The organism is Micromonospora sp. WMMD980 (assembly GCF_029626035.1).
In the GTDB taxonomy this organism is placed as follows: Bacteria; Actinomycetota; Actinomycetes; order Mycobacteriales; family Micromonosporaceae; genus Micromonospora.
The window spans coordinates 3881661-3994857 of the sequence record NZ_JARUBE010000003.1; the positions used below are offsets into that span (position 1 = coordinate 3881661).

The window sequence follows — 113197 nt, forward strand, 5'->3', positions numbered from 1 at the left end:
ATTGTGCAACTGACTCGACGCGAGCCATTCTGCGCGCACCGTATGCCCTGTGCTGCCTGGACACAAACATTCGGTGGAAAAAAGCCCTTGTGTCGCAACGGATTCGCCCCCACCGGTCGGGCCGGTGGGGGCGAAAAGGGGTCCGCGGTCAGGCGATCGAGGGCAGGAACGCCGGCCGGGTGGCCTCGTACGCGCCGATCTCGGCCGCGTGGCGGAGGGTGAGTCCAATGTCGTCCAAGCCCTCCATCAGCCGCCACCGGCTGTGGTCGTCCAGCGGGAAGGCCCAGGCGGCGTCGCCGGCGCGGACCTCCCGGGCGGCCAGGTCGACGGTGACCGGGGTGGTCGGGTCGGATTCGGAGAGGGCCCAGAGTCGCTCCACGGCACCCAATTCCAGCTCGACCGGAAGGAGACCTTCCTTCAACGCGTTGCCGCGGAAGATGTCACCGAAGCGGGGCGAGACGACGGCCCGGAAGCCCCAGTCCCGCAGTGCCCAGACGGCGTGCTCCCGGGAGGAGCCGGTGCCGAACTCGGGACCCGCCACAAGAATCGACGCTCCCGAATAGACGGGATCGTTGAGAATGAATGACGGATCCTCCCGCCAGGCGTTGAACAGGCCGTCGGCGAAGCCGGTCCGGGTCACCCGCTTGAGGTACACGGCGGGGATGATCTGGTCGGTGTCCACGTTGGAGCGACGCAGCGGCACGGCGGTGCCGGTGTGTGCGAGGAACTTGTCCATCTCGGCTGCCCTTCTTACAGGTCGGCGGGGGTGGCGAGCCGGCCGACCACGGCGGTGGCGGCGGCGACCGGCGGGGACACCAGATGGGTACGCCCGCCCTTGCCCTGGCGGCCCTCGAAGTTGCGGTTGGAGGTCGAGGCGGAACGCTCCCCCGGCCGGAGCGTGTCGGGGTTCATCCCGAGACACATCGAGCAGCCGGCGAACCGCCACTCCGCGCCCGCGTCGGTGAAGACCTGGTCCAGCCCCTCGATCTCGGCCGCCTCCCGGACCGCGGCGGAGCCGGGCACCACGAGCATGCGGACGCCGTCGGCGACCCGCCGCCCGCGCAGCACGTCGGCGGCGGCCCGCAGGTCCTCCAGCCGGCCGTTGGTGCAGGAGCCGACGAACACCACGTCCACGGCGAGGTCGCGCAACGGCGTGCCCGGGGTGAGGTCCATGTACTCCAGCGCCCGGCGGGCCGCGACCCGTTCCGGCTCGGTGTCGAACGCCTCGGGGTCCGGCACGGCCGCCCCGAGCGGCGCGCCCTGGCCGGGGTTGGTGCCCCAGGTGACGAACGGGGTGATCCGGCTCGCATCCAGCGTCACCTCGGTGTCGAACGTCGCGCCCTCGTCGGTGGGCAGCGTCCGCCAGTATTCGAGCGCCGCGTCCCAGTCGGCCCCCTGGGGCGCGTTGGGCCGCCCCTTCAGGTACGCGAACGTGGTCTCGTCCGGCGCGATCATGCCGGCCTTGGCGCCCCACTCGATGGACATGTTCGCGATCGTCATCCGCCCCTCCATGGAGAGCTCGCGGATCGCCTCGCCCCGGTACTCCACGATGTGGCCGCGCCCACCGCCGGTGCCCACCTGGGCGATCAGCGCGAGCACCAGGTCCTTGGCGGTGACGCCGGGGGCCAGCTCGCCGACCACGTTCACCGCCATGGTCCGCGGCCGGGCCTGCGGCAGCGTCTGGGTGGCCAGCACGTGCTCGACCTCGCTGGTGCCGATGCCGAACGCGAGCGCGCCGAAGGCGCCGTGGGTCGCGGTGTGCGAGTCGCCGCAGACGATCGTCATGCCCGGCTGGGTGAGCCCGAGCTGCGGGCCGATCACGTGCACGATGCCCTGGTTCTCGTCGCCCAGCGGGTGCAGCCGTACGCCGAACTCGGCGCAGTTGCGGCGCAGCGTCTCGATCTGGGTGCGGGAGGTGGGGTCCGCGATGGTGAGCAGGTCGCCGCGTCGGGCCCGGAACGCCGGGTCGTCGTACCCGGTCGGGGTGTTGTGGTCCTCGGTCGCGATCGTCAAATCGGTCCGGCGGACCCCGCGCCCGGCCAGCCGCAGCCCGTCGAACGCCTGCGGGCTGGTCACCTCGTGCAGCAGGTGCAGGTCGATGAAGAGCAGGTCGGGCTCGCCGGCGGCGGAGCGGACCACGTGCGCGTCCCAGACCTTCTCGGCCAGGGTCCTCGGTTGAGTGACTCCCACCATCTGGACATCCTAAATTCTGGGAGGTAAATTTCGGCTTGTGGGACACAGTATGAGCGGTGTCGGCGTTCTCGACAAGGCGGTGGTCATCCTGGCCGCCTGTGTCGACGGCGCCAGCCTGGCCGAACTCGTTGAACGCACCAAGCTGCCCCGGGCCACCGCGCACCGGCTGGCACAGGCGCTGGAGATCCACCGGATGCTGGTCCGGGATTCGCAGGGCCGGTGGCGCCCGGGCCCACGCCTGGGCGAGTTGGCCAACGCGGCCCCCGATGTGCTGCTGACCGCGGCCGAGCCGCTGTTGGCCGCGCTGCGCGACGCCACCGGGGAGAGCGCCCAGCTCTACCTGCGCCGCGCCGACGAGCGGATCTGCGTGGCCGCCGCCGAGCGCGCCAGCGGACTGCGGGACACCGTCCCGGTCGGCTCGGTGCTGCCGATGACCGCCGGCTCGGCGGCGCAGATCCTGCTCGCCTGGGAGCCGCCGGAGGCGGTCATGCCGCTGCTGCCGCGCGCCAAGTTCACCGGCCGCACGCTGGCCGAGGTGCGTCGGCGCGGCTGGGCCCAGAGCGTGGCCGAGCGGGAGGCGGGGGTGGCGAGCGTCTCGGCCCCGATCCGGGACCGTACCGGCCGGGTGATCGCCGCGGTCAGCATCTCCGGCCCGATCGAGCGTCTCGGCCGCCGCCCCGGCGAGCGCCACGCCATGGCCGTCGTCCGCGCCGGCCAACGCCTCTCCGGCCTCTGACCCCGCAACGGCGAACGGCCCGTCTCGGGTGAGCGAGACGGGCCGTTCGGTGAACGTAGCCCCGACCGGATTCGAACCGGCGCTACCGCCTTGAGAGGGCGGCGTCCTGGGCCACTAGACGACGGGGCCAGGCACTCTTCCTGCTTCACCACCCGCGCGGGCGGTGCGGCAGTAGTCTAGCGGCACCACGTCCGGCGCCGCCGAGGGGGGTCACCCCGCGAGCGCGGCGCGCGCGCCGCGACAGCAGAACAGCCCGCCCCGAGAAACGGGACGGGCTGACGGTGCTGTAGCCCCGACCGGATTCGAACCGGCGCTACCGCCTTGAGAGGGCGGCGTCCTGGGCCGCTAGACGACGGGGCCAGAACCTTCCATGCACTCCGGCAGCGGCAACTGCCGGAATCCAGCGACCGGGATTCTCACGAACCCGCGGCTGCGCTGGGGTACCAGGACTCGAACCTAGACTAACTGAACCAGAATCAGTCGGGCTGCCAATTACCCCATACCCCATTGGCCCCTTGCGGCGCCGGGAATGAACTTTACCCTCCCGCCGGCAACAGGCCAAATCCAACCCCCCGAACCGCATGTGAGCTGCGGAAACAAGGCATCGGAGCCGGATCAGGCGACCGGGACCACCGGGTTGCTCAGCTCCCCGATCCCCTCGATCCGCACGGTCACCGTATCCCCGTCGGTGAGCGGGCTAACCCCCGCCGGGGTGCCGGTGAGGACCACGTCGCCGGGCAGCAGCGTCATCACGTGCGAGATGTACGACACCAGGCCGGGCACGTCGAACACCATGTCCTTGGTCCGGCCGAGCTGGCGCACCTCCATCTCCTCCGGGTCGCGGCCCACCTCGCAGCGGATCTCCAGGTCGCGGACGTCGAGCCCGGTGGTGATCCACGGCCCGATCGGGCAGAACGAGTCGAAGCCCTTGGCCCGGGTCCACTGCCCGTCGGAACGCTGGAGGTCCCGCGCGGTGACGTCGTTGGCGCAGGTGTAGCCGAAGATGGCCCGCTCGGCGGCGGCTCGGTCGGCGCGCCGGGCGCCGGGGGCGCCGATCACCACGGCGAGTTCCGCCTCGTGCTCGACCTGCCGCGAGAAGATCGGCAGGCGGATGGCGTCGCGCGGGCCGATCACCGAGGTGGACGGCTTGAGGAAGAGCAGCGGCTCCTTGGGCACCTCGCTGCCGTGCTCGGCGGCGTGCTCGGCGTAGTTGCGGCCGACACACACCACCTTGCTGGGCAGGATCGGCGAGAGCAGCCGGACGTCGGAGAGCGCCCAGCGGGCGCCGGAGAACTGGATCTGCCCGAACGGGTGGCCCTCGATCTCGGCGATGGTCAGGCCCTGCGGCCCGGCCTCCATCTCGCCCTCGACGACCCCGAACGACATTCCCTTGGCATGAGCGAAACGAGCGATACGCACCCGGCCAATCTATCCCGGTCCGCCGGACCCGCCGCCGCACACCGGCAGGTGGCGCCCGTGGCGACCGGCCGCCGAAGGGTACGCCGGACGCCGCCGGCCGGGGCGGGAATGCGGGCTTCGTACCCGCCCGGCGGCCCGCGGCCCATAGCTTCGGTTGCGGAGGTTCGTTGGTATGCCTGCATCGAGACGACACCACAGGACCCTGGCAGTGCTCGTGAACTGCCTCGGCGTCATCGCCGCCGTGCCGGCGCTGCCCCCGGCGGCGCCCCGGGCGGCGGCGGCACCCGCCCGGCCCGCACCACCGCCGGTGGTGGTCGCCGCACCCGCGCGGCCGGCCACGGCGGCCACCCCGATCCCGACCGGCGTGCCGGCGGTGCCCCCGGCGGTGCCGACCACCGGCCCGGCGCCGGTCCCGCCGTCGATGCCACCGGTCAGCGTGGCCGTCGGCGCGGCGGGCACCCCGGCCCCCGGTTACCGGATCGAGGTCCGCAACGCCGGCACGACGCCGGTCGAGACGATGGTCCGGCAGGAACTGCCGAGCGGTTCCCGGGCCACCACGGTGACCGGCGGCGGGCGGGCCACCGGTCCGGTCGGAGCGACCGCCGGCGAGATCACCTGGCGGCTACGGCTGCCGGCGCGGAGCACCACCGCGCTGCACACCGCGCTCGCGGTGACCGGCGCCGGCCGGTCCGTGACGGCGCCCACCTGCGTCTACGGCACCGACGGCACCCGGCCTTACGACTGCGCCACGGCGACCTGGGTGAGCGCGGCCACCGCCCCGGCGGCGTCACGGACCGCCACCCCGGCCTGGCGCCGCCCGCCGGTGCTGCTGGCCGCGTTCGCCGCGTTGCTGGTGGTCACCGGCGCGGGGCTCTGGTGGGCGGCGCGTCGCCGCCGGCGCGCGGCACCGGCCCACGTCGGCGCGCCGGGCGCGGACCCGGCCACCGCCCGCAGCGGCGGCATCGGGCCCGGCGGCGCGCCGGTGGGCGGCCCGACCGAACGGGGCACCGTCTATCCGCGCCCGGCGCTGCCCACACCCGCCTCACGGCGTCGCCGGCCACCGGTGTGGCTGGCGGTGGGTGTGGCGGCGGCGGTGCTGGCCGGGGTGGTGGGCGCGGCGGCGTGGACCGCCACGCAGCGGGTCGCCGCGATGGACACCACCAAGCAGCCGACCAGCGGCGCCTGGGTGGGCAGCACGGTCAACGGCGGGCTGGGGGTGCCGCTGCGGGAGACCGCGTTCGAGTTCACCGTCTACCGGATGAGCTGCGGCGCGGGCGTGGTGCCGGCGGCTCCCGGCGGTGGGCGGCCCTGCCTGGCCACGGTGGGCGTGCGCAACGTCACCTCGGAGCAGCAGACCTGGCACGGGCAGTTGCAGCGCGCCTACCTGCCGAGCGGCAACTGGGTCGCCGCCGACGAGAACGCCACCCGGGTGGCGAACCTCGGCCGGGACGTGTTCGCCCAACCGGTGGCCGCCGGGCGGCGGGTCCTGCTGCCGCTGGTGTTCACCGTGCACGGGACGCAGCCGCCGAAGCAGTTGGAGCTGCGCAGCGGCGTGTTCTCGGCCGGCGTGCGGGTGGACGTGGACTGAGGGCGGGCCGGGCGGCGGTCGTACCCTGGGGTTCGTGACCGCCGCCCTCGCTCCCGCCGCCGTGCTCGACGCGGCCGACTGGCAGGCCCGCCGGCGCGACCACGAGGAACGGGTCGACGCCTGGCTGACGCCGCACCTGGCCCGCCGCCGCGCCGGGGTGAAGCATCCGGTGGAGGACTTCCTCTTCACCTACTACTCGCACCGCCCGGCCCAGCTGCGCCGCTGGCATCCGGGCGCGGGCGTGGCGCTGCGCGGCGCCGACCCGGCCGGTTTCGGCCCGGACTACACCGTCGGCGCCGCCGGGCTCACCCTGGACACCGAGCGGGTACGCGCACGCCGCGCCGACTCGATCGCCTGGATCCGGGCGCTGCTGGCGGCGACCGCCGGCCGGCCGGCCCAGTTCGGCTGCTTCGGCATGCACGAGTGGGCGATGGTCTACCGGCAGACCCAGGAACAGGTGCGGCACAACGCCTGGCCGCTGCGGCTCACGCCGGCGGCGACTGCGGCGGTGGTCGAGGAGCGCGGCGTCCGGTGCAGCCACTTCGACGCGTTCCGGTTCTTCACCGCGCCGGCCCGGCCGCTCAACGTGCTCCAGCCGACCCGGGAGAGCCAGCACGCGCTGGAGCAGCCCGGCTGCCTGCACGCCAACATGGATCTCTACAAGTGGTCCTACAAGCTCTCCCCGCTGGTGCCGTCGGAGCTGGTGGCGGACGCGTTCGCGCTGGCCCGGGAGATCCGCGAGCTGGACATGCGGGCCAGCCCGTACGACCTGGCCGACCTGGGCCACCCGCCGGTGCGGGTGGAGACCCCGGAGGGCCGGGCCGAGTACGCCACCGCCCAGCGCGGATTCGCCGAGCGGGCCGCCGGCCTGCGGGCGGGGTTGCTGGCCGCGCTGGACCGCGCCGTGCCTGCCTGAGCGCCGCGCGACCACCCGCGTCGGGCCGGCGTCGACAGGTGTCGGGCGTGTCGCGAGCAGGGAACAGACCCGCCGCACCGCGTATGCCTCCTGGTCACAAATATGACCAGGAGGCATACGGGCGTGAAGCGACGTCCTTTCTTCTCGCCGTCACACCGCGTGACACTGCCCCTGGTCAGCCGAGGGCACAGGCCGGCAGCGGCACCGGGTTCGGGACCGCGCCGTCGGCCAGGAAGCCGAACGTGGCCTCGGCACCCGGAGCCAGCGCGCCGTTCCAGGTCGCGCTCCGGGCGGTCACCGCGGTCCCGCCCTGCGCCACCTGGGCGCTCCACGCCTGGGTGATCCGCTGCCCGCCGGTGAGCGCGAACCGGACCACCCAGAACGGGATCGGCACGGCGCCGTTGTTGCGGACCGTCACCTCGGCCTGGAAGCCGCCCGGCCACTGCCCGGCGGTGCGCCAGCTGGCGGCGCAGCCGCCGACCGTCGGCGTCGGCGACGGGCTGTCGGTCGGGTGCGGCGGTCCGGTCGTCGACCCGGTGGGCGTCGGCGTCGGCGACGGGGTGGTCCGGCGCAACGCGGCGGTCAGCGCCGGGTACCACCGGTCGGCCATCTTCTGGTCGCCGGCGGCGTTCGGGTGCACCCCGTCGTAGGTGTCGGTGGCGGTGTCGAAGCCGGTCCACTGGTCGACCACCACGATCGGCGAGGCGGCGGTGCTCTTCGCCGCCGCCCAGCCGTCGACGGCGGAGTTGAGCGCCACGGTCCGCTGCCCGCACTCCGGGCAGCTCGCCGGGTTCATCGGGATGATCTTCGCGACCAGCACGGTGGTGACCGGGTTGGCGACCCGCATCTGGTCCACCAGCTTCGAGTACGCGGCCAGGATGGTGGCCGGCGCGATGTTGCTCCACACGTCGTTGGTGCCGAGGTGCATCAGCACCACGTCGGGGCGGGTGGCGGCGAGCCAACCGGGGAGCAGGTTCTGGTCGGCGATGGTGGTCGCCAGGTAGCCGCCGTGCCCCTCGTTGTCGCCGTCGTGGGGCACGCCGCAGCCCTGCGGTCCGAGCGTGCCGACGAAGTCGACGTCGGGATAGCCGGTGGACTGGAGGCGGTTCCAGAGCACGGCGCGCCAGCAGCCGGGCGACCCGGTGATGGAGTCGCCGAGCGGCATGACGCGGACCGGGGCGGCGGCCGCGGCGGCGGGTGGGGTGGTGGAGGCGAGGCCGAGGACGAGGGCGGGCAGCAGCGCGGCGAGCGCGGTCAGCGCGGCCAGCAGGCGGTTGCGGGACATGCGAGAGGGACTCCTGTCACGTGACGATCGGTCGGTGACGGCCCTGACGCTCCCGTACGCATTGAAGCGCTTCGAAGCCTTGGACTCAACCCTCCGGACGGCCCCGGTGCCGGGCCCACTCCGGCGCGAGGATGGACATGACTGTCGCGTCCGCCCAGTCGTCGCCGTTGCGCAGCACCTGCCGCAGCGTGCCCTCGGCCACGAAACCAACCTTCTCGTAGGCCCGGCGGGCCCGCGGGTTGAACGCGAACACCTCCAACCCGACGCGGTGCAGGCCGAGCCGCTCGAAGCCGTACCCGACGACCAGCCGGACCGCCTCGGTGCCGAGGCCGCGGTCGCGCCCGCCGGGACCGATCAGGGTGCGGAAGTTGCAGCTCGCGTTGGCCCGGTCCCACTCGTTGAGGACCACCTCGCCGACGCAGGCGCCGGAGACGCGGTCCACCACGGCCAGGTCGAGCCGGTCGGTCATGCTGTTGCGGGTGCCGTACCAGGCGCGCAGCCGGGCCGGCTCGAAGCCCTCGCCGGGCGGGCTGCCGGTGAGCCGGCCGACCTCCGGGTCGGCCAGGATCGCGGCGAGCGCCGGCAGGTCGTCGTCGGCGAACGGGCGCAGCAGCACCCGCTCGCCGGTGAGCGTGGGCTTGACGGAGAAATCGGTCGGCACGGGGCGGATTCTCCGGGCCGCGCGACCGGCCGCTCAACCAAATTCCGGGTCAGTCGCCGTCCACCCGGCGGTCACGTTTGCGCTGCGACTGCCGTTTCTTGTCGGCCAGCCGGCGTTCCTTGGCGCCCCGGGACGGGCGGGTCGGCCGGCGCGCCTTCGGCGGCGGGGCGACCGCCTCGCGCAGCAGCGCCGCCATCCGCTCCCGGGCCGCCTCCCGGTTGGCCAGTTGCGCGCGGTGCTCGCTGGCCGCCACGGTCAGCACCCCGTCGACGAGCCGGCCGGCGAGCCGGACCACGGCCCGTTCCCGCAGCGCCGCCGGCACGCTCGGCGAGCCGGCCAGGTCGAAGCTCAGCTCCACCCGGGAGTCGGTGGTGTTGACGCCCTGACCACCCGGTCCGGACGACCGGGAGAACCGCTCCCGCAGCTCGGCGGCCGGCACCACGAGCCGGTCGGTCACCCGCAGTCCGTCGTCCACGCCCCGAGGCTAGCGCCCCGGGCGGTGGCTCGGGCTCGGGGTCACGCTCGGGGCCGGTCCGGCCCGCTCCTCGTTCGAGCCGGACGCCGCGTACGCGGCGGCGCCGACCAGCAGCAGGGCGAGCACGGCGGCCTTCACAGCCACGGCCCGGATCGCCGCCCACGCGTTTCGCCGCGCGCCGGGCACGCTGGTCCGGACCGTCCGATAGTCCTTCCAACCGCGCTTGGCACGAGCGTACGACGCGCCGACTCCGGCGCCGATGACCAGGCCCACCAGGAGGAGGGCCGCGATGACAGCTTGCTCCACCTCCGCCAGTATCCATACTCAGCGTAATATTTCCATGATCCGATGGTCTCACGCCGGATATCCGACAGTTGCCGGCCGTCTGCGCAGGTCAGCCACCCTTGCCGATGATCGTGTCGGCGGTCTGCTGCACCTGGTCGATCGGGATCGCGAAGCCGATGCCGATCGAGCCGTTCCCGTCGATGGTGGCGATGGCGGTGTTCACCCCTACCACCTCACCGCGCGCGTTCACCAGCGGCCCACCGGAGTTGCCCGGGTTGATGGAGGCGTCGGTCTGCACCGCGGTGTGCCGGCCGTTGCCGATCCGGACCTGCCGGTTGAGCGCGCTGACGATGCCCGCGGTGACCGTGCCGGAGAGCCCGAGCGGGGAGCCGACCGCGAGCACCGGCTCGCCCACCCGGGTCGCGTTCGGCTTGGCCAGCGGCAGCGGTGGCAGTCCGGCCGACGCGGGCACCTTGAGCACCGCCAGGTCGCTGTCCGGGGCCCGACCGACCACCTCGGCGGCGAGACGGCGCCCGTCCGAGGTCTCCACCGTCACCGGGCCGGAGCCGCCCCGGGCCAGGATGTGGTCGTTGGTGACGATGTGCTGCTCGTTGTCGATGGCGAAGCCGGAGCCGGACGCCCCCGCGCCGGACATACCCCCGACCATCACCGAGACCACCCCCGGCACCGTCTTGCCGGCGGCGGTGACCAGCTCCGCCGGCACCGGGGCGGCGGAGGCCGCCGACGGGCCCGGCGCGTCCCGGTCGGCCGCCCAGGTGCCGGCCGCCGCGCCGGAGACGGTGGAGAGCGCCACCACCGCCGCCACGCTCAGCAGCCGGCCCCGCCAGCCGTGCCGTCCCGCCGACCCGGCTGGTCCGGGCGCGTCGAACGGACCGCCGCGCCCGTCCGGGTCCAGCTCGGGCGAGACGAACCACGGGCCGCGCGGCTCGCCGAGTCCGGTCTGCACTGCCATGCCTGGCTCCTCACGTGTCGTGCGTCGTCCGCCTCGGAAAGCGCGGTCAGGGCAGTCGGGAGAACCACCGCAGCGATCCGGCGGCGGCGCCCATGGCCAGGACCAGCCCGAAGCCGATGAAGCGGGCCGAGATGTCCTGCCGTTGCGTGCGGTAGCCGACCGAGGTGCCGATGTCCTCGTAGACGTCCTTCAGTTCGCGGCTGGTCGACGCCTCGTGGAAACCCCCGCCGGTCTCCTCGGCGACCGCCTTGAGCGTCTGCCCGTCCACCGGCACCTGGATCGCCCGGCCACCCCGGTCGACCGAGCCGCCGGGCGTGCCGAAGGAGATGGTGTGCACCGGGACCTTGGCCGCCACCGCCTGGTCGGCCGCCTCCATCGGGTCCATCCCGGAGGTGTTCGCACCGTCGGAGAGGATGATGATCCGGGCCGGTGGCGGGTCCTTCGCCGCCCTGGCGTCCAGGCTCTTCACCGCGCCCAGCGAGGTGCTGATCGCCTCGCCGATCGCGGTGCCCTGCACGCCGGTGATCCCCTCGGCGAGCCGCTCGATCCCCTCGTGCAGCGCCTCGCGGTCGGTGCTCGGCGGCACCAGCACCGCCGCGCTGCCGGCGAACGCCACCAGGCCCACGTTGAACTCGTCCGGCAGCCCGTCGACGAACTTCCGGCCGGCCTCCTTCGCCGCGGTCAGCCGGTCCGGGTCCACGTCACCGGCGAGCATCGAGGTGGACACGTCCACCGCGACCATCACGGTGGCCCGTTCCCGGGGCACCCGCACCTCGGCCTCGGGCCGGGCGAACCCGACCACGAGCAACGCCAGCATGCCGAGGAAGAGCCCGGCCGGGACGTGCCGCCGCCACGCCGGCCGGCGCGGGGCCACCCGGTCCAGCAGGCGCAGGTTGGTGAAGCGCACCGCGTACCGGCTCTGCCGGCGCTGAAGCACCAGGTATCCGGCGACCAGCGCGGCGACCGCGAGCAGCAGCCAGAGCCGGGCGGGCGACTGCCAGCTCACGCGGCACCTCCCCGGGTGGCGGCCGGCGCGGTGGCCAGCCGGCGCTGCTCGTGCACGTGCCGGACGACGTCCGCGCACCAGTCCCGGTCGGTGCGCAGCGCCAGGTGGGCGGCGCCGGCCCGGTGCAGGGCGCGGCGCACCTGGTCGCGCTGGTCGGCGGCGGCCCGCGCGTACCGCTCGCGCAGCACCGGGTCGCCGGTCCACACCTCGCGGTGCCGCCCGCTCTCCGGGTCGACCAGGGTGACCAGTCCGACGTCGGGCAGCTCCAGCTCGCGCGGGTCGGTCACCTCCACGGCGAGCACCTGGTGCCGGACCGCCAGCCGGCGCAGCGCGGCCGCCCAGGGCGGCGCCGCGTGCGGGTCGTCGGGCAGTTCGTCGAGGAAGTCGGAGACCACCACCACCAGCCCCCGCCGGGTGGCCACCCGCTGGAGCCCGGCCAGGCCGTCGGCGAGGCCCGACGCCGAGGTCGGGCCCGGTCCGTCGGCCCGACCCGCCGCGCGGGGGTCCGGCGGATCGTCGGTACGCGGGGCGCCGAGCAACGCGCGGAGCAGCCCGAGCAGATGGGTGCGCCCGCTGCGGGCCGGGAACCGGCGCAGCCCGTCCCGGCTCAGCACCTGGGCGCCGAGGCGGTTGCCCACCCCGGCGGTGAGGAAGCCGACGCAGGCCACCGCCGCCACCGCCAACTCCCGTTTGTCCAGTGTGGATGTCCCGTACTCCATGCTGGCGCTGGCGTCGACGAGCAGCCAGGTGGTCAGCTCCCGGTCGGCGTCGACCTCGCGCACGTGCGGCACGGTGGTCCGCGCGGTCACCGCCCAGTCCATCCGGCGCACCTCGTCCTCGCCCGGTCGGTACTCCCGGCTGCCGGCCGCCTCGCTGCCCGGCCCGGGCAACAGGCCCCGGTAGCGGCCGTGCAGCAGCCCGTCGAGCCGCCGGGTCACGGTCAGCTCCAACCGCCGCAGCCGCTGGTCCGGGGCGAGGTCGGCGATCCCGGGCTCGCCCGCGCCGAGGCCGGCCCGGGCGGCGACGCCTGCCGGGTCGGCGTCGGGTCCGGCGGGCGCGAGGACGGGCCGGCGGGTCACGCCGCCGCCAGGTCCGGCGCCGCCGGGGCGGGCCCGGTCACCAGCCGGGGCGGCGGCACCGCCTCGACCAGGCGACGCACCACGTCCTCGCCGGAGACCCCGTCGGCCACCGCGTCGAAGGAGAGCACCAGCCGGTGTGCCAGCACGTCCACCGCCAACTCGCGTACGTCCTCGGGAAGCACGTAGTCCCGGCCGTGGATCAGCGCGTGGGCGCGGGCGGCGGCCACCAGGCCGAGCGTCGCACGCGGGCTCGCCCCGTAGGCGAGCAGCGGCGCGATCTCGGGCAGCCCGAAGCGGCCCGGGTCGCGGGTGGCCAGGATGAGCCGGACCACGTACTCGGCCAACGCGTGGTGGACGAAGACGTCGGCCGCGCGGCGTTGCAGCTCGCGCAGCCGGACCGGGTCGAGCACCGGGCGGGCGGTGGGGCGTTCGGCGCTCATCCGGTAGAGGATGGCCAGCTCGTCGGCGTCGCTCGGGTAGTCGACCACGACCTTCATGAGGAACCGGTCGCGCTGCGCCTCGGGCAGCTGGTAGACCCCCTCCGACTCGATCGGGTTCTGGGTGGCCAGCACCAGGAACGGGTCGGGCACCGGCCAGCTCCGCCCGGCGATCGAGACCTGCCGCTCGGCCATCGCCTCGAGCAACGCCGACTGCACCTTGGCCGGAGCCCGGTTGATCTCGTCGGCGAGCACCAGGTTCGCCATGATGGGTCCCAGCTCCACGTCGAACGCCTCGGTGGACGCCCGGTAGATCCGGGTGCCGACGATGTCCGACGGGACCAGGTCGGGGGTGAACTGGATCCGGGAGAAGGTGCCGCCGACCACGGTGGCGAGCGTCTGGGCGGCGAGCGTCTTCGCCACCCCCGGCACGCCCTCCAGCAGGCAGTGGCCGTCGGCGACGAGCGCGGTGAGCAGGCGGTCGACGAGTCGGTCCTGCCCGACGATCACGCGTTTGACCTCGAAGAGGGTCTGGTCCAGCTCGACGCCGCTCGCGTCCGCATCGACCGGGGTGGGCACGCTGGCCAGGGTGTCCGAGATGTCCGTCACGGTGCTTGCTTCCCGGGCCGAAGCCGCGACAAACGTCGGATTATCAGCCCCAGGACGGGCCGGTCCGGGGCGGACCGGGAGGACCTCCCCGATCCGGCGGCAACCGCGCGAACCGGCGCGCGGCGCACCGGATCGGGACGGAACACGACACCGGCCCCCGCCGAGGCGGGGGCCGGTGCGCGGCGGGGGTCAGTTGGCGATGATGACGTGGAATGGCCGGTCCGCGTAACCGCCGGAGGAGTTGCGGGTCTGCACGAAGACCCCGTTCGACGTCAACAGCCTCGGCGCGACCGAGATCTCACCCGCGGGCGGAACATTTGCCGAGTCGACGGTGCCGACGCCGGCCAGGAACGCCTTGAGGTGCACGTCGTAGTCGAGCAGCACCTGGTACTGCCCGGCAAAGGAGCCCGGACCGGAGAACTTGGACGCCGACACCACGTTGCCGGAGTGCTGCAGCAGCGTGCCGTTCTGCGCGACGACCGCCCAGGCGATCTGGCCTGGCGCAGGAGGCGCCAGGGTGGCGCGCATGGCGGCCTTGGCGGCCCGCTGCCCGGCGGCGGTCACCGGCGGCTGATGACCGGCCTGCCGCGCGGCGGGCTGACCGACCTTGGACTCTGGCTGGGCGGCGACCGCGATCCCGCCACCGGCCACGGTGAGGGACAGCGCGGCGAGCGCCACCACCGTCGCCTTTCGCTTGAAGAATGTAGCCATGACAGATCTCCCTCTTTCGACCGTGGTGATGCGACGGGGCGCGAGAAAATTGCGGAACATCGGGGATCCGCTCGGGAGCGCACCGCTGCTGAGCTGGTCTAACTTGGAGAGTTGAGCGCCTCAACCAAGTGGAACCTAACACCGTGAAATGGGGCGGTCAATAGCGGTTATCGCGTGTCAACGACCATTTCCCGACGAGTCGTGAATTGTGAGAAGGACGCGCTCGACCATTCACGAAACTGCTTCGCGGGGCACCGGTAGGGTGACCGACGTGATCACGGTGGACGCTCCCCCACGCGGCGGCGCGCGTGGCGGCCGGTGGGTGACGGCGGCCTGCTGGCTGGCGGCCGCGCCGGTGGCCGCCTGGGCGCTGCTGCGCCTGACCGGGCTGGAACGAGGCCCGCTGGTGCTGGCCACGGCGTTCACGCCGTACGTCGCCGCGGTGGCACCGGCCGTCGCGGTGCTGGCGCTCGCGCTGCGGCGCCGCGGGTGCGCGGTGGTCGCGGCGCTGGCCGCGGTGGCGCTGGCCGGCGCGGTGGCGCCACGCGCGGTCGCCGACGACCCGCCGCCCGCCCACGGGCCGGTGCTGCGGCTGCTCACCGCCAACCTGCGGCTGGGCTCGGCCGACGCGGCGGCGCTCGTCGCCCTGCTCCGGGCGCACCGGGTGGACGTGCTCACCGTGCAGGAACTCACCCCGCGGCTCGCCGCCGACCTGGACCGGCTCGGCCTGGCCACGCTGCTGCCGCACCGGTCGCTGAGCCCCGAGGTGGGCTCCACCGGCTCCGGGGTCTACGCCCGCCATCCGCTGCGCGACCCCGGCCACCGCCGCAACCAGGGATTCTTCTTCACCCAGGCGTACGGGACCCTGGCCGTGCCGGGAGCGCCGCCGCTGCGGGTGGAGTCGGCGCACCCGGCCGCGCCGTACGACCTCGACGTGGTGCCGGACTGGTGGACCGACCAGCGCGCCCAGCCGCCGGCCACGCCGCGCGCCGGGCTGAGCGTGCTGGCCGGCGACTTCAACGCCACCCTGGACCACGCCGCGCTGCGCGCGCTGATCGCGACCGGCTACACCGACGCCGCCGACGCGGCCGGCGCCGGGCTCGCCGGCACCTGGGGGCCGTACGACGGCGACCCGATCCCGCCGGTCACCATCGACCACGTGCTGGTGGACCGCCGCATCGCGGTCCGCTCCGCCGCCACCTGGCCGGTCCCCGGCAGCGACCACCGGGCCCTGCTGACCGAACTGCGGCTGCCGGCGGCGTGAGCGGCCGGGGTGGCAAGCGGGGCCCGTTCATCTACCGGAGGCGTTAACCGGGGCCCCCGCCTTGTCCAGGCCGTAGGTGAGCGCGTCGACGAGCGCGTGCCAGCTCGCCTCCACCACGTTGGGGTGCACGCCCACCGTGGTCCAGTCCCGGCCGGCGCCGGCGGTCTCCACCAGCACCCGGGTCACCGCGCCGGTGCCGTGACTGCCCTCCAGGATGCGGACCTTGTAGTCGGCCAACTCGAACTCGCGCAGCTCCGGGTAGTGCCGGGCCAGCCCCACCCGCAGCGCCTCGTCGAGCGCGTTGACCGGACCGTTGCCCTCGGCGGTGGCGATCACCCGCTCCCCGCGTACCCGGATCTTGACGGTCGCCTCGGAGACCACCGCGCCGTCCTCGCGGTGCTCGACCAGCACCCGGTACGACTCCAGCGCGAACGGCCGGGCCGGCGCCGCCGCCGGCAGCTCGGAGCGGACCAGCAGCTCGAACGACGCGTCGGCGGCCTCGAACGACCAGCCACCCGCCTCCAGCTCCTTGACCCGGCCGGTGACCCGGGACAGCGCGTCCGGATGGCCGGCCAGGTCCAGACCCAGCTCGCGGCTCTTCAGCTCGATGCTGGCCCGGCCGGCCATCTCGGTCACCAGGATCCGCATGTCGTTGCCCACCACGGCGGGGTCCACGTGGTTGTAGAGCAACGGGTCCACCTTGATCGCGCTCGCGTGCAACCCCGCCTTGTGGGCGAAGGAGGCGGCCCCGACATATGCCTGGTGGGTGTCGGGGGCGATGTTGGCGATCTCGGCGATGGCGTGCGAGACCCGCACCATCTGTTCCAGGCAGCCCTCCGGTAGGACGGGCATGCCGAGCTTGAGTTGAAGGTTCGCGACGACCGCGAACAGGTCCGCGTTGCCGGGGCGCTCGCCGTACCCGTTGGCGGTGCCCTGCACGTGCCGGACGCCGGCCTCGACTGCGGCGAGGGTGTTGGCCACCGCGCAGGCGGTGTCGTTCTGGGCGTGCATGCCGAGCCGCTCCGGCGCGATCCCGGTCCGCGCGACCAGGTCCTCGATCGCGGCGGTGACCTGGGAGGGCAGCATGCCGCCGTTGGTGTCGCAGAGCACGAACCGCTCGGCGCCGGCGGCCAGCGCGGCCTGCGCCACCGCGGCGGTGTAGCCGGGGTCGTGGCGGAAGCCGTCGAAGGTGTGCTCCCCGTCGACGAAGACCCGCCGCCCCTGCGCCACCAGGTACGCCACGGTGTCGCGGACCATCGCCAGGTTCTCCTCGGCGGTGGTGCGCAGCGCCCGCTCGACGTGCCGCAGGTCCGCCTTGGCGACCAACGCCACGGCCGGGGTCCGCGCGTCGAGCAGCCCGCGCACCTGCGGGTCGTCCTCGACCGCCCGGCCGGCCTTACGGGTGGCGCCGAACGCGACCAGGACCGCGTGCCGCAGCTCCAGCTCGTCGTGGGCGCGGCGGAAGAACTCGGTGTCCTTGGGTACCGCGCCCGGCCAGCCACCCTCGATGAAGCCGACCCCGAGGTCGTCGAGCAGGCGGGCCACCGCCAGCTTGTCGACCACCGAGTAGCTGAGCCCTTCGCGCTGGGCGCCGTCGCGCAGCGTCGTGTCGTACACCTGGAAGGTCATCGGAGTCCTCTTCTCGTGCCTGGGGAGAGCAACAAAAAGACCCCCCGCGGATGCGGGAGGTCTGCGCGCTCGGCGAGGGGGAAGGCCGGCGCGCTAGCTGCTAATGATCAGGACGGAGCTGGTCACGACCAGCACTCTGCCACCTCCGCCGGTCCGTGGGAGCGGTAATCCACATTCCGGGAAACCGGCCGAGGTTGAAAAGTCGGCCAACGGGTATCAACCGACGCAGCAACGACACATTCACTCCCCACGACGGCCTACCGGCCGGGACAGGAGTCACCCCTATGGACAGGCTCGACCCGCACACCACGCACGGCACCACCGACCCGGTCGCCGACGGCGGCCAGGGCGCCTACGCCGGCGGCGCGCCCGCCGGCGCCTTCGACCCGTGGCGTTACCGCGACGAGGCCGGCGTGGCCAGCGCGGACCTCACCGGCTACAAGGTCGAGGCCACCGACGGCAGCATCGGCAAGATCGACAAGGCGAGCCACGAGGTCGACGACAGCTACCTGGTCGTCGACACCGGCCCGTGGATCTTCGGCAAGAAGGTCATGCTGCCGGCCGGCACCGTCAACCAGGTCGACCACGACGAGCGGAAGGTCTTCGTCGACCGGGACAAGGACCAGATCAAGGCCGCCCCGGAGTACGACGAGACCAACCACGCCGACCCGGCCTACCGGGACAAGCTCGGCGGTTACTACGGTGAGAACCACTCCGCGCTGCCGCCGGACGGCCCGGCCCGGATCTGACACACGCACCGGCCACGGCCGGCGGGGGCACACCGATGCCGCCGCCGGCCGTTACCGTGTCAGGGGTGGACGCCCCGGAGACACCCTTTCCCGCGTTGTTCAACTTCCGCGACGTCGGCGGCTACCGCACCCGCGACGGGCGCACCGTCCGGCGCCGCCGGCTCTACCGCTCCGACTCGCTGCACCGCATCGACGAGACCGACCGGGCGGCGTTCACCGCGCTCGGCATCCGCACGGTGGTCGACCTGCGCCGCCCCACCGAGGTGGACCGCGACGGCCGGGTGCCCGACTACGACGGGTTGACCTACCGGCACATCCACCCGGAGCACGAGGACTGGGCCGCCCGGCAATATGCGTCGTCCGGCGTCAGCCTGGCCCGCTACCTCGCCGACCGCTACGCCGACCTGGCCCGCACCGGCACCGCCGGGCTGGCCGAGGCGGTCGGCCTGATCGCCGACAGCGCCAACGCCCCGGTGGTCGTGCACTGCGTCGCCGGCAAGGACCGCACCGGCATCGTCTGTGCGCTCACGCTCGCCGTGCTCGGCGTGCCGGACGACGACATCGTCGCCGACTACGCGTTGAGCACCGCCGCGTCCGAGCGGTTCAGCGCCTGGGTGCGGGCCACCCTGCCGGACGCCGAGGAGCCGCCCCCGCCGTTCCTGGCCTCCCCCGCCGAGGCGATGGAGCTGTTCCTCGCGGAGTTGCGCGCCGGCCACGGCTCGGTCGAGGGCTACCTGACGCACGCCGGCGTCACCGCCGAGCAGCTCGACGCGCTCCGCGCCCACCTGCTGGAGTGACAGCGCGGCCGGCCCGTCGAGGACGGGCCGGCCGCACTGTCGAACGCTCAGAGGACCCGCGTGACCCAGCCGTGGCGGTCCTCGGCGCGGCCGCGCTGGATGTCGACCAGCTTCTGCCGCAGCGCCATCGTGACGGTGCCCGGCTCGCCGCCGCCGATCAGGAACTCGCCGTCCGGGAATTTCACGCCGCCGATCGGGGTGATCACGGCGGCGGTGCCGCAGGCGAAGACCTCCCGCAGCCGCCCGCTGGCCGCGTCCGCCTGCCAGTCGGCGAAGCCGACCGGCTGCTCCCGCACCTCGTGCCCGGCCTCGGCGGCCAGCGTCAGCACCGCGTCGCGGGTGATGCCCGGCAGGATCGTGCCGCCCAGCGGCGGCGTGACGAGCGTGCCGTCGTCGTAGACGAAGAAGACGTTCATGCCGCCCAGCTCGTCGACGTAGCGCCGCTCGACCGCGTCCAGGAAGACCACCTGGTCGCAGCCGGCCTCGATCGCCTCGGCCTGGGCGGCCAGCGAGGCGGCGTAGTTGCCGCCGCACTTCGCCGCGCCGGTGCCGCCGGGCGCCGCCCGGGTGTAGTCCGGCGAGACCCAGACCGTCACCGGCTTCACCCCGCCGGCGAAGTAGGCGCCGGCCGGCGACGCGATGACGCAGTAGAGGTATTCGTTGGCCGGGCGCACCCCGAGGAAGACCTCGCTGGCGAACATGAACGGACGCAGGTAGAGGCTGGCGTCCTCGTGCTCCGGGATCCACTCCCGGTCGATCTCGACCAGCTTGCGCAGCGACTCCACGAACGCCTCCGCCGGCAGCTCCGGCATGGCCAGCCGGCGGGCGGACGCCACGAACCGGGCCGCGTTGGCCTCCGGCCGGAACATGGTGACCGACCCGTCACCGGTGCGGTAGGCCTTGAGGCCCTCGAAGATCTCCTGCGCGTAGTGCAGCACCGCCGCGGCCGGGTCCATCGGGATCGGCGCGCGCGCCTCGACCCGGGCGTCGTACCAGCCCTTGCCCTCGGCGTAGCGGACCGTGACCATGTGGTCGGTGAACACCCGGCCGAAGCCCGGGTTCGCCAGCAGGGCGGCCCGGTCGGCGGCGGATACCGGCGCGGGATTCGGACGGATCTCGAAATCGAGCTTGTCACCACCGCTCATCGCGCTGACCTCCCTGCGGTCCCACGGCGTGCCGGATCGCACGCCGACGTCACTGGTGCCAGAAACTTACCCCGAACGGTCGTTCAGCGGATAGCTCCGCCCCCGCGCCGACCGTGAAGCGGCCCGGGAACGGGTCTGGCGGCCCGTGACCGGGCCAGGGAAGCCGGCCCGGGTCAGGCTACGGCGTGCGCGGCGAGCCGGTCGCCGACCTCCGCGGTGCGCACCGGCGCACCCGGCGTACGCCCGGCCAGCTCGGCGGCGACGGCGGTGGTGACCCGCGCGGCGGCCTCGGCGTGGCCGAGCTGGTCGAGCAGCAGCGCCGCGGAGAGCACCGCGGCCACCGGGTCGGCGACGCCCCTGCCGGCGATGTCCGGCGCGGAGCCGTGCACCGGCTCGAACATCGACGGGTAGCGCCCCTCCGGGTTGATGCACCCGCTGGCGGCCAGCCCGATGCCACCGGTCACCGCGGCGGCGATGTCGGTGAGGATGTCGCCGAAGAGGTTGTCGGTGACCACGACATCGTAGCGGGAGGGGTTGGTCACCAGGAACATCGCCGCGGCGTCGACGTGCTGGTATTCGGTCGTCACGTCGGGGTGCTCGGCGGCCACCTCGGCGAAGGTCCGGGACCAGAGCGAGCCGGCGTGGGTGAGCACGTTGGTCTTGTGCACCAGCGTCACCTTGCGCCGCTCCCGGCGGCCGGCCCGGGCGAACGCGTCGCGGATCACCCGCTCCACGCCGTGCCGGGTGTTCAGGCTCTCCTCGGTGGCCACCTCGGCGGGGGTGCCCCGGTGCAGGCTGCCGCCGGCGCCCGCGTACAGCCCCTCGGTGCCCTCCCGGACCACCACGAGGTCCACCTCGCCGGGCTTCACGGCGGCCAGCGGACCGGTCACGCCGGGCCAGAGCCGGGACGGGCGGAGGTTGACGTACTGGTCGAAGGCGAACCGGAGCTTGAGCAGGAGGCCCCGCTCCAGCACGCCCGGCGGCACGGTCGGGTCGCCGACCGCGCCGAGCAGGATGGCGTCGTGGCCGGCCAGCTCGTCGAGGACGGAGTCGGGCAGCACCTCGCCGGTGCGGTGCCAGCGCGCGGCGCCCAGGTCGTAGTCGGTGGCCTCGATCCCGGGCAGCACTGCGTCGAGGACCTTGCGGGCCTGCCCGACCACCTCGGGACCGATGCCGTCGCCGGCCACCACCGCGATGCGTGCCACCTGGCGCTCCTCACCTCGTCGTTCCTGCGCAACGGTACGTCGCCGTCCCGCCTCCCGGTACGAGTCTTCCACCATCCGGGAAACGCGATGTACAGGAGGCTCCCAGCCGGCATTCATGGTCCGGTCATCTCCACTGCCTAGGGTCGGGATGACCGGGTCGACGGGGGTCCGGGACCGGCATCGCCGCGACGCGGCGGCGGCCAGCGAGGGGGCGGGTGTCATGCGGATCGACCAGCGGCGGACGCACTGGGCGGACGAGCAGCCCCGGACCCGCTGGGTCGACCAGTCCGCGTTCCGCCAGCCCCGCCCCGACCTGCGCCTCGGCGCCCGCAGCCACCGGGTGGAACGGGACTCCACCGCCGCCTACGACCGGATCAGCGTCGGGCACACGGTGAGCACCTCCACCGCGGAATACACGCTGCTGCTCAACGCGCCCCACTGGTTCGGCCACCGGAGCGTCGGCGAGGCGCTCCGCGACGCCGCCGCCGAACTGCGCGCGGTCGACCTCACCTTCGGGCCCAACCAGCCGGGCAGCCTGGTGTCGCGACTGCGCCGCGACGAGATCAGCCCCGACTCGTACCCGCCGCTGGCCGACCTGGTCGACCGCTGCGCCGCGATGCGGGCGGCGACCGACGGGTGGTTCGACGCGTGGGCGGTGCCGGGCGGCTTCGACCCGGGCGGCCTGCTCGGCGGCTGGGCGGTGGAGCGGGCTGGGCCCGGACCTGGCCGTCGCCGACGCCTACGCGACCGCGCTGTACGCCGCCGGCCCGGCCGGCCTGGCCTGGTTCCGCGACGGTTCGGACTATCGCGCGCTCTTCGCGCACCAGCGTCGCTGACGCGCGGCCGCGCCCCGCTCTCGCATCCGGGGCGTAGGCCGCGATCGGCCCCCGCGGTCTCGGCAACGACCGTGGGGGCCGGTCAGCGACGAGTGCGCGTGGCTCGCGCAATCGAGGGGTGCGGGCCGCCGGGTCGAACGCCCGAGGCCGCCACCCGAAGACGGGCCGGGACATCGACTCGGCCGTGCACCGCACCGGTACGCTAGCGAATCGACGCAACTCGACGCAAGAGTCTCCACAGCGGACCCATCGTCACCGTGTCAACAATCAGCAGGTGAATCCCCGAGGTGGGGCGGAAGTGACGGGAGCCGCCTCAGATGGCACGCTGTCCGCCGTGAGTTTCGATCTGAGCGTGTGGGCCCTGCCGAACGGGGCCACACCGGAGCAGGTGCGGGCGGCGGTGCGGCAGTGCCGCGAGGGGTGGCACGGCGAGCAGCACCCCGACCCCCGGGTGGTCGGCTTCTACCGGGCGATCACAGCGAGCTACCCCGACCGGCCGGCCCGGCCGGACACCCCGTGGGAGGTGGCCCCGCTGCACGCGGCCGCCGACCACGTCGAGATGAACCTGCATCCCACGTGCCCGGACCAGGTCCTGCTCGACATCGAGCGGCTGGCCGGCGAGCACGACCTGATGCTCTTCGACGCGCAGGACGGCTCGGTCTACCCGCCCCCGGTCCGCGTCCGTTCCTGACGCGACACGACGAAGGGCCCGGCCGCGCCGGCCGGGCCCCGATCGTCCTGTTCGGACTACTCGTCGCGCAGGTCGGCCGCGCTGGCCGCGACCGCGCCGATCGAGTCGGCCGCCGAGGTGAGCAGGTCGGCGCCGAGCGCCTGGTCGACGGTGAGCGTCATCAGCGTCTCACCGCCGGCCTCCCGCCGGGCCACCTGCATCGCGGCGATGTTGACGCCGGCCTCGCCGAGCAGCGTGCCGACCGTGCCGACCACGCCGGGCCGGTCGGCGTAGCGCAGGAAGACCAGGATGCCCTCCGCGCCGATCTCCACGTCGAAGCCGTCCACCTCGGTCAGCTTGAACACGTCCCGGGCGCCGGCGTGGGCCACCGTGCCGGAGACCCGGACGGTCCGCCCGTCCGGCAGCGCGCCGCGCACCGTCACCAGGTTCGGGTGGTCGACCGTCTCGGCCGGCGTGGCCAGCGTGACCTCGACGCCCCGCTCGGCGGCCAGGTGCGGCGCGTTGACGTAGGTGACCTGCTCCTCCACCACGGAGCTGAACAGGCCCTTGGTGGCGGCGAGCTTCAGCACCGACACGTCGTGGGTGGCGATCTCGCCGCGCACCTCGACGGTGACGCTGGCGGCCACCCCGCCGGCCAGCGCGGTGAAGGCCCGGCCCAGCTTCTCGGCCAGCGGCAGCAGCGGCCGGACGTCCTCGGCGACCACGCCGCCGGCCTGCACGTTCACCGCGTCCGGCACGAACTCGCCCTGGAGCGCGAGCTTGACGCTCTTCGCCACCGCGAGGCCGGCCTTGTCCTGCGCCTCGTTCGTGGAGGCGCCCAGGTGCGGGGTGGCCACCACGTTGTCGAACGCGAACAGCGGCGACGAGGTGCACGGCTCCTTCGCGTAGACGTCGATGCCGGCGCCGGCGACCCGGCCCTCCGCGATCGCGTCCGCGAGCGCCTGCTCGTCGACCAGGCCACCCCGGGCGGCGTTGACGATCCGGACGCCCGGCTTGACGACCGCCAGCTCCTTCTCGCCGATCAGGCCCACGGTCTCCGGCGTCTTCGGCAGGTGGATCGAGATGAAGTCGCTCTCCCGCAGCAGCTCCTCCAGCCCCACCAGGCGCACCCCGAGCTGCGCGGCCCGGGCCGGCTGGATGTACGGGTCGTACGCGATCAGCCGGGTGCCGAACGCGGCGATGCGCTGGGCGAACAGCACGCCGATGCGGCCCAGGCCCACCACGCCGACGGTCTTGCCCTGCAACTCCACGCCGGTGTACTTGGACCGCTTCCACTCGCCGGCCTTGAGCGCGGCGCTGGCGCTGGCGGTGTTGCGCGCCACCGCGAGCAGCAACGCGACGGCCTGCTCGGCGGCCGAGACGATGTTGGAGGTGGGGGCGTTGACCACCATCACGCCCCGGGCGGTGGCGGCCGGCACCTCGACGTTGTCCAGGCCGACGCCGGCACGGGCGACCACCTTCAGCCGGGGCGCCGCGGCGACCGCCTCGGCGTCGATCTGGGTGGCGCTGCGTACGATCACCGCGTCGGCCTCGGAGAGGGCGGAGAGCAGAGCCGGGCGGTCGGTGCCGTCCACGTGGCGCACGTCGAAGTCGTGCGCGAGCACCTCGATGGCGGCGGGGGCGAGTTCTTCGGCGATCAGTACGACAGGATTCATCGGTCCTCGTAGACGCTCGGTGTCGGTTGGCCTGGGGCGTCGGGGCGCCGCACTGCGCCCTGCGCCGATCCGTGCCATGGCCGTCGGGTGCGCCGGGGCACCACACCAAGGATGGTAGGGCTCGGTCCGCTCCCGAGGTCCCGGAGTGCGGGGTGAGGGCCCTCACACAGGCCCGTCGCACGCCGGTCATCTCCCGTTCACGTGCGCACGACGGCCCGCGGCCCGACGCCGGGGAGAGCGTCGGGTCGCGGGCCGCGCGGCACCTCGGGTCAGGCGGTCTCGGTGATCGGCCGGTCCACCCAGCTCATCATCGCGCGCAGCTTCTGCCCGGTCTCCTCGATCGGGTGCGCCGCGCCCTCGGCCCGCCACTTGGCGAAGTTGGGCCGGCCGGCCTCGTCCTCGGCCACCCACTCGCGGGCGAACTCGCCGGACTGGATCTCGCCGAGGATCTTGCGCATCTCGTCCTTGACCCGCGAGTCGACGACGCGGGGGCCGCGGGACAGGTCGCCGTACTCGGCGGTGTCGGAGATGCTGTAGCGCATCCGGGCGATGCCGCCCTCGTACATCAGGTCGACGATCAGCTTCAGCTCGTGCAGGCACTCGAAGTAGGCCACCTCGGGGGCATAGCCGGCCTCGGTGAGCACCTCGAAGCCGGTCTGCACCAGTGCCGCCGCGCCGCCGCAGAGCACCGCCTGCTCGCCGAAGAGGTCGGTCTCGGTCTCCTCGGTGAACGTCGTCCTGATCGCGCCGGCCCGGGTGCCGCCGATCGCCTTGGCGTACGCCAGCGCGAGGCCGAACGCGTTGCCGCTGGCGTCCTGCTCGACGGCGACCAGGCAGGGCACGCCCTTGCCGTCGACGTACTGCCGCCGGACCAGGTGACCGGGGCCCTTCGGGGCCACCATCGCCACGTCCACGTCGGCCGGCGGCTTGATCAGGCCGTACCGGATGTTGAAGCCGTGACCGAAGAAGAGCGCCTTGCCGGGCGCCAGGTTCGGCGCGATGGCGTCGGTGTAGAGGGCGCGCTGGGCGGTGTCCGGCGCCAGGATCATGATCACGTCGGCCTCGGCCGCCGCCTCCGCCGGGCTGAGCACCCGCAGGCCCTGCTCCTCGGCCTTGGGTCGGCTCTTCGAGCCGGCCGGCAGGCCGATCACCACGTCGACGCCGGAGTCGCGCAGCGACAGCGCGTGCGCGTGCCCCTGGCTGCCGTAGCCGATCACGGCGACCCTGCGCCCCTGGATCAGGCCCAGGTCGGCGTCGTCGTCGTAGAAAACCTCAACGCTCATTGACTTCCCTTTCCTACGGCGGTGCCCGTCGGCCCGTCGAAAAACTGGTGGGTACGGATCAGGCGGCGCGCAGCGCCGGGCCGGCGGTGATGGCGCGCGAGCCGCGCCCGATGGCCACCGTGCCGGACTGGACCATCTCCTTGATGCCGAACGGCTCCAGGTCACGCAGCAGCGCGTCGAGCTTGTCCGGCGTGCCGGTGGCCTCGACGGTCAGCGTGTCCGGCGCGACGTCGACCACCCGGGCCCGGAACAGGCCGACCGTCTCCAGCACCTGCGCGCGGGCGCTGCGGTCCGCGCGGACCTTGACCAGCAGCAGTTCCCGGGCCACCGAAACCTGCGCGTCCAGCTCGACGATCTTGAGCACGTTGACCAGCTTGTTGAGCTGCTTGGTCACCTGCTCCAGCGGCGAGGACTCGGCGTTGACCACGATGGTGATGCGGGAGACGTCGGGGTTCTCGGTCTCGCCCACGGCGAGGCTGTCGATGTTGAAGCCGCGCCGGGAGAACAGCCCGGAGACCCGGGCCAGCACGCCCGGCTTGTTCTCCACCAGCACGGACAGCGTGTGCATCGTCATTTAGAGTTCGTCCTCATCGAACGCGGGGCGGACGCCCCGAGCGAACATGATCTCGTCGTTGCTGGTGCCGGCGGCCACCATCGGCCAGACCATCGCGTCCTTGCCGACCACGAAGTCGATGACCACCGGGGCGTCGTTGATCGCCATCGCCGCCTCGATGGTCTTCTCCACGTCCTCGGCGTTCTCGCAGCGCAACCCGACGCAGCCGAGCGCCTCGGCCAGCTTCACGAAGTCCGGGATGCGGTGCTTGTGCGTGCCCAGCTCGGTGTTCGAGTAGCGCTCCCCGTAGAACAGGGTCTGCCACTGCCGGACCATGCCCAAGTTGCCGTTGTTGATCACGGCGACCTTGATCGGGATGCCCTCCAGCGCGCAGGTGGCCAACTCCTGGTTGGTCATCTGGAAGCAGCCGTCACCGTCCACCGCCCACACCGTGGTGTCGGGTCGGCCCACCTTCGCGCCCATCGCGGCCGGCACGGCGTAACCCATGGTGCCCAGGCCGCCGGAGTTGAGCCAGGTGTTCGGCTTCTCGTACGAGATGAACTGGCTGGCCCACATCTGGTGCTGGCCGACGCCGGCCACGTAGACCGCGTCCGGCCCGGCGATCTCACCCAGCCGCTTGATGACGTGCTGCGGGGAGAGCGTGCCGTCGGCCGGCTCCTCGAAGCCGAGCGGGTAGCGCTCGCGCAGGTCGTCGAGCTGGGTCCACCACTCGGCCAGGTCGGCCGCCGGGTGGGTGGCCTGCTCGGCGGTCACCGCCGCGATCAGCTCGTCGATCACGTGCCGCGCGTCGCCCACGATCGGGACGTCGGCGTGCCGGTTCTTGCCGATCTCGGCCGGGTCGATGTCGGCGTGCACCACCGCGGCGTCCGGGGCGAACGAGTCCAGCTTGCCGGTCACCCGGTCGTCGAAGCGGGCGCCGAGCGCCACGATCAGGTCGGCCTTCTGCAGGCCGTAGACCGCGGCGACGGTGCCGTGCATGCCCGGCATGCCCAGGTGCTGGCGGTGCGAGTCGGGGAACGCGCCGAGCGCCATCAGCGTGGTGACCACCGGGATCCCGGTCTGCTCGGCCAGCCGGCGTAGCCCTTCGGTGGCGCCCGCCTTGAGCACGCCGCCGCCGACGTAGAGCACCGGCCGGCGGGCCGCGGTCATCAGCCGGGCCGCCTCGCGGATCTGCTTGCCGTGCGGGTGCAGGGTGGGCCGATAGCCGGGCAGGTCCAGGGTGGGCGGCCAGGCGAAGGTGGCCGGCGCCTGGAGGACGTCCTTGGGGATGTCGACGAGCACCGGGCCGGGCCGGCCGGTCGACGCCAGGTGGAACGCCTCGGCCAGCACCCGGGGGATCTCGTCGGCGGTCTGCACCAGGAAGTTGTGCTTGGTGATCGGCAGCGTGATGCCCTGGATGTCGGCCTCCTGGAAGGCGTCCGTGCCGATCGAGGGCCGGGCCACCTGGCCGGTGATCGCCACCATCGGCACCGAGTCCATGTAGGCGTCGGCGATCGGGGTGACCAGGTTGGTCGCGCCCGGACCGGAGGTGGCGATGCAGACGCCGACCCGGCCGGTGGCCTGCGCGTAGCCGGTGGCCGCGTGCCCGGCGCCCTGCTCGTGGCGGACCAGGATGTGCCGGACCGTGGAGTCGTAGAGCGGGTCGTACGCCGGCAGGATCGCGCCGCCGGGGATGCCGAAGACCACGTCGACGCCGAGCGCCTCGAGCGACCGCACCAGCGAGCCGGCGCCGGAGACCTGCGCGGTGGCGGGCTGTCGCACGGGGGCGGCGGCGTCCGCGCCGGCCGGAACGGCCCGGCTGCCGGCCGGGGCGGCGCCCGGGCGGGGGGCGGAAGCGTGGTCGGGGTCGCCGGCCGCGCCGGCGCCCGGGCGGGCCCGCCGGGCGGAGTGGGCGAGGGTCTCTGGCGTGGGTCTCGTCATGGCGGTTCAGGCCTTCGGCTGTGAGTGGGTGACGCGGGCGACGGCAACAAAAAAGCCCACGTGCAGGATGCACGGGGCCAGCGCACTCTCAGGAGGAGAGTGCGCTCAGGTAAGTACTCGCAGCGACCGGTTCGACGACATGCGGCTAAGCCTGACGCATCTCACGCGATGAGTCAACTGATCCCACATTCTGGTTCACGGACGTGGGCGTGTCGCCCGCCGGCACCGCCCCCGCACCCGGTGCGAGCTGCGACGACGCGTCACCTGGGGGGCGCGGGGCGGGTGGGTTGTTGCGCAGCCGGGGCAGCAGCGGCGACGGGCCGGGCATCGGCGGGGGCGGCGGCGCGGGCGGGAGCGGCGCGGGCCGGTTGCCCGGCGCGGTGGCCGCCTCCAGCATCGCCTCCAGGTGCTCGGCCGGCACCCCCCAGCCGAAGAGCGCGCCCTGGCCGAAGCGGCAACCGGCGGCCACCACGGCGGCCAGCTCGGTGGGGTTGGTGACGCCCTCGGCGATCACCTCCAGCCCGAACTGGTGGCCGAGTCGCATGACGATGTCGACCATCGGCGCGAACGCCGGACCCTCCCGGCCGACCGGCCGCACCGGCTCGTGCTCGGCGACCAGGCCGTGATCGATCTTCAGGATGTCGATCGGCAGCCGGCGCAGCTGCCCCAGCGAGGAGTAGCCCGCGCCGAAGTCGTCGAGCGCGATGCGCACCCCGGTCAGCCGCAATGCGGTCAACCGCCGGATCAGCTCGTCCAGGTCGGTGGCGACGGCGTGCTCGGTCACCTCCAGCACCAGCCGCTGCGGCGGCACGTGGTGCGCGCGCAGCGCGTCGGCGACCTGGACCACGTATTCCGGGGCGTGCAGCTCGCGCGGCGACACGTTCACCGACACCCAGACGTCGTGCCCGTCGGCCAACCACCGGGAGAGCTGGTAGCAGGCCTGGTGCAGCACCCACACGCCGAGCTTGGCGATCATCCCGCACTCCTCGGCGAGCGGGATGAACTCGTCCGGCCGGACGTTGCCCAGCTCCGGGTGGTGCCAGCGCAGCAGCGCCTCGGCGCCGACCGGCCGGACCGAGGGCAGCGAGGCCACCGGCTGGAAGACCAGCCGCAGCTCGTCCCGCTCGATCGCGCCGCGCAACTCGTGCTCCAGCCGGGTCCGCCGACTGAGCAACTGGTCGTAGGTGGCGTCGTAGCGCTCGATCCGGTTCTTGCCGCGCTGCTTGGCGTAGCGCAGCGCCAGGTCGGCGTTGCGCAGCAGCAGCTCGACGTCGTGGTCGCCGTGGCTGCCGGCCACCCCGATGCTGACCGAGAGGAAGACCGACCCGTCCGCCTCCTCGTAGGGGCGGCCGAGCACCCCGAGCAGCCGGTCGGCCACCGGGCCCGGCTCGGCCGAGCCGTGCATCAGCACCGCGAACTCGTCACCGCCCAGCCGGGCGGCGAGATCACCCGGGCGCAGGTTGCCGCGCAGCCGCCGGCCCACCTCGGCCAGCACCGCGTCGCCCACGTCGTGCCCGCGCATGTCGTTGACGTTCTTGAAGCCGTCCAGGTCGAGCCCGAGCAGCACGCAGGGAACGCCGGTCTCGGCGCACCGGTGCAGCGCGCGCAGCAGGCCGCGCCGGTTGGCCAGGCCGGTGAGCGGGTCGGTGTGCGCCAACTCGCGGAAGTGCGCCTCCCGCTCGGCCAGCCGGACGGCATAGCCCCGGACGTCGTTGAGGGCCAGGTATTGCCGGGCCACCAGCGCGAACCCCTCGACGCTGCCGGCCCCGATGCCGTAACCGTCGAACCGGCCGCCCTGGACGAGGTGGTACATCGCGGAGGCGGCGATGGCGAACATCGGCACGAACGCGTACTCGCCGTCGCGGCGGATCAGGTCGACGTCGAAGCGGGTCGCGTCGGCCCGGCGGGCGGTGACCGCGACCGCGAGCAGCCCGACGGCGGTCACCGCGGCGCCGGCCGCGAGCATGCCCGGGCCGCCCTGGCAGAGCCCGGCCGACACCCCCAGCCCGCCGGCGGTCACCGCGATCGCGCCGGCGCCCAGCAGGGTCAGCCAGCCGCGCGGTGGCGCGGCCCGCAGCACCAGGATCAGCGTCAGCCCGGCGGTGAGCGCGGCGCTGACGGTGGCCAGCAGTATCGGCAGGCAGCCCCTCGGGGTGGCCGCGCCGAGCAGGCGGGTCGGCTCGCTGAACGCCACCCAGCCGACGAACCAGAGCGCGGTGGCCATGATGACGCCGTCGAGGAGCAACCGGGCGGTGGCGGCCCGGGTCGCGGCCGCGCCGGGCAGCCGGAGCAGCGCCGCGCCGAGGCCCACCGCCGCCACCGTGGTGGCCGCCGTGACGAGCGTGGCCCAGCCGGTGCGCTGGCCCTGCCGGTGCGCCCAGTGGTCGCCGGCGAGCAGCAGGCCGACGAGACCGAGGAGCAGGGCGGCCAGGGCGACCGCGCCGGACACGGCCAACAGCACGTGGGCCTGCCGCCGCGGACAGACGCGGCGGCGGGCCGACCTGACGAGCAGCACGGCGGCGCCGGCCGCGACGACAGCGCTCAGCGCCGCGACGGCGACCATCCCCGGGGACGACTGCACGCGTCAACTCTGCCGGATCCGCGCCCTCCGTGGGGCACCGGGTGTGCAACTGTTGGGACACAGGGTGCACGGCCGGGATCCGCCGGGCCGGCGGTGTCAGACTGGTACGCATGCCTGAGCTGCGGTCGAGGACATCCACCCATGGTCGGACGATGGCCGGCGCCCGGGCCCTCTGGCGGGCCACCGGGATGACCGACAACGACTTCGGTAAGCCGATCGTCGCCATCGCGAACAGTTTCACCCAGTTCGTACCCGGTCACGTGCACCTGAAGGACCTCGGCGGCCTGGTCGCCGAGGCGGTGGCCGAGGCCGGCGGCGTGGGTCGGGAGTTCAACACGATCGCCGTGGACGACGGCATCGCCATGGGCCACGGCGGCATGCTCTACTCGCTGCCCAGCCGGGAGCTGATCGCCGACGCGGTGGAATACATGGTCAACGCGCACTGCGCGGACGCCCTGGTCTGCATCTCCAACTGCGACAAGATCACCCCGGGCATGCTGCTCGCCGCGCTGCGGCTGAACATCCCGACCGTCTTCGTCTCCGGCGGCCCGATGGAGGCCGGCAAGACGGTGGCGATCGAGGGCGTGGTCCACTCCAAGATCGACCTGATCGACGCCATGATCGCCTCCTCGAACGAGGCGGTCACCGACGACCAGCTCGGCGAGATCGAACGCTCCGCGTGCCCGACCTGCGGGTCCTGCTCCGGCATGTTCACCGCCAACTCGATGAACTGCCTGACCGAGGCGATCGGCCTGGCGCTGCCCGGCAACGGGTCGACGCTGGCCACCCACGCCGCCCGCCGGTCACTCTTCGTCGAGGCCGGCCGGACCGCCGTGGAGATCGCCAAGCGCTGGTACGACGAGGACGACGCCTCGGTGCTGCCCCGCGCGATCGCCGGCCGGGCCGCGTTCGAGAACGCGGTCGCCCTCGACGTCGCCATGGGCGGCTCGACGAACACGATCCTGCACCTGCTCGCCGCCGCCCGCGAGGCGGAACTGGACTTCGACGTGACGGACATCGACGCCGTCTCCCGGCGGGTGCCGTGCCTGGCCAAGGTCGCCCCGAACTCGCCGAACTACCACATGGAGGACGTGCACCGCGCCGGCGGCATCCCGGCCATCCTCGGCGAACTGGACCGCGCCGGCCTGCTCCACCGGGACGTGCGCGCGGTGCACTCCCCCTCGCTGGACCGGTGGCTCGCCGACTGGGACGTCCGGGGCGGCAAGGCCACCCGAGAGGCGGTCGAACTGTTCCACGCCGCGCCCGGCGGCGTGCGCACCACCGAGCCGTTCTCCACCACCAACCGCTGGTCGTCGCTGGACACCGACGCGGCCGGCGGCTGCATCCGCGACCTGGAACACGCCTACAGCGCCGACGGCGGGCTGGCCATCCTGCACGGCAACCTCGCCCCGGACGGCTGCGTGGTGAAGACCGCCGGGGTGCCCGAGGAGTGCCTGACGTTCCGCGGCCCGGCGAAGGTCTACGAGTCGCAGGACGACGCGGTGACCGCGATCCTCGCCAAGCAGGTGGTCGCCGGCGACGTGGTGGTGATCCGCTACGAGGGCCCCAAGGGCGGCCCCGGCATGCAGGAGATGCTCTACCCCACCTCGTTCCTCAAGGGCCGCGGCCTGGGCCGGGCCTGTGCGCTGCTCACCGACGGCCGGTTCTCCGGCGGCACCTCCGGCCTGTCCATCGGGCACGCCTCCCCGGAGGCCGCATCCGGCGGGCTGATCGCGCTGGTGCGCGACGGCGACGAGATCGTCATCGACATCCCCGGCCGCTCCATCGAGCTGAACGTGCCGGCCGACGAGCTGACCGCCCGCCGGGTGGCCGAGGAGAAGCGCGACCGCCCCTACACCCCGCTCGACCGCCAACGCCCGGTCTCGGCCGCGCTGCGCGCGTACGCCTCGATGGCCACCTCCGCCAGCGACGGCGCCTACCGCCGCGTCCCGGAGTAAGGCGGGGCCCCCGCTTAACGCCTCCGGTACAGGCGGGGCCCCTTTTTAACACCGCCGCCGGTAGGGTCCGGCGGCGTGGATACGACGGTGAGCTACGCGCGACTGGTCCGACCGGCGATCGACCGGGTCTACGTGGGCGCCCGCTGGGCCGCCCGGCCCCGGATGGAGGCGTTCTACGCCGAACGCGGCTGCGACCTCGGCGCGGAGAACAGCTTCTTCTCCGGCGTGCTGGCCCGGCCGATGCCGGCCGAAGCCCTCGCCGACGGCCTGGTCTACACCGACGGCGACATGAGCCGGGAGCTGGAGCAGGGCATCTTCGTCCGGGACGACGAGGGCGCCTGGCACCTGACCGAGCTGGGCCGGGAGCTGGCGCTGTTCGCCCAGCGGGCCACCGGCGAGGCCGCCGAGGAGAAGTGGGCGACGCTGCCCGGCGTGCTGCCCGGCCTGACCATCGTGCCCCGGCTGGCCGAACTGGTCGGCCGGGTGCTGGAACACGGGCAGGCCACCGGCGGACCGGCATTCCAGGCCATGTCCCCGCCGTACGAGCCGGACGACGCCTCGCCCGCGCTGCTGCTGGTCACCCGGCTGGGCTCGCTGCGGCACCACCGCGCGGACGCGCACCGGGCCGCGTGGCGGGTCGCCGGGCTGACCGCCGACGGGATCAGGACGCTGCCGGACGGGCCGGAGCGCGCCGCGATCGAGGCCGACACCGACCGCCGCGACGAGCCGGCGTACGCGGCGCTCAGTGCGGCCGAGCGCTGGGAGTTGCTGTCCGGGCTGGCCGCCCTGCCCAACTAGCCGTCGTCGCCCGGCCCGCCGGCCGGGTCCGTGCCATCGGCGGGCAGGCCGGCCTCCGCCGGCCACGCCTGCGGGGCGTCCCGTTCCTCGGGCGTCGCGTGCTCGGGGTCGGCACCCCCGGCATGGTCCTCGGATAGCTCCACCGGATCAGTCATGGCGTCCGGATACCCGCCCCGCTCCACCCGAACCGGAGTGTTAACAGGGGCCCCCGCCTATGCAGAATGTGTTAAGCGGGGGCCCCTCCTTACATGTTCACGCAGCGCAGGACCGGGCGGCGCGTCAGCGCCGTCGCGTCCAGCGGGCGCGCCGCGTGCACCGTGAACACCGCCCTCTCGCCCGGCAGCAGCGTCACCAGCGCCGCGTCGGCCTGCGCGGACGGATCCAGCCGGTCGGGGAACAGCGTCAGGTCGCGCAGCACCGTCCGGGCGGTCACCCGCACCCGCTGGCCGCCGTCCGCCGGCTCGACCGTCGCGTCCCACTCCGCCGCCGGCCACTCGACGTCGCGGTCCTCGGCGAAGAACCACAGCGCGCGCTCCGCGGTGTCGCCGGCCGCCGCGACCAGCAGCTCCCGGCGGGCCTCGTCCGGCCGCGCCAGCTCCGCCGGCAGCGCCAGCACCACCGAGGAGTACGCCGGGACGTCGAGGTCGACCGAGGTCTTCGCCCTCGGCTCCCCGGTGAGGGTGAGCCGGGTGACAGTGGCCGGCGCGGTCCACGCCTCGGCGGTCTCGTTCACCGCGACCAACGCCAGCCCGCCGTCGCGGGGCTGCACGGTGAGCAGCCGGTCGGCATAGGCGCGGCGCAGCGCGTACCACAGGGGTTTGCGCCGGCCGTCGCCGTCGACGGCGGCCCAGGAGGTGACCGGCCAACAGTCGTTGAGCTGCCAGACGATGGTGCCCATGCAGACCGGCCGGTGCGAGCGGAAGTGCTCGACACCGAGCTGGATGGCGCGGGCCTGGTTGAGCTGGGTGTAGTAGTGCCAGTCTTCGAAGTCGGCGGGCGGCGGCAGGTGGGCGTCGAGGCCGCGCTGAAGCTTGCGGTCCCCGTCGGCCGCCTTCTGGTGATGGGCCATGCCGGGCGAATCGTGGGCGAGCGGCTCGTCCGAGATGGACCGACGCAGTGTCGCGTACGCGGGTGGCGCCTGGTAGCCGAACTCGGCGACGAAGCGTGGCACGTACTCGCGGTACTTGGTGTAGTCGTCGTCGTTCCACACGTCCCAGATGTGCATGGTGCCGTGCGCCGGGTCGTTGGGGTGCAGGTCCTCACGACCGGACCAGGGGCTGCCCGGCCAGTAGGGCACGGTCGGGTCGAGTTCGCCGACGATCGCGGGCAGCAGCTCCAGGTAGTAGCCGCGCCCCCAGGTGCGGCCGGCGAGCGGCTCCTGCCAGTCCCAGTCGTGCCAGCCCCAGATGTTCTCGTTGTTGCCGGTCCAGAGCACCAGCGACGGGTGGCCGGCGAGGCGGGCGACCTGTTCCCGCGCCTCCGCCTCGACCTCGGTGCGGAACGGCTCCTCCTCCGGGTAGGCCGCGCAGGCGAACAGGAAGTCCTGCTGCACCAGCAGCCCCAGTTCGTCGGCCAGCTCGTAGAAGTCGTCCGACTCGTAGCGGCCGCCGCCCCAGATCCGCAGCAGGTTGATGTTCGCCTCGACCGCCTGGCCGAACCGCTCGGCGAGGCGCGCCCGGGTGACCCGGTTGGGGAACGCGTCGTCGGGGATCCAGTTGACGCCCTTGACGAAGACCGGCACGTCGTTGACGTGCAGTGTGAACGGGGTGCCGTGGGCGTCGGGCGTGGTGTCCAGCCGGACCGAGCGGAAGCCGATCCGGCGGGCGGTGGCGTCCAGGTCCCGGCCGTCGGCGGCGTGCAGCGTCACGTGGAGGTCGTGCAACGGCTGGTCGCCGTAGCCGACCGGCCACCACAGCTCCGGGTCGGGCACGGTGAGCGTGAGCACGGCGGCCCGCTCCCCCGCCGGCACGGTGACGTCGGCGGCCACGCCGGCGACGGTGGCGCGTACGGTCAGCGGCTCGTCGCCGGCCCGCTCCAGGTCGACGTGCAGCTCCACCCGGCCGGCGCCGTCGGCCACGGTGACCAGCGGCCGCACCGACGCGAGCCGGCCGGTGGACCAGGCGTGCAGCCCGATCTCCTGCCAGATGCCGGCGGTGACCACCGTCGGTCCCCAGTCCCAGCCGAAGTTGCAGGCGGTCTTGCGGATGAAGTGGAACGGCTCCGGGTACGCGTTGGGGCGGTCACCGAGCCGGTCCCGGTGCGCCTCCGCGTAGCGGTAGGGCGAGTCGAACCGTACGGCCAGGGTGTTCTCGCCGGGGAGCAGCAGCGACCGGACGTCGAACCGGTACCCGCGATGCTGGTTCTCGGTGCGCCCGACCTCGACGCCGTTGAGGATGACCGTGGCGACCGTGTCCAGTCCGGCGCAGACCAGGTCCACCCGGTCGGCGTCGTCGCCCGGCCGCCACTCGAACGTGGTCGCGTAGCGCCAGTCGGTGCGCCCGATCCACAGCAGGCGGTTCTCGTTGTCGTCGAGGTACGGGTCGGGGATGAGGCCGGCGGCGAGCAGGTCGGTGTGCACGCATCCGGGCACTGTCGCCGGCACCTCGATCCCGGCGATCTCCGGCGGCACCTGCGGGCCGGGCTCGGCCCGCAGCGTCCAACCCTCGTGCCGCAGCGTGGAACGGCTCACGACTTCACCGCGCCTTCCATGATTCCGCGGACGATCTGACGTCCACCGATGAACAGCATGAGCAGCAGGGGGATGGTGGCGATGAACGCGCCGGCCAGCACCCGCCGGTAGATCACATAGTTGCCGCTGGCCAGGTCGGAGACCGCGACCATCGAGGTGGGGAAGTCGGTGCCGCTCAGCGTGATCAGCGGCCACTGGAAGTCGTTCCAGGTGGCCACGAACGTGAGCAGGCCGAGCACCGCGAGGGCCGGGCGGATCGCGGGCAGCACGATGGTGCCGTACACCCGCATGGTCGCGGCGCCGTCGACCCGGGCCGACTCGACCAGCTCGTCCGGGACGGTGTTGACGATGAACTGCCGCATGTAGAACACGCCGAACGCGGTGACCAGGCCGGGCGCGATGACCGCGAGCAGGGTGCCGTTCCAGCCGAGCTTGCCCATCACGATGTAGAGCGCGACGATGCCGAGCTGGTTGGGCACGGTAAGCGTGAGCACCACGAAGACCATCAGCGCGTTGCTGCCCTTGAAGCGCAGCTTGGCGAACGCGAACCCGGCCAGCGAGCAGAAGAACAGCACCGAGGCGGTCACCACTGTCGAGACGATGACGCTGTTGACGAGCGAGGCGGCGAAGTAGACGTCCTGGAGGGAGAAGACCTCGTCGACGTTGGTCAGGAACCGGTCACCGGGGATGATCGCCGGTGGCAGTTTCGCCAGCGCCTCGTCGTTGCTGGTGGCGATCACGAACATCCAGTAGAGCGGGAACGCGGCGAACAGCATGCTGACCGCGAGCAGCAGGTAGGTCCAGAGGCCGGCCGGGGTGTCCTGCGGCGCCCGGGCCATGTCGCGCCGCTTGCGCCGCGCCGGCGGCGATGCCAGGGCGGTCATTTGCGTCCTCCGGAGAGTCGGTTCGTCAGCACGTAGTTGACCCCGGCGACGAGCAGGATGATCAGGAACAGCGCCCAGGACATGGCGGCGGCGTAGCCGAGGTTGAGGTCCTTCCAGCCGACCTTGTAGATGAGCTGGGCGATGGTCTGCCACTCGCCGTTCGGCCCACCGGTGGCGGCCTGGGCGTTCGGGTCGAAGAGCATCGGCTCGGTGAAGAGCTGCAACCCGCCGATGGTAGAGAGGATGACGGTGAACACGACCACCGGTTGGATCATCGGCACGGTGATCCGCCAGAGCTGCTTCCACTGGCCGGCGCCGTCGATCGCGGCGGCCTCGTAGACGTCGCGCGGGATGGACTGCATGGCGGCCAGGTAGAGCAGCGCGTTGTAGCCGATCCACTTCCAGTTGACCATGGTGGCGATGGCGATCCAGGCGTGCGTCTTGTCGGCCCGCCAGTCGATCGGGTCGTCCGCGCCGCCGATGCCGAACAGGCCGAGCACCCAGTTGGCCATGCCGAAGTCACGGGAGAAGAAGACGCTGAACACCATGGTCGAGGCGACGATCGGCGTCACGTACGGCAGCAGAACACCGACCCGCCACCAGGTCTGCGCCCGCAGTTGACGGTTGAGCAGCGAGGCGACCAGCAGGGCGAGCAGCAGTTGCGGCACGGTGGAGAGCAGGAAGATGCCGAACGTGTTGTAGAGCGCGTTCCAGAAGTCCTCGTCGGCGACCAGCCGGCTGAAGTTCGCGAGCCCGGCCCAGTAGGGCAGCGTCGGGTCGTCGAGCCGGTAGTTGCGCAGCGAGACCACCGCGTTGAACAGCAGCGGGAAAAGCCCGAAGACGAGGAATAGCAGGAAGAACGGCGCGATCATGAGGTACGGCATGTAGCGCATGTCGAAGCGGTACAGCCGGTTGCGCCAGGTCAGCCGCCGCTCGTCGGCCTCGGAACGGCCGCGCTCCGGCGCGGGTCGGCGGCTCGGCGGCGCGGGCGCGGCACGGGTGCTGGACATCGGTTCACTCCAGAGCCGAGGAGGGTGGGCGGGTACGGCGGCGCCGGAGCGGGTCGGGTCCCGCTCCGGCACCGGTGGTGCGTCAGGACTTGGCGGCCTTGTCGGCCTCCTTGACCGCCTCGGTCCAGGCGGCGTCCGGCTTCAGCGACTTGTTCTCGACTCGCCGGATGACGTTCTCCACCGCGACCCGGGTGGGGCCGTTCTTCTTGCCCAGGTACTGCGGGGTGAGGCCCTGCGCCATCTTCGGGAAGATCTGGCCGACCGGGGCGTTGTTGAAGAACGGGTTCTTGAAGTCGGCGATGGCCGGGTCGGCGTAGAGCGCCGGCTGCGACGGCAGGTTGCCGACCTTCTTGAAGATCTCGATCTGCTGCTCCGGCGCGACCAGCCACTCCAGCAGCTCGTACGCCTCGCCGACGTGCTTGCCCTGCTTGGGGATGGTCAGGAACGAGCCGCCCCAGTTGCCGCCGCCGCCGGGCACCGCGGCGATGTCCCACTTGCCCTGGGTGCCGGGCGCGGTGTCCTTGATGTGGCCGAGCATCCACGCCGGGCAGGCGAGCACCGCGAACGCGCCGCTGGTGAAGCCCTTGTCCCAGTCGGCCTGGAAGCTGACCAGGTTGGCGGAGAGCCCCTGGTCCACGGCCTTGACCGTGTAGTCGAACGCGACCTTCGGGCCCTGCTCCATCTGGAGCTGTTCCTGGTCGTTGTAGAAGCCGACCTGCTGCTGCCCGAGGATGGGGTTGAACAGGTTGGTGCCGGCGTCGATGAACTTCTTCTTGGTCTTGCCGGTGTACTGCTGGCCGACCTCGAGGAACTTGTCCCAGGTGGGCCAGAGCGCGGAGACCTGGTCGCGCTCGGTGGGCAGGCCGGCGGCCTTGAACAGGTCGGTGCGGTAGCACATGGCCAGGCCGCCGACGTCGGTGCCGAGGCCGATCTGCGTCTTGCCGTCGGCCGACAGCGACTGCTTCCACTTCCAGGGCAGGTACTTGCTCTCGTAGTCCCCGGCGCCTTTGTCGAGCAGGTTGACGAACTTGTCGGACTGGCTGCGGAACTGGACCATGAAGCCCTCGTCGATCGCCGCGATGTCCGGCGCGCCGTTGCCGGCGACGAGCTTCTTCTGCAGGTCCTCGTGCTGGGCGTTGTACTCGCCGGAGTTGAGCTGGATCTTGACGTTGGGGTGGTCGGCCTCGTACTTGGTCTTGAGGTCCTGGAGACCGAAGTCGCCCCAGAAGTTGATCTTCAACGTGACCTGACCGTCGGCCGCGTCCGAGCCGCCGGTGGTGCTCCTGCCGCTACAGGCGGCGATCATGACCAGGCTGACGGCACCGACGGCGGCCGTGCGGGCCCAGTGCGTCCAGGACCGTTTCATGTCATCCTCCGCGCCGAATGGGAACGCTCCCGAGATCGAGAGACGTTGACTGAACCGGATAAGTGAGGCCACCGTACGGTCCGCCCCATGCACTGTCAACGGCCGGTTAACAGCGAGGCCGTCCCGTAACCTCGGGATGCGCCTGGGAGCGCGACCATGCGTGGTGGAGCGCTTTCTGAAGCAGAATTGGAAGCGGTCGGGCGCTGGACAGGAGCGGCACGGGCCGTACGCTGAACCGCACAGGTGATGGACTGTGCGGTTCAGTTCCCCCGCTCCCGGCGCGCGCGCCGGGAGCGGGGGCGGGTGCAGTAGCGTCACTCCCGCCCGTCGAGAAGCGCCCGCGAGCGCCGGACACAGTGGAGGAACCCTTCGGTGAAGCGGCCGACCATCGCCGACGTCGCCCGGCGCGCCGGAGTCTCCAAGGGCGCGGTCTCCTACGCGCTGAACGGACAACCCGGCGTCTCCGAGGCGACCCGCCAGCGCATCCTGGCGATCGCCGCCGAGATCGGCTTCAGCCCGAGCAGCGCCGCCCGGGCGCTCTCCGGCGCCACCGCCAAGGCGGTCGGACTGGCACTGTGCCGGCCCGCCCGGATACTCGGCATCGAGCCGTTCTTCATGGAGCTGATCAGCGGCGTCGAGTCCGAGCTGTCGGCCCGCTCCTACGCGCTGACCCTCCAGGTGGTCACCGACCAGGAGGCGGAGATCGCGGTCTACCGGCGATGGTGGGCCGAACGTCGGGTGGACGGCGTCTTCGTCTGCGACCTGCGCACCGACGACCGGCGGGTGCCCGCGCTGGAGGAACTCCAACTGCCGGCGGTGGTCATCGGCGGCCCCGGGCACACCGGCGGCCTGGCCAGCGTCTGGTCCGACGACGCGGCGGCGCTCGTCGAGACGGTGGAATACCTGGTCGCGCTCGGGCACCGGCGGATCGCCCGGGTCGGCGGGCTGCCCTCGCTGCTGCACACCGAGATCCGCACCGACGCGTTCACCGACGTGTGCCGGCGGCTCGGGCTGGACGAGGCGAGCACGGTCTGGTCCGACTACACCGGCGAGGAGGGGGCGCGGGCCACCCGCCGGCTGCTCAGCTCCGCGAAGCGCCCGACCGCGGTGATCTACGACAACGACGTGATGGCGATCGCCGGGCTCTCCGTCGCCCAGGAGATGGGGCTCGCCGTCCCCGGCGACCTCTCCATCGTGGCCTGGGACGACTCGCCGCTCTGCCAGCTCGTGCACCCGCCGCTGACCGCGCTGGGCCGGGACATCCCGGCGTACGGCGCGCACGCCGCCCGCCAACTCCTCGCCGTGATCGCCGGCGAGGAGGTGACCGGCGTGCAGGACGAGACCGCGCACCTCACCCCGCGCGGCAGCACCGCACCCCCGCGGGTCAACCGAACCGGTTAAGCAGCTCGTTCAGCGCGCGGCCGAGGGAAACTCCTCGAACCATGCCTCGACCCGCTCCGCGGTCGCCGGCCGGGCCAACGCGAAGCCCTGCCCGTACCGGCAGCCGGCCCGCCGCGCGCCGGCCACCTGGCCGTCCGACTCCAGCCCCTCGACCACCACCTCCACGCCCAGCCGGTCACCCAGGTTCGCCACCACGTCGATCAGCGGACGCTGCCCGTCCACACCCGGCGCGACCAGGTGGGGGCCGACCTTGAGCAGGTCGATCGGCAGCCGGCGGAGCTGGGCCAGCGAGGCGTGCTCGGCCCGGAAGTCGTCGAGCGCGGTGCGGACGCCGAGCGACCGCAGGCCGGCGAGCCGGGCCACCACCGTGGACAGCTCCGCCCCCACCGCCGGCTCGGCCACCTCCACGACCAGCCGCTCCGGCGGCACGTCGTAGGCCGCCAGCGCGGTCGCGGTGCGCGCCACGAAGTCCTTCGCGGCCAGCTCCCGCGGGGTCACGTTGACCGCCATCCACAGCTCGCGGCCCCCCTCCGACCAGGCGGCGAGCTGTCGGCAGGCCCGGTCCACCACCCACCACCCGACCTCGCCCAGCAGGTCGAGGTCGGTCGCCACCGGCAGCAGCTCCGCCGGCAGCACCGTGCCCAGCACCGGACTGCGCCACCGCAACAACGCCTCGGTGCCCACCGGCATCCGGTCGGCAAGCGCCACCACCGGCTGGTAGACCAGGTCCAACTCACCCCGCGCCACCGCACCGGGCAGCTCCCGTTCGAGGTCGAGCCGGCGGACGAGCTGCTCCTCCAGATAGGCGTCGTACCACTCGACCCGGTCCCGGCCGAGCTGCACCGCCCGCCGCCGGGCCAGGTCGGCCTGGCGCAGCACGTCCTCGGGGTCGCCACCGGTGGTCTCCGCCAACCCGACGCTGACCCGCAACCGGGTCACCCCGCCCGGCCGCGGGTACGGCTCGGCGAGCGCGGCCAGCAGCCGGATGCCCAACGCGTACGCGGGCACCGGCCCGACGTCGGTGAGCACGGCGTACTCGGTGTCACCGATCCGGGCGACCAGGTCGTGCGGACCGCAGCCGCCGCGCAGCCGGCGCCGCGCCTCGGCCAGCACCGGCGCGTCCGGCGTCGCCGCGTCGTCGCCGTGCAGGTCCACCACGAGCAGCGCGCCGCCGCTGCGCAGGGGCAGCGCCCGGACCAGCTCGGCCCGGGTCAGCGGCGGCGGCTGACCGGTCTCGCCGTCCGCGCCGACGAGACGCCGCAGCCACGCCTCGCTGGCCACCAGCCGCTCGACCCGGCGGCGCTGGTCGGCGGCGGCGAGCAGCTCCCCCACCATGATCGGCGGGATGACCGACAGGCCGAGGGCCATCGCCACCGGGCTGAACTCCCGCGCCGTGCCCAGATGCACCCCGGCGGCCACGGCGGCGATCCCGGCGGGCGCGGTGAGCCGCGGCCAGGCGGCCGGCGCGGTGCCGTGCCGCGGGCGTTCCCCCGCCGAGGTACGCCGCGCGCCGGCCGCGGTGAGCAGCGCGCCGGCCAGCACCGGCGGCGCGACGGCCGACAGCGCCCGGTCCGGCGCGGCGTATGCCAGCAGCACCACGAGCAACGCCAGGCCGCCCAGCGTCAGGCCGGCACCGGCGTGACAACGCGCGGCGCCCGGCCGGCGGTGGCGTTCGGCGAGCGCCGCCATGGTGAGCACGGCCAGCGCCACCGCCCCGCCCACGCTGGCGACGAGCGCGGCCGGGGGCACCGGGCCGGTGGGCAGCAGCATCCAGCCGGCGAAGACCAGGCTGACGCCGAGGGCGAGCACGTCGACGGACCGGCGCAGCCGCTCCCGGCCGGGCAGGCGGGACCGGCCGGGTAGGCGGAGCAGGGCCGTGACGTGCAGCGCGCCGGCCAGGCCGAGCCCGGCCAGCGCGACCGGCAACCGGTGCGCCGGATCGCTGAGCGGCAGCACCGCGATGGTCAGCCCGGCGACCAGGACCGCGGCGTCGAGGATCGCGGCGACCCGACGGGACAGCGCCACCCGGCGGGCCTGCCGCCCGGTGGTCGGGTCGCCGACCGGCCGCCCGGGCGGCTCGTCCACCGCCCGACGCCCGGGCCCGGTTCCGACCCGCGGCGTCGGGGAGGGCGCCGGCCGCACCGGGGCCGCACCGGCGTGCGGCGTCGGCGCGGGCGCGACGGGTTCCGGGCCGGAGAGCGCCCGGGGCGTCGGTGGCGTCCGGCGTTGCGGGGCCGCGCCGGCGGACGGCGCCTGCGGGACGCCGGCCAGCCAGGCGAGCCGGACGCAGGCGAGGGCGCAGCCTCCGGCGACGGCAAGCGCCGCGGCGGCGGGACCGGGTACGGGGCCGGCGATCCCGGCCAGCACGAACAGCGCGCCGGCGAGCGAGACGGCGAGGTCGGATGGTGCGGGCCACCGGCGGGGACCGGCGGGAGGGGTGACGGGCACGGCGGTCGCCTTCGTGAGGGGGCACGGGGCGGTGCGGTTGCGGCGCAGGGTCGTCGGGGCGTCACGGCCGCATCGGCGGGGATCGCTGCGGCCATGCCCAAGAACGATCCCGGAAGCAACCGGTTACGCAACACGTCTAGTGGCATGCGTCACACACTTTCGTCGCGGGCGTGCGGGGTGGCGACCGCCGCCCGGAGGGGAGGGTGACCTGGTCGGGTGCGATCATCGGAGGGTGAGCCGCGCCGACACCGTCCGTTTCCGCCACAACCAGGCCATCCTCGCCGCCGCGATCGTCGCCTTCATCGGCGCGCTGCCGCTGGCCACCGCCCGCTGGTGGCTCCTGTGGGTGCTGCTCGTCCCGCTCGCGGTCGGCGTCTGGACGTGGCGGGCCGGCACCGACGCCGATCCCCGGGAGCTGCGGCTGCGCGCTCTCGTCGGGCAGCGGCGGGTGCCCTGGACCCGGGTCGCCGAGCTGGGCGGCGACAGCCGCGGCCGGGCGGTCGCCCGGCTCGACGACGGCCAACTGCTGACCCTTCCGGCGGTACGCGCCACCGACCTGCCCCGGTTGGTCGCCGCCACCGGGCAGGACCTGCCCGCCGACGGCGCCGGGCCGGCGCTGCCCGCCGACGGTCAGTAGCCGTCGGTCACCCGGTTCACCAGCTCCGCACCGGCCGCGAACCGCCGCAACTGCTCCCCCACGAGCCGGTACGCACGCGGCAGCAGGCCGCGTACCGAGCCGGCGACGTGCGGCGTGAGCAGCACGTTCGGCAGCTCCCACAGGGGATGGTCGGCGGGCAGCGGCTCCGGGTCGGTGACGTCCAGCGCGGCCCGCAGCCGCCCCGACTCCAGCTCGGCGACGAGCGCCGGCGTGCGGGCCACCGGCCCCCGCGCGGCGTTCACCAGCAGCGCGCCGTCCGACATCGCGGCGAGAAAACGCTCGTCGACCAGGCCCCGGGTCTGCTCGGTCAACGGCACCAGCAGCACCACCACGTCGGCCGCGGGCAGCAGCACGGGCAGCTCCGCCACCCCGTGCACCCCCTCGTCCGGGCGCGGCGTGCGAGCGACCAGGGTGAAGGTCACCTCGAACGGGGCGAGCCGGGCCCGCACCGCCGCGCCGATCGAACCGGCCCCGACGATCAGCACCCGCTTCCCGGCCAGCTCGTCGGTCGGTGCCACCTCGTCGTACGCCCACTCCCGGCGGGCCTGGGCGCGGGCCAGCGGCGCGAACCCGCGCAGGGCCGACAGGATCGCGGTGACCACCCACTCGGCGGTGGCCGAGTCGTGCACGCCCCGGGCGTCGCAGAGCGTCACGCCCGCCGGGACGCGGCCCACCCACGCGTCCGCGCCGGCGGAGAGGAGCTGCACCACCTCGACGTCCGGCAGCTCGGCCAGGAGCGCGCCGGCGTCCGGGCCGGACAGGAACGGCGGCACCCAGAACCGCACCCCGGCCGGGGCGGACGGGAGACGGGCCGGATCCTCCAACAGCTCCACGGTGACGTCGGGGGGCAGCTCGCCGAGGAGCCGGCGGCCGGCGGGGTGCGGGATCCATACCTTCACGACCGCCGACGATATCCGTATCCGCAGGTCCGCGCCGCGTCGGTCGTGACGAACGCCCCGCCGCCGGTCGGACACACGTGCGACAGGGTTTAATCGGGGGGCGGGACGCCGGCCGGCGTCGCGACGCGCGGGACAGGGGGCCGATGAGCGAGGACGACCCGGAGCGGAAGGCGGCGCCGATCCCGGCGCTGACCGACCCCGACCGGCTGCGCTCCCTCGACGAGACCCGCCTCGACGCGGTGCCGGACGAGGCGTTCGACAGGTTCGCGCGCCTGGTCAGCGACCTGCTCGACGTGCCTGTCGCACTGGTCTCCCTGGTCGACGCGGACCGCCAGTTCTTCCCCGGCGAGACCGGGCTGCCGCAGCCCTGGGCGGACCGCCGGCAGACCCCGCTCAGCCACTCGTTCTGCCAGCACGTCGTCGACATCGCGGCGCCGATGGTGCTGCCCGACGCCCGGCTCTACCCCCGGGTGCGGCTGAACCTCGCCATCGAGGATCTGGGCGTGGTGGCGTACGCCGGGATGCCGCTCACCGACCTGGACGGGCGGGTGCTCGGCTCGCTCTGCGCGATCGACAGCAAGCCCCGGGCCTGGAGCAAGGAACAGCTGCGGACGCTCGCCGACCTGGCTGCCGCCTGCTCCTCCGAGCTGCGCCTGCGGATCGCGGTGCGCAGCGCCGAGCAGGCCCGCCGCCGCGCCGAGGAGGCGCACGACCGGCTCGCCATGTTGGCCGGGATGAGCGAGATGCTCGGCGGCACCCTCGACGTGACCACCGCCGTCGACCGGCTCGCCCACGCCATGGTGCCGTTGCTCGCCGACTGGTGCCTGATCACGCTCGTCGACCCGACCGGCCGGCCACGCGGCGTCTCCGGCGCGCACCGCGACCCGGAGCGCGACGCCGACCTGACGCGCTTCGCCCACCTGCTGGTCACCGGGCTCGGCCCGGACTCGCTGATCCGGTCGGTGCTGCGCACCGGACGGCCGGTGATGCGCGGCGCCGCCGGGATCGAGGACGTGGCGCGCGGCACCACCCGCCCGGAGCTGGTGCCGCTCGCCGACCGTCTCGGCATCGGCTCCCACCTGACCGTGCCGATCACCGCCGCCGTCGGCGACCGGGTGATCGGCGCGGTCACGCTCGTCAACCGGCCCGGCCGGCGCGGCTTCGACGCGAGCGACCTGCGGACCGCGCAGGACATCGGGGTACGGGCCGGCCAGGCGGTCGGCAACAGCCGGCTCTACGGCGAGCAGCGGCACGTCGCGGAGGTGCTCCAGCACAGCATGCTGCCGGAGCTGCCGGAGGTGCCGGGAATCGAGCTGGCCGCCCGTTACCTGCCGGCCGCCGACCGGGTCGAGGTCGGCGGCGACTGGTACGACGCCTTCGTGCAGCCCGACGGCGAGCTGGTCGCCGCGATCGGCGACGTCGCCGGCCACGACATCGAGGCGGCGGCCACCATGGGCCAGCTGCGCAACCTGGTCCGCGGCAACGCCTACGGGCGGGACGACCCGGTGGAGGAGCTGGTGGCCAACCTCGACCGGGCCATCGGCGGGCTGCGGGTGCCCACGGTGGCGACCGCGGTCCTGGCCCGGGTCCGCCCGGACGACGGCGGGCTGCGGGTCCGCTGGTGCAACGCCGGCCACCCGCCGCCACTGCTGCTGCGCGCGGACGGCACGGCGACGGTGGCGGAGGGGCGGGGCCCGCTGCTCGGCCTGACCCGCCCGCCCCGGCGCACCGGCCGGACGCTGACCCTCGCCCCCGGCGACACGCTGCTCTTGCACACCGACGGGCTGATCGAGCGTCGGGACCAGCCGATCGACGAGGGTCAGGCGGCGCTGCTGGAGCGGCTCGCCGCGGCCGGGCCCACCGTCGGGCTGGCCGTCCTCTGCGACCGGCTGCTGACCGCCGCGGACCGCCGGGAGGACGACGTCGCCGTGCTCGCCCTGCGCGCCGGCTGACCGCCGCACCCGCCGGCCCCGCGCGACAGACCTCAGGCGGCCCGCACCGGCGAGCGGCCCGGTTCGCCGTGTCGTCCGGCTAGGCTGGGCCGGGTGAGCCCACGTCTGTCGTACCCTCGCGTCCGCCGCCTCCGGACGGCGCTGGCGGCGTCCTGCGTGGCGCTGCTGCTGGGCACCGCCGGCTGCGCCCTCGGCGAGCCCGAGCCGGACCCGGCCGGCGAACCGCCCAACCTGCCGACACCGTCCGGCCCGGCCAGCCCCGGCGGGGCCGGCCAGCAGGTGGTGGCCACGGTGCTGGCGAAGGGGCTGGCGGTGCCGTGGGCCATGGCGTTCCTGCCCGACGGCGCGGCGCTGGTCACCGAGCGCGACAACGGGCGGATCCTCCAGGTCGGCCCGGAGTCCGGGCCGGACGGGCTCACGGTGCGACCGGTGCAGACCGTGCCCGGCGTGGTGCCCGGCGGCGAGGGCGGCCTGCTCGGCATCGCCGTCTCCCCCGGCTACGCGCGGGACCGAACGATCTTCGTCTACTACACCGCGCAGGACGACAACCGGGTCGCGAAACTGCGGCTCGGCCAGCCACCCACGCCGATCCTCACCGGCATTCCGAAGGCCGGCAACCACGACGGCGGCGGGCTGGGCTTCGGTCCGGACGGCTTCCTCTACGTGAGCACCGGCGACGCCGGGCGGACCGCGAACGCGCAGGACCCGAAGAGTCTCGGCGGCAAGATCCTACGGATCACGGCGGACGGCAAGCCGGCCCCGGGCAACCCGACCGCCGGTTCGCCGGTGTGGTCGTCGGGGCACCGCAACGTGCAGGGCTTCGCCTGGATGCCGGACAAGCGGATGTACGCCGTGGAGTTCGGCCAGAACACCTGGGACGAGATCAACCAGATCAACCAGGGCGGGAACTACGGCTGGCCGCAGGTCGAGGGGCGCGGCGACGACAGGCGCTACGTGAACCCGATCGTGCAGTGGCGCACGTCCGACGCGTCCTGCTCCGGGCTGGCCGCGGTGGACCGACTGCTGGTCACCGCCTGTCTGCGCGGGCAGCGGCTGTGGCTGGTCGAGCTGGCCGGCAACGGCACCGTCCTCGGCCAGCCGCGTGAGCTGCTCACCGGCCGCTACGGCCGGCTGCGGGCCGCCGCCGTGGCGCCGGACGGTTCGATCTGGGTGAGCACCTCGAACCGGGACGGCCGGGGCAAACCGGCCGCCGAGGACGACCGGATCCTGCGGTTGGTCTTCGCCGACGGCGGCACCGGCCGAAGCTGATCCACTCCTCCGGGTTTGCCAAGATCACACACTGGGCAGGTCAGAATCTCAGCATGGACGGCCAAGAGAACGAAGAGCAGCGCGCCGGGGACGGGACGCCCCCGGGGACCGGGCGTGTCCGCCGCCTCGCCGCCTGGCGGCCCGGGCACCGGCTGCGCCGGATCGGTGTGGCGCTGGCGGTGCTCGCGGTCACGCTCGGCGGCGTCGTGGTCGGCACGTACGCCGGCGGGCACGTCGGCACCGACATCGGGCCGTTCCGGGCGGAACTCAGGCTCAGCCCGTCGCTCACCGGTGGCACCACCGTCGACATCCCGCCGCTGGGCGCGTTGCTGCTGAACAGCCACGACGGGCCGGCCTACCTGACCGTCAAGGTGGGCTCGCTGGACCAGGGGCGCACCGAGGCGCTCATCGACGACCCGGCGAGCATCAGCCGGGCCAGCCAGTCGGCGGTGGCCGACGTCCGCAGCGGCGTGGTGCGCCTCGGCCTGAAGACGCTCGGCTCGTCGGTGCTGGCCACCCTGCTCCTGGCCGGGCTGGTCTTCCGCGACGTCCGGCGCACGGCCTGGGCGGGCGGGCTGGCGCTGGCCGTCACCGCCGGCAGTCTCGGCCTGGCCGCCGCCACCGTACGGCCGCAGGCGATCGAGGAGCCGAGGTACGAGGGCCTGTTGGTCAACGCGCCCGCGATCGTCGGTGACGCCCGGCGGATCGCCAACGACTACACCAAGTACGCGGAGCAGTTGCAGCGGCTGGTCGGCAACGTCAGCAAGCTCTACACCACGGTTTCCGCGCTACCGGTGGTGCAGCCGTCCCCCGGCACCACCCGGGTGCTGCACGTCTCCGACATGCACCTCAACCCGACCGGGTGGCAGTTGATCCGCACGGTGGTCGAGCAGTTCGGCATCGACGTCGTGATCGACACCGGCGATCTCACCGACTGGGGCAGCGAGCCGGAGGCGTCCTACGTCGGCTCGATCGGCCTGCTCAAGAAGCCCTACGTCTACATCCGGGGCAACCACGACTCGCCGCGCACCGCGTCGGTGGTGGCTCAGCAGCCGAACGCGGTGGTGCTGAACAACTCGACCACGACCGTGGCCGGATTGACCATCGCCGGCATCGGCGACCCCCGGTTCACCCCGGACAAGGAGACCTCGCCGGCCGGCAGCGGTCTCACCTCGGCCGTCGCCGACCAGGTGATCGGGGCCGGCGAGCAGCTCGCCACCACCGTCGAGAAGTCGCCGCGGAAGGTGGACATCGCGCTGGTGCACGACCCGGCGTCGGCCGGGCCGCTCTCCGGCGCCTGCCCGCTGGTGCTCGCCGGGCACACCCACGCCCGTCAGGTGTCCAAGCTTCCGCAGGCGCCGGGCGAGCAGCCGACGACGTTGATGGTGGAGGGCTCGACCGGCGGCGCCGGGCTGCGCGGGCTGGAGGGTGAGAAGCCCACCCCGCTGACCATGACGGTGCTCTACTTCGACCAGCAGAAGCTGCTCCAGGCCTACGACGAGATCACCGTCGGCGGCACCGGCCAGTCGCAGGTCAACCTGGAGCGGCATGTGATCCGGGACCCGGCCAAGGGCGACGAGGTGCCGGTCACCCCGACGCCTACCCGTGGCCCGTCGGAGTCCCCCGCGCCGTCCTCGAGCGCTACCTCGCCGAGCCCGACCACCACCGGCTGAGCGGTCCTCCCGCCGTCGACCCACCGGCATCACCGGCCGGTCACGGAGCGCGATGCCCAGGGTCGGCGACCTGGTGGCCCATCACCGCCTTTGCTCTGCAGCCATCGCCGCAGCAGGCACCGAGAGTCACCGTCCAGCCGGGCAGCCCGCGCGGCTACCTTCTCCCCAAGACCAGTTCGGGACGCTGGTGCGGATATGGCTGCAGAGCAAAGGCGGCGGGAGGGCATCCCGCCACCCTCGGCTCTCCGTCACTCAGAGCGATCGCCGGCATGTCACGTTCCGTGACGCCGCCGATCGGTCACGTCGGGCTGCCCGGTCAGCGCAGGGCGAGCGCGGCCAGCGCGGCGTTGACGATGCTGCCGGGCAGCAGGTCGTGCAGCTCGTACAGCTCCCGGACGGTGCCGGACTGGCCGAACTCGTCCACCCCGAGCGGCACCGCCGGCGCGCCCACCGCCGAGCCCAACCAAGCCATCGCGTGCGAGGCCGCGTCGTGCACGGTGACCACCGGCACCCGGTCGGCGAACGCCGACCGCAGCGCGCCCGGCACACTCGGCACGGTCGCGGTGCGCACGCCCTGGCGCAGCGTCCGCTGCCACGCCCGGTAGAGCCGGTCCAGGCTGGTCACGTCGACCACGTGCGCCGCGACGCCCTCCTCCGCCAGCTCCGCGGCGGCGGCCAGCACCTCCGGCAGCACCGCGCCGGACGCGGCGAGCTGCACCACCGGCGCGTCCGCCAGTTCCGGATACGCCTGGTGCGCGTCGACCAACCGGTAGGCGCCGGCCACCACCTGCCGGCGCAGCACCGCGTCACCCAGCCGGGCCCGGGCCGCCTCGAACGGCGCCTGGTCGACCGGCCGGGTGCTGAGCCGGAAGTAGTACGCCCCGTCCTCGGCCGGCGCGGCGGTCGCGGCCGGCGCCCCGCCGCCGGCGATCTGCCCGAGCGCGTCGCAGAGCAGCCAGTCCAGGCTGCCGGCGTACGCGGGCTCCAGGAACGTCACGCCGGGCAGCTCCAAGCCGACCGACGCGGTGATGGTGGACTGGTGCGCGCCGCCCTCGGGCGCCAGCGTGATGCCGGACGGGGTGCCGGCCACCACGAACCGGGAGCCCGAGTAGGTGCCGTAGAGGAACGCGTCCAGCCCGCGCAGCACGAACGGGTCGTAGACCGTGCCGACCGGCAGCAGCGGCTGGCCGGACAGGTCCCACGACAGGCCGAGCTGACCCAGCAGCAGGAACAGGTTCATCTCGGAGATGCCCAGCTCGATGTGCTGCCCGGCGGGGCTCTCCGTCCAGCGCAGCATCCGGTCGGAGGTCCAGGACCGCTGCTCGGTCGGGGCGAACACGCCGGTTTTGTTGATGAACCCGGCCAGGTTGGTCGAGGTGGCCACGTCCGGCGCGGTGGTCACCAGGTAGGGCGCCACCTGCGGATCGCGGGCCAGGTCGACCAGCACCCGGCCGAAGACCTCCTGGGTGGAGACCGGCTTGTTGGCGCGTACCCGGGTGGTCTCCGGCACGGTGACGCCCAGCGCCCGCTCGCGTGGCGCGCGGGACAGCGCCTCCCGGCGCTCGCCGGCCCGGATGCCGGCCGGGGTCGCCGGGTCGAGGCGGTCCCACTCGGTCTCCGCGGTCAGCCCGTTCGCGGCCCGCAGCGCGTCCACCTGCTCGGTGCTGAGCAGCGCCGAGTGGTTACGCGGGTTGCCGGCGATAGGCAGGCCCCAGCCCTTGACCGTGTAGGCGAAGACCACGCTGGGCCGGTCGGTGACCGCGTCGCACTGGGCGTACGCGTCGAGCATCGCCTGCGCGTCGTGCCCGCCCAGGTCGGTGACGAGCGGGCCCAGCTCGTCGTCGGCGATGTCGGCGACGAACGCGGCTACCTCGGCCGGCGCGCCGTCCAGGAACTGCTTGCGCAGGGCCGGCCCGGCCAGCCCGAACAGCGACTGGTACTGCTCGTTGGGCATCAGGTCGATCCAGTCGCGCAACGCCGCCCCGCCCGGCCGGGCGTACGCCTCGGCCAGCTTGCGGCCGTACTTGACCTCCACGACGTGCCAGCCGGCGGCCTCGAACTGGCCGCGCCACTGGTTGATCCGGATGCCGGGGACGACCCGGTCCAGCGACTGGCGGTTGAAGTCGACGAGCCACATCACGTTGCCCAGGCCGGTGGTGGCCGGGTCGGCGACCGCCTCCCAGATGTTGCCCTCGTCCAGCTCGGCGTCGCCGATCAGCGCGACGAACCGGGAGTGCGGGCGCGCGCCGAAGTGCGCGTCGACGTAGCGGCGGGTGACGGCGGCGAACAGCGGCGCGGCGGCGCCCAGGCCGACCGAGCCGGTGGAGAAGTCCACCTCGTCCGGGTCCTTGGTGCGCGACGGGTACGACTGGAGGCCGCCCCGGGCCCGCAGCTTCGGCAGGTAGGAGCGGTCCAGGTTGCCGAGCAGGTACTGGATGGCGTGGAACACCGGGGAGGCGTGCGGCTTGACCGCGACCCGGTCCTCGGCGTCCAGGTGCTGGAACCAGAGCGCGGTCATCGCGGTGACCAGCGACGCGCTGGACGCCTGGTGGCCGCCGACCTTCACCCCGTCACCGGTGTCCCGGTCGTGGTTGGCCGCGTCGACGATGCGGGTGGCGAGCCAGAGCACCCGGCGCTGGATCTCGTCGAGGACGTGCTCGTTCACGGTGACTCCATCCGGGCGTCGCCGTTGACGCCCTCGGTGTGGGGTGAGGCGTTAAGAAGGGGCCCCTCCTATGCCCGAGGCGTTAAGAAGGGGCCCTTCCTTTCTCGTCAGGCAGCGCCGAGGCGCTCCAGGATCAGCTCGCGGACGGTCTTCGCGTCCGCCTGGCCGCGGGTGGTCTTCATGACCGCGCCGACCAGCGCGCCCGCCGCCGCGACCTTGCCGCTGCGGATCTTGTCGGCGATGTCGGGGTTGGCGGCGATCGCCTCGTCTACGGCGGCGGTGAGCGCGCCGGTGTCGGAGACGACCTCCAGGTTGCGGTTGGTCATGATCTCGGTCGGCGAGCCCTCGCCGGCCACCACGCCCTCCAGCACGGCGCGGGCCAGCTTGTCGTTGAGCTTGCCCGCGTCGACCAGGCCCTGGAGCTCGGCGACCTGCGCCGGGGTGGCGCCCACGTCGGCCAGCTCCACGCCGGTCTCGTTGGCCCGGCGGGACAGCTCGCCCAGCCACCACTTGCGGGCCGCGGCCGGGGTGGCCCCGGCGGCGACGGTCGCCTCGATCAGCTCGACCGCGCCGGCGTTGACCACCGACTCCATGTCCAGGTCGGACAGGCCCCAGTCCTGCTGGATCCGCTTGCGGCGCAGCCGCGGCAGCTCCGGCAGGGCGGCCTTCAGCTCGGCCACCCAGGCGGTGTCCGGCGCGAGCGGCACCAGGTCCGGCTCCGGGAAGTAGCGGTAGTCGGTGGCGGTCTCCTTGGACCGACCCGAGGTCGTGTCGCCGGTGTCCTCGTGGAAGTGCCGGGTCTCCTGCACGATCCGGCCGCCCGCGTCCAGCACGGACGCCTGGCGCAGCATCTCCGAGCGGACCGCCCGCTCGACCGAACGCAGCGAGTTGACGTTCTTGGTCTCGGTGCGCGTGCCCCACTCCTCGCCCGGCAGGTTCAGCGAGGTGTTGACGTCGCAGCGCAGCGAGCCCTCCTCCATCCGCACGTCCGAGACGCCCAGCGAGCGGACCACGTCACGCAGCTCGGCGACGTACGCCCGGGCGATCTCGGGCGCCAGCGCGCCGGTCCCGGGGATCGGCTTGGTGACGATCTCCACCAGCGGGATGCCGGCCCGGTTGTAGTCGACCAGCGACTCGGTGGCGCCGTGGATCCGGCCGGTGGCGCCGCCGACGTGCAGCGTCTTGCCGGTGTCCTCCTCCAGGTGCACCCGCTCGATGCCGATCCGCACCAGCTCGCCGTTGACCTCGACGTCCAGGTAGCCGTCGAAGCAGAGCGGCTCGTCGTACTGGCTGATCTGGAAGTTCTTCGGCATGTCCGGGTAGAAGTAGTTCTTCCGGGCGAACCGGCACCACGGCGCGATCGAGCAGTTCAGCGCCAAGCCGATCCGGATCGTCGCCTCGATCGCCGCCTTGTTGGCCACCGGCAGCGAACCGGGCAGGCCCAGGCAGACCGGGCAGACCCGGGTGTTCGGCTCGCCGCCGAAGTCGGTCGGGCAGCCACACCACATCTTGGTGTTCGTGCCCAGCTCGACGTGGGTCTCCAGGCCGATCACCGGTTCGTAGCGCGCGACGACCTCGTCGTACGCGGGCAGTGTCGTCGTCATCTGAGCTCCAGGCGCGATCCGGACAGAACCGTTCCAGCCTAGTGGGGCGGCCGGGCCGACCCACGTCCGGGTTTCGAGATCGTCCGCCGGCCCCGCATGAAGAAAACGACACCGGGGTACGGGTCGACCATGACGAATACGGGGAACCACTCGACGGTGAGGCGGACCGGGGTGGTGCTGCTGGCCGTCGCCCTGGTGGTGACGCGCCGGTCGTCCCACCGGCGGTGAGCCCGATGCACCGCGGCGGGAACGACGCCGGACGTGAGCGGAACGAGCGGTGAGCAACCGGCCGGTGACGACCGGCGTGGTGCTGGTGGCCGGGGCGGTCGCCCTCGCCTTCCCGGCGCTGGCCGTCGCCCTGTGGACCATGGATCGCGACTACGACTTCCAGGACGTGGTGGGCCTCTTCGTCATCACGGCGGTGCCCGCCGTCGTCGGCGCCGGGGCGGCGCTGCTGCTCGGCCGGCGGCTGGTGCCGCGGATGCGTACCCCCGCACCGGGCCCGACCGCGGCGGCGCGGGCCGCGTTGCGCGCGGGCCGGGCCACCGACCCGGCCGTCGACGCCGCCGCCCGCCGGGAGGCCGACCGCCGCATCGACCAGCGCTGGTACGTGTGGTTGTGCGCGCTGGGCATCGTGGCCCAGGGGATCGTGCTGCTCGGCAGCGCCGGGCCCTCGACCCGGGTGACCGCCGGGGTGCTCATCCTGGCCTGGGCGGGCACCGGCTGGTGGCGCTGGCGCGGCATCCGGGAGGCCCGCCGCTACCTCGACGCGGCGCCCGTCCCCTCGGAAAAGCCGACCGGCGCCGACGGAGGACCGTCGACGCCGATCGGTGGTGGATTCAGAGAGCCGGCGGGGTGAACGTGCCGACGCTGGACTCCAGCGCGGCGGCCACCCGGTACATCCGGTCGTCGGCCATGGTCGGGGCCATGATCTGGAGGCCGACCGGCAGCCCCTCGGACAGCCCGCACGGCACCGAGATGGCCGGGCCGCCGTAGAGGTTCGTCGGGATGGTGAACAGGTCCGCCAGATACATCTGGTAGGGATCCGAGGTGCGCGCGCCGATCGGGAACGCCACGAACGGCGTGGTCGGCGAGATCAGCGCGTCCACCTGCTCGAACGCGGTGGTGAAGTCGCGGGTGATGAGCGTGCGGACCTTCTGCGCCTGGCCGTAGTAGGCGTCGTAGTAGCCCGACGACAGCGCGTACGTGCCGACCATGATGCGGCGCTTCACCTCGGGCCCGAAGCCGGCCTCGCGGGTCAGCGACATCACCTCCTCCAGCGACCGGTTGCCGTCGTCGCCGACCCGCAGGCCGAAGCGGACGCCGTCGAACCGGGCCAGGTTGGAGGAGCACTCGCTCGGCGCGATCAGGTAATAGGCCGGCAGCGCGTACTTGAAGTGCGGGCAGGACACCTCGACGATCTCGGCGCCCAGCTTGGCCAGCGCCTCCACCGACTCGCGGAACGCGGCCATCACGCCCGGCTCGGCGCCCTCGCCGGTGAACTCGGTGACCACACCGAGCTTCACGCCGGTCAGGTCGCCGCTCGCGCCGAGCTTCGCGGCGCCCACCACGTCCGGCACCGGGGCCGGGATCGAGGTGGAGTCGCGCGGGTCGTGGCCGCCGATCACCCGGTGCAGCAGCGCGGCGTCCAGCACGTTGCGCGCGCACGGGCCGGGCGTGTCCAGCGACGACGAGAACGCCACCAGGCCGTACCGGGAGGTGCCGCCGTAGGTGGGCTTCGCGCCGACCGTGCCGGTGACCGCGCCGGGCTGGCGGATCGAGCCGCCGGTGTCCGAGCCGATCGACAGCGGCGCCTCGTACGCGGCGAGCGCCGCGGCGCTGCCGCCGCCGGAGCCGCCCGGGATGCGCTCGGTGTCCCACGGGTTGCGGGTCGGCCCGTACGCCGAGTATTCGGTGGAGGAGCCCATCGCGAACTCGTCCATGTTCGTCTTGCCGAGCATCACCGTGCCGGCGGCGCGCAGCCGATCGACGATCGTCGAGTCGTACGGCGGACGCCAGCCCTCCAGGATCTTCGACCCGACGGTGGTCGGCACACCCTTGGTGGTGAGCACGTCCTTCACCGCGACCGGCACGCCGGCCAGCGGGCCCAGCTCCTCACCGGCGGCCCGCCGCTCGTCCACCGCCTTCGCGGCGGCCAGGGCGCCGTCGGTGTCGACGTGCAGGAACGCGTGCACCCGGTCGTCGACGGCACCGATCCGGTCCAGGTGGGCGCGGGTGACCTCGACCGCGGAGGCGTCACCGTTGGCGACGAGCCCGGCGATCTCGACGGCGCTGAGCTTGGTCAGGTCGGTCACGATGCCACATCCTCGTCCAGGATCCGCGGGACGCGGAACCGCTGCTCCTCGGCGTCGGGCGCACCCGACAGCGCCTCCTGCGGGGTCAGGCCCGGCGTCACCACGTCCTCGCGGAGCACGTTGGTCAACGGCACTGAGTGGGACGTGGGCGGGATGTCCGCCGCGGCGACCTCGCCGACCTGCGCGACCGACTGGAGGATCACGTCCAACTGGCCGGCGAAGGTGTCCAACTCCTCCTCGGTGACGGCGAGCCGCGACAGTCGCGCGAGGTGCGCGACCTCCTCGCGGGAGATGGCGGCCATCGGGTGCCCCCTTCGTGACTGTCTGAGAGACGTCTTCGGTGTGCTGGCCGCGCGACGGTGAACGATGACGCGCGGTGACCGGAGCGAGTCTATTGTCCCGCCGTCACGCCGACGCCTCCGACTCCCCCTCCGTTGCCGGGCCGCCCCGGCCCTCGGCCTCCACCACCACCGGACGGACCGGGCGGTAACGCGACAGCCAGGTGATCAGCTCCTCCGCCGGCATCGGCCGGGCGTGGAACCAACCCTGCGCCACGTCGCAGCCGGCGGCGTGCAGCAGCCGCCAGGTGCGCTCGTCCTCCACGCCCTCGGCGACCACCCGCAGCCCGAGCGCCCCGGCCAGCTCGATCATCGACCGGACGATCGCCGCGTCGTCCGGGTCGTCCGCCATCCCCAGCACGAACGACCGGTCCACCTTCACCTCGGACAGCGGCAGCCGACGCAGGTGCTGCAACGAGGAGTAGCCGGTGCCGAAGTCGTCGAGCGCGATGCCCACCCCGATCCGGTGCAGCTGGGTGATGCTGGCCAGCACCCGCCTCGGGTCGGCCATCAGGGCGCCCTCGGTGATCTCCACCTGGAGCCGCTGCGGCGGCACCCCGTACCGGGTCAACCGGTCGGCGATCTGGTCGGCGATCTCGCCGGTGTGCAGGTCCCGCACGCTGACGTTGAGCGCCGCGCGCAGCGTCAGCCCGGCCGCCGACCACTTGGCCACCTGCTCCACCACGTCGTCCACCACCCGGCGGGTGAGCAGGCGCATCACCGCGCTCTGCTCGGCGACCTGGATCAGCTCCCCCGGGTCGACCATGCCCCGGCGCGGGTGCCGCCAGCGCAGCAACGCCTCCACGCCGACCACCTCGCCGGTCGCGATGGCGATCTGCGGCTGGTAGTACATGGTGATCTCGCCCGGGTCGCCGGCCGGGTCGTCCGGGGCGTGCGCGCCGGGCCGGTCACCGGTCACCGCGGGCACGACGCCGGGTGCGGTCGGCTCGCCGCCCGTCCACCCGCCGGCCGCCGGCGCCGCCGTGACCGGCACGGTTTCCACGGGTACGGCCGGCGCAGCACTCCCCGCAGCCACGTCCGGCGCGGCCGGTGCCGACCGTGTCGGGTGGGCGGCGGGCGCGGCCGGTGCCGTCGGTGCGGACCGGGCCGGGTGGGTGGCCGGCGCGCCGATCGCGCTCGGCGCGGTGTCGACGGTTCCCGAGCCGGCCGGGCCGGTGGACGTGCCGCCACGGGCGGCCCGGCGACGGATCGGGTCGGCACCGGTGAGGATCCGCTCGATCAGATCGTCGTCGGGTCGCGCGTCGACACGCTCCCGGCGACGTCGCAGCCGCCACCGGGCCGGCCCACCACCGGGCCGCACCCCGCCGGGGCCGTCGTCGCGTGCCGGCCGCTCCTCGTGGGCCGGCCGCTCCTCGTGGGCCGGCCGGGCGGCGGGCAGGCTCGGCGCCAGCACGGCCCCGTCACCGCCGCGCACGCCCGCCGGCTCCCCGGCCGGCACCGGGTGCGGGGACTCCAGCACCCGGCGCAGGTCGGCCAGGAGGCTCAACCGCTCGGCCGAGTTGTGGTCGGACTCCGGCGCGTAGACCGCCACGGTGTCGTTGCGGTGCTTGGCGTCGTACATGGCCACGTCGGCGTGCCGCATCAGGGTGGCGAAGTCCGCGCCGTGCTCGGGGAAGAGCGCCACCCCTATCGAGCCGCCGACGTCCAGCGGCAACCCGTCCAGCGGCACCGGCTCGGCGAGCGCGGCGACCACCCGGTCGGCCCGCCCACGGGCCGCCTCGACATCGGACAGCCGGGGCACGACGATGGCGAACTCGTCGCCGCCGAGCCGCGCCACCAGCTCGCCGTCGTCGGCCACGTCGACCAGCCGGGCGCTCACCTCGACCAGCAGCCGGTCGCCCACCGCGTGCCCGAGCGCGTCGTTGACGTGCTTGAACCGGTCGAGGTCGAGCAGCAGCAGGGCCAGGTGGGCGTCCGGTTCGCCCCGGGCGGCCCGCTCGGCGTGCAGGTGCACCTGCTCGGCTACCTCGGTGAGCAGCGCCTTGCGGTTGGGCAGCCCGGTGAGCGGGTCGACGTCGGCGAGCTGTTCCCGTTCGGCGGAGAGCCGCGCCATCCGGTAGACCGCGAAGAGCGGCACCAGCACCAGTGGGATCAGCGCCGCGCTGACCCGGGCGGCGGCCACCAGCACCGGCGCGAGCAGCAGCAGCGAACCGGTGGAGAGCAGCTCGTAGGCCAGCCCGAGCCGGACGCTGGGCCACCACCGGTCACCGAACCGCAGCCGGATGGCGGAGTTGACCAGGCCGTAGTTGACCATGAACCAGGCCACCGTGGCGCCGCCGAGCGCCGCCACGTCGGTCCAGCGCAGCCGGCCCTCGCCGAACAGCTCGCCCGCGCCGAGCCGGCCGACCGCGTACGCGGCGGCGAGCGCGCACGCGTACTGGGCGGCGTTGAAGCCGGTGCGCCAGGCGGCGTATCCGAGCCGCCAGCCGGACACCGCCACCGCCACCGCCTGCACCGCCACGGCCGGGCCGAGACCCCAGCCGAGCAGGATGGCGAAGGTGAAGCAGGTCGACGGGAAGAGCGCCGACGTCTGTCGCCGCCCCGGCGGGACGAACGGACGGGCGTCGCAGGCGACGGCGAGCGCCGCCATGGTCCAGAACGCGACCGGCAGCTCGGTCAGCCGGCCCGGTAGCGCGGCCAGCGGCCCGGCCGAGACGAGCACCGCGGTCGCGCCGACCGCGGCGACGAAGCCGAAGAACGGCCGGGCCCGCCCGGGCGGGACCGAGTTGCGCGGGTCGCCGGTCGCCATCGCACCTCCCGGGAGCGGTCGTGGCGCGCGCCGTCACACGCCGTACGCCAATGAAACGCCCTACCGGCCACTTTCCCCGACACGACAGCCACGAATCGGTCGTAGTCGTAATTAAGTTGGTATACGCCGCGGGCCGCGCTCAGCCCTCGATCCGGGCCACCGCGCGGGCGGCCTCCGGGCCGGAATCCAGCAGCACCCGGAAACCGTCCTCGTCGAGGATCGGCAGCTTCAGCGTCGCCGCCTTGTCGGCCTTCGAGCCGGGATTGTCGCCGACCACCACGAACCCGGTCTTCTTGGAAACCGACCCGGTGACCTTTCCGCCCCGGTTCTGGATCTCCTCGGCGGCCTGGTCGCGACTGAACCCGGACAGCGTGCCGGTGACCACGACGGTGACCCCGTCGAGCGGCCGGGGCCCCTCGTCACCGGCCTCCTCGACCATCCGGACGCCCGCCTCGGCCCACTTGCGCACCACGTCGCGGTGCCAGTCGACGGCGAACCACTCCGTCAGGCTCGCGGCGATGGTCGGGCCGACGCCGTCCACCGAGGACAGCTCCTCCTCGGCGGCCGCCTCGATCGCGGTGATCGAGCGGAAGTGCCGGGCGAGCGCCTGGGCCGCGGTCGGGCCGACGTGCCGGATGGAGAGCGCCACCAGGACCCGCCACAGGTCGCGCTCCTTGGCCACGGCCAGGTTGTCGAGCAGCTTGGTGGCGTTGCTGCCGAGCGTGCCGTCCTTGTTGACGAAGAACGGCGAGCGGCTGAGCTGCTCGGCGTCGAGGGCGAACAGGTCACCCTCGTCGGTGATGATGCCGGCGTCGAGCAGCGCGGCGGCGCCCTTGTAGCCGAGCACCTCGATGTCGAAGGCGCCGCGACCGGCCAGGTGGAAGACCCGCTCCCGCAACTGCGCCGGGCAACTGCGCGAGTTGGGGCAGCGGATGTCGATGTCGCTCTCCTTGGCCGGCGCGAGCGGTGTGCCGCAGGCCGGGCAGGTGGTCGGCATGACGAACGCCCGGGCGTCGGCCGGACGCAGCTCGACCACCGGGCCGAGCACCTCGGGAATGACGTCGCCGGCCTTGCGCAGCACCACCGTGTCGCCGATGAGGACGCCCTTGCGCTCCACCTCACGGGCGTTGTGCAGGGTGGCGAGCGCGACAGTGGAACCGGCCACCCGGACCGGCTCCAGGACCGCGAACGGGGTGACCCGGCCGGTGCGCCCGACGTTGACGTCGATGTCGAGCAGCTTGGTGTTGACCTCCTCCGGCGGATATTTGAAGGCGATCGCCCAGCGGGGCGCGCGGCTGGTCGAGCCGAGACGACCCTGGATGGAGACCGGGTCGACCTTGACCACCACGCCGTCGATCTCGTGCTCGACGTCGTGGCGGTGCGTGCCGTACCAGGCGATGTATTCCGCCACCCCGGCCAGGTCGTCCACCACCTTCCAGCGGTCGCTGGTGGGCAGCCCCCACGCCCGGAGCGCGGCGTAGGCCGCCGACTGCGCGGCCGGCCGGTAGCCCTTGCGGGCGCCGATGCCGTGCACGACCAGGCGCAGCGGCCGGGACGCGGTGATCCGCGGGTCCTTCTGCCGGAGGCTGCCGGCGGCGGCGTTGCGCGGGTTGGCGAACGGCGCCTTGCCCTGCTCGACCAGGCTCGCGTTGAGGTCGGCGAATCCGGCCACCGGAAAGTAGATCTCGCCGCGAACCTCGAGCAGCTCCGGCACGTCGGGGAAGTCGTCGGCCGGGGTGAGTCGCGCCGGCACGCCCCGGATGCTGCGCACGTTGGCGGTGACGTCCTCCCCGGTGCGGCCGTCGCCGCGGGTGGCCGCCCGCACCAGCCGGCCCTTCTCATAGGTCAGGTTGATGGCCAGCCCGTCGACCTTCAGCTCGCACAGGTAGGGCACCGGGCCGCCGGCGTCCCGCTCGACCCGCTCGGCCCAGGCGGCCAACTCCTCGTCGGCGAACGCGTTGTCGAGCGAGAGCATGCGCTCGGCGTGGGTGACCGGGGTGAAGTCGGTGGAGAACGTGCCGCCGACCCGTTGGGTGGGCGAGTCGGGGGTGCGCAGCGCCGGGAATTCCGCCTCCAGCGCCTCCAGCTCACGCAGTTGCCTGTCGAACTCGGCGTCGGTGATCGTCGGCGCGTCCAGCACGTAGTAGCGGTATTGGTGCTCGGTGAGCTCCTGGCTCAACGTGGCGTGCCGCTCCCGGGCCTCCGGGGTCGGCTCGGCGCCGGCCGCCGCCTCCTGGGCGGCGTCGACCGTCTGGGGAACCGCTTCTTCGGACACGCCGCCTTCGGACACCGCTGTCGACCTCCCGTGCTCGCGCTACCCCCGAACCGTAGCGGTCGGCTGTGACACCCGTCCGGCCACCTGCACTGAGCAGCAGCCCGGCGGCGGAGCGGCGCGTCCCGCGCCGGCCGAGCGCGCAAGCCCCGGCCGTGCGACGATCGCGGCGGCGGCGGTGGGCCGAAACGGACGGAAGGCGGGGTACGGATGCGCGACGGGCTGATCTGGGCGCTGGTGATCGTGGCCTGCGTGGCGGCGGGCTGGCTGTGGAGCGAGTGGCGCCGTCGGTCCGTCGACCGACCGGCCGGGACGCCGCGACGTGACCGCTCCGGGGGCCGCCGGCGCCCGGGTGGCGGCGGCCGGCCCGGAGGTCCGCCCCGTGGTGGCCGCTCCGGAGGCGGGGGCGGCCGGACCGGTGCGCCACCGCGGCCGCGCGACGCCGGGCGGCCGGACCGGAACGGCCCGCGCCCCGGGGAGATCTGGTGGGCCGACGTGCCCTACGCCGACGGCACCGGCTCGAAGGTGCGTCCCTGCCTGGTGTTGCGGGTCGACGGGGCCGACGCCGAGGTCCTGAAGATCACCAGCCAGGACAAGTCGGACCGGGACGACCACGTGTCCATCCCCACCCGGAGCTGGGACGCCGACGCCGAGCACGACAGCTGGCTCGACGTCAGCGAGCCGATTCCGGTGGCGTTGTCGGCGTTCGCGGACAAGGCCGGCGACTGCGACGCCGGGGTGTGGCGCGGCGTCCGCCGCCTGCCCCACCTCACCGCCTAGCGGCGCGGGCGCTCAGTCGAGCGCGGCGGCCAGGGCGGTGAGCTGGTCGGCGTACTCGATCCGGCCGGACCAGGCCGCCGGCCAGGCGGCCATGCCGTGCGCGGCCCCGACGAACGCCCCGGCCAGTGCCGCGATGGAGTCGGAGTCGCCGGCGGTGGTGGCCCCCCGGGCCAGCGCGCCGACCGGGTCGTCCGGGTGCCGCAGCGCGCAGAGCAGCGCGGTCGCGAGCGCCTCCTCGGCGATCCACCCCTCGCCGGTGAGCCGGCACGGGTCGCCGCCGTCGTCCGGGCGGGCCAGCGCCGCGTCGAGCCGGCCGAGCACCCGCAGGCAGTCGTCCCAGCCCCGGGCGGCGAACTCCGCCGCGGTGGTGGCGCCGGGTCGCTGCCACAGGTCGCCGAGCCAGTCGCCCCGGTAGACCGTGCGCTGCTCGTGGGCTCGCGCGATGAGCAGGCCGGGCAACTCCGGCAGTGCGGCGCCGTCGCGCAGCAGCCGGACGGCGTACGCCGTCAGCTCGCTCGCCGCCAGCCCGGTCGGGTGGCCGTGGGTGAGGCCGGCCTGGAGCTGGGCCAGCCCGGCCATCGTGTCGAGGTCGACGTCGAGCAGCCCGACCGGGGTGACCCGCATGTTGGCGCCGCAGCCCTTCGAGCCGGCGACCGTGGCCTCCTGCCACCGGGTTCCCCGGCTCAGTTCGGCGCAGGCCCGCAGGCAGGTCATGCCCGGCGCGCGGTTGTTGTCGGGGCTGGCCGCCCAGTCGAGGAAGCGCTGCCGCAGCAGCGGCTCCACCGCCTCCGCCGTGAGCGCGGGCGCGTCGTGCAGCGCCCACGCCACCGCCAGCGCCATCTGGGTGTCGTCGGTGACCTGCGCCGGGTCGCCGTCCAGCTCGCGCGGCCCGCTCGGGCCCCAGCGCCGGACGATCTCGGTGACGGTGAGAAACTCGGTCGGCTTGCCCAGGGCGTCGCCGTAGGCCAGGCCGAAGAGCGAACCGGCGGCGCGGCGGTCGGGGGAGACGGTCACGGTGGTGATCATGCACCCGCCGCGCAAGCCCCGCGCGGTCAGTCCCAGCAGAGGCAGAACGGGTGGCCGGCCGGGTCGGCGTAGACCCGCCAGCCGTCGCCCTCACCGGGCAGCCGTCGGGCGCCGAGGGCCAGCGCCGCCTTCTCGGCGGCCTCGATGTCGTCCACCGTGACGTCCAGGTGGAACTGCTGTGGCCGCTCGGGGTCGGGCCAGGCCGGCGCGCGCAGGTTCAGCGCCTTCTGGAAGGCCAGCCGGGGCAGGTGGCCGGGCGGGCCGCCGAGCACCACCCACTCGTCGCCCTCGGAGTTCTCCTCGATCAGCGGCATGCCGAGCAGCTCCGCGTAGAAGCCGGCCAGGGCGCGCGGATCAGGGCAGTCGATCACGGTGGAGCGCAGTCGTCCGATCATGTGAGCGATCCTGCCCCCGGGGTACGACAGGAAACCGTCACTCCTCGGCGAGCCGCCGGCCGGCGTCCCGGCAGGCGGCCAGCACCGCCCGGGCGTACGCCGGGGTCGCGCCGGCCAGGCCGCACGCGGGTGTGACCACCACCTGCTCGGCCATCCGGCGGCGGGGGAAGCCGAGCTGGTCCCAGACCCGGCGGACCCGGTCGGCGATCCCGGCCGACGTCGGCGCCCGGCCGGACGCCGGTGGCAGCGTGGGGGCGACACCGGCCAGTAGGCCGAACCCGGCGTCGATCGCCTCGCCGAGCGGATCCAGGTCGGTGACCAGGGACAGGTCGAGGGCGACACCGGCGGCGCCGGCGGAACGGATCAGCTCCAGCGGCACGCCCGGCGCGCAGCAGTGCACGAGCGCGGGGACCCCGGCCGCGTCGAGCACGTCACGCACCAACGCGCGGGCGACCTCCGGCTCCACCGCGCGGTGGGTGCCGAAGCCGCTCTCGGTGGGCACCCGGCCGGCCAGCACCGCCGGCAGCGAGGGCTCGTCGAGCTGGAGCAGCACCGAGGCGCGGGGCAGCCGTCGGGCCACCGCCGCCACGTGCCCCCGCAACCCTTCGCCGAGCGAACCGGCGAGGTCGCGCACCGCGCCCGGATCGCGCAGCACCCGGCCACCGAGCGGCAGTTCCAGCGTGGCGGCCAGGGTGAACGGGCCGGCGGCCTGGACCTTGACCGGACCGGCGTACTCCTCGGCCTGCTCGGCGAGCTGGTCGAGGTCGCGCTCCATGAGGTCGCGCGCGCGGCGCAGGTCCCGCCCGGGGCGTGGGGCGATCCGCCAACGAGCCGCGTACAACTCGACCGGCAACTCGACGAGCAGGCCGGCCGTGCGACCGACCAGGTCCGCGCCCGGCCCCCGGGCGGGCAGCTCCGGCAGGTGCGGCAGGGCAGGCAGCTCGCCGAGCACGATCCGCTGCGCCTCGGCGATGTCGGTGCCGGGCAACGAACCGATCCCGGTCGCCGCGCCGGCCGGCCAGGGCCACTGCTGATCAGTCACCGCCGCAGCCTATCCGCCGTGCCGACCCGCACAGCCGGCACGCCAGCGCGGACCTCCCGGGGTGGCTCAGCCGGCTTGAGCGACGCCTTCGGCACCGGCGACGCGGACGGATAGCCGAGGAGGCCACGGCATCGACACCGGGTGCCGACAAACTTGATGGCGTGAATGACTCGGCGGGAAACCGTTCCGGCGCGGGCGGGGTCCGCCGGCACGAAGCGGCGCGGGCGTGCGTGCCCGTGGCGGAGCGTCAGGCGGCGATGGTGGCGGAGCCGAGGACCACGTCGCCGGCCGGGTCCGGCCGGTAGGCCACGATCGCCTGGCCGGCGGCCACGCCGCGCAGCGGGCGGCGCAGCGCGGCGTGCAGCGCGTCGGCGTCCACCGAGACGGTGGCCGGCACCACGTCGCCGTGGGCTCGCAGTTGGACCTCGCACTCGATCGGCCCGTCCGGGCGCGGCCCGCCGGTCCAGACCGGTCGAGTGGCCCGCACCGAGGAGACCTCGAGCGCCTCGGCCGGGCCGACCGTCACGGTGTTGGTCTTCGGCGTGATGGAGAGCACGTAGCGGGGCCGACCGTCTGCCGCGGGACGGTCCAGGTGCAGCCCGCGCCGCTGCCCGACCGTGTACTGGTAGGCGCCGCTGTGGTTGCCCACGACCGCGCCGGTGAGCGCGTCCACCACCTGGCCCGGCGCCTCGCCCAGCCGCTGGGCGAGGAAACCCCGGGTGTCGCCGTCCGCGATGAAGCAGATGTCGTGCGAGTCCGGCTTGTCAGCCACGGCCAGGCCGCGCCGGGCCGCCTCGGCCCGCACCTCGGCCTTGGTGGAGTCGCCGAGTGGGAAGATCGACCGGTCGAGCTGCGCGCGGGTCAGCACCGCCAGCACGTACGACTGGTCCTTGGCCGCGTCGACGCTGCGCCGCAGCAGGCCGTCGGCACCGAGCCGGGCGTGGTGGCCGGTCACCACCGCGTCGAAGCCCAGGGCCACGGCGCGGTCCAGCACCGCGGCGAACTTGATCTTCTCGTTGCAGCGCAGGCACGGGTTCGGGGTACGCCCGGCGGCGTACTCGGCGACGAAGTCGTCGACCACGTCGTCGTGGAAGCGGTCCGCCATGTCCCACACGTAGAACGGGATGCCCAGCACGTCGGCGGCGCGCCGGGCGTCCCGGGAGTCCTCGAGCGTGCAGCAGCCCCGGGCGCCGGTGCGGTAGGTCTGCGGGTTGCGGGCCAGCGCCAGGTGCACCCCGGTCACATCGTGCCCGGCCTCCACCGCCCGCGCCGCCGCGACGGCGGAGTCCACCCCGCCCGACATCGCCGCCAGAACCCTCACCGGCCGACCCCCTTCGTCCTCGTCACCGAGGGTATCCGGCTCAGCGGGGGGTGCGTAGGGCGGCCGCGCGCCGGGCCCGCTCGACGGCGGCCGGCAGCGCGGCGATGAGCGCGTCGACGTCCGCGCCGGTGCTGGTGTGCCCGAGCGTGAAGCGCAGCGAGGAGCGGGCCCGGTCGTCGTCGGCGCCCATCGCCATCAGCACGTGCGAGGGTTGGGCCACCCCCGCCGAACAGGCCGACCCGGTCGAGCAGGCGATGCCCTGAGCGTCGAGCAGCAGCAGCAGCGCGTCCCCCTCGCAGCCGGGGAAGGAGAAGTGCGCGTTGCCGGGGAGCCGGTCCGCCGGGTCGCCGTTGAAGACCACCTCGGGCACCGCCCGCCGGACGCGCTCGACCAGTTCGTCGCGGAGCGCGGCGACGCGGGCCGCGTACTCCTGCTGGCCCTTCACCGCGGCCTCGACGGCGACCGCGAACGCGACGATGCCGGCGGTGTCCAGCGTGCCGGACCGGACGTCGCGCTCCTGGCCGCCACCGTGCAGCAGCGGCGTCGCGGCGACGTCGCGGGCCAGCAGCAGCGCGCCCACGCCGGTCGGCCCGCCGAGCTTGTGCCCGGTCACGGTGAGCGCGGCCACCCCGCTCGCGGCGAAGTCGACGGGCACCTGACCGACCGCCTGGATCGCGTCGGTGTGGAACGGCACCCCGTGCTCGGCGGCGACCGCGGCCAGCTCGGCCACCGGCTGGACGGTGCCGACCTCGTTGTTGGCCCACATCGCGGTGACCACCGCCACCCGGTCGCCGTCTCCGGCCAGTTCGGCGCGGAGCCGCTCCGGGTCGAGCCGGCCGGTCGCGTCGACCGGCAGCCAGCCGACCTCCGCGCCCTCGTGCTCGACCAGCCAGTCGACCGAGTCGAGCACCGCGTGGTGCTCGACCGCGCTGGAGACCACCCGGAACCGCTCGGCGCGGGCGTCGCGGCGGGCCCAGAAGATGCCCTTCACGGCGAGGTTGTCACTCTCCGTGCCACCGCCGGTGAAGATCACCTCGGACGGTCGGGCGCCGAGCGCGGCGGCCACCCGCTCGCGGGACTCCTCCACCCGCCGTCGGGCACGGCGGCCCGCCGCGTGCAGCGACGACGCGTTGCCCACCTCACGGGCGGTGGCGACGTACGCCTCGAGTGCCTCGTCCAGCATCGGGGTCGTCGCCGCGTGATCCAGGTATGCCATCACCGTTCAGCCTAACGGCCGGTGGACGGGCCACCGCTGGCCGGACCGCCCGTCCCGCACCCGGGCCGGACGGGCGGTCACGTGCCTCATGCCGTGCTGGCCGGGAGCATGCCCTCACGGCCCTCGCTTCGCTCGGTGCGTTCGCTCATGCGGGAACCGCGGTGACCACGATGTTGTCGCGGTAGTGCCGGGTCTTCGGGTCGAACGGCCCGCCGCAGGTGATCAACGTCAGGCGCGGCTTGCCGTCACGGGCGAAGTACCGCTCCAGCGGGATCTTGGTCTTGGTGTACTCCTCCCGGGCCACCACCCGGTAGCGGCGTTCCGTCCCGTCCGAGCCGGTGGCGGTCAGCGTGTCCCCCCGACCCAACTCACGGAGCCGGAAGAACGCCCCCTTGCCCTGCTCGGCGCTGTCCACGTGCCCGGCGATCACCACCGAACCGGCCTCGGCCCCCAGGCCCGGGCCGTAGCGGTACCAGCCGACCTGGTCCACGCTGGGCGGCACCTCGAACTCGTTGGTGCGGTCGTTGATGCCGGCCGGGTTGACCGAGGCGGTGACCTTGATCGGCGGGATGCTCAGCCGTACCGGTGGCACGATCTCGCCGTCCGCCGGCAGCGTGCCGGCGTTCACCGGCACCGACGGGTCCCCGGTCGACGCCGCGCTCGGCGTCGCCGCGGGGGTGGTGCTGGCCAGCGCCGCCGCCTCGTCGCCGCCGACGTCCTCGGCGGGCTGGGATCCGCACGCCACCAGCGCCGCCACGGTGAGCGCGGCGGCGCCGGCGGCCATCGCCGCCAGCGCCCCGCGGTTGCGCACCGTCATCGGCGACCGGCGCGGGCGGTGGCCGCCCGCGCCCCGCCGCCGACCAGCAGCAGCACGCCGGCGCCGGCCAGCACCTACCACCAGGTGTCCACGCCGGTGCCGGCCTGGCCGCCGGTGCCGCTGGGCACGCCGCCCGGCGCCGAGTGCAGACCGCTGATGGTCTGCGCGACCAGGTCCAGGTTCTTGGCGTCGGCGGAGCCGATCGCGTAGACGATGGTGGCGGTGCCCTCCTTCAGGTTCAGGTCGGCCGGGCCGATCGCGACGGTGTCGGTGCCGGCGAGCACCACGTCCGCCTTCACGGTGCCGGCGGCCACGTCCGCCTTGGCCTCCTTCGGGTTGGTCAGGCCCTCGAAGACCGGCTTGCCGCCAGCCCGCACGTCGACGGCCGGCGCGGCGGCGGTGTGCCGCACGATCAGCCGGGCCTTGCCGGCGCCCACCTTGGACACGTCGTTGACGAACGGGGTGATCTGCGGCTTGCCGTCGGCGCTCAGGTGGGCGGCGAGGCTGATGTTCGCCCCGCCCGGCACCTCGGCGTCGTCGACCTTGAGGATCGCCTTGTCGATCGCCTCGCCGGGCTTGGTCAGCGCGATGTCGTACTCGCCCTCGGGGAGGGTGAGCGGACCGGCCACGTCGCCGGGCTTGAAGTTGTCCAACGTCTTCTTGCCGTTGACGTAGACGTCGACCGGGGTGTCCGGGATGCCGTGGACCACGGAGACCTTCGACGAGGCGGCGTAGGCCGGGCTCATGGTGGCGGCGCCGACGCCGGCGAAGGTGAGGGCGGCCACCGCGCCGCCTGCGGCGACCCGACGGAACATGGCGAACTGCATTGTCTGCCTCCTGGTGATTCCTACTGATTCGTCAGGCATGGCGTGCAGAACGGGTTACGCCCGCCCGGACGCCGCCGGATGCGCCCCGGATCCGATTTCTTTTTCCGGCCGCGGACGCATCCGGCGGGGCTTTCGGCGACGAAGAGGAGGTGACGGGCTCGCGTGGAACACACCGGGAGAGTGGGGCGGGGGCGGTGGGAGTTACAGTTCGGCATGCCCCACGGATGGCGAGCCGCCCGGTGACGGCGGCGAGGCAGGGACCCGAGCCGCCGAAGGACGACGATCTGGCGATGCGGTTCCGCGACGGCGATGAGGTCGCCCTGCGCGAGGCGTACGACCGGTTCGGCCGCGCGGTGCTGCACCTGGCCGCCTCGACGCTGGCGAACCGGAGCGACGCCGAGGACGTGACCCAGGCGACGTTCGTCGCCGCCTGGCTCGGCCGGGAGACGTTCGACCCGACGAAGGGCTCACTGATCGGCTGGCTGCTCGGGATCGGGCGACGCAAGGTGGTCGACCGGATCCGGGCCTCGGCCCGGGAGACCCGGGTGGTCGAGACGGTCAAGCAACTGCCCGAGCCGGTGGACACCGGCCCCGCCCCCGACACGGTGGTCGACCGGCTGGTGGTCGCCGACGAGCTCGCCCGGCTGCCCGACGAGCAACGGCGGATGCTGGAGCTGGCGTTCTACGACGACCTGACACACCAGCAGATCTCGGCCGTGACCGGAGTGCCGCTCGGCACGGTCAAGAGCCACATCCGACGCGGTATGCAGAGCCTGAAACGCAGATGGGAGGTGGACGGTGCAGCACCTGGACCACGACCGGCTGGTCTTTCTGGCGCTCGGTGAGAGCGAGGCGGCCGACGGAGAATCCACCCACCTCGACACCTGCGCACACTGCCGGGGCGAGCTGGAGACGCTCCAACACGTCGCCGGGCTCGGCGCCGGCACCCAGGGCCTGACCGACCTGCCCGATCCGCCGGAGCACCTCTGGCAGGGCATCGTCGCCGAGATCCGGGCCGCCGAGGAACTGCCCACGTTGAACGGTCGGCGTCCGGCGGCGGGCGTCGACGCGGCAGGTGACCCGGCCGGTCGGCCGGCCACCGCGACCCGGACCCGCCGTGGCCGTCGGTGGCCCCGCTGGGCGAGCACCGCGGTCACCGCCACCGCCGCCGCGCTCATCGGGGTGGTGGGCACCGCCGTGGTGCTCGGCGCCGGCGGGGACGAGCCCGCACCGCGGCCGACGGTGCTGGCCAGCGCGCCGCTTGCCGCGTTCGGCTCGACCCCGAAGGACGCCTCGGGCGACGCCCGGGTGCTCGGTGACAACCAACTGCATCTGCACGTCGCGAATCTCCCGAGCGTTCCGGGGTACTACGAGGTCTGGCTGATCGATCCGAAGACGATGGAGATGTTCTCGGTGGGCACGTTGAGCAAGGGATCGGGGGACGCGTTGCTGCCGATTCCCCGCAACGTGGACCTGAGCACCTTCTCCGTCGTCGACGTCAGCGCCGAGCAGTACGACAACAAGCCCGCTCACTCCGGCGACAGCCTGCTGAGGGGCACCCTGACGGGCTGATCGGCGGGCCGGCTCAGCTCCCCGGCCCGCCGATCAGCTCCCTGCGAGAAAAAGGCCGCCGCCCGGATCACCGGGCGGCGGCCTCTCGTCGTGGACCCGGAGGTCACTTGCGCTTGCGGATCTCCTCGGCGGCCTGCGGGACGATCTTGAACAGGTCGCCGACCACGCCGTAGTCGGCCAGCTCGAAGATCGGCGCCTCGCCGTCCTTGTTCACCGCGACGATGGTCTTCGAGGTCTGCATGCCGGCCCGGTGCTGGATCGCGCCGGAGATGCCGAGCGCGACGTAGAGCTGCGGGGAGACCGTCTTGCCGGTCTGGCCGACCTGGAACTGGTGCGGGTAGAAGCCGGAGTCGACCGCCGCGCGGGATGCGCCGACCGCGCCGCCGAGCAGGTCGGCCAGTTCCTCGACCAGCTTGAAGTTGTCGGCGTTGCCGACACCGCGACCGCCGGAGACGACGATCGACGCCTCGGTCAGCTCGGGACGGGAGCCCTTCTGCTCGGCGACCCGCTCGACGACCTTGGCCAGCCTGTCCGCGTCGGTGACCGACACGGTGAGCTGCTCGACGGCCGGGGTGGCCGCGGCCGGGGTCGGGTTGAGCGAGTTCGGCCGGACGGTGACCAGCGGCAGGCCCTTGGTGACCTTGGACTTGACGATGGTGGAGCCGGCGAACGCGACCTGGGTGGCGGTGCCGTCGGCGTCCAAGCCGACCACGTCGGTCAGGATGCCGTTGTCCAGCTTGACGGCCAGGCGGGCGGCGATCTCCTTGCCCTCCTGCGAGGAGGCGAGCAGCACGGCGGCCGGCTGCACCCGCTTGACCAGCTCGGCGACCACGGTGGCCTTCGGGGCCACCAGGAAGCCGTCGATCTCCTCACCCTCGGCGGCGTAGATCTTCTCCGCGCCGTACTCGCCCAGCTTGGCGCTCAGCGCCTCGGCGGCGCCGGCGCCACCGAGCACGACCGCGCTCGGGGTGCCCAGCTCGCGGGCGAGGGTGAGCATCTCACACGTGACCTTCTTGACGCCGAATTCCCGGGTGGCTTCGACGACGACGAGAACCTCAGCCATGTTCAGACCTCTCACACGAACTTCTCGGTGGCGAGGAACTCGACCAGCTTGACGCCGCCCTCGCCCTCGTCGGTGATCTTCTCGCCGCCGGAGCGCGGCGGACGCTTGGTGTGCTCGACCACGGCGCTGGTGGCGCCGTCGACGCCCACCTCGGTCGGAGCCACGCCCAGGTCGCCCAGGGAGAGCGTCTGCACCGGCTTCTTCTTGGCGGCCATGATGCCCTTGAAGGACGGGTAACGCGGCTCGTTGATGGTGTCCCAGACGGAGACCACGGCCGGGGTCGAGGCGGTGACCACCTCGTAGCCCTCCTCGGTCTGCCGCTCGGCGGTGAGGGTGGCGCCGTCCACGGTGAGCTTGCGCGCCCCGGTCAGCGCGGCCACGCCCAGCCGCTCGGCGATCATGTGCGGCATGACCTGCACCCGGCCGTCGGTGGACTCGGCGCCGCAGATGACCAGGTCGGCGTTGAGCTGCCCGAGGGCGGTCGCGAGCACCTTCGAGGTGGCCACGGCGCAGGAGCCGTGCAGCGCGTCGTCGACGACGTGGACGGCCTTGTCCGGCCCCATGGAGAGCGCCTTGCGGATCGACTCGGTCGCCCGGTCCGGACCCATGGTCAGGATGGTGACCTCGCCGCCGTGCGCCTCCTTGATCTTCAACGCCTCTTCGATGGCGTACTCGTCCATCTCGTTGATGACGTTGTTCGCCGAGCCGCGGTCGACGGTGTTGTCGTCAGGACGCAGGTTGCGGTCCGCGCCCGAATCGGGCACCTGCTTGACGAGTACGACGATGTTCATCGCGCTTCGACGACCCTCCTGTTTGGTGTAGCGATCACTCGCCCGGTCACGGGCGCAGCCTCCCGCGTGACTTAACGCTCGGTCAACCGCGGGGTGCTGTGCACTTGCCCACGAAGCAATGTTACCCGCAAGTAGCATCCACTCCCCGGGGGCCTGGAGTGATGCAACTCACGGTAGCCCGGAGACGCTCAGGCCGCCTCGGCCAACGCCACCCGGATCTTGTCGATCGCCGCCGCCTCGGCCGGCTCCACTCCCCGGTGCGCCTGCGCCACCCGGTCCGCCGCCGCCAGCACCACCGACCGGTACGCCTCGACGTCCCCGGGGGACTTGGCCCGCAGAATCTCCACCGCCCGGCCCAGCGCGGGCAGCACCACCGACTCGATCTCCAGCGCGGAGTCGCGCGGCAACTGCGGCAACGGGCCGGTGGTGAGCGCCTCCTTGACCACGCCTCCGACGTCGGCGAGCGCCCCGGACGCGGCGATGCTCTCCCGCACCATGCCCAGCACCCCCGGGACCGCGTTGGAGACCAGGAACACCGCCCCGAAGGCGCCGGTCTTCAGGGTGAGCTGCTCGTCCGCCGTCAACCGGTCCATGATCACGGAGTGTAGACGTAGGGCGTGGTGGTGGTGACCGCAACGAGACCGAGCCGCTCCAGGATGGGCCGACTGTCCGGCGAGCAGTCCACCTGCACGAGCGTCCGGCCCCGCTGCTGCGCCAGCCGCGCCCGGTAGGCCACCAACGCCCGGTAGATTCCCTTCCTGCGCCACCGCGGCAGTGTCGATCCGCCCCAGAGGCTGACGAACCCGGTGTCGCCCTCGTAGCGGACCCAGCCCGCGCTGACCACCGTCTCCCCCGCCTCGGCCACCACGATCGTGATCGACTGCGGGTCCGCCTCGATCTCCCGGGCCAGCCCGTGCACCAGGTGACCGCGGTCGTCGTGCCAGACCTCCTCCTCCATGGCGGCGATCCGCTCCAGGTCGGCCCGGCTGGTGACCTCGCGTAGGCGTACCCCCTCGGGGAGCACCGGGACGGCGGCGGCCAGCGGCGCCACCGGGCCGACCACGACGGTCTCCTGGTCCTCCGGGACGAAGCCGGCGGCGCGCAACCGGTCGCCCAGGTCGGCCGGCTCGTCGTGGCCGGCGAGCTTCCACTCGACCGCCTCGCCCCGGGCCCGGAAGAACTCGACCTGCCGGGCGATCAGCGCGTCCAGCTCGGCGCCGGCCAGGCCGCCCAGCGCGCGGTAGGTGAGGAAGCCGCGCTTGTCCAGGCCGAGCACCCGGAACAGCGGGCCGTCCCGCTCGATGGTCACCCCGGCCGGCACCGGGTTCGGCAGCTCCGGGCGGATCCGGGTGTCGTAGGTCTCGCGCAGGGCGCGCGCGTCAAGATCGGTCATCCCCTCAGGCTAGGCCGGCAGCCAAGCGGATAATGGGTGCCGTGTGGGAGTCGATCAGGCGTTGGTTCGACCCGCGGGAGCTGCGCTCGGTCGGCACCCCGCCGGACTACCGTTTCTCGCTGGCCAACGAACGGACGTTCCTGGCCTGGTTGCGGACCGGGCTGGCGCTGGTCGCGGGCGGGCTGGCCGCCGCGCAGTTCCTGCCTCCGCTCCCGCTGGCCCACCTGCGCGAGGCGCTCGCCGTCGGGCTGCTGCTGCTCGGCGCCGCCGTGGCGGTGCGGGCGGTGGACCACTGGGCCCGCACCGAACGCGCGATCCGGCTGGGTGAGGAACTGCCGGTGTCCCGCTTCCCGGCCGTGCTGGCGCTGATCGTCGCGGCCGGCGCGCTGCTCCTGGTCGCCGCCGTGCTGCTGCGAGGTGCCCGGTGACCGACTCCGGGCTGCCCGCCGAACGGACCCGGCTGGCCTGGCGGCGCACCCTGCTCACCGTGACCGCGGTGCTGCTGCTCCAGCTCCGCCCGGCGTTCGCCGGCCGGGTCCTGGACGCGGCGCTGGCCGGGACCGCGGTCGCGATCTGGCTGGTCGTGCTCGCCGCCGCCTGGCGACGGGCCACCGGGGCCGGCCCCCGCCGGCTCGGGCAGGTCGCGATGCCGCTGACCGCGCTCGGCGCGACCGCGCTGGCCCTGCTCGGCGTGGCGCACGTGCTCAGCCGGGTGCACTGACCGGGCCCGGTGCGCCATCATGGGGCATGGCCCGCCTCTACGTGCTGCTGTTCTTGGTCCAGGTCGTGCTCGCCGTCTGCGCGCTGATCAGCTGCCTCTCCGCCGAGGACGAGCAGGTCAAGGTGCTGCCCCGGCTGGTCTGGGTGCTGGTCATCCTGTTCTTCCCGCTGGTCGGCTCGATCGCCTGGTTCGTGGCCGGCCGGGAGCGCCCGAACGGCCCGCTCGGCGCCGCCGGCTCCACCACCCCGGCCCGCCGCCCGGTCGCCCCGGACGACGACCCGGACTTCCTCTCCTCGCTCGACAAGCGCTCCCGCGACGAGGACCGGGAGCGCCTCCAGCGCTGGGAGGACGACCTGCGCCGCCGCGAGGAGGAGCTGCGCGACCGCCCGGACGACCGGGACCGCCCGGAGGTCTGAGCGCCATGGGGGCATGCCCGGCCGGCAGGCCGTGCCGGCGTCGCGGTCAGGCCAGGTTCGACGACCGGGGGTACGCGTCCGCCGGGTCGGTCAGCACGTTGACCAGGTACGGCACCCCGGCGTCGAACGCGCGGCCGAGCGCCGGGCCGAGGTCGGCGGCCTTCTCCACCGTCTCGCCCGCGCCGCCGAGCGCCTCGACCACCCGGTCGTAGCGCAGCCCGGGCTGGAGGTCGGCGGCGACGTCGTAGCCGTACATGGCGCGCATCGGGTGCTTCTCCAGCCCCCAGATGCCGTTGTTGCCGACCACGATCACCACCGGCAGGTTCTGCCGGGCCAGCGATTCCACGTCCATCAGCGAGAAGCCGGCCGCGCCGTCGCCCATCAGCACGCAGATCTGCCGGTCCGGGTGGCTGACCCGGGCGCCCATCGCGTAGCCCATGCCGGTGCCGAGGCAGCCGTACGGGCCGGGGTCGAGCCAGGTGCCGGGCTGGGCGGGCTCCAGGTACTTCCCGGCGTACGAGACGAAGTCGCCGCCGTCGCCGATGGTGATGGCGTCCGGGGCGAGCACCTTGCGCAGCTCGCCGTAGACCCGGGCCGGCCGGATCGGGTCGGTCTCGGCGGCCATCTCCTCGGCGTCGCGGGCCTTCGCCGCGTCCTCGGCGGTGCGCAGCTCGGCGATCCAGTCGGCGTGGTCGGCCCGGTCGCCGGCGCGCTCGGCGAACCCGCCGAGGATCAGCCGCAGGTCGCCGGCGGGCGCGGCGGCGGGCTGCACGTGCCCGGCGCGCTGGCTCGGCGCGTCCACCACGTGCACGACGGTCGCGTCGCCGAAGTCGCCGAAGGAGAGCCGGAAGTCGAGCGGCGTGCCGACCACCACCACCACGTCGGCGCCCTTGAGCGCGACCCGGCGGGCCTTGGCGAAGGCGAGCGGGTGCGTCGGCGGCAGCGCGCCCCGGCCCATCCCGTTGGTGAACACCGGCACCTGGAGGGCCTCGGCTGCGGCGCGCAGGGCGTCGACGGCGTCGCCGGCGTACACGTCGGAGCCGGCGATGATGACCGGCCGGGACGCGCCGGCGATCAGGCCGGCCGCCTTGGCCACCTCGTCCGGGTCCGGCTCGATCGGCGCGGGCGCGGCGACCGCCGGCAGGTCGGCGTCGCCGACGGAGAAGACCGCCTCCAGCGGGAAGTCCAGGAAGACCGGGCCCCGGTGCGGGGTGAGCGCGGTGGTCAGCGCCGCCGACACCGCGCGCGGGATGTCGTCGGCGCTGAACACCGTCTCGGCGTGCTTGGTCACCGGCGCGACCAGCGGCAGGTGGTCCATCTCCTGGAGGCTGCCGGAGCCCCAGCGGAACTGCGGAGCCCGGCCGCCCATCACCAGCACCGGCGAGGCGTTGAAGAACGCGCTGGTCAGCCCGGAGACGCCGTTGGTGACGCCGGGGCCGGCGGTGAGCACGGCCAGGCCGGGGCGGCGCTGGAGCTTGGCCACCGCCTCGGCGGCGAACACGGCGGACTGCTCGTGCCGGACGTCGTAGAGCGGGAAGCCGGCCTGGTGCGCCGCGTCGTAGAGCGGGAACACGTGCCCGCCGGAGAGCGTGAACATCTCCCGTACGCCGTGCGCGCGCAGCGCCGCCAGCGCCAGCTCGCCGCCGTGCCCCTCGACGTGTTCCGTCATGCCACTCCCCTTCGTCGCGCGACCGGAGTCACACGCTACTGGCCGGTAGACGAGATGTGAACAGTCCTCGCGTCAGCGCCCGGTGAAGCCGGGCTTGCGCTTCTCCACGAACGCGGCCATGCCCTCGCGCCGGTCGTCGGTGGCGAACAGCGCCGCGAAGAGCTGGCTCTCCCACGCCAGGCCGGAGGTGAGGTCCATGTCCAGGCCGGCGTCGACGGCCGCCTTCGCCGCCCGCAGCGCCTGCACCGGCCCGGTCAGGAACGACCTCACGTACGCCAGCGCGGCGTCGTAGACCTCGGCGGCCGGAACCACCCGGTCGGCCAGGCCGATGCGCAGCGCCTCCTCGGCGTCGACCATCCGGCCCGTCATGATCAGATCCTTGGCGCGGGCCGGGCCGACCAGCCGGGCCAGCCGCTGGGTGCCGCCCGCGCCCGGGATGACGCCGAGCTTGATCTCTGGCTGGCCGAGCTTGGCGTCGTCGGCCACGATCCGCCAGTCGCAGGCCAGCGCCAGCTCGCAGCCACCGCCGAGCGCGTAGCCGGTGATCGCGGCGACGACCGGCTTGGGGATCCGGGCGATCGCGCCCAGCGCGCTGGACAGGTCGGCGGCCCGCTCCGCCATGTCCACGTAGGACATGTCGGCCATCTCCTTGATGTCCGCGCCGGCCGCGAAGACCTTCTCGCCCCCGTACACGACGACCGCGCGGACCCCGGCGTCGGCGGTGGCCGCCGTCGCGGCGGCGCGCAACTCCTCCTGCACCTGCGTGTTCAGCGCGTTCATCGGCGGCCGCTCCAGCCGGATGGTGCCGACGCCGTCCTTCACTTCCAGCCTGACGAACTCGCCCACGCTGCCCTCACTTCCTCGTCGAAGTCGCGTGCCAACCTTACGACCCGCCTCGTTGGGGTAGACAGTGCGGTAGACGCCGGACACCGGGAGTGAGGCGATGACCACCTACTACGACGACCGGTCGGTCCGGGTCACCTCCACCGCCCTGCGGGTCGACGACCGCAGCTATCCGCTGGCCGAGCTGACCATGGTGTGGCACCGGCGGGGCAGCCGCTCCTGGCGGGTGCTCGCCGGCCGCGGCGCGATCGGCGCCGCGCTCGCCGGGCCGCTGGTGGCCGCGCTGCTGGGCGTCGCGCTCGCGGTCTGGCTGCACCGCTCGCTCACCGTCACCATCGCCATCGTCGGCGCGTCCGTGCTGGTCGGCCTCGCCGTCGGGCCGCTCGCCGACGTGCTCTTCGAGCACCTGGACCGCTCCTACGTGCAGGGCAGCCGGGAACTGGAGATGTGGGCGACCTGGCGGGGCCGGCCGGTGCGGCTGCTCAGCACCGGCGACGCGCTGCGCTTCGGTCAGATCTACCGCGCGGTGCAGCGGGCCATCGAGCGGGCGCCCGCCGCCGGGCCGGCTCAGAACGTGATCGGCTCGTCGGGCAGCAGGCCCAGCCCGCGCAGCAGGCCGTAGGTGTCCTGCTCGCCCCAGAACTGCACGATCCGGCCACCGGCCAGCCGGTACATCTTGCACGCGCTCTGCACCGTGGTCGCCCCGGTCGCGTCCCGCCGGTAGGTCTGCGCCATCGACACCACCACCCGGTCACCGGCCGCGAAGATCTCCACGATCTGCTGGTCGAGCACGGTCAACCCGGGCGAGGAGACGGCCGCCTCCGGATAGCGCCGGCCGCGTACCGCCGTGCCGGAGCCGTAGATCTCGACGTCCTCGTCCACCACCTCGGCCAACTCGGCCAGGTCCTTGGTGACGAAGGTCCGCAGGTACCGCCGGACCACCTCGATGTTGCGCGCCTGTTCGGTCCGGTCGGCCATGCCGGACACGCTACCGACAGATTCCGTCCGCGCACTCGGAGTGGGTACGCTGATTTATGACCCTCTATTACCGGGACGACGCGGTACAGGTCACCTCGCAGGCCATCCACGCCGGTGGGCAGGTCGTGCCGCTCGCCGACGTCACCTTCGTCTGGCACGCCCGGGGACGGACCACCGCGGCGGTACGGGGCCGGGTGCTCGGTCGGGGCGTGCTGGTCCTGCTGCTGTCGCTGCCGCCGCTGGTGGCGCTGGTCTGCGTGCTCTCGCTGGCCTGGGCGGCCCAGGACCGGGGCGACTGGAAGCTGGCCCTGATCATCGTGGCCGCGTCCGTGGTGGTCGGGCTGGCGCTCACCCCGTTCCTGGAGGTGCCGCTCGGCTGGCTGGACCGCTCCTACGAGCGCGGCAACCGGGTGCACGAGCTGTGGGTCCAGGTGCACGGGCGGGAGACGATGCTCGTCCGCACGCCCGACGCGCTACGGTTCGGGCAGATCTACCGGGCCGTGCAACGCGCCGTGGAACAGCAGGGAGACCGACGATGACCCACCGTCGCGGCGAGGCCGTCGCGCTCGCCGGGCTGCTCGCCGCCGCGGGCGTCACCCACTTCGTCCGGCCCGGCTTCTACGACCCGATCGTGCCGCGCGTGCTGCCCGGACCGGCCCGCTTCTGGACGTACGCCTCCGGGGTCGCCGAGCTGGCCGTGGCCGCGGCGGTGGCGCGTCCGGCCACCCGCCGGCGCGGCGGCCTGGCCGCGGCGGCGCTGTTCGCCGCGGTGCTGCCGGCGAACGCGCAGATGGCCTGGGACTGGCGGCGCCGCCGGCCGGCATCGCGGGCGATCGCCTACGGCCGGGTGCCGATGCAGGCACCGCTCATCTGGTGGGCGTTGCGGGTCGCCCGGCCGGACCGCTGACTCCCGGCTCAGGCCAGCGGCAACGTGGTGGCGACCGGCCAGGCGAGCAGCACCGCGCCGACCGCCGCCGGCAGCCACCACGGCGCGCCCCGCCGGCGCAACACCCCCGCCCAGGCCGCCTGCCAGGCCATCAGCGCCGCGAAGAGCGGCACCACCAGCAGCACGAACCCGGGCGCCAGGCCGGACACCGCCGCCCCGGCCAGGACCGCCACGGCGATCCCGCCGATCGCCGCGTACCGCCCACCCCGGCCCGCGGCGACCAGTTCGGCACCGAGCAGGAAGACCAGGCAGCAGAGCGCCACCAGGGGCAGCAGCCACCAACGGGCCCCGACCGGCGCGGCGGAGGTGAACCCGAGGTGCAGCGGCAGCGCGACGGCGAGCGCCGCGTACCCGAGGAGCGCCACCGCCACCACGGCGGCCCGCGCCGGACGGACGGTCTCCCCGGCCGGTGGTCGACCCAGCCGGAACAACAGCTGGGCGCCGGCCAGCAGCACGCCGGCGAGCAGCAGGAACACGGCCACGTACCCGCCGACCGCGAGCGGCAGCCGGGCGGTCGGCAGCGGGGCGGTCAACGCCGCGCCGAGCCCGACCGCCGGCAGCGCCACCGCGAGCCACGACCCCGGCCGGGAAGGCGGCCCGTCGGCCGCGTCCGCGGGCTTGCCGGCCGACGACCGGGGCCCGGCGGCGATCACCGGCCGGCGACGCGGCAGCAGATCGGCCAGCGGCACGAAGCCGAACCCCAACCCGAGCAGCAGCAGTGCCGCGGCGGCCGGGCGGGTCAGCGGGGCGGGCGCCGGACCGCCGGGCCGCCCCGGGAGGGCGGCGACCACCGCGTCGTGGGTACGCGGTGCGAACAGCACCGAAATGTGCTCGGTGCCCGGCGCCACCACCCGCTCCCGCGCCCCCGGTGGCCCGCCGCGCGCCGCCTCCTCGGCGGCCCGCCGGAAGTCGGGGAACTCCAACCCGCCCACCACGAGCGTCAGGTCCCCCGCCCAGCCGGCCGGCACGTCGCCCGCGTCGGGCAGCGACACGGCCACGGTCCGGGCGATCTCCGGGTGGGCCACCGCGTAGCGGGTGACCGCCCCGGCGCCCATCGAGTGCCCGACCAGGACGATCCGGTCCCCGTCGACGCCGGGCCGGCTCCGCAGCCAGGCCAGCGCCACGTCCAGGTCGTGCGAGAGGACCGCGCGGGCCAGCTCGTCGTCCCGGCCCGCCCCGGGCAGCCGGGACGGGTTCGCGCCGTGCCCGGCGAAGTCGAGCAGCACCGCGACCGCGCCGTGCCGGGCCACCGAGTCGGCCAGCGGACGCATCAGCCGGGCGGAGCCGGCGAAACCGTGCGCGATCACCACCCCCGGTCGCCGCTCGCCGCCCGGTCCGGCCTGGCGTACCTCGGTGAGCGGCACCCCGGCGACGGTCGCCCGCCGGGTGCTCAGTCCGGCGTCCGCGCGGACCAGCAGCAGGGTGCCGAGCACGGCGGCGAGCAGGGCGATCGCGCCGAACACCAGGATTCGCCGGGGGGCCGGGCCGGGGGCGGGCATGCCGGCACCCTACGCGGCGTGGGCCGCCCGACGGGAGGGCCGGAGTGACGTGCGCCGCCCGGCGTCGCCGGGCACCCCTGGCCGGCACGACGCACACTTGTGGGCATGGCGATCCCACTCCCCCGGCCCGGCGACGTCGTCGGCCTCACCCGTTCCGCCCTCGACCAGGCGTTCGGTTCGGCCACCGCGCTCGCCGCCGTGCCCGCCCGCGCCTTCGCCGTGCTCGACGAGGTGGAGGCGCTGGTCCGGCGGATCAACGGGGTGGTCGACCGGATCGAGGGCACGCTCGACCGCACCGACCGGGTGCTCACCGACGCGGAGACCGCGGTACGCGAGGTGGGCGTGATCAGCGCCGCCGCCACCACCGCGATCGACACCGCGACCGAGGTGGCCGCCGCGGCGGCGGTGGTGGTCGGCGAGGCGGAGCGGGTCTCCGCGGCGGCCGGCACCGTGGTCGGCGAGGCCGACCGGGTGGCGCGGGCCGCGGCCGGGGTGGTCGCCGAGGCGGACACGGTGGCGACGCGGGCCGCCGGCACGGTGGCCACCGCCGAGGCGGCGGCCGGCACCGCGACCGAGCTGCTGACCGCGTACGAGGCGACGCTGCGCCGGGCCGCGCCGATGGCGGCCCGTTTCGTCGAGCAGCTCAGCCCGGAGGAGGTCACCGCCGCGATCCGGCTGGTCGACGAGCTGCCGAAGTTGAAGGAGCACCTGACCTCGGACGTGCTGCCGATCCTGGCCACGCTGGACCGGGTCGGCCCGGACCTGCACGACCTGCTGGACGTCACCCGCGACCTCAAGCTCGCGGTGGCCGGCATCCCCGGCCTCGCCATGCTGCGCCGCCGCGGCGAGCGCGCCGAGGGTTAAGGAGGGGCCCCTTCTTAACGTCTCCGGTAGAGAAGGGGCCCCCTCTCACACCTCGCGAAGGGCCACGCTCAACCGCGGGCGAACAGCGCGTCGATCTCGGTGCGGTGCGGCAGCGCCACCGAGGCGCCCAGCTTGCGGACGCAGGCCGCCCCGGCCGCCGAGGCCCAGCGCACCGCCTCGGTCAGGTCGCGGCCCTCCCCCCAGGCCACCGCGAGCGCGGCGGTGAAAGCGTCCCCGGCGGCGGTGGAGTCGACCACGTCCACCGGAACCGCCGGCACGTGCACCGCCGGCCGGTCCCGGTCGACGTACCAGGCGCCGTCGCCGCCGAGCGTGAGCACCGCCCGGGGCACCAGGTCGAGCAGCGCCGCCGGCTCGCCCCGGCCGCGGCCGGTCAGCGCCTGCGCCTCCGGCTCGTTGACCACCAGCAGGTCGGTCGCGGCGAGCAGTTCGGCCGGCAGCGACCGGGCCGGCGCCGCGTTGAGCACCACCCGGGTGCCCGCCGACCGGGCCGCCAGCGCCGCCTCGGTCACCGTCTCGACCGGCACCTCCAGCTGCGCGACGAGCACGTCCGCCTCGCGTACGGCGGCCAGCTCGGCCTCGGTCGGCGCGACGAACGCCTCGTTCGCGCCGGGGGTGACCAGGATGGCGTTCTCCCCCGCGCCGCCGACCATCACCAGGGCGACGCCGGACGGACCGTAGGCGACCCGGAGGTGGCCGGTGTCCACGTCGGCGGCGGTGATCCGGGCCCGGAGGGTGACACCGAACGCGTCCGAGCCGATCGCGCCGAGGAAGACGCAGGACGCGCCGGCGCGTACCGCGGCGACCGCCTGGTTGGCGCCCTTGCCGCCGGGGAGCATGACGAAGTCGGTGCCGAGCACCGTCTCACCCGGCCGGGGCAGCGCGGCGGCGGTCCCGACCAGATCCATGTTGGCGCTGCCGACGACGGCGATCCGGGTCTGCGACATGACAGGCTCAGGCGGCCCGGGCGGTCCAGCGGTCGCCGGCGCGCGAGACGAGCAGCGGCAGGCCGAAGGTCTTGGACAGGTTGTCGGCGGTGAGCACGTCGGCGAGCAGACCCTGCGCCACCACGCCGCCCTCGCGCAGCAGCAGCGCGTGGGTGAAGCCCGGTGGGATCTCCTCCACGTGGTGGGTGACCAGCACCATGGCCGGGGCGTCCGGGTCGTACGCCAGCTCGGCGAGCCGGGCGACCAGGTCCTCCCGACCGCCCAGGTCGAGCCCGGCGGCGGGCTCGTCGAGCAGCAGCAGCTCCGGGTCGGTCATCAGGGCCCGCGCGATCTGCACCCGCTTGCGCTCGCCCTCGGAGAGCGTGCCGTAGGCGCGGTCGGCGAGGTGGCCGACGCCGAGCTGGCCGAGCAGCGCGGCGGCGCGCGCCTCGTCGGTGCGGTCGTAGCTCTCCCGCCAGCGGCCGACCACCGACCAGGCGGCGGTCACCACCACGTCGGTGACGCGCTCCTCGGCGGGGATCCGCTCGGCGAGGGTGGCGGTGGAGAGGCCGATCCGGGTACGCAGCTCGTTGACGTCGGTGCGGCCGATGCGCTCGCCGAGCACGTGGGCGATGCCGTGGCTCGGGTGCAGCCGGCCGGCGGCCAGGTTGAGCAGGGTGGTCTTGCCGGCGCCGTTCGGGCCGAGCAGCACCCACCGTTCGTCCAGCTCGACCCGCCAGTCGACGTCGTGCACCAGCGAGGTGCCGGAGCGCTTGACGCCGACCCCGTCGAGGCTGACCACCAGATCCGCGTCCACGGTCGAGGGGGCGGGGGCGCCGGCGGCGCCGGGGATCAGGTCACCAGTCACCGCCCCATCCAACCACGCACCGGCCCGTCGCCCCCCACGGGCGGCGTCGCGGCCATAGGGTGGGGCGCCGTGTCGTTGGTCACCGCTTCGGAAGGACGACAGATGCCCGACCGCTGCCGGGAGGCGGGCGGATGAGCGCGGTCATCGAGATCGCCGGTCTCCGCAAGACGTTCCACACCTTGCGTCGGGGGCGCCGCGTCGCCGTCGACGACTTCCACATGTTGGTCGAGGCGGGTCAGGTGCACGGCTTCCTCGGGCCGAACGGCTCGGGAAAGACGACCACGCTCCGGGCGCTGCTCGGGCTGGTCCGGCCGGATTCCGGCTGGATGCACGTGCTGGGCGCCCGGTCACCGGAGCGGCTGCCCGACGTGGCCGGGCGGGTCGGCGCGATCGTGGAGAGCCCGCAGTTCTTCGGCAACTTCACCGCGCACCGGACGCTGCGGCTGCTGGCCGTGGCCGGCGGCGTGCCCACCAGCCGGGTGGACGAGGTGCTGGAGCAGGTCGGCCTGCGGGACCGGGGCGACGAGCGGGTGAAGGGTTACTCGCTGGGCATGAAGCAGCGTTTGGCGGTCGCCTCAGCCCTGCTCAAACGCCCGGAGCTGCTGATCCTCGACGAGCCGGCGAACGGGCTCGACCCGGCCGGCATCCGGGAGATGCGCGACCTCACCAGGTCGCTCGCCGCCGCCGGGGTGACGGTGTTGCTCTCCAGCCACATCCTCGCCGAGATCCAGCTGATCTGCGACCACGTGACGATCGTCAGCCGCGGCCGGCGGGTCGCGTACGGGCCGGTGGACGAGGTGCTGGCCGGCTTCGACCAGCACCAGTGGCAGGTGCGGGTGGCCGAGCCGGAGCGGGCCGCGCAGTTGCTGGGCCGCGCCGGCCTGTCGGTGACCGGGCACGCCGAGCACCTGGTGGTGACCGGTGTGGAGGACCCCGAGACGATCAGCCGCACGCTCGGCGAGCAGGGCCTGTGGGTGCGTGAGCTGATCCCGCTCCGGCCCGACCTGGAGAGCGTCTTCCTGGAGTTGACCGGCGGCCACGAGCCGGTGGCGGTGCCGCGCCAGGTGGACGGCGCACCGCCGCACGACGGCGTGATCGATCTGGACGTCTCCGACGGCCGGGCGGTGGACGCGTGAACCTGGTCCGTGCCGAGCTGGAGCGGTTGGCCGCCCGGCGCTTCGTGCAGCTCATGGTGGTGTTGTTGGCGGTGGCCTTCGCGGTGACCGTGGTGACCACGCTCGGCGGTTCGCACCGGCCGACCGCGATCGAGCTGAGCCGGGCCCAGACCCAGGCCGCGCAGGAGGTCCAGCGGCTGGAGCTGGCGCACGACCGCTGCGTGCAGATCAAGGCGGGAACGGTCACCCCGGACGAGAACGACTACGTGCCGCGCGACTGCGCCCAGATCGACCCGGCCCGGTCGGAGCAGCTGCCGACCGCGTCCGACTATCTGAGCGGCGTCTTCGTCTTCGCCAAGGAGGCCGGGCCGCTGCTCTACTTCCTGATCGCGTTCCTGGCGCTGTTCGGGTTCCTGGTCGGCGCCTCCTACATCGGGGCGGACCTGAACTCGGGCGGGGTGGTCAACCTGCTGCTGTGGCGGCCGCGCCGGCCGACCGTGTTCGTCGCGAAGCTCGGCACGCTGTTGGGCGGCGTGCTGGCGCTCTCCGTGCTGGCGTCGGTGGCCTATCTGAGCGCGTTCTGGTTGATCGGTCAGGCCTCCGGGCTGACCGGCCGGATGGGTGGCGAGTTCTGGGCGTCGCTCGGCGCGACCTGGGTGCGCGGTCTGCTGCTCGTGCTGTTCGCCGCGGCGCTCGGGTTCGCCGTGGCCACGCTGGGCCGGCACACCTCGGCGGCGCTGGGCACGGTGGCCGCCTACCTGGTGGTGTGGGAGCTGGGCGCGCGGCTGGTGTTCCAGATCCTCCGGGTCGTCCGGCCGGACCGGTTCATGCTCTCCAGCTATCTGGGGGCGTGGCTCGCCGGTGAGGTGCGGTTCTGGGACGACAGCGCCTGCGGGGCCGGGATCTCCGGGTTCTGCGACGGTTCCTACGCGCTCGGCTGGCCGTCGGGGCTGGTGGTCCTGGTGGCGCTGACCGGCGCGCTGGTGGCGGCCGCGTTCGTGGTGTTCCGCCGCCGTGACCTGATCTGAGCGTGCCGGCGCGGCCCGCGCCCACGGGCCGCGCCGGCAACTCCTTGCAGACTCGCCCAACAGGGTGAAGAATTCCTTCAGATGGCGACCGGGTGGATGAGCCGGCGCTCAGCCGACCGTCGAGCCGAACACCTCGTCACGGACCGCGTCGAGCGCGGTACGCAGCGCGCCGCGCAGGATCGGTTCCTCGGTCAGCCCGGTGCTCACCACCCGGGGCCGGACCAGCGTGATCGCGGCCACCTCGCGCTGCACCCGCTCGGCCAGCGCGGCCCCGCCCGCCCGACCGACCGCGCCGGCGAGCACCACGAGCGGAGGGTCGAGCACCACGCAGGTGCTCGCCACACCGAGCGCCAACCGGCGGGCCAGCTCGTCCAGCACCGGGCCACCGGCATCCCCCGCCGCGATTGCCGCGTCGACCGCCTCGGCGGCCCGGGCCGCCGCGACGCCCTGTTCGGCCGCGTCCGCCGTGGCGAAGCCGTGCTCGGCCGCCACCGCACGGACCGCGTCGGCACCGGCGAGCTGCTGGAACGCCGGCTTGGCGCGCCGGGACACGTCGCGCGGGATGGGCACACCGGGCACCGGCAGGTAACCGATCTCGCCGGCCGCGCCGCTGCTGCCGTGGTGCAACCGGCCGCCCAGCATTATCGCCAGGCCGACCCCGGCGTCCACCCAGACCAGCACGAAGTCGGCGGTGTCGCGGGCCGCGCCCGACTGCGCCTCGGCGACCGCCGCCAGGTTCACGTCGTTCTCGAAGACGACCGGGGTGTCCAGGTCCTCGCGGAGCGCGGCGAGCAGGCCGCTGTGCCAGCGCGGCAGGTTGAACGCGAACGTGATGTCGCCGGTCTGCGGATCGACCAGGCCGGGCGTGCCGAGCACCACCCGCCGGACCGCGGACAGCTCCGCCCCGGCACTGCTGGCGGCCTGCACCACGGCGTTGTGCACCACCCCCACCGGGTCGTCGGTGTCCCGGGTGGACTGCTCGACCCGGCCGGCGACCGTGCCGGTGATGTCGGCGCAGGCGGCCACCACGCGCTCCGCGCCGACGTCCACACCGACCACGTACGCGCTGCTCGGGCGCACCGCGTAGAGCTGGGCGTTCGGGCCCCGCCCGCCGGCCTGCTCGCCGACCCGGGCGACCAGGCCGCGCTCCTCCAGCCGCTCGACGAGCTGCGACGCGGTCACCTTGGACAGCCCGGTCAGCTCGCCGATCCGGGCCCGGGTCAACGGCCCGCGCTCGAGCAGCAGCTCCAGCGCCGCGCGGTCGTTGAGCGCCCGCAGGAGTCGGGGGGTGCCGGGCAACCGGGTCGCACTCATGCCAAGGTCCTCGATTTTTCAGTAAGGTTTCTAACCAAAACGCCTGCCTAAGGGTGCCCGTTAGCGTATCGGCCACCCCGATCCGAGTGAGGTCGGACGATCCGGCAGGGAAAGGGGCACAAGTGGGGCTGGATCCAGGACTCCGCCGACTCGCGCTGGGCACGTTGCTGGCCGCGTACGCCGGCCCGGTTCCGCCGGACTGGGCGGTCGACCTGCTCGCCGACGGGCTGGCCGGGCACACCCTGTTCGGCACCAACGTGCACGACCCGGCCCAACTGGCGGCGTCCACCGCCGCGCTGCGCGCCGGTCGCCCGGACGTGATCCTGGCGATCGACGAGGAGGGCGGTGACGTCACCCGGCTGGCCCACGCCACCGGCAGCCCGTACCCGGGCAACGCCGCGCTCGGCGCGGTCGACGACCCGGACCTCACCCGTGCGGTCTACGCGGCGATCGGCGGCGAGCTGGCCGCGGTCGGTCTCACCCTCGACCTGGCGCCCACCGTCGACGTGAACACCGCCGACGAGAATCCGGTGATCGGCACCCGCTCCTTCGGCGCGGACCCGAAGCGGGTCGCGGCGCACTCGGCCGCCGCGGTCGCCGGCCTCCAGGCGGCCGGCGTGGCCGCCTGCGCGAAGCACTTCCCCGGCCACGGCGCGACCGTCGCCGACTCGCACCACGAGCTGCCCACCGTCGACGTGCCGCCGGCCGTGCTGCGGGAGCGCGACCTGCCGCCGTTCGCCGCGGTGATCGACGCCGGGGTGCGCGCGGTGATGACCGCGCACATCCGGGTGCCGGCGCTGACCGGCGACGGTCCGGCGACGTTCAGCCGGGCGGTCCTGCACGACCTGCTGCGCGTCGAGTACGGCTTCACCGGCACGGTGATCACCGACGCGCTGGAGATGAAGGGCGCCGCGCTGGCCGCCGGCGGGGTGGGCCCGGCCGCGGTACGCGCGCTCGCCGCCGGCGCCGACCTGCTCTGCATCGGCGCCCGGGTCGACGCCGACCTGGTGGAGCTGGTCGCCGCGGAGATCGTCACCGCGTTGGGTGACGGCCGGCTGGCGCGCGCCCGGGTGGAGGAGGCCGCCGGCCGGACCGCCGCGCTGGCCGGCTGGACCGGGCCGGTCGACGCCCCGCCGCCGGCCGCCGACGACCTCGGCTACGCCGCCGCGCTGCGGGCCGTGCACGTGGAGGGCGACCTGCCCGGCCCGGCCGCCGCGCTCGTGGTGCAGGTGCACGCCCCGTCCACCGTCGCCGAGGGCCGGGTGCCGTGGGGATTGGGCCCGCACCTGGCCGGCGGGGTCGAGCAGGCCCGCGCGGTGGCCGGCGAGACCGACCCGGCCGAGCTGCGCCGGCTCGCCGGGCAACGACCGGTGGTGCTGGTGGGGCGGCACCTGCACCGGCTGCCCGGGGCCCGGGAACTGGTCGAGGCGCTGGCCGCCACGCATCCGGTGACGGTGGTCGAGATGGGGTGGCCGGGTGATTGGCGGCCGGCCGGGGCCCGGGCGTTCGTCGCCACCTACGGGGCCAGCCACGCCAACGGTCGTGCGGCGGCACGGGCACTCGGCCTGACCGGCTGACCGGCCCGCATCCACCGGCCCGCCGTCGCCCGGCGGCGGGCCGGCGCGGTCCGCGATCGCGTCCGGGAGCCGGGATACGGTGACCCCGATGACCGAGCAGAGCACGCCGACCGCCCGGGGTGAGCAGACCCGCCGGCTGATCCTGGACACCGCGATGCGGCTGTTCCGCGAGCGGGGATACGCCCGCACCACCATGCGGGCCGTCGCCGAGGAGGCCGGCGTCTCGGTGGGCAACGCCTACTACTACTTCGGCTCGAAGGAACACCTGATCCAGGAGTTCTACGCGGACACCCAGCGCGAGCACCGGGCGGCCGCCGCGCCGGTGCTCGCCCGGGAGCGGGACTTCGCGGCCCGGCTGGCCGGCGTGCTGCACGCGGGCGTGGACGTGCTGAGCCCCTACCACTCGTTCGCCGGGACGTTCTTCAAGACGGCGGCCGAGCCGACGTCTCCGTTGAGCCCGTTCTCCACCGACTCGTCGCCGGCCCGGGACGCGTCGGTGTCGCTGTTCCGCGAGGTGCTCACCGGCTCGACCGCCAGACTGGACGACGAACTGCGGGAGACGCTGCCGGAGCTGCTCTGGCTCGGCTACCTGGGAGTGGTGCTCTACTGGGTGCACGACCGCTCGCCCGGGCAGGCCAGGACCCGGCAGCTCGTCGACGGGGTGGTGCCGCTCGTCGACCGGCTCGTCGGGCTGTCCCGGCTCCGGGTGCTGCGCCCGGTCACCCGCCAGGCGCTCACCCTGATCCACACGTTGCGTCACTGAGCCATCGCTCGAACGTGATGGCGATTTAGCAGGTCAAGTCCGTTACCGGACAAGGCCGGCATCTTGCCCGGGCGGCCAACCTTCACCTAGCGTTACCTCACTGGGACCTGGGGAGAGGCCGCGGACCGTGGATCCGGCCCGGGATCCACGGTCCGCGCCCACGCCGCCGTCAGTGCGGGAAGACGCCGAACGAGGTCCAGCCCCGGTCCGGGAACCCGGCCGCCTCGGCCACCCGTGCGGAGGCGTGGTTGCCCGGGTCGTGCGCATAGGTGGGGATCGCCCCTTCGGCCAGCACCCGCCGGGCCGCCTGCGCCACCAGCCGCCGGGCCAGGCCGCCTCCCCGGGCCGCCGGGGACGTGCCCACCGCCAGCTCGTGCCCGTACGCGTCGTGCCGTTTGACCCCGACCCCGGCCAGGTAGGCGCCGTCGGCGTCCCGGACCACGAGCACCTCGGGAAAGAGGCCCAGCCAGGCCGGGGCGCCGGGCATCTCGGGCGGCAGCCACTCCCCCACGTCGGGCAGCGGCGCCGGGTCGGTGCACCAGCGGAAGACGCCGCGGCTCGTGGTCAGCTCCGGCGCGCCGACCGTCGCCGGCAGCGCGGGCAACCACTGTTCGATCGGTCGTTCCGCGACCAGGGCCCGCACCGCCTCGACCCGCAGTGGCGGCACCGAGAGCACCGTGCTGCCGCCCACCGAGACCGCGACGGCCGGGCGTGGCCGCCCGTCCCAGGCCGGGCGGGCGCGGCGCCAGGACCGGACCACGTGCAGCCCGGGACCGGCCGGCCACTGCCCCAACCAGGTCGCCAGGTGCAGGAAGAGCCGCCGGTCGAGCACATGATCATGGTACGCCCCGAGGGACCGCTCCCGCCGTAAGAACCTCGCAATGGCTCACCCGGTCCGCCCGTGGCTACGCTGACCTCTCGCTACGCGGGAGGTGCGGGGTGGCGCAGCGGGTGCTGGTGGTCGACGACGACCGGACGGTCGCCGACGTGGTCTGCCGCTACCTGGCGCACGCCGGCTACGAGGTCGAGCACGTCGGCGACGGCGCGGCGGCGCTGGACACCGTGTCCCGCCGGCCGCCGCACCTGGTGGTGCTGGATCTGATGCTGCCCGTGCTCGACGGGTTGGAGGTGTGCCGGCGGCTGCGGGAGCGGCCGGACGGCGTACCCATCGTCATGCTCACCGCCCGCGGCGACGAGGCCGACCGGATCCTCGGCCTGCAACTGGGCGCGGACGACTACCTGAGCAAGCCCTTCTCCCCGCGCGAGCTGGTGCTGCGGGTCCGCTCGGTGCTGCGCCGGGCCGGCGGCGAGCCGGCCGCCGCGCCGCCGGTGCGGCTGGCCGACGCCGGCCTGGAGGTGGAGACCGGGCCCCGGGTGGCCCGCCTGCGTGGCCGCGAGCTGACCCTGACGCTGCGCGAGTTCGACCTGCTGGCGCACCTCATGCGGCACCCGGCGCGCGCGTTCCGCCGGGCCGAGCTGCTGGAGCGGGTGTGGGGCTGGAGCTTCGGCGACCAGTCGACGGTGACCGTGCACGTGCGTCGGCTGCGGGAGAAGATCGAGGACGATCCGGCCCGGCCCCGACGCATCGTCACCGTGTGGGGCGTCGGCTACCGCTACGAGCCGGCCGATGCGTGACCTCGCGCTGATCTTCGGGGTGGCGCTGGCCGCCGCGCTCGCGGTCGGGCTGGCCGGCGCGGTCGCGCTGCGGGTGCTGCGTGGCCGGTCGATCACCGTGCACATCTCGGTGCTGCTGGCGATGACGGTGGCCGCGGTGGCCGCCGGGGTGGCGGGGGTCGCCCGGGCGATGTTCCTCTCCCCGCACGACCTCCAGGTGGTGCTGATCACGGTCTCCGCCGCCGCCGTGGTGAGCCTGGCGGTGGGGTGGCTGTTCGGCCGCCGGCTGGCCGCCGCCGCGGTCTGGGCGGACCAGGCGCGGGCCCGGGAGCGGCGGATCGAGAAGGGCCGCCGGGACCTGGTCGCGTGGGTCTCGCACGACCTCCGTACGCCGCTGGCCGGGCTGCGGGCGATGGCCGAGGCGCTGGAGGACGGGGTGGTCGACGACCCGGCGACGGTGGCCGAGTACCACCGCCGGATCCGGGTGGAGACCGACCGGATGACCCGGCTCGTCGACGACCTGTTCGAGCTGTCCCGGATCAACGCGGGCGCGTTGCGACTGTCGCTGTCCACGGTGGCGCTCGGCGACGTGGTCTCCGACGCGCTGGCCGGCGCCGCGCCGCTGGCCGCCGCCCGCCGGATCCGGCTGGTCGCCGCCGAGGCGGGCTGGCCGACGGTGACCGCCAGCGAGCGGGAACTGGCCCGGGTGGTGGGCAACCTGCTGCTGAACGCGATCCGCTACACCCCGGCCGACGGCACGGTCTCGGTGCACGCCGGGCAGGACGTCGACACCGCCTGGCTGGCGGTGGCGGACACCTGCGGCGGCATCCCGGAGGACGACCTGCCCCGGGTGTTCGACGTGGCGTTCCGCGGCGAGCCGGCCCGCACCCCGGCGGCGGCCGAACCGGGCGGTTCCGGCGGGCTCGGGCTGGCGATCGTGCGCGGGTTGGTTGAGGCGCACGGCGGGCGGGTAGAGGTGCAGAACGTCAGCGACGGATGCCGATTCGTGGTCCGCCTGCCGGCTGCCGGAATCTGACGCGTCCAGGGAACCGAACACATCGCTCCCGCGTCATATTCATTTCCATACATGGACAAGTTTCTCTGGGACGGTAGTGGTCATGCCTCAGAAGCCGAATGACCGATTCCAGCAGGACGCCGAGCGGAGCTGGCGGGCCGCCGACTCCGCCCGGCGCTTCCCTGCCCAACCGGAGTACCGCGAGGCCCGCCACCGGGGGACCTCCTGGGCCGAGCTGAACGCGCAGCCCGCCGGCGCCTCCGCCTGGCGCGGCCTCACCACCGGCTAGGGCGGGCGGCGACACACCGGGCCGGCCGGCGAACCGACCCTTCGTACGCCTGTGCGGTAGCGTCTTGTGGTCCGATTTCGGCCTACGACAGGAGAAGCTCCGCGCATGGGCAAGAAGACGATCCACGTCTCCGACTTCACCGGCCAGGTGCTGTCCCCCGACGACGAGGTGGTCAGGGTCGTCGTGCTGGAGCACCCGGATCTGGTCGCCGGGCCCGTGCAACTGGACGCCACCCCGGTCGACGTGGAGAGCATCGACGACGCGGCGCTGGACGTGGCGGTGGTGGAGATCCACGACCGGCACGGCGGCGGCGAGCCGCGCCGGGTGGTGCTGACCGCCAGCGAGTTCGACGCGATGGCCACCGACGTGCCGATGGCGCAGTTGTTGCGCACCGCCGAGCGGGTGAAGCCGCCGAAGGCGCGCCGGACCGCCGAGAAGATCGACTACGGCACGATCGAGCACGCCGGCCGGCCGCACCGCGGCCGGATGACCGAGGAGGAGGCCCGGCTGGTCCGGGACCGCCTCGACGAGGTGAACAAGCGCCTCGCCGACGCCGGCATCCGGCAGGTCGACCCGGCCGATCCGGAGCACGCCGCCCGCTACGGCTTCCCCGCCGCCGACTGACCAGCCCGACGTCGGGCACGCGCCCCCGTGACGCGTGCCCGACGCGGGTCAGGCCCGCTTGCGATTGAGTTCGGCGAGCGCGCCCTCCACCACGGCCTCCAGCGACTCCTTGGTCAGGCCGAGCCCGCCGAGCACGCCGGCGCCGCCCTCCTCCTCCAGCAGGGCGAGCAGGATGTGCTCCGTGCCGATGTAGTTGTGGCCCATCCGCAGCGCCTCCCGGAATGTCAACTCCAGGACTTTCTTGGCCCGCGCGTCGTAGGGAATGAGGTCCGGGACCTGCTCGGCCTTCGCCGGCAGGGTCGCGGTGACGGCCTCCCGCAGCGCCTCCAGGGGTACGCCGCGAGCCACGATCAGCGCGGCGGCCAGCCCGTCCGGCTCGGCGAGCAGCCCCAGCGCGACGTGGCCCGGGGTGATCTCGGCGTTGCCGGCCGCCCGCGCCTCCTCCTGCGAGGCCAGCACGACGTTGCGGGCGCGCGGGGTGAACCGGCCGAAGCCGGCGTTGGGGTCGAGGGCGGCGGCGGTCTCCGCCTTGGCGGCGGAGCGCTTCTGGGCGGCCTGCTTGCTGACCCCCATGCTGCGGCCGATCTCCGTCCACGAGGCGCCGGAGCGGCGGGCCTGGTCGACGAAGTGGCCGATCAGGTGGTCGGCGACGTCGCCGAGGTGGTCGGCGAGGAGGACCGCGTCGGCGAGTTGGTCGAGTGCGTCGGGGCGCGCCTTCTTGATGCCCGCGATCAGGTCGTCGAGGCGCACCGGCTGGCTCATCTTGAGCGGCTCTGGCTCGGTCATTCGTCAACCATAGGTTGACGCTCCCGCTCCGTCAACCCCAGGTTGACGGCGCTCGACGTCGATCACGAGGTTGACGGCAGGGGTGGAGATCCCCTGCGCCGCCAACCTCATGATCGACGAGGTTCGAGGGGGTGGGTGTGGGTCAGGCGCGGACCCAGCGCTGGTTCGCGCCGCCGTTGCAGGTCCAGATCTGGACGGCGGTGCCGTTGGCGGTTGCCCTGGCCGTTGACGTCCAGGCAGAGTCCGGAGCCGACGCCGACGATCGTGCCGTCGGCGTTGAGCCGCCACTGCTGGTTGGCGCCGCCGTTGCAGGTCATGATGCGCGCGCGGCTGCCGGACGCGGCGCCGGGCACGTCGAGGCACTTGTTGCCGTAGACGGTGAGCTGGTTGTTCGCGCCAACCGTCCACTGCTGGTTCGGGCCGCCGTTGCAGTCCCAGATCTGCACGACCGCGCCGTCGGCCTGGCCGGCGCCGTTGACGTCCAGGCACCGGTTGGCGCTCGCGCTGCGATCTCCCCGGTGGGGCTGCCGGACCCGTCGCCGGGCGTGATCGAGAGGTTGTCGAACTGGGCGGTGACGCCCTGGCCGGTGCCGTACCCGATCTGACCGGTGACCCAGGTGGAGTCCGACACCGTGCCGACGGTGGTGCCGTCGATCGCGGCGGTGAGCGTGCCGCCGTTGAGCTTCAGCGACAGGTTGTGCCAGCGTCCGGTGCCCAGCGCCGCCAGGTCAGGTCGCCCAGCAGGGTGTACGGCTCGGCCTGGCCGGACGTCCAGTAGATCGGCGCCTGCTCGGACATCTGGCGGACGCACTGCCCGGTCCGGCCGGCGGCGCACCCGGCGATCTCGAACGAGCCCTGCTGGTCCATCAGGTACTTGGCCTCGCGGCCGGTGGCGTGGCTGTCGAAGGTGTCGCTGTACGGCAGCTTCAGGTTGCCCTGCGCCGGGCTGACCGCCGTGCCCTTACCCTGCCCGCTCGTGGTGGTGATGCTGTAGACGTAGCCGGGCTGGACGGTGAGCGAGAACCGCCCGCCGTTCGGCGTGACGTCGGCGTTCCGGACGAAGTGGTCGGCGGTGTTGTTCGACCGCAGGTTGGTCGCCCAGACCCGTACCGTGCCGGTGGACAGCCCGCCGGTGACGGTGAAGTCGAGCTGCTGGGCCGAGCCGGCGTCCTGCGTCTCGATGACGGTGCTCCAGTCGGTGTTGTTGGTGGACTTGAGCGACACGTAGCTGCCGTTGTTGCGGTTGCCGCCGAGGTAGCCGCTCGACGCGTCGAGGTAGCGCCAGCCCGGGGCGGTGAACTGGGTGGTGTGCGCCATCACCCAGGTGCTCTTGCCGATCGAGTACGCGCCGGACCACGGCTGCTGGGCCACCGCCACGCCGGTGGTCGCCCAGGGGATGTTGGGGGTGATGGCGGCGATCGCCGGCCAGTTGATGTAGCCGGTCATCTTGCCGTCGATGTACCCGCGGTTGATGCTCCGGGCGAGCGCCGGCGCGCCGGCGTTGTAGTCGTCGGACCCGTTCTCGCTGGCCCAGAGCTGTTTGCCGGTGGACAGTGCGTTTGCGGAGCTGGGGCAACTGGTCTGGGCGCTGCGGTAGCCGCACACGTAGTGGCTGCCGCAGACCTGCACGGCGTTGGCGAACGCCGGGTCGCGCAGCGAGTCGTCGGCGGCGCCCCACCCGAAGTCGTCCGAGGCGACGATCTTGACGTTGCCGTAGCCACGGGAGTTCAGGGTGGACCGAAGGTTCTTGTACCAGGTGGTGTTGTAGCCCTTCTCGTTCCACCCGCCGAGGTAGCTGATGGTCAGCCCGTGCGTGGCGGCGCAGTCCAGCCAGCCCACCAGATAGTTGATCGAGTCGGTGGACCAGAAGGTGCCGTTGCCGATCCAGCCGGGCGCGCCCCAGGCCAGGCCGACCAGCGCGATGTTGGGGTTGCGCAGCCGGGCCTGCTCCATCAGCCACCACTCGTAGCCCCGGTTGCAGTTCACGCTGCCCCGGGTGTGCTCGTGGCTGGGCTCCGCGCCGGAGGTGGAGTTGGTGTCGCCGCCGATCTCCGCCTTGAGCAGTTGCATCGCCGCGCCGTAGCCCGGCTTGAACAGGTAGTCGAGCAGGTCGCTGCGCTGCGGCTCCGGGTAGTCGATCAGCAGTCTGCTGTTTCCGCCGCCACCGCTGACCGCCCCGACGCCGTCGAGCGTGCGCCCGCCGGACGAGCCGTTGACGGTGATGGCGGTGGCGGCCTGCGCCGGGGAGGCGGACGCGGTCAGGACGGCCGCCGCCGCCAGGACCGACGCCGCCGCCGCGGACATCACGGCCCGCCACGACCGTCGTGGACGATTCACTGCGCTGAACATCCGATCCGCCTCCCGAACAGGTTTAATTTACCAGCATCGATCTTTAGACATCGAATGTTAACGTTCACACAACACGACCGTCAACGACTCCACCGCTGGCTTGCCACACCGGTGCAGTCCTGGATCTGGGTACGGGTGCCGTTGCCGGTGCCGCCGCCGGCCGCGTCCAGGCACCGACCCGAGCCGACACCGGTGACGGTGCCGTCGGCGTTGAGCCGCCACCGCTGGTTGGCCTGGCCGTTGCAGTCCCAGATGATCACCGGGCTGCCGTTCGCGGTCGCCGCGCCGCTGACGTCGAGGCACTTGCCGCCGAAGACCCGCAGTTCCTGCGCGGCGGTCGCGGTCCAGGACTGGTTGCTCTGCCCGTGGCAGTCCCAGATGATCGCCGCGGCGCCGTTGGTCTGCGCGGCGCCGTTGACGTCCAGGCAGCGACCGGCGGCGACGTTGCGCAGGGCCGAGGTGCCGCCCGGCGACGGAGTGGTCGGACCGCCCGTCGGCGTGGGCGTCGGCCCGGCACCGTCGAACTGGGTGAAGAACCGCCACACCTCGGTCTTCGTCCAGGTCCGCACGCCGCTGTCCCCGCCGCCTTCCACCGGACCGGGGGTGTGGCCGCCGTCGAACGCGGCCCAGACGACCGGATAGCCGGACCGGCAGCCGGCGTAGGCGGTGGTGACGTGCGTCAGGCTGCCCGCCCGTGGTTCGGGCGGGCTCTGCGGGGAGCACCCGTTGGCGCGCACGAACGTGTCCCGCAGCGACCGCCCGGCAGAGATGTTCAGCACCGGGTCGCCGATGCCGTGGATGCCCAGGTAGGCGATGGGCTGGGTGCCGCCCGCGCAGCCGCTGAGCTGGCCGCCGGAATAGACCGCGACGGCCCGGAAGACGTTGGCCCGAGCGCAGGCCAGGGCGTAGCTCATGCCGCCGCCGTAACTGAAGCCGAGCGCGAACCGCTGCGTCGTGTCGACGCACAGGTCCGCCTCGATCAGCCTGATCATGTCGTCGACGAAGGTGACGTCCTGGCCGCCCGGGTTGGCCCAGCCGTTGCCGTTGCCCTGGGGCGCGACGAAGATGGCGCTGTTGTTCGCCTGCTGCCGCAGCCCGTAGTAGGACCAGGCGTCCCGGTCGGCCCCGCCGGAGTCGACGTCGCCCGCGGTGCCGCCGTTCCGGTGGAACCCGAAGATCAGCCGGTAGCCGTGGTTGCGGTCGTAGCTGTCGGGATCCGCAGGATGAAGCTGCGGTTCTGGCCGCCGCTCTGGATGGCCCGGGAGCCGCTGGTCAACGTGGGCGCCTTGCCGCACCCCGCCGTCACCGCGGCCGTGCCGGCCGCCGCGCCCGCCGCCCCGCCGGCCACGGTGGTACCGACCGCAGCCACGACCAGGATCGTCGCGGCCACCAGGGGCCCGAGGACAGCTCTGCGCAACGCCATGATGCGGCTCCTTCGTCACTGGGTGTGAACCGATTCGGAGGTGCGGGGGCACTGCGCCATCCCACCGGCCCGCGGCGGAAGAAGGGCACGACGGGCGGGCGGCATGGTCGACTCGGATGCCCGGACTCGAACCGTCCGAGGACACCGCTGGAACGCCACAGCGGACGTCGAATCGATTCGGGCCGACCCTAGGCCGGACAGTGACGCATGTCAATGCCATGTCCGGTGGGTGCGGCGTCGGTGACAGGCGCCGGCCACTCCCGCCCGGCGTGACGAGCGCGGGCGTGGGTCACCGGAGTACGAGACGGCGTTGCGGGTCCGCCGGGCGGCCATCGACGCGCAGCGTGAGGAGTTGCAGCACTGGCGCGACGCCGGCCGGCTGCCCGACGAGGAGCTGTGCGTCCTGCAACGCGAACTCGACCACGAGGAGCTGCTGCTCCCGAAGCGGCCCGGCTGGCGGACCTCGATCTAGGGTGGAGCCATGTCCGAACGCTGGTCGTTGACCGTCGACTGCGCCCGCCCGCGTGAGCTGGCGGCGTTCTGGTGCCTCGCGCTGGGATACGTCCCGGGCGCTCCGCCGGAGGGGTTCCCCACCCGGGAGGCGTGGCTGGTCCACTTTCAGGTGCCCGAGGACGAGTGGGACGACGGGGCGTACATCGAGGACCCGGACGGCCTAAGGCCCGGCATCTCGTTCCTCAGGGTGCCGGAGCCGAAGGTGGTCAAGAACCGCATGCACATCGACGTCCACGTCGGCGGCGGCCGGCAGGAACCGTCCGAGGTGCGCTGGCCACGGGTCCGGGCGACGGTCGACATGCTGGTGGCAGCCGGCGGAGCGGTGCTGCGGCTGGACGATGTGGACGGTACGCCGGACCACGTGACGATGGCCGATCCGGAGGGCAACGAGTTCGACGTCCTCTAGCGCCCCGCCGGCATCTGTCAGGATCGGCGGATGGCGAACGTCTGGTCCGGTGTCACCATCGACTGCGTCGACCCGGAACGGGTCGCCCGGTTCTGGAGTGCCCTGCTCGGCCGCGAGCCCGGCGCCTCCCAGGAGGGCTGGGTCTACCTCGGCGAACGCGGTGATCCCCAGCCCCGGCTGGTGTTCCAGCCGGTGACCGAGCCCCGGACCGGGAAGGTCCGGATCCACCTCGACATCTCGGTCGACGACCTCGACGAGGCCGTGGCGACCGTCGCGCGGCTCGGCGGCGCGTCCACCGGCGAGCGGCACGACTACGACGAGGGGGTCGTCGTCGTGATGACCGACCCGGAGGGCCACGAGTTCTGCCTGGTCCACTATCGCGGCTGACGGTGCCCGGTCACGCGGCGAGCGCCCGGGCCAACTGGTCCAGCCCGTGCGAGCCGACCTCCAGCGCCCGACGGTGGAAGGCCCGCCGGTCACCGCGGAAGGACGCCCGGCCCGCCCGCCACACCCGCTCCCCCACCTTGTAGGTGAGCGCCTGCCCCGGCCGGCCCAGATAGCGCGCGAGCTCGCCCGCCGCGTACGGCCCCTGGTGGCAGCGGTCCCGTAGCAGTCGCAGTGCGGCATCCGGCGTCCACCGCTCGCCGCCGCCGGACGGGATCGGCAGTCGCAGGTGCAGGCCGACGTCGAGCACTACCCGGGCCGCCCGCAGCAACTGCATGAACAGGTGCCCCAGGCGTGCGCCCGGCTGCTGGTAGCAGCCGATCTCGTCCATGAACCGCTCGGCGTACAGCGCCCACCCCTCCTGGCAGCCGGAGAGCCCGCCGAGCAGGTTCAACCGCTGCCCGAGAGCGCCCTGGCATGCCTCGTGTCCGAGCTGGAGGTGGTGGCCGGGAACGCCCTCGTGGTAAGCCGTGCTGTAGGCGATCCAGGTGGGAAAACTCTCTTGGCCCTCGGGGAGGAACCACCAGGCCCGGCCCGGCCGCGTCAGGTCCCGCGACGGCCGGGTGTAGGAGGTGCCGGCCGAGCCGGTCACCCGCGACTCGATCCGCCGCAGCGGCGCGGGAATGTCGAAGTGCGCTCCGTCCAGGTCCGCGACGCTGGTTTCCAGCAGCTCCTGCAACCATGCGCCGAACTCGGCCCGGCCGAGCCGGACGCCCGGCCCGTCGGGGCGGTCGAGCCGCTCGATCACCTCGGGCACGCTCCCGCCCAGCGCCTTCGTCTCGGCGGCCAACTCCGCCTCGATCGCGGCGAACTCGTCCCAACCCCAGTCGTGGAGCTCACGCGGGTCCGGCTCGTCGGCGAGGAAGGTCCGCATCCAGAGCCTGTACCGCTCCGGCCCGAACGCCTCGTCGTCGCGCGCCCGGGGCGCCAGGTCCGCGGTGAGCGTCGCGGCCAACTTCCGGTACGCGTCCCGCGCGCCCTGCGCCGCCGCCCGCAACGACGCCTGGTGACGTCCGTCGCCGTAGCGCTCCACCAGGGCGATGTCCTCGTCGGCCCAGGTGCGGCAGCGCTGCGCCACCAGCTCCACCTGCCGCCGCGTGGGCCGGTGACCGCGCTCGGCGGCGAGCAGGAGGCTGCGGGCGTACCCCTCCAGGGTCGTGGGGATCGCGGCCTGGCGCGCACCCACCCGCGCCCAGCCCTCCTCGTAGGCCGCGCCCGCGACGTCCCGGGCGGGCACTCCGGCCTCGACGGCCTGGCGGATGAGCGGGAGTGGGCCGGTGGCCGCCGCGTGCAGCTCGCCGGGTCCTCCCCGGCGTCGTGGAAGGCGAGTCGGGTCCGCAGCCGTTCGGTGAGATGGGCGTGCAACGGGCCCTGCGCGGGCAGGGCCGTCAGCTCGCGCAGGGCGGAGGCGGCGAGGTCGGCGCGTGCCTGGTGACCCTCGGGGCTGTAGTCGGTGAGCCCGTCGACGTCCTGCTCGCCGACCTCGACCACGGCCGCGCACGGGTCGAGGCGGGCCAGGTCGCGCAGCAGCCCACCGGCGAAGTCCTCGACGATCACGAAGGCGATGCTACGCCCGGACCGTCGACCCTGGAGCGTTCCGAACCTGGCGGGTACCCATCGAGACGGCGCCTCAAAGCATGGCGAGCCGGTCCGCCAACAGCTCCGTCCTCCGCTCGGCGTCCTCCGGCGGCAGCCGTCCCGCCCGCGTGAGCGTCGCCAGTCCATGCAGGGCCGCCCAGAACACCTCGGTGAACATCCCCGGGTCGACCCCGTCGCCGGCGACCTCGCCGAGGCTGTCCAGCAGGGCGGCGAAGGCGTCCTTGAGCGGCTCGGGCGTCTCCGCCGCCGCGAACGCCAAACCGCCGTCGAGCTGGAACATGGCGTCGTAGACCGCCGGGCTGCGTGCGGCGAAGTCCAGGTAGACGCGGGCGAGCGCGGTGACCCTGGCGCGCGGGCCGTCCACCTTGGAGGCGGCTGCCCGCAGCGCGGCGGCCATCTCGGTGGCGCCGTCGAGGGCGACGGCACCGATGATCTCGCGCTTGCCTCGGAAGTGGCTGTAGAGGACGGGTTGGCTGTACTCGATGCGCTCGGCGAGCCGGCGGGTGGTGACCGCGTCCCAGCCCTGCTGCTCGGCGAGTTGTCGAGCCGTCGCCACGATGAGACGCTCGCGCTCCGCCCGCTCCCGCTCCTTGCGCTCCTGCACCGACATGCCCCGACTCTAGCATCGCTAGGCATTGGAGCAACGAAATGCTAGCGTTGCAGCATTCGCTAGCGGCGCTAGATTCTGGGGTTCCTCATGTTCAACGCACTCATGGTGTTCACCGTCGTGGTCGTCGGCGTCATGGTGGGGGTGGAGTTCTCCGTCGCCTTCGTCATCAACCCGATCCTCAACGCGCTCCCCGACGACGCAAGCCAACTGGGCCGCGCCCACGGGGGCCGGATGCTCGGCGCGCTGATGCCGTTCTGGTACCTCGGCTCGCTCGCGCTCGTGGCGGTCTGGGCCGTCGGAAGATGGGACCACCCTGGCAACGGCCGCGTCATCGCCGCCGGCGCGCTGCTGATCGTCAGCGTGATCATATCGATCCTGCTGCTCGTCCCGATCAACAACCGAAGCAAGACGTGGACTCCGGAGAACCGACCCGCCGACTGGAAGCAGCAGATGAACCGCTGGGACCGCCTCCACTACGTCCGCGTCGCGGTCATCGTCGCCGCTTTCGCCCTGCTGGCCGCCGCCCTCGTCTGACAGTGCAGGAGACCTGAAGAGGCCCCGGCCCGGGAGCTAACCACCGGGTCGGGGCCTCGATCATTGGTGCGCCGGAACGGCACCACGTGGTGGCCGTGGTCGAGGGCGAATCGGACGGTCTGCGCGATCAACGCCGGCGCCGCGCCGCCGGGCTTGTCCCGCTCGCGCAGCAGGATGCGAGGCAGGTAGTCCTGCTCGACCAGTACGCAGCCCCGGCCGTGCCGGCGTCGTAGTTCCCGGGCGATGCTGCTCTTGCCCGAGCCGGAGTTGCCCCGGATACAGACGAGGATCGTGTCCGGACTGCCAGTGGGTTCAGCGACCACGATGCCTCTTCGGCTTCACTCGTTGCGCACGGTGAGGTCGAGCGCGGCAACGGTCAACTGTGTGAGGTCAGGCAGTTGGTCCTCGCCGAGGATGACGCCGTGCAGGTTATCCAGCTTCGTCTTGAGGCCGTGAAGGCGGCTGCCCCGCAGGTCAGCACCGTCGAGGTGACAGGAGTCCAATTCCAGACTGGTCAGGTCGCAGGACCGAAGTGCGATGCGCGGTAGTCGGCAGGAAGACCACGCGCCGTTGGTGAGAGTGCAGTCGGTGAACGCGACCGAGCCGGCGGCGGTGACGCGGTGGAAGGTGGCGTAGTCGAAGCGGCAGCTGTCGAACAGGACGTCCTTGAGGCGTACGTCGGTGAGTCTGGTGCCAGTGAACCGGGAGCCGGTGATCGCGCATCGTTCGATGGTGGTGCCGGTCAGGGTCGCGCCTGAGAAGTCGGTCCGGGTGAACTCGCAGCTGAAGAGGCTGCCGGCTTCCCAGGTGCTCTCGCTCAGGTCCACGCCGGTGATCACGCTGCTGCGGATGCTGACGTCCTCAAGCTGGGAGCCGTGCCACCCTGCGCCCTCGACGAGGGCCTCGGTGAGGTCGCCGGCCAGGTCCGTCGTGGTGTCGAGGTCGTCTGGTTCAAGGTCCGGCAGTAGGACCTTCACGTCGCCGATCGTGGTGGTGCGCATGTGTCCTCAACCTGTGCGGGCGCGGGGCGGGCACGCCACCCCGCGCGCCCGGTGGCGGGGGCTACTTCTTCTTGTTCCAGTTGTCCCAGCCGGGTCGGCTGTCGAACTTACCCTTGTTGGCCCAGGTGGGGCGGTTGTCGAACATCGCCGCGTCGATCGGCTCTACCGACCGCTGGGGGTCGACGCCGAGGCGGGTGAGTTGCTCGGGTGCGGCGTTGACGAGGACCGCGAGGGCGTTGGTCATGGTGCTTCTCCTGGAGGGGCGAGGTGGTCCGCGGCGGCGCGGACGAGGGCCTGTCGGGTGGTCCGGCAGTAGGTCGTTTCCCGGGCGGTGAATGTCGCGTGCTCGAAGTAGCGGTTGCCGGCCTGGGCGCCACGGCAGAAGTCGTAGAAGGCACAGTGCTCGGCGCAGTCGTTGAGGGCCGTGATGAACTCGGCGACGTAGTCCAGGTCGCCGGCGCGGGCGAGCATGGCGGTGATCGGCTGGTGGAGGACGTTGCCGGCGATGAAGTCGCCGTATCGCGGCTCGGTGGTGCCGAGCAGTTCCGGTGACAGCAGCACCACCTTCCCGTCCCAGGAGACGGTCGGGATCGGCTCGTACGGGGCGTGGTGGACGCGCCCAGCGCGGGTGGCGGCGAGATAGTCGGCCAGCCGGTCCACGTCGCGGATCCGCAGCGGGCTGCCGCCGACGCGACGTGCGATGAGGTGCTGCCAGAACCGGTACGCGGCATCCTCCGACACCGGTGCCCGGTCGGTGCCCTCCTGCTCCTCGATGTTGAAGCCGACCGACTCGCAGCCGGGCAGGCCGGTGAAGAAGTCGACGAGGGCATCCGCGTGGTCGATGGTTTCCGGGGTGACCACACAGATCACCGAGTACCCAAGCCCCGCTTCGGCCAGGATCCGCATGCCGCGCAGGGCTCGCGCGTCCGTCGGATTGCTCGCCCGGTCCAGGCGGTTGCGGTTCAACGCGCCTGGTCCGTCCATGCTGACCCCGACCTCGAAGCCGTAAGCGGTGAACAGCTCGCACCACTGTCGGTTGATCAGCGTCGCGTTCGTCTGGATCTCGTGACGCACCATGTCTGCGCGCCGCAGTTGCTCGAACGGGGCCAAGAGGTCCCGGAACAGCTCGATGGGTGTGGCGATGGGTTCGCCCCCGTGCCACACGACGCTCACCGGATGACCGCTGTTCTGCTGGGCGACCGATTCGGCGCAGGCCTGCGCGACCGCCGCGTTCATCAGGCGGCGGGATCTCCGATCGGGCAGGTAGCAGTAGGTGCAGTCGAGGTTGCAGAAGCTCGTCGGCTGCACGACCAGGGTGTGGAAGCTGCCGGCGATCGCTGGCTGGCCGGTGGCGTTAATGAGGCCGATGCCGTTCACGAGGGAGCCTCCTCGATGCTGAAGTCCGTGGGGGTGCTGACGCGGTAGGCGTGGGTATGGCGGGCGGGCCAGCCGAGGAACCGGTCGAACATGTCGGCGGCGCTGCCCGTGACGCTCGGGTTGAGCCGGTGAAGGTCGTCGATCGCGTCGTACAGGCAGCTGGCCAGGTAGAGGAACAGGCTCACCGGCACTTCTCGGTACTCGGCCAGGAGCGCGAGCTTCGCTGCGCCGCAGGGCCACGGCTGCCCGCATCGGCGGCACCGCCACAGCGGGCGCATCGGCAGATGTTCCACCTCGGCCGGCGCGAGCCGGTTCGCCGCGGGACGGCGCTGCTGGCCAGTCACCGGCGACCGCCTTCGCGGGCTTGCTGCTCGAACAGCCGACGCCACACGAAGGTGAGCAGCGGCGGGTCAGCGGGCCACACCTGCCCCGGCGGGGCCGTCCACCTGAGCTCGGGGTGCCGGGACTGGCTGGCCATGGCGTTACGCGAGACGTACACCGTCATGCCGCCATCCCCACCAGGGACGATGAGCGGCGGGCTCGCCGGGGGAATGGCGAGCCCGCCGCCGCGCCACGGCGGCTGGGAGCAGACCGCCGATCACCCACCCACGCAGCCCTCACGGCGGTACGCAAGCGGGGAAAGCGTCGAGACAGTTCGCTCCCGGACGGGCCGAGCCAGCGGCCCAAACCGTGGTGTGGAGCGCCGCTCATCGATCCCTCCATCTGCAGCTCCCTATCAGCCATCCCGATACCGGCATCGACACACGCCGGTGATCCGGGGTGAACTGAACGTAGGGGCGGCCCCTTCGGAGGACCGGGAAAATCCGTACCGGGTCCGGCGCGCTTCAGCGGGCAGGGTGATGGTGTGCGAGGGATGACGGACGACATGACGATCGGCCAGCGCGTCGCCTTCTACCGGCGTCGGCGAGGACTCTCCCAGGAGGTGCTGGCCGGTCTGGTCGGCAAGACACAGGAATGGCTACGCAAAGTCGAGACGAACCGGGCCGACCTGGACCGGCTGTCGGTCATACGCGCCATCGCCAAGGCCCTCGACGTGTCCCTCGGCGACCTGATCGGCGCGCCGAGCCTGTTCGAGTGGTCGGACGACTCAGGTCGCGAGACCATCCCGGCTTTGCGGGCCGCGCTTCACGACTATCGTCACCTCGCGCCGACGCTGGCCAGCACGGGAGCCAGCGAGGCACCTACCTTGTGCGAAATCGAGAACGACGTCGCCGAAATCTGGACCGCCTACCAGCACTCCCGATACGGCACCCTCGCCCGCCGGCTGCCCTACCTCATCCACGACTGCCTCACCGCCACCGAGGCGTACGACGGAGACGACGGCCAGCGCGCACACGCGATGACCGCCTACGCCCACCAGCTCGCCGCATTGTTCCTCACCAAGCTCGGCGAAGGTGACCTCGCGTGGACCGCCGCCAGCCGAGGACTGGCCGCCGCCAACGCCAGCCATGACCACGTCGTCATCGGCTCACTCAGCCGCTCCGCCGCACACTCGCTGGCGTCCATCGGTGAGTACGCCCAAGCCCGCGGCCTCGCCGCCACGGCAGCGCAGTTCCTGGAACCACGGCTCGCCAAGCCGACTCCGCAGCTGCTGTCGGTCTACGGCAGCCTGCACCTCGTCTGCGCGCTGGCCGCCGCGAGGGACGACGACCGCGCCTCCGCCGACACCCACATCGCCGAGGCCGATGCCGCCGCGCAGCGGCTCGGCGCCGATGGCAACCACGTGTGGACCGCGTTCGGGCCGACCAACGTGTCGATCCACAAGACGACCGTGGCGATGGAACTCGGCGATGTGCAACGCGCCATCGCCATCGGCGCCCCACTCGACACCAGTACCGTGCCCGTCGAGCGGCAGGTTCGGCACGCCATCGAAACCGCCCGAGCCCTTGCCCGGTGGAACCGCATCGACGACGCGCTCGCTGCGCTTCTGGACGCCGAGACCCTCGGGCCCGACCAGGTGCGCTACCACCAGCTCTCCCGCGACCTCGTCCGGGACATCCTCACCCGCCCCCGGCCACCACGACTGGCCGTCGAACTCAGCGACCGAATGGGCGTCCGCTCGGGTGGACCCCGCTGGTAACTGGACTCAGATCAGCCGGCTCGTGTAGCCGGCCGCCACCAGACGCTCGAACGCCGTCCGCACCTCGTCCGGCATCTCCTGTGGGATCGCGAACCCGCGCTCGGCGTACACCTCGATCCGCTGCGTGTCGCCGACCAGCATGTCCACCACCCGCCGCGGGTCGCCGATGCTGCGCACGTAGTCGTCCAGTTCGAGCGGGTTCGACGCGCACACCACATCGACCTCCGGCCACACCAGCCTGCAGGTGGCGTAGGCCCGACGCTGCTGGTAGGGCCGCGACATGATCAGCACCGACCGCACCGGAATCTGGTGTTCAGTCAGGAGCTGACGCGAGTACTCCAGATTCTGAGCGGTGTTCGTGGCACGCGGCTCCACGAGAATCGCCTCCCCGGGTACGCCCTGCTCAATGGCGTACTCGCGGTAGTGCACTGCTTCTCCCCGTGGGAACCGCTCGACGGTCGTCGGGGCGTTCGCGCCGGTGAACACGATCCTGGGGAACAGGCCCTCGTGAAACAAGCGCGCCGCGATGACAGCCACCCCGAGGTCATGACTGCCCAATCCGATCCCCACGTCGCACGGGCGCAATTCGTGACGCATGTCGTGGTAGCGCCACAGCGTCTCCATATCAGCCCGGATCGCGTCAGGGATCGCCTGGGCAGGTGCCTCTGCATGCCGGTTCATCAGCACCTACCAGGTCCGGTCCGCGCTGGTTCCCTCATGCCGCCAGAGTAGGGCTAGCAGGGCAGCAGGACGCCGCTGACTCCAGCACCACGCCGCTGACCTCGTCAGGACCAGAGGGCTGGAAGCGGCCAAGGCATCGTGAAGGGGTGCGGTGCATCGACGCCCGGACTGGCGGATGCCCAATGACCCCGAAGGCCCGATGCAGGCTGGCCACCTCAGAGATGACCATGAGGGCAGTCGTCCACGGAACAACCACATGTCCCAGCAACCCCGGCCCGGTCCAACGGCCCTCGAGCACCCACCGAGCGACCACCCACCGCCCGCGTACGAGAAGAAGACCCCGACCCGGTGTGAACCACCGGGCCAGGGCCCTTCTCGTTGGTGCGCCGCCAGGGACTCGAACCCCGAACCCGCGGATTAAGAGTCCGCTGCTCTGCCAGTTGAGCTAGCGGCGCTCACCGACAACGGGACGGAACGTTAGCAGCCGCCGCACCGACCCCCGCACGCAGGGGGCCGTCTCACCGCAGAGCCACCGTGACCTGCCCGGTCGCGGGCCCCGAGGGGTCGACCTGGAGCACGTAGACACCGGCCGCCGGCAGCGTCGTCGACGTGATCCCGCCGGCCCCGTTGATCACGCAGCCGGTGGCGAGCGTGCCGCCGTCCGGCGCGCGCAGCACCAGCACGCCGCACTGGTCGGGCAGCGTCGCGGCGGTCGCGGTCACCGTCACGGACGTCCCGGCGGCCGCGGTGAACCGGTAGCCGGTGACCGCGCCGGGGCGGTCGACGTCGGCGACGACCGGCGGCCCGCCGACGGTGATCGCGGCGTCGCGGTCCCGGCCGGCGACCAGGCGCAGCGTGGCGGCGCCGGTGCCGCGTTCGGTCGGGTCGACCACCACGGTGTACGTCCCGTCGGCGGGCAGGAGCGTGCCGTCGATCTCGCCGACGCCGTTGATGACGCACCCGCTGCTCACCAACTGCCCCTCCGGGTCCCGCAGTTCCAGCGGGGAGCACTGGTCGGGCAGCGTGCTCTCGGGCACCTCGACGAAGACGCGCTCGCCCTTACGGCCGGCGAACCGGTAGCGCGCCCGGGCGCCGGGCTGCTCGATCGACGCGGTCACGGCCGGGCCGTTCGGTTGCAGCGTGCCGCCGCTGTCCCTGGCCACGTAGACCCGGACGGCGGCGCGGCCGGTGTCGCCGGGCGCCGCGGCGACCCGCAGCGCGTACGTGCCGGTGGCGGTGAGGTCGACGCGGTCGACGTAGCCGGCGCCGTTGATGTTGCAGCCGCCGGCGATCTCCCGCCCGCCCGGGTCGGCGAGCAGATACGGCGAGCAGCGGTCCCCCATGCCGGGCGCGGTGACGTCGACGAAGACGGCGTCCCCGGCGCGCCCGGGGAAGGTCAGCGGATCGCCGCCGGGGGTCAGGCTGGCGGTGGCGACCGGCACGGCGGTGATCGGCGCGACGACCGGCGGGCTGATCCGTTCGGTGGTGGCGCTGGCGACGGCGAACTCGGGCCGCCCGCTCACCGCGACGTCGAAGACGCACTCGGCGAGCGGGCCGGCGGCGGTGACGCCGGCCCACCGGCACATCTGCTCCGCGGCGGCGCGCCGGGCCGGGTCGAGGTCGCCGGTGGTCACCTGCCGCTCGGGGAAGCTCCGGTCGGTGAACGTGCCGGTGTCCTCCCCCTCGTCGTAGTGCAGCAGCGAACGGTCCGCGGTGATCCGCCAGCTGTCCGCGTACGCCGGGTAGAGCTTGGCGAACGGCACGGGCTGGGCGAGGGCGGCGCCGGTGGCGGGGGCGATGTCGTCGCCCGCGTCGCCGTCGAAGTCGCCGAGCAGGCCGCGTACCTTCCCGGCCCGGGCCTCGGCGAGCCGGACCAGCACCCGGTAGCCGTAGCGGCCGATCTGGTCCACAGCGGCGGCGGAGCCGTCCGGCCACGTCAGGTCGTACCCGTCGTCGGGCCCGGTGTCGGAGGCACGGCGGGTGAGGGTGCCGCCGCCGGCCAGGTCGGTCCGTTCCGGCGGCGCGGCGAGCGGCGCGCCGTCGACGTGCACCCTCGTGGCGCCGCCGGTGAGGGTGAGCGCGACGCGGTGGGCGCCGACCCGGAACGCGACCGCCGAGTTGACCGAGGCGGTGCGGGTGCCGGCCATCGGCGCCTGCCGGACCTGCACCTCCAGCGGGTCACCGCCCACCGCGGCGACCAGCGTGAACTCGCCGACGGCCTGGAAGTCGTAGTAGGCCCGGTCGAAGGTGACCAGATGCGGGTCACCGTTGGTGCCGCCGCAGTCGGCGCCGTTCTCGCAGAGCTTCACCGGCCCCTTCGGCGGGGGCGTCTTCTTCGCCGGTTTCTTGCACTCGTCGAGGCTCTTCGGCAGCGGGTTTCCCTTGTACTGGGTGCGCGGCGGCAGGCCCTTGGCCACCCGGTAGCGGTTCTCCGCGAGCGTCGCCTTCACCTCGGCGGTGGGGATCCCGGTGCTCCCGCACTGGCCCGGCGGGACCACGTCGCGGGAGATGTCGTCGGCGTGGTTCAGCTCGTGGTAGAGCGCGGCGCACGGGTCCCGGGCCACCCCGTCGTCGTACGCGTCGGTGGAGGTCGGGTTCCAGGTGACAGTGGACGAGCCCTTGCCGTCGGTGCTCTCCGGCGTCTCGAACGCGCCCGAGCCGCCCGTGGTGGGGATGATCCGCACCTTGGGGCTCTTCTTGTCCTTCAGGCGGGGCAGCAGGCCGGACGGGTCCCCACCTGGCTCGGCGAACCCCTTGAGGCAGCCGTCCACGGCGGCCTGGAAGTCGACGCCGGTGACTGGCACGCCCGAGGTCGGGTCCACGGTGTAGTCCGCCCGGGCCGGCCGGGAACCGCCGCCGACCAGCGCGCCCACCGCCACCAACAGCAGCGCCACGGCGGCGGCGGTCGGCCGACGGCGGCGGGCCCGCAGCAGGATCACGAGCGCGCCCAGGAGCAACACCAGCAAGAGCGCGCCGGCCGCCGGCCAGAGCCAGCGGCGGCCGGGCGCGCCGCCGTCGCCGACCGTGAACGCGGCGGTCCGCAGCGCCGTCGCGCCCGGACAGAGATTCGCCGCGCCGGTGACCGGGAGCGTCACGTAGCTGGCGGTGACCTCGTACCGGCCGGGAGCGCCGACCGACCAGAGCGAGTCCAGGCCGCCGCCGTCTCCGGTGGCGGCCACCGAGCGGAGTACGACGTCCCCGGGCGCGTCGCCGTCGTGCAGCCGGACCCCGGTCAGCGCCACGGTGGCCGTCGCGCCGGGCTCGACGGTGGTCAGGCCGGCGGTGGCCGAGGCCGCGATCCCGTCGTCGTGGAAGCTGCGGGCCAGCGTCGGTGTGAGATCGCGTCCGTCCCGGCGTACCCCGGTGATCTGGACGGTGCCGACGGCGCTGGTGGGCAGCGCGCACGCCGACCCGGTGGCGTTCGTGACGGTGAGGTCCAGGCGGACCTGGTCGCCGGCGCGGTAGTCCGCCTGCCCCGGGCGCAGCGCCAGGCCGAGGCCGCCGTCGGCGGGCGCCGCGGCGGCGCTCACCGACCCGGCCAGCAGGGCCGCCACCAGTACGGCGAGCCCGGTCGTGGATCGCACCGTCCATCTCATGGTGGGGACTGTAGGGGCGTGGGCCCGGGATTCCCGTGCACTGTCGGGGACCGGTCGTTCCCGGGCCGGCGCCCTCCGGTCGTCAGCGACGTAGCGCCTCCACCGGTTCGGTCCGGGCGGCACGGATCGCCGGGTAGAGGCCGGCCGCCACGCCGACGAGCATGCCGGCCGGCGGCGCCGACAGGACGGTCCACGGTTGGAGGACGGCCGTCCATTCCTGCGCCACCGCCACCGCCAGCACGACGACGACGCCGAGACTCGTGCCCACCAGCCCGCCGAGCGTGCCGAGCGCGGCCGACTCGGCCAGGAAGTGGGCCGCGACGTGCCGTGGCCGGGCACCCAACGAACGCCGCAGCCCGATCTCGTTGGTCCGTTCCAGGACCGCGACGAATGTGGTGTTAGCGATGCTCACGCCGCCGATCACCAGGGTGATGGCGGCGAGCACGACGAACAGGATGTTCAGGTCGCCGGTCACGTTGCCGCGCAGGGTCTGCGGGTCCGGTGGCGCGAGGGCCCGGAGCCGGGTCGGCGCGTCCGGCCGGAGCGCGAGCGGCGCCTGCTCGGCGACGACCCGGGCCGCTCCGAGCCGCGTCTCCACCACCATGCGCGCCGGCTGGTCGATCGGTGGCCCGTACGCCCGAAGCGCCGTCGACGCCGGCAGGATGACGCCGAGCAGCAGCTCGGGCTGCCGTTGCAGGTCGTCGATGATGCCGATGACCAGGTATGGCGTGCCGTTGATGAACACGGCGGGGTAGGCGTCGAGCCGGGTGATGCCGAGTCGACTCGCCGCGCCGGCGCCGAGCACCGCCACCCGTTCTCTCCGGCCGGTGTGGAACGCGTCGAAGATCCGGCCGGCCCGCATCACCGGGTGCAGCGTCGCGATCGCGTCGGGCTCGGCGGCGTAGAGGGCCAGCCCGTCACCGTTGCCGCCGAGCCCGGGCACGCCGCTGACGGTCGCGCCGCGTAACGGCAACGGCCACAGGACACCACCGCGGACGACGCCGTTGATCTGGCGGATCCGGCTGCTCGAGTCCGCGGGGAAGCTCATCTCGTTGCTGATCTCGTCCGCGCCGACGTCCTCCACCGTCACCTCGGTCGCGGCGAGGGCGGTGAACCGCCTGTCGATCTGGCCGCTCGCCGTCGTGGTGAGGCCGAGGATCGCCACCATCGCGCCGATGCCGAGCACGGTGCCGAGCATGGTCAGGGTCGCCCGGCCGGGGCGTTGCAGAATGCCGGAGACGGCCTCTCCGACCAGGTCTCGGATGGTGAGCCGGGGGCGCCTATCCATTCAGGACTCCGTCGCGGATGGTGATCCGGCGCGGGCCTCGCGTGGCCACCTCCGGGTCGTGGGTGATCACGATCACCGTGTAGCCGGCGGTGTGCACCTCGTCGAGGAGCGCGAGCACCGCCGACGCGGTCTCGCTGTCGAGGTTGCCGGTCGGCTCGTCGCAGAGCAGCAGGCTCGGCTGGTTGGCCAGGGCACGCGCGATCGCCACCCGTTGACGTTCCCCGCCGGAGAGCATCGTCGGGAGGGCGTCGGCACGGTGGGCGAGCCCGACCCGTTCCAGGACCTCCAGCGCGGTCCGCCGCCGTTCCCGGCCGGTGGGTCCGGTGTACAACTGGGCCAGCGCCACGTTCTCGGCCGCGCTGCGGTACGGCAGCAGGTGGAACGACTGGAAGACGAAGCCGACCCGCCGGCCGCGCAGTGCCGAGCGGTCGCCCTCACGAAGGTCGTCGACGTCGATGCCGTCCAGCTCGTACCGCCCCGTGGTCGGTCGATCGAGCAGCCCGACGATGTTCAGGAAGGTGGACTTGCCGGAGCCGGAAGGCCCCATCACCGTCACGTACTCACCCCGCTCGATGACGAGATCCGCCGGTCGGAGGGCCTCGACCGGCGGGGGCCCGGGATGCGGATGGGCAGGACCTTCGAGGCCTCGCCGAGCCCGGTTGCGGATTTCGATCACGGGGAACCGGCGGCGGATCAGATCATTCGCCACTTCGGGCCAATCGGGCCGCCACACCGTCGCACCGAGGCCCCCTGCCGTTCGATCGAGAAATGCTCAGTTGACCCGTCCGCCGCCCGAGGAGCCGCCGGCCCGGGTCGACTCCCCGGTCGGCGCCGTGCGCCACCGTTGGCTCGTCGCGATCCGTCGGAGCTGGTCGCCGTCGAGCGCGGGCGACTGACGGGTGGCCGGACCGTGACGCGGCTCGGCCGCGTTCCAGGCGGTCACCACGACCCGCAGGCCGTCGGCGCCGAGCGCATCGACCTGACGCCGAAGCACACCGGGGTCCGACTCGCCGGCCGGGCCGTCGATGCCGACGATCCTGGTCTGGTCGGGCAGGATCGACGCCACGCATCGGGTGCCGGCGGGATCGGCCCGCTTCGCGCAGTCGTAACGGTCGAGCAGCCGGGCGCCGCCGGCCTTGCCCGCACCCGCCGGGAAGCCCGGCTGGACGTTCACCTCCACCGCGGTCCGACCGGCGCCGTCGATCAGTACGAGGCCGGCGAAGCCCCCGTCGGACCGCTCGTCGCTGGTCTTCATCTGCCCCGGCAGCAGCCCGCGCAACGTTTCCAGCGGGTCGACCGCCGACGGCGAGGGCGCGGCGGCCACCCGCGTCGTCCCGGGACCGGCCGGCGCGGCGCCGGTGTCCCGGCCGCCGGGGTGGCCCGACGTGGCGACGAGGACGCCGACCGTCAAGGCCACGCCGAGTACGCCCGCCCCGGCCAGGCCGCTGACCAGACGACGGCGCTGGATGGTGCGCGCGCCCCGGAAGA

The 113197-nt window shown here is 73.6% G+C and carries 102 protein-coding genes, 4 tRNA genes and 5 pseudogenes (1 of these 111 running past the window's edge); 39 read left to right on the forward strand and 72 right to left on the reverse strand.

The window, feature by feature from the left end; all coding sequences use genetic code 11:
- Positions 1-148 precede the first annotated feature (148 nt).
- Both leuD and leuC read right to left on the reverse strand, forming a co-directional pair.
- On the reverse strand, positions 149-736 hold the full coding sequence (gene leuD, locus O7618_RS18090; RefSeq protein ID WP_278107268.1) for a 3-isopropylmalate dehydratase small subunit: 588 nt from the start codon (positions 734-736) through the stop codon (positions 149-151).
- A 14-nt stretch (positions 737-750) separates the two neighbouring features.
- Complete coding sequence (gene leuC / locus O7618_RS18095; RefSeq protein ID WP_278107269.1) at positions 751-2193, reverse strand: 3-isopropylmalate dehydratase large subunit; 1443 nt, start codon at positions 2191-2193, stop codon at positions 751-753.
- A gap of 49 nt (positions 2194-2242) precedes the next feature.
- Here leuC and O7618_RS18100 point away from each other — a divergent pair, with 49 nt between their 5' ends.
- Positions 2243-2929 carry an IclR family transcriptional regulator gene (locus O7618_RS18100; protein WP_278107270.1) on the forward strand — a complete coding sequence of 229 codons (687 nt, stop codon included), beginning with the start codon at positions 2243-2245 and terminating at the stop codon, positions 2927-2929.
- Between the two features lie 56 nt (positions 2930-2985).
- On the opposite strand, the gene O7618_RS18105 is transcribed toward O7618_RS18100, so the two are convergent.
- The 4 genes from O7618_RS18105 to O7618_RS18120 all read right to left on the reverse strand — a co-directional run bounded on the left by O7618_RS18105 (position 2986) and on the right by O7618_RS18120 (position 4348).
- A tRNA-Glu gene (locus tag O7618_RS18105) sits at positions 2986-3058 on the reverse strand.
- A 158-nt stretch (positions 3059-3216) separates the two neighbouring features.
- Positions 3217-3289: transfer RNA gene (locus O7618_RS18110), tRNA-Glu, on the reverse strand.
- A 75-nt stretch (positions 3290-3364) separates the two neighbouring features.
- A tRNA-Gln gene (locus O7618_RS18115) sits at positions 3365-3436 on the reverse strand.
- A gap of 108 nt (positions 3437-3544) precedes the next feature.
- Positions 3545-4348 (reverse strand): fumarylacetoacetate hydrolase family protein, encoded by an 804-nt coding sequence (locus tag O7618_RS18120; protein ID WP_278107271.1) that lies wholly within the window; start codon positions 4346-4348, stop codon positions 3545-3547.
- A 172-nt stretch (positions 4349-4520) separates the two neighbouring features.
- Here O7618_RS18120 and O7618_RS18125 point away from each other — a divergent pair, with 172 nt between their 5' ends.
- Positions 4521-5936, forward strand: coding sequence for a hypothetical protein (locus tag O7618_RS18125; protein ID WP_278107272.1), 1416 nt, complete (start codon positions 4521-4523; stop codon positions 5934-5936).
- 34 nt (positions 5937-5970) lie between these two features.
- Positions 5971-6852, forward strand: a complete 882-nt coding sequence (locus O7618_RS18130; protein WP_278107273.1) for a 3-methyladenine DNA glycosylase — start codon at positions 5971-5973, stop codon at positions 6850-6852.
- Positions 6853-7027: 175 nt separating this feature from the next.
- Here O7618_RS18130 and O7618_RS18135 read toward each other — a convergent pair whose 3' ends face one another.
- The 9 genes from O7618_RS18135 to O7618_RS18175 all read right to left on the reverse strand — a co-directional run bounded on the left by O7618_RS18135 (position 7028) and on the right by O7618_RS18175 (position 14373).
- A complete protein-coding gene (locus tag O7618_RS18135; RefSeq protein ID WP_278107274.1) occupies positions 7028-8137 on the reverse strand; it encodes a cellulose binding domain-containing protein in 1110 nt (369 codons plus the stop codon).
- 85 nt (positions 8138-8222) lie between these two features.
- Positions 8223-8798, reverse strand: coding sequence for a GNAT family protein (locus O7618_RS18140; protein WP_278107275.1), 576 nt, complete (start codon positions 8796-8798; stop codon positions 8223-8225).
- A 49-nt stretch (positions 8799-8847) separates the two neighbouring features.
- Entirely contained in the window at positions 8848-9273 is a 426-nt protein-coding gene (gene arfB, locus O7618_RS18145; protein ID WP_278107276.1) for an alternative ribosome rescue aminoacyl-tRNA hydrolase ArfB, read from the reverse strand.
- A 9-nt stretch (positions 9274-9282) separates the two neighbouring features.
- Positions 9283-9579, reverse strand: a complete 297-nt coding sequence (locus tag O7618_RS18150; RefSeq protein ID WP_278107277.1) for a hypothetical protein — start codon at positions 9577-9579, stop codon at positions 9283-9285.
- 88 nt (positions 9580-9667) lie between these two features.
- Entirely contained in the window at positions 9668-10531 is an 864-nt protein-coding gene (locus O7618_RS18155; RefSeq protein ID WP_278107278.1) for a trypsin-like peptidase domain-containing protein, read from the reverse strand.
- Between the two features lie 46 nt (positions 10532-10577).
- A complete protein-coding gene (locus O7618_RS18160; protein WP_278107279.1) occupies positions 10578-11537 on the reverse strand; it encodes a VWA domain-containing protein in 960 nt (319 codons plus the stop codon).
- Positions 11534-12523 (reverse strand): DUF58 domain-containing protein, encoded by a 990-nt coding sequence (locus tag O7618_RS18165; protein ID WP_278110061.1) that lies wholly within the window; start codon positions 12521-12523, stop codon positions 11534-11536. Before O7618_RS18165 ends, O7618_RS18160 begins: the two co-directional genes overlap by 4 nt.
- Before the next feature lie 89 nt (positions 12524-12612).
- Entirely contained in the window at positions 12613-13662 is a 1050-nt protein-coding gene (locus O7618_RS18170) for a MoxR family ATPase (RefSeq protein WP_278107280.1), read from the reverse strand.
- A gap of 189 nt (positions 13663-13851) precedes the next feature.
- Complete coding sequence (locus O7618_RS18175; protein WP_278107281.1) at positions 13852-14373, reverse strand: hypothetical protein; 522 nt, start codon at positions 14371-14373, stop codon at positions 13852-13854.
- 280 nt (positions 14374-14653) lie between these two features.
- Between O7618_RS18175 and O7618_RS18180 the strand changes: the two genes are divergently transcribed.
- Positions 14654-15637 carry an endonuclease/exonuclease/phosphatase family protein gene (locus tag O7618_RS18180; protein WP_278110062.1) on the forward strand — a complete coding sequence of 328 codons (984 nt, stop codon included), beginning with the start codon at positions 14654-14656 and terminating at the stop codon, positions 15635-15637.
- Positions 15638-15664: 27 nt separating this feature from the next.
- Here O7618_RS18180 and cimA read toward each other — a convergent pair whose 3' ends face one another.
- Positions 15665-17266 (reverse strand): citramalate synthase, encoded by a 1602-nt coding sequence (gene cimA, locus O7618_RS18185; protein ID WP_278107282.1) that lies wholly within the window; start codon positions 17264-17266, stop codon positions 15665-15667.
- A gap of 284 nt (positions 17267-17550) precedes the next feature.
- Between cimA and O7618_RS18190 the strand changes: the two genes are divergently transcribed.
- Both O7618_RS18190 and O7618_RS18195 read left to right on the forward strand, forming a co-directional pair.
- Positions 17551-18015 carry a PRC-barrel domain-containing protein gene (locus O7618_RS18190; protein ID WP_278107283.1) on the forward strand — a complete coding sequence of 155 codons (465 nt, stop codon included), beginning with the start codon at positions 17551-17553 and terminating at the stop codon, positions 18013-18015.
- Between the two features lie 35 nt (positions 18016-18050).
- Positions 18051-18812, forward strand: a complete 762-nt coding sequence (locus O7618_RS18195; RefSeq protein ID WP_347405383.1) for a tyrosine-protein phosphatase — start codon at positions 18051-18053, stop codon at positions 18810-18812.
- A gap of 47 nt (positions 18813-18859) precedes the next feature.
- Here the strand turns inward: O7618_RS18195 and O7618_RS18200 are convergent, their stop codons facing one another.
- The gene (locus O7618_RS18200) at positions 18860-19957 is read right to left on the reverse strand and encodes a branched-chain amino acid aminotransferase (protein ID WP_278107285.1); all 1098 of its coding nucleotides are present in this window, start codon (positions 19955-19957) and stop codon (positions 18860-18862) included.
- 173 nt (positions 19958-20130) lie between these two features.
- A complete protein-coding gene (locus O7618_RS18205; RefSeq protein ID WP_278107286.1) occupies positions 20131-21162 on the reverse strand; it encodes a 3-isopropylmalate dehydrogenase in 1032 nt (343 codons plus the stop codon).
- Between the two features lie 220 nt (positions 21163-21382).
- Between O7618_RS18205 and O7618_RS18210 the strand changes: the two are divergent.
- Positions 21383-21998 (forward strand): annotated as a pseudogene (locus O7618_RS18210) (hypothetical protein).
- A 334-nt stretch (positions 21999-22332) separates the two neighbouring features.
- Positions 22333-22689: a hypothetical protein gene (locus tag O7618_RS18215; RefSeq protein WP_278107287.1), complete on the forward strand. Its 357-nt coding sequence runs from the start codon at positions 22333-22335 to the stop codon at positions 22687-22689.
- A 56-nt stretch (positions 22690-22745) separates the two neighbouring features.
- On the opposite strand, the gene serA is transcribed toward O7618_RS18215, so the two are convergent.
- The 5 genes from serA to O7618_RS18240 all read right to left on the reverse strand — a co-directional run bounded on the left by serA (position 22746) and on the right by O7618_RS18240 (position 30702).
- Positions 22746-24344 (reverse strand): phosphoglycerate dehydrogenase, encoded by a 1599-nt coding sequence (serA, locus tag O7618_RS18220; protein WP_278107288.1) that lies wholly within the window; start codon positions 24342-24344, stop codon positions 22746-22748.
- 269 nt (positions 24345-24613) lie between these two features.
- Positions 24614-25627, reverse strand: coding sequence for a ketol-acid reductoisomerase (gene ilvC / locus O7618_RS18225; RefSeq protein ID WP_278107289.1), 1014 nt, complete (start codon positions 25625-25627; stop codon positions 24614-24616).
- A 58-nt stretch (positions 25628-25685) separates the two neighbouring features.
- Positions 25686-26201, reverse strand: a complete 516-nt coding sequence (gene ilvN / locus O7618_RS18230; RefSeq protein ID WP_278107290.1) for an acetolactate synthase small subunit — start codon at positions 26199-26201, stop codon at positions 25686-25688.
- Complete coding sequence (locus O7618_RS18235; protein ID WP_278107291.1) at positions 26202-28121, reverse strand: acetolactate synthase large subunit; 1920 nt, start codon at positions 28119-28121, stop codon at positions 26202-26204. It lies immediately after the preceding gene.
- A 145-nt stretch (positions 28122-28266) separates the two neighbouring features.
- The gene (locus O7618_RS18240) at positions 28267-30702 is read right to left on the reverse strand and encodes a bifunctional diguanylate cyclase/phosphodiesterase (protein WP_278107292.1); all 2436 of its coding nucleotides are present in this window, start codon (positions 30700-30702) and stop codon (positions 28267-28269) included.
- A 110-nt stretch (positions 30703-30812) separates the two neighbouring features.
- Here O7618_RS18240 and ilvD point away from each other — a divergent pair, with 110 nt between their 5' ends.
- Entirely contained in the window at positions 30813-32660 is a 1848-nt protein-coding gene (ilvD, locus tag O7618_RS18245) for a dihydroxy-acid dehydratase (protein WP_278107293.1), read from the forward strand.
- Between the two features lie 75 nt (positions 32661-32735).
- Entirely contained in the window at positions 32736-33458 is a 723-nt protein-coding gene (locus tag O7618_RS18250) for a hypothetical protein (protein ID WP_278107294.1), read from the forward strand.
- On the opposite strand, the gene O7618_RS18255 is transcribed toward O7618_RS18250, so the two are convergent.
- The 5 genes from O7618_RS18255 to O7618_RS18275 all read right to left on the reverse strand — a co-directional run bounded on the left by O7618_RS18255 (position 33455) and on the right by O7618_RS18275 (position 39407).
- Entirely contained in the window at positions 33455-33613 is a 159-nt protein-coding gene (locus O7618_RS18255; RefSeq protein ID WP_278107295.1) for a hypothetical protein, read from the reverse strand. The genes O7618_RS18250 and O7618_RS18255 overlap by 4 nt on opposite strands.
- A gap of 89 nt (positions 33614-33702) precedes the next feature.
- Positions 33703-36147 (reverse strand): glycoside hydrolase family 2 protein, encoded by a 2445-nt coding sequence (locus O7618_RS18260; protein ID WP_278107296.1) that lies wholly within the window; start codon positions 36145-36147, stop codon positions 33703-33705.
- On the reverse strand, positions 36144-36986 hold the full coding sequence (locus O7618_RS18265; RefSeq protein WP_278110063.1) for a carbohydrate ABC transporter permease: 843 nt from the start codon (positions 36984-36986) through the stop codon (positions 36144-36146). Before O7618_RS18265 ends, O7618_RS18260 begins: the two co-directional genes overlap by 4 nt.
- Positions 36987-37027: 41 nt before the next feature.
- The gene (locus O7618_RS18270) at positions 37028-38041 is read right to left on the reverse strand and encodes a sugar ABC transporter permease (protein WP_278107297.1); all 1014 of its coding nucleotides are present in this window, start codon (positions 38039-38041) and stop codon (positions 37028-37030) included.
- Positions 38042-38123: 82 nt separating this feature from the next.
- The gene (locus tag O7618_RS18275; RefSeq protein WP_278107298.1) at positions 38124-39407 is read right to left on the reverse strand and encodes an extracellular solute-binding protein; all 1284 of its coding nucleotides are present in this window, start codon (positions 39405-39407) and stop codon (positions 38124-38126) included.
- 372 nt (positions 39408-39779) lie between these two features.
- Between O7618_RS18275 and O7618_RS18280 the strand changes: the two genes are divergently transcribed.
- Entirely contained in the window at positions 39780-40808 is a 1029-nt protein-coding gene (locus O7618_RS18280) for a LacI family DNA-binding transcriptional regulator (protein ID WP_278107299.1), read from the forward strand.
- 9 nt (positions 40809-40817) lie between these two features.
- Here the strand turns inward: O7618_RS18280 and O7618_RS18285 are convergent, their stop codons facing one another.
- Positions 40818-43256, reverse strand: coding sequence for an EAL domain-containing protein (locus O7618_RS18285; RefSeq protein WP_278107300.1), 2439 nt, complete (start codon positions 43254-43256; stop codon positions 40818-40820).
- Positions 43257-43488: 232 nt separating this feature from the next.
- Between O7618_RS18285 and O7618_RS18290 the strand changes: the two genes are divergently transcribed.
- The gene (locus O7618_RS18290; RefSeq protein ID WP_278107301.1) at positions 43489-43893 is read left to right on the forward strand and encodes a PH domain-containing protein; all 405 of its coding nucleotides are present in this window, start codon (positions 43489-43491) and stop codon (positions 43891-43893) included.
- Here O7618_RS18290 and O7618_RS18295 read toward each other — a convergent pair.
- Positions 43887-44813, reverse strand: coding sequence for a 2-hydroxyacid dehydrogenase (locus O7618_RS18295; RefSeq protein ID WP_278107303.1), 927 nt, complete (start codon positions 44811-44813; stop codon positions 43887-43889). The genes O7618_RS18290 and O7618_RS18295 overlap by 7 nt on opposite strands.
- Before the next feature lie 143 nt (positions 44814-44956).
- On the opposite strand from O7618_RS18295, the gene O7618_RS18300 reads away from it, so the two are divergent.
- The 3 genes from O7618_RS18300 (at position 44957) to O7618_RS18310 (ending at position 49707) form a co-directional block, all read left to right on the forward strand.
- The gene (locus tag O7618_RS18300) at positions 44957-46765 is read left to right on the forward strand and encodes a SpoIIE family protein phosphatase (RefSeq protein WP_278107304.1); all 1809 of its coding nucleotides are present in this window, start codon (positions 44957-44959) and stop codon (positions 46763-46765) included.
- Between the two features lie 93 nt (positions 46766-46858).
- The gene (locus O7618_RS18305; protein ID WP_278107305.1) at positions 46859-48034 is read left to right on the forward strand and encodes a PQQ-dependent sugar dehydrogenase; all 1176 of its coding nucleotides are present in this window, start codon (positions 46859-46861) and stop codon (positions 48032-48034) included.
- 53 nt (positions 48035-48087) lie between these two features.
- Positions 48088-49707, forward strand: coding sequence for a metallophosphoesterase (locus O7618_RS18310; RefSeq protein WP_278107306.1), 1620 nt, complete (start codon positions 48088-48090; stop codon positions 49705-49707).
- Positions 49708-50023: 316 nt separating this feature from the next.
- Here the strand turns inward: O7618_RS18310 and O7618_RS18315 are convergent, their stop codons facing one another.
- Together O7618_RS18315 and gatB are read right to left on the reverse strand one after the other, a co-directional pair.
- Positions 50024-52372, reverse strand: a complete 2349-nt coding sequence (locus tag O7618_RS18315) for a pyruvate dehydrogenase (protein ID WP_278107307.1) — start codon at positions 52370-52372, stop codon at positions 50024-50026.
- A gap of 107 nt (positions 52373-52479) precedes the next feature.
- On the reverse strand, positions 52480-53976 hold the full coding sequence (gatB, locus tag O7618_RS18320) for an Asp-tRNA(Asn)/Glu-tRNA(Gln) amidotransferase subunit GatB (RefSeq protein ID WP_278107308.1): 1497 nt from the start codon (positions 53974-53976) through the stop codon (positions 52480-52482).
- 277 nt (positions 53977-54253) lie between these two features.
- Between gatB and O7618_RS18325 the strand changes: the two genes are divergently transcribed.
- Entirely contained in the window at positions 54254-54835 is a 582-nt protein-coding gene (locus tag O7618_RS18325) for a hypothetical protein (protein WP_278107310.1), read from the forward strand.
- Here O7618_RS18325 and gatA read toward each other — a convergent pair.
- The 4 genes from gatA to ligA form a co-directional block, all read right to left on the reverse strand.
- Positions 54816-56291, reverse strand: a complete 1476-nt coding sequence (gatA, locus tag O7618_RS18330; protein WP_278107311.1) for an Asp-tRNA(Asn)/Glu-tRNA(Gln) amidotransferase subunit GatA — start codon at positions 56289-56291, stop codon at positions 54816-54818. The two genes, O7618_RS18325 and gatA, sit on opposite strands and share 20 nt — an antisense overlap.
- Positions 56288-56593 carry an Asp-tRNA(Asn)/Glu-tRNA(Gln) amidotransferase subunit GatC gene (gene gatC / locus O7618_RS18335; RefSeq protein WP_278107312.1) on the reverse strand — a complete coding sequence of 102 codons (306 nt, stop codon included), beginning with the start codon at positions 56591-56593 and terminating at the stop codon, positions 56288-56290. Before gatC ends, gatA begins: the two co-directional genes overlap by 4 nt.
- A 103-nt stretch (positions 56594-56696) precedes the next feature.
- Positions 56697-59399, reverse strand: coding sequence for an EAL domain-containing protein (locus tag O7618_RS18340; RefSeq protein ID WP_278107314.1), 2703 nt, complete (start codon positions 59397-59399; stop codon positions 56697-56699).
- 139 nt (positions 59400-59538) lie between these two features.
- The gene (ligA, locus tag O7618_RS18345; RefSeq protein ID WP_278107315.1) at positions 59539-61674 is read right to left on the reverse strand and encodes an NAD-dependent DNA ligase LigA; all 2136 of its coding nucleotides are present in this window, start codon (positions 61672-61674) and stop codon (positions 59539-59541) included.
- Between the two features lie 207 nt (positions 61675-61881).
- Here ligA and O7618_RS18350 point away from each other — a divergent pair, with 207 nt between their 5' ends.
- Positions 61882-62451 carry a type II toxin-antitoxin system PemK/MazF family toxin gene (locus tag O7618_RS18350; RefSeq protein ID WP_278107316.1) on the forward strand — a complete coding sequence of 190 codons (570 nt, stop codon included), beginning with the start codon at positions 61882-61884 and terminating at the stop codon, positions 62449-62451.
- Positions 62452-62463: 12 nt separating this feature from the next.
- Here the strand turns inward: O7618_RS18350 and O7618_RS18355 are convergent, their stop codons facing one another.
- The 7 genes and pseudogenes from O7618_RS18355 to O7618_RS18385 form a co-directional block, all read right to left on the reverse strand.
- A complete protein-coding gene (locus O7618_RS18355) occupies positions 62464-63474 on the reverse strand; it encodes an ADP-ribosylglycohydrolase family protein (RefSeq protein ID WP_278110064.1) in 1011 nt (336 codons plus the stop codon).
- Positions 63475-63503: 29 nt separating this feature from the next.
- Complete coding sequence (locus tag O7618_RS18360) at positions 63504-63872, reverse strand: VOC family protein (protein WP_278107317.1); 369 nt, start codon at positions 63870-63872, stop codon at positions 63504-63506.
- 37 nt (positions 63873-63909) lie between these two features.
- Positions 63910-64914, reverse strand: a complete 1005-nt coding sequence (locus tag O7618_RS18365) for a methionine synthase (RefSeq protein WP_278107318.1) — start codon at positions 64912-64914, stop codon at positions 63910-63912.
- A gap of 247 nt (positions 64915-65161) precedes the next feature.
- Complete coding sequence (gene mnmA, locus O7618_RS18370) at positions 65162-66235, reverse strand: tRNA 2-thiouridine(34) synthase MnmA (protein WP_278107319.1); 1074 nt, start codon at positions 66233-66235, stop codon at positions 65162-65164.
- A gap of 40 nt (positions 66236-66275) precedes the next feature.
- Positions 66276-67451, reverse strand: coding sequence for a cysteine desulfurase family protein (locus O7618_RS18375; RefSeq protein ID WP_278107320.1), 1176 nt, complete (start codon positions 67449-67451; stop codon positions 66276-66278).
- Positions 67452-67596: 145 nt separating this feature from the next.
- Entirely contained in the window at positions 67597-68268 is a 672-nt protein-coding gene (locus O7618_RS18380; protein ID WP_278107321.1) for a class F sortase, read from the reverse strand.
- Positions 68265-69095 (reverse strand): annotated as a pseudogene (locus O7618_RS18385) (DUF4397 domain-containing protein). Before O7618_RS18385 ends, O7618_RS18380 begins: the two are co-directional and overlap by 4 nt.
- 239 nt (positions 69096-69334) lie before the next feature.
- Here O7618_RS18385 and O7618_RS18390 point away from each other — a divergent pair.
- On the forward strand, positions 69335-69940 hold the full coding sequence (locus O7618_RS18390; protein WP_278107322.1) for a sigma-70 family RNA polymerase sigma factor: 606 nt from the start codon (positions 69335-69337) through the stop codon (positions 69938-69940).
- Positions 69894-70667 (forward strand): anti-sigma factor, encoded by a 774-nt coding sequence (locus O7618_RS18395; RefSeq protein WP_278107323.1) that lies wholly within the window; start codon positions 69894-69896, stop codon positions 70665-70667. The genes O7618_RS18390 and O7618_RS18395 overlap by 47 nt, the downstream gene beginning before the upstream one ends.
- A 103-nt stretch (positions 70668-70770) precedes the next feature.
- On the opposite strand, the gene O7618_RS18400 is transcribed toward O7618_RS18395, so the two are convergent.
- The 4 genes from O7618_RS18400 to O7618_RS18415 form a co-directional block, all read right to left on the reverse strand.
- Positions 70771-71730, reverse strand: a complete 960-nt coding sequence (locus O7618_RS18400) for an electron transfer flavoprotein subunit alpha/FixB family protein (protein ID WP_278107324.1) — start codon at positions 71728-71730, stop codon at positions 70771-70773.
- A gap of 11 nt (positions 71731-71741) precedes the next feature.
- Positions 71742-72521 carry an electron transfer flavoprotein subunit beta/FixA family protein gene (locus O7618_RS18405; RefSeq protein WP_278107325.1) on the reverse strand — a complete coding sequence of 260 codons (780 nt, stop codon included), beginning with the start codon at positions 72519-72521 and terminating at the stop codon, positions 71742-71744.
- 188 nt (positions 72522-72709) lie between these two features.
- On the reverse strand, positions 72710-73114 hold the full coding sequence (locus O7618_RS18410; RefSeq protein WP_278107326.1) for a hypothetical protein: 405 nt from the start codon (positions 73112-73114) through the stop codon (positions 72710-72712).
- A gap of 2 nt (positions 73115-73116) precedes the next feature.
- On the reverse strand, positions 73117-73914 hold the full coding sequence (locus O7618_RS18415; RefSeq protein ID WP_278107327.1) for a GNAT family N-acetyltransferase: 798 nt from the start codon (positions 73912-73914) through the stop codon (positions 73117-73119).
- A 41-nt stretch (positions 73915-73955) separates the two neighbouring features.
- Here O7618_RS18415 and O7618_RS18420 point away from each other — a divergent pair, with 41 nt between their 5' ends.
- Genes O7618_RS18420 through O7618_RS18430 form a run of 3 tightly spaced genes read left to right on the forward strand, consistent with a single transcriptional unit; the run spans position 73956 to position 75051 of the window.
- Positions 73956-74342 (forward strand): DUF202 domain-containing protein, encoded by a 387-nt coding sequence (locus tag O7618_RS18420; RefSeq protein ID WP_278107328.1) that lies wholly within the window; start codon positions 73956-73958, stop codon positions 74340-74342.
- The gene (locus O7618_RS18425) at positions 74339-74635 is read left to right on the forward strand and encodes a DUF202 domain-containing protein (protein ID WP_278107329.1); all 297 of its coding nucleotides are present in this window, start codon (positions 74339-74341) and stop codon (positions 74633-74635) included. The genes O7618_RS18420 and O7618_RS18425 overlap by 4 nt, the downstream gene beginning before the upstream one ends.
- A 26-nt stretch (positions 74636-74661) precedes the next feature.
- Entirely contained in the window at positions 74662-75051 is a 390-nt protein-coding gene (locus O7618_RS18430; protein WP_278107330.1) for a PLD nuclease N-terminal domain-containing protein, read from the forward strand.
- A 46-nt stretch (positions 75052-75097) separates the two neighbouring features.
- On the opposite strand, the gene O7618_RS18435 is transcribed toward O7618_RS18430, so the two are convergent.
- On the reverse strand, positions 75098-76720 hold the full coding sequence (locus O7618_RS18435) for an acetolactate synthase (RefSeq protein WP_278107332.1): 1623 nt from the start codon (positions 76718-76720) through the stop codon (positions 75098-75100).
- 72 nt (positions 76721-76792) lie between these two features.
- On the reverse strand, positions 76793-77566 hold the full coding sequence (locus O7618_RS18440) for an enoyl-CoA hydratase-related protein (RefSeq protein ID WP_278107333.1): 774 nt from the start codon (positions 77564-77566) through the stop codon (positions 76793-76795).
- A gap of 97 nt (positions 77567-77663) precedes the next feature.
- Here O7618_RS18440 and O7618_RS18445 point away from each other — a divergent pair, with 97 nt between their 5' ends.
- Positions 77664-78185: a DUF6232 family protein gene (locus O7618_RS18445; protein ID WP_278107334.1), complete on the forward strand. Its 522-nt coding sequence runs from the start codon at positions 77664-77666 to the stop codon at positions 78183-78185.
- Here the strand turns inward: O7618_RS18445 and O7618_RS18450 are convergent.
- Entirely contained in the window at positions 78131-78541 is a 411-nt protein-coding gene (locus tag O7618_RS18450) for a nuclear transport factor 2 family protein (protein ID WP_278107335.1), read from the reverse strand. The two genes, O7618_RS18445 and O7618_RS18450, sit on opposite strands and share 55 nt — an antisense overlap.
- A gap of 56 nt (positions 78542-78597) precedes the next feature.
- Here O7618_RS18450 and O7618_RS18455 point away from each other — a divergent pair, with 56 nt between their 5' ends.
- Both O7618_RS18455 and O7618_RS18460 read left to right on the forward strand, forming a co-directional pair.
- Positions 78598-79080 carry a DUF6232 family protein gene (locus tag O7618_RS18455; protein WP_278107336.1) on the forward strand — a complete coding sequence of 161 codons (483 nt, stop codon included), beginning with the start codon at positions 78598-78600 and terminating at the stop codon, positions 79078-79080.
- Positions 79077-79448 (forward strand): hypothetical protein, encoded by a 372-nt coding sequence (locus O7618_RS18460; RefSeq protein WP_278107337.1) that lies wholly within the window; start codon positions 79077-79079, stop codon positions 79446-79448. Before O7618_RS18455 ends, O7618_RS18460 begins: the two co-directional genes overlap by 4 nt.
- Before the next feature lie 8 nt (positions 79449-79456).
- On the opposite strand, the gene O7618_RS18465 is transcribed toward O7618_RS18460, so the two are convergent.
- Positions 79457-80986 (reverse strand): alpha/beta fold hydrolase, encoded by a 1530-nt coding sequence (locus O7618_RS18465; protein WP_278107338.1) that lies wholly within the window; start codon positions 80984-80986, stop codon positions 79457-79459.
- Between the two features lie 105 nt (positions 80987-81091).
- Here O7618_RS18465 and O7618_RS18470 point away from each other — a divergent pair, with 105 nt between their 5' ends.
- Complete coding sequence (locus O7618_RS18470) at positions 81092-81850, forward strand: hypothetical protein (protein WP_278107339.1); 759 nt, start codon at positions 81092-81094, stop codon at positions 81848-81850.
- A gap of 68 nt (positions 81851-81918) precedes the next feature.
- On the opposite strand, the gene O7618_RS18475 is transcribed toward O7618_RS18470, so the two are convergent.
- Entirely contained in the window at positions 81919-82815 is an 897-nt protein-coding gene (locus O7618_RS18475) for a ribokinase (RefSeq protein ID WP_278107341.1), read from the reverse strand.
- A gap of 7 nt (positions 82816-82822) precedes the next feature.
- On the reverse strand, positions 82823-83662 hold the full coding sequence (locus O7618_RS18480; RefSeq protein ID WP_278107342.1) for an ABC transporter ATP-binding protein: 840 nt from the start codon (positions 83660-83662) through the stop codon (positions 82823-82825).
- Positions 83663-83793: 131 nt separating this feature from the next.
- Between O7618_RS18480 and O7618_RS18485 the strand changes: the two genes are divergently transcribed.
- Both O7618_RS18485 and O7618_RS18490 read left to right on the forward strand, forming a co-directional pair.
- Positions 83794-84798, forward strand: coding sequence for an ATP-binding cassette domain-containing protein (locus O7618_RS18485; protein ID WP_278107343.1), 1005 nt, complete (start codon positions 83794-83796; stop codon positions 84796-84798).
- Complete coding sequence (locus O7618_RS18490; RefSeq protein WP_278107344.1) at positions 84795-85805, forward strand: ABC transporter permease subunit; 1011 nt, start codon at positions 84795-84797, stop codon at positions 85803-85805. Before O7618_RS18485 ends, O7618_RS18490 begins: the two co-directional genes overlap by 4 nt.
- A 108-nt stretch (positions 85806-85913) precedes the next feature.
- On the opposite strand, the gene O7618_RS18495 is transcribed toward O7618_RS18490, so the two are convergent.
- Complete coding sequence (locus tag O7618_RS18495; RefSeq protein ID WP_278107346.1) at positions 85914-87119, reverse strand: ROK family transcriptional regulator; 1206 nt, start codon at positions 87117-87119, stop codon at positions 85914-85916.
- Positions 87120-87241: 122 nt separating this feature from the next.
- Here O7618_RS18495 and O7618_RS18500 point away from each other — a divergent pair, with 122 nt between their 5' ends.
- On the forward strand, positions 87242-88696 hold the full coding sequence (locus O7618_RS18500) for a glycoside hydrolase family 3 N-terminal domain-containing protein (protein WP_278107347.1): 1455 nt from the start codon (positions 87242-87244) through the stop codon (positions 88694-88696).
- Between the two features lie 88 nt (positions 88697-88784).
- Positions 88785-89459 carry a TetR family transcriptional regulator gene (locus O7618_RS18505; protein WP_278107348.1) on the forward strand — a complete coding sequence of 225 codons (675 nt, stop codon included), beginning with the start codon at positions 88785-88787 and terminating at the stop codon, positions 89457-89459.
- 169 nt (positions 89460-89628) lie between these two features.
- On the opposite strand, the gene O7618_RS18510 is transcribed toward O7618_RS18505, so the two are convergent.
- Positions 89629-90291 (reverse strand): GNAT family N-acetyltransferase, encoded by a 663-nt coding sequence (locus O7618_RS18510; RefSeq protein WP_278107349.1) that lies wholly within the window; start codon positions 90289-90291, stop codon positions 89629-89631.
- Positions 90292-90398: 107 nt separating this feature from the next.
- Between O7618_RS18510 and O7618_RS18515 the strand changes: the two genes are divergently transcribed.
- The 4 genes from O7618_RS18515 (at position 90399) to O7618_RS18530 (ending at position 93001) form a co-directional block, all read left to right on the forward strand.
- On the forward strand, positions 90399-91094 hold the full coding sequence (locus O7618_RS18515; protein ID WP_278107350.1) for a response regulator transcription factor: 696 nt from the start codon (positions 90399-90401) through the stop codon (positions 91092-91094).
- Complete coding sequence (locus tag O7618_RS18520; RefSeq protein ID WP_278107351.1) at positions 91087-92109, forward strand: ATP-binding protein; 1023 nt, start codon at positions 91087-91089, stop codon at positions 92107-92109. Before O7618_RS18515 ends, O7618_RS18520 begins: the two co-directional genes overlap by 8 nt.
- Positions 92110-92191: 82 nt before the next feature.
- The gene (locus O7618_RS18525; RefSeq protein WP_278107352.1) at positions 92192-92377 is read left to right on the forward strand and encodes a DNA repair protein; all 186 of its coding nucleotides are present in this window, start codon (positions 92192-92194) and stop codon (positions 92375-92377) included.
- 105 nt (positions 92378-92482) lie between these two features.
- Complete coding sequence (locus O7618_RS18530; RefSeq protein ID WP_278107353.1) at positions 92483-93001, forward strand: hypothetical protein; 519 nt, start codon at positions 92483-92485, stop codon at positions 92999-93001.
- A 48-nt stretch (positions 93002-93049) separates the two neighbouring features.
- Here O7618_RS18530 and O7618_RS18535 read toward each other — a convergent pair whose 3' ends face one another.
- The 3 genes and pseudogenes from O7618_RS18535 to O7618_RS18545 form a co-directional block, all read right to left on the reverse strand.
- A complete protein-coding gene (locus O7618_RS18535) occupies positions 93050-93787 on the reverse strand; it encodes a Clp protease N-terminal domain-containing protein (RefSeq protein WP_278107354.1) in 738 nt (245 codons plus the stop codon).
- 142 nt (positions 93788-93929) lie between these two features.
- Positions 93930-96091, reverse strand: a pseudogene (locus O7618_RS18540) (RICIN domain-containing protein).
- 125 nt (positions 96092-96216) lie between these two features.
- Positions 96217-97559 (reverse strand): annotated as a pseudogene (locus O7618_RS18545) (ricin-type beta-trefoil lectin domain protein).
- A 310-nt stretch (positions 97560-97869) separates the two neighbouring features.
- Here O7618_RS18545 and O7618_RS18550 point away from each other — a divergent pair.
- From O7618_RS18550 to O7618_RS18560, 3 genes are read left to right on the forward strand one after another with little or no spacing between them, the layout of a single operon-like run.
- On the forward strand, positions 97870-98031 hold the full coding sequence (locus O7618_RS18550; protein WP_278107355.1) for a hypothetical protein: 162 nt from the start codon (positions 97870-97872) through the stop codon (positions 98029-98031).
- A gap of 9 nt (positions 98032-98040) precedes the next feature.
- Entirely contained in the window at positions 98041-98478 is a 438-nt protein-coding gene (locus O7618_RS18555; RefSeq protein ID WP_278107356.1) for a VOC family protein, read from the forward strand.
- Positions 98479-98508: 30 nt separating this feature from the next.
- Positions 98509-98865 (forward strand): VOC family protein, encoded by a 357-nt coding sequence (locus tag O7618_RS18560; RefSeq protein WP_278107357.1) that lies wholly within the window; start codon positions 98509-98511, stop codon positions 98863-98865.
- A gap of 10 nt (positions 98866-98875) precedes the next feature.
- Here O7618_RS18560 and O7618_RS18565 read toward each other — a convergent pair whose 3' ends face one another.
- Positions 98876-100159: a DUF885 domain-containing protein gene (locus O7618_RS18565; protein ID WP_278107358.1), complete on the reverse strand. Its 1284-nt coding sequence runs from the start codon at positions 100157-100159 to the stop codon at positions 98876-98878.
- Between the two features lie 393 nt (positions 100160-100552).
- A complete protein-coding gene (locus O7618_RS18570; RefSeq protein ID WP_278107361.1) occupies positions 100553-101131 on the reverse strand; it encodes a TetR/AcrR family transcriptional regulator in 579 nt (192 codons plus the stop codon).
- A gap of 102 nt (positions 101132-101233) precedes the next feature.
- On the opposite strand from O7618_RS18570, the gene O7618_RS18575 reads away from it, so the two are divergent.
- Positions 101234-101665: a DUF1772 domain-containing protein gene (locus tag O7618_RS18575; RefSeq protein ID WP_278107362.1), complete on the forward strand. Its 432-nt coding sequence runs from the start codon at positions 101234-101236 to the stop codon at positions 101663-101665.
- 80 nt (positions 101666-101745) lie between these two features.
- Here O7618_RS18575 and O7618_RS18580 read toward each other — a convergent pair.
- The 6 genes and pseudogenes from O7618_RS18580 to amcA (O7618_RS18605) all read right to left on the reverse strand — a co-directional run.
- Positions 101746-101988: pseudogene (locus O7618_RS18580) on the reverse strand (kinase); the annotation flags it as partial.
- 15 nt (positions 101989-102003) lie between these two features.
- Positions 102004-102666: a pentapeptide repeat-containing protein gene (locus tag O7618_RS18585; protein ID WP_278107364.1), complete on the reverse strand. Its 663-nt coding sequence runs from the start codon at positions 102664-102666 to the stop codon at positions 102004-102006.
- Between the two features lie 61 nt (positions 102667-102727).
- Entirely contained in the window at positions 102728-102910 is a 183-nt protein-coding gene (gene amcA, locus O7618_RS18590; protein WP_278107365.1) for a multiple cyclophane-containing RiPP AmcA, read from the reverse strand.
- Positions 102907-104043 (reverse strand): cyclophane-forming radical SAM peptide maturase AmcB, encoded by a 1137-nt coding sequence (amcB, locus tag O7618_RS18595; protein WP_278107367.1) that lies wholly within the window; start codon positions 104041-104043, stop codon positions 102907-102909. The genes amcA (O7618_RS18590) and amcB overlap by 4 nt, the downstream gene beginning before the upstream one ends.
- Positions 104040-104387, reverse strand: coding sequence for a hypothetical protein (locus O7618_RS18600; protein WP_278107368.1), 348 nt, complete (start codon positions 104385-104387; stop codon positions 104040-104042). The genes amcB and O7618_RS18600 overlap by 4 nt, the downstream gene beginning before the upstream one ends.
- A complete protein-coding gene (gene amcA / locus O7618_RS18605) occupies positions 104384-104548 on the reverse strand; it encodes a multiple cyclophane-containing RiPP AmcA (RefSeq protein WP_278107369.1) in 165 nt (54 codons plus the stop codon). The genes O7618_RS18600 and amcA (O7618_RS18605) overlap by 4 nt, the downstream gene beginning before the upstream one ends.
- 369 nt (positions 104549-104917) lie before the next feature.
- Between amcA (O7618_RS18605) and O7618_RS18610 the strand changes: the two genes are divergently transcribed.
- Positions 104918-106144 (forward strand): helix-turn-helix transcriptional regulator, encoded by a 1227-nt coding sequence (locus O7618_RS18610; protein ID WP_278107370.1) that lies wholly within the window; start codon positions 104918-104920, stop codon positions 106142-106144.
- A gap of 6 nt (positions 106145-106150) precedes the next feature.
- Here O7618_RS18610 and O7618_RS18615 read toward each other — a convergent pair whose 3' ends face one another.
- The 6 genes from O7618_RS18615 to O7618_RS18640 all read right to left on the reverse strand — a co-directional run.
- Positions 106151-106831 carry a YdcF family protein gene (locus O7618_RS18615; RefSeq protein ID WP_278107371.1) on the reverse strand — a complete coding sequence of 227 codons (681 nt, stop codon included), beginning with the start codon at positions 106829-106831 and terminating at the stop codon, positions 106151-106153.
- 373 nt (positions 106832-107204) lie between these two features.
- Positions 107205-107280, reverse strand: a tRNA-Lys gene (locus O7618_RS18620).
- A 63-nt stretch (positions 107281-107343) separates the two neighbouring features.
- Positions 107344-110421 carry a VWD domain-containing protein gene (locus tag O7618_RS18625; protein WP_278107373.1) on the reverse strand — a complete coding sequence of 1026 codons (3078 nt, stop codon included), beginning with the start codon at positions 110419-110421 and terminating at the stop codon, positions 107344-107346.
- A gap of 82 nt (positions 110422-110503) precedes the next feature.
- Positions 110504-111709 carry an ABC transporter permease gene (locus O7618_RS18630; RefSeq protein WP_278107374.1) on the reverse strand — a complete coding sequence of 402 codons (1206 nt, stop codon included), beginning with the start codon at positions 111707-111709 and terminating at the stop codon, positions 110504-110506.
- Positions 111702-112442 carry an ABC transporter ATP-binding protein gene (locus O7618_RS18635; protein ID WP_347405384.1) on the reverse strand — a complete coding sequence of 247 codons (741 nt, stop codon included), beginning with the start codon at positions 112440-112442 and terminating at the stop codon, positions 111702-111704. The genes O7618_RS18630 and O7618_RS18635 overlap by 8 nt, the downstream gene beginning before the upstream one ends.
- A 39-nt stretch (positions 112443-112481) precedes the next feature.
- Positions 112482-113197, reverse strand: partial view of a hypothetical protein gene (locus O7618_RS18640; RefSeq protein ID WP_278107375.1) — the 3' portion only. 82 nt of this gene lie beyond the right edge of the window; only the last 716 of its 798 coding nucleotides appear in the window; its start codon lies beyond the right edge, outside the window — the gene reads right to left on this strand; it ends in the stop codon at positions 112482-112484.

Excerpts from the sequence above, each read along its gene's own strand:
- leuD (WP_278107268.1), bottom strand. The coding sequence starts at position 736 with ATGGACAAGTTCCTCGCACACACCGGCACCGCCGTGCCGCTGCGTCGC.
- leuC (WP_278107269.1), bottom strand. The coding sequence starts at position 2,193 with ATGGTGGGAGTCACTCAACCGAGGACCCTGGCCGAGAAGGTCTGGGAC.
- O7618_RS18100 (WP_278107270.1), top strand. The coding sequence starts at position 2,243 with ATGAGCGGTGTCGGCGTTCTCGACAAGGCGGTGGTCATCCTGGCCGCC.
- O7618_RS18125 (WP_278107272.1), top strand. The coding sequence starts at position 4,521 with ATGCCTGCATCGAGACGACACCACAGGACCCTGGCAGTGCTCGTGAAC.
- O7618_RS18135 (WP_278107274.1), bottom strand. The coding sequence starts at position 8,137 with ATGTCCCGCAACCGCCTGCTGGCCGCGCTGACCGCGCTCGCCGCGCTG.
- O7618_RS18155 (WP_278107278.1), bottom strand. The coding sequence starts at position 10,531 with ATGGCAGTGCAGACCGGACTCGGCGAGCCGCGCGGCCCGTGGTTCGTC.
- O7618_RS18175 (WP_278107281.1), bottom strand. The coding sequence starts at position 14,373 with ATGGCTACATTCTTCAAGCGAAAGGCGACGGTGGTGGCGCTCGCCGCG.
- cimA (WP_278107282.1), bottom strand. The coding sequence starts at position 17,266 with ATGACCTTCCAGGTGTACGACACGACGCTGCGCGACGGCGCCCAGCGC.
- O7618_RS18190 (WP_278107283.1), top strand. The coding sequence starts at position 17,551 with ATGGACAGGCTCGACCCGCACACCACGCACGGCACCACCGACCCGGTC.
- O7618_RS18195 (WP_347405383.1), top strand. The coding sequence starts at position 18,051 with ATGCCGCCGCCGGCCGTTACCGTGTCAGGGGTGGACGCCCCGGAGACA.
- O7618_RS18200 (WP_278107285.1), bottom strand. The coding sequence starts at position 19,957 with ATGAGCGGTGGTGACAAGCTCGATTTCGAGATCCGTCCGAATCCCGCG.
- serA (WP_278107288.1), bottom strand. The coding sequence starts at position 24,344 with ATGAATCCTGTCGTACTGATCGCCGAAGAACTCGCCCCCGCCGCCATC.
- ilvC (WP_278107289.1), bottom strand. The coding sequence starts at position 25,627 with ATGAGCGTTGAGGTTTTCTACGACGACGACGCCGACCTGGGCCTGATC.
- ilvN (WP_278107290.1), bottom strand. The coding sequence starts at position 26,201 with ATGACGATGCACACGCTGTCCGTGCTGGTGGAGAACAAGCCGGGCGTG.
- O7618_RS18235 (WP_278107291.1), bottom strand. The coding sequence starts at position 28,121 with ATGACGAGACCCACGCCAGAGACCCTCGCCCACTCCGCCCGGCGGGCC.
- ilvD (WP_278107293.1), top strand. The coding sequence starts at position 30,813 with ATGCCTGAGCTGCGGTCGAGGACATCCACCCATGGTCGGACGATGGCC.
- O7618_RS18255 (WP_278107295.1), bottom strand. The coding sequence starts at position 33,613 with ATGACTGATCCGGTGGAGCTATCCGAGGACCATGCCGGGGGTGCCGAC.
- O7618_RS18265 (WP_278110063.1), bottom strand. The coding sequence starts at position 36,986 with ATGGCCCGGGCGCCGCAGGACACCCCGGCCGGCCTCTGGACCTACCTG.
- O7618_RS18270 (WP_278107297.1), bottom strand. The coding sequence starts at position 38,041 with ATGTCCAGCACCCGTGCCGCGCCCGCGCCGCCGAGCCGCCGACCCGCG.
- O7618_RS18275 (WP_278107298.1), bottom strand. The coding sequence starts at position 39,407 with ATGAAACGGTCCTGGACGCACTGGGCCCGCACGGCCGCCGTCGGTGCC.
- O7618_RS18300 (WP_278107304.1), top strand. The coding sequence starts at position 44,957 with ATGAGCGAGGACGACCCGGAGCGGAAGGCGGCGCCGATCCCGGCGCTG.
- O7618_RS18310 (WP_278107306.1), top strand. The coding sequence starts at position 48,088 with ATGGACGGCCAAGAGAACGAAGAGCAGCGCGCCGGGGACGGGACGCCC.
- gatB (WP_278107308.1), bottom strand. The coding sequence starts at position 53,976 with ATGACGACGACACTGCCCGCGTACGACGAGGTCGTCGCGCGCTACGAA.
- gatC (WP_278107312.1), bottom strand. The coding sequence starts at position 56,593 with ATGGCCGCCATCTCCCGCGAGGAGGTCGCGCACCTCGCGCGACTGTCG.
- O7618_RS18340 (WP_278107314.1), bottom strand. The coding sequence starts at position 59,399 with ATGGCGACCGGCGACCCGCGCAACTCGGTCCCGCCCGGGCGGGCCCGG.
- O7618_RS18350 (WP_278107316.1), top strand. The coding sequence starts at position 61,882 with ATGCGCGACGGGCTGATCTGGGCGCTGGTGATCGTGGCCTGCGTGGCG.
- O7618_RS18360 (WP_278107317.1), bottom strand. The coding sequence starts at position 63,872 with ATGATCGGACGACTGCGCTCCACCGTGATCGACTGCCCTGATCCGCGC.
- O7618_RS18375 (WP_278107320.1), bottom strand. The coding sequence starts at position 67,451 with ATGGCATACCTGGATCACGCGGCGACGACCCCGATGCTGGACGAGGCA.
- O7618_RS18380 (WP_278107321.1), bottom strand. The coding sequence starts at position 68,268 with ATGACGGTGCGCAACCGCGGGGCGCTGGCGGCGATGGCCGCCGGCGCC.
- O7618_RS18400 (WP_278107324.1), bottom strand. The coding sequence starts at position 71,730 with ATGGCTGAGGTTCTCGTCGTCGTCGAAGCCACCCGGGAATTCGGCGTC.
- O7618_RS18405 (WP_278107325.1), bottom strand. The coding sequence starts at position 72,521 with ATGAACATCGTCGTACTCGTCAAGCAGGTGCCCGATTCGGGCGCGGAC.
- O7618_RS18410 (WP_278107326.1), bottom strand. The coding sequence starts at position 73,114 with ATGGACCGGTTGACGGCGGACGAGCAGCTCACCCTGAAGACCGGCGCC.
- O7618_RS18415 (WP_278107327.1), bottom strand. The coding sequence starts at position 73,914 with ATGACCGATCTTGACGCGCGCGCCCTGCGCGAGACCTACGACACCCGG.
- O7618_RS18430 (WP_278107330.1), top strand. The coding sequence starts at position 74,662 with ATGGCCCGCCTCTACGTGCTGCTGTTCTTGGTCCAGGTCGTGCTCGCC.
- O7618_RS18435 (WP_278107332.1), bottom strand. The coding sequence starts at position 76,720 with ATGACGGAACACGTCGAGGGGCACGGCGGCGAGCTGGCGCTGGCGGCG.
- O7618_RS18445 (WP_278107334.1), top strand. The coding sequence starts at position 77,664 with ATGACCACCTACTACGACGACCGGTCGGTCCGGGTCACCTCCACCGCC.
- O7618_RS18450 (WP_278107335.1), bottom strand. The coding sequence starts at position 78,541 with ATGGCCGACCGGACCGAACAGGCGCGCAACATCGAGGTGGTCCGGCGG.
- O7618_RS18455 (WP_278107336.1), top strand. The coding sequence starts at position 78,598 with ATGACCCTCTATTACCGGGACGACGCGGTACAGGTCACCTCGCAGGCC.
- O7618_RS18460 (WP_278107337.1), top strand. The coding sequence starts at position 79,077 with ATGACCCACCGTCGCGGCGAGGCCGTCGCGCTCGCCGGGCTGCTCGCC.
- O7618_RS18465 (WP_278107338.1), bottom strand. The coding sequence starts at position 80,986 with ATGCCCGCCCCCGGCCCGGCCCCCCGGCGAATCCTGGTGTTCGGCGCG.
- O7618_RS18470 (WP_278107339.1), top strand. The coding sequence starts at position 81,092 with ATGGCGATCCCACTCCCCCGGCCCGGCGACGTCGTCGGCCTCACCCGT.
- O7618_RS18475 (WP_278107341.1), bottom strand. The coding sequence starts at position 82,815 with ATGTCGCAGACCCGGATCGCCGTCGTCGGCAGCGCCAACATGGATCTG.
- O7618_RS18485 (WP_278107343.1), top strand. The coding sequence starts at position 83,794 with ATGAGCGCGGTCATCGAGATCGCCGGTCTCCGCAAGACGTTCCACACC.
- O7618_RS18495 (WP_278107346.1), bottom strand. The coding sequence starts at position 87,119 with ATGAGTGCGACCCGGTTGCCCGGCACCCCCCGACTCCTGCGGGCGCTC.
- O7618_RS18505 (WP_278107348.1), top strand. The coding sequence starts at position 88,785 with ATGACCGAGCAGAGCACGCCGACCGCCCGGGGTGAGCAGACCCGCCGG.
- O7618_RS18520 (WP_278107351.1), top strand. The coding sequence starts at position 91,087 with ATGCGTGACCTCGCGCTGATCTTCGGGGTGGCGCTGGCCGCCGCGCTC.
- O7618_RS18525 (WP_278107352.1), top strand. The coding sequence starts at position 92,192 with ATGCCTCAGAAGCCGAATGACCGATTCCAGCAGGACGCCGAGCGGAGC.
- O7618_RS18530 (WP_278107353.1), top strand. The coding sequence starts at position 92,483 with ATGGGCAAGAAGACGATCCACGTCTCCGACTTCACCGGCCAGGTGCTG.
- O7618_RS18535 (WP_278107354.1), bottom strand. The coding sequence starts at position 93,787 with ATGACCGAGCCAGAGCCGCTCAAGATGAGCCAGCCGGTGCGCCTCGAC.
- O7618_RS18555 (WP_278107356.1), top strand. The coding sequence starts at position 98,041 with ATGTCCGAACGCTGGTCGTTGACCGTCGACTGCGCCCGCCCGCGTGAG.
- O7618_RS18560 (WP_278107357.1), top strand. The coding sequence starts at position 98,509 with ATGGCGAACGTCTGGTCCGGTGTCACCATCGACTGCGTCGACCCGGAA.
- O7618_RS18570 (WP_278107361.1), bottom strand. The coding sequence starts at position 101,131 with ATGTCGGTGCAGGAGCGCAAGGAGCGGGAGCGGGCGGAGCGCGAGCGT.
- O7618_RS18575 (WP_278107362.1), top strand. The coding sequence starts at position 101,234 with ATGGTGTTCACCGTCGTGGTCGTCGGCGTCATGGTGGGGGTGGAGTTC.
- O7618_RS18585 (WP_278107364.1), bottom strand. The coding sequence starts at position 102,666 with ATGCGCACCACCACGATCGGCGACGTGAAGGTCCTACTGCCGGACCTT.
- amcA (WP_278107365.1), bottom strand. The coding sequence starts at position 102,910 with ATGACCAACGCCCTCGCGGTCCTCGTCAACGCCGCACCCGAGCAACTC.
- amcA (WP_278107369.1), bottom strand. The coding sequence starts at position 104,548 with ATGACGGTGTACGTCTCGCGTAACGCCATGGCCAGCCAGTCCCGGCAC.
- O7618_RS18610 (WP_278107370.1), top strand. The coding sequence starts at position 104,918 with ATGACGGACGACATGACGATCGGCCAGCGCGTCGCCTTCTACCGGCGT.
- O7618_RS18625 (WP_278107373.1), bottom strand. The coding sequence starts at position 110,421 with ATGAGATGGACGGTGCGATCCACGACCGGGCTCGCCGTACTGGTGGCG.
- O7618_RS18630 (WP_278107374.1), bottom strand. The coding sequence starts at position 111,709 with ATGGATAGGCGCCCCCGGCTCACCATCCGAGACCTGGTCGGAGAGGCC.